A 115343-nucleotide genomic window follows, 5' to 3' on the forward strand; every position below is an offset into this window, starting at 1 on the left:
CACGGCGTGCAGCCGGTCCGCCATGTCCTCCGTGGCACGGTCGAGCAAGAACGTGACTGCGCCATCGCGCCGCGCGCGCGCAAGCCGCATGCCGAGCAGCGCGCGGTCGAACAAAATGGGGGCGGTGGTCGGGTTCGGTGCCATGGCGGCTGGTTACGCCGGACCGCGGCCGCAGGCAATGCGGGTTGAGGCTTTGCGGCCCAGACGCTAGCCTCCGCCCCATGGACGCCGCGGCATCACCATCACGCTCCATTGCAGCCCATCTGCGCAGCGCGCTCGGCGCTGTCGGCGGCGCCTGCGCGCAGACGGCGCGGCTGGTGCTCGACATCGCGCTGCCGACGCTCTGCGTGTCATGCCGCGAGCCGGTCGCCGGCGAGGGCGTATGCGCGGGATGCTGGGCCAAATTGTCGTTCATCGCGCCGCCCTACTGCCCGCGGCTCGGCATTCCCTTCGTCTACGATCCCGGGCCCGAGCTGCTGTCGATGGAGGCGATCGCCAATCCGCCGGCCTACGGCAGAGCGCGCGCCGCGGTGCGCTATGACGACGTCGCGCGCACGCTGGTGCACGCACTGAAATACCAGGACCGCACCGATCTGGCCCCCACCATGGGCCGCTGGATGGCGCGGGCGGGCAAGGAATTGCTGGGTGATGCCGACGTGCTGGTTCCGGTTCCCCTGCACTGGCAACGCGGGTGGAGCCGGCGCTATAACCAGTCCGCCGCGCTGGCCAAGGTGATCTCGCGCCACAGCGGCGTCGCGATGGCCTCCGCGGCACTGCGGCGCGTCCGCGCCACCGAGCAGCAGATCGGGCTGTCGCGCGCACAGCGCGCCAGCAATGTGCAGGGCGCATTCAAGGTGGCCGACGAGCGCAAGGCTGACATTCAGGGCCGCCGCGTCATCCTGATCGACGACGTCCTGACTTCCGGTGCCACGGTAACGGCCTGCGCGCGGGCTCTGCTGCGCGCCAAAGCCGCGCAGGTCGACGTGCTGGTATTCGCCCGGGTTGTCGATAGCCACCGCGCTCCCATATAATCTCACATTCTGTTGCAACCGAGCGCACCATGACCGCTGCCATTGAAATCTACACCCGCCCGGGCTGCGGTTACTGCACCGCGGCCAAATCGCTTTTGACGCGCAAGAACGCCGCCTTCACCGAATTCAACATCGCCAGCAACCCGGCCTACCGCGACGAGATGTACGGCCGTGCCGGCGCAGGTTCGACCTTTCCGCAGATCTTCATCGGCAAGACCCATGTCGGCGGCTGCGACGAACTTTATGCGCTCGACCGCGAGGGCAGGCTCGACGGCCTGTTGGCCAACGGAGGTGGCGCCTGATGAGCACGGACAACATTTTCACCGCCGCGATGGTGCAGATGCGCACCGGCCTGTTGCCGGAGCCGAGCCTCGAGCAGGGCACCCGGCTGATCCGCGAGGCCGCGGCACAGGGCGCCGATTATGTGCTGACGCCCGAAGTCAGCAACATGATGCAGCTCAACCGCAAGGCGCTGTTCGAGCATTTGGCGAGCGAAGAAGACGACAAGTCGCTGCAGGCCTATCGCGCGCTCGCCGCCGAGCTGAAGATCCATCTGCATATCGGTTCGCTGGCGCTGCGCTACTCGCCCGAGAAGGCGGTGAACCGCTCGTTCCTGATCGGGCCCGAGGGCAATGTGCTCGCGAGCTACGACAAGATCCATATGTTCGATATCGATCTGCCCGGCGGCGAGAGCTATCGCGAATCGGCCAACTACCAGCCGGGCGAGACCGCCGTGATCTCGGACCTGCCGTGGGGCCGGATCGGGCTGACGATCTGCTACGACGTGCGCTTCCCGGCGCTGTATCGCGCGCTGGCCGAAGCCGGCGCCTCGTTCCTCACCGTGCCCTCCGCCTTCACCCGCAAGACCGGCGAAGCGCACTGGCACACCCTGCTGCGCGCACGCGCCATCGAGACCGGCTGCTTCGTGTTCGCAGCCGCCCAGGCCGGCCTGCACGAGAACAAGCGCGAGACCTTCGGGCATTCGTTGATCATCGATCCCTGGGGCGAGATCCTCGCCGAGGGCGGCGTCGAGCCGGGCGTATTCCTCGCCACCATCGATCCGGCCAAGGTGGAGACGGCACGCAAGAACATTCCGTCGTTGCAGCACGGCCGGCGCTTCGGCATCGCCGACCCCAAGGCCGGTCCGGAGCATCTGCACCTCGTCCGGGGCTCGGCATGATCCGCTACAACCTGCGCTGCGAGCGTGGCCACGAGTTCGAGAGCTGGTTTCACAGTTCGTCAGCGTATGAATCGCAGGAGCGGCGGCACCTGATCAACTGCCCGTCTTGCGGCTCGGCCAAGGTCGAGCGCGCGATCATGGCGCCGCAGATCATCAGCAAGAAGGGCCGCGAGACCGCCGCCCCCGCACCTGCCGAGGCTTCGGCGCCGGCGGAGACGGCGGCCACCACATCGACGTCGCTGATGATGGCGCATGAGCGCGAGCTGCGCGCCAAGCTGAAAGAATTGCGCGACCACATCGTGAACAATGCCGACAATGTCGGCGACCGCTTCCCCAACGAGGCGCGCAAGATGCACTACGGCGATATCGAGCATCGGCCGATCTATGGCGAGGCATCGCCCGAGGAGGCGCGCGCGCTGATCGACGAGGGCGTCGAGGTCTCCCCGCTGCCGACGCTGCCGGAAGACAGGAATTGACATCAACCTGGCAGGTCTGGGCGTTCCTCTCGGCGGTGTTCGCCGCGCTGACCGCGATCTTCGCCAAGGTCGGCGTCGAGGGCATCAACTCCGATCTCGCCACCCTGATCCGCACCGTGATCGTGCTGGTCACGTTGTCGGCGATCCTGTTCGCGACCGGGCAATTCACTCATCCCGGACCGATCTCGGGCAAGAGCTGGCTGTTCCTGCTGCTCTCCGGGCTCGGCACCGGGGCATCGTGGCTGTGCTATTTCCGCGCGCTCAAGCTCGGCCCCGCGACGCTGGTCGCGCCGATCGACAAGCTGAGCGTGGTGCTGGTGGCGCTGTTCGGCGTCGTCTTCCTCGGCGAACGCCCCTCGCTCTATGGCTGGATCGGCATTGCGCTGATCTCGGCCGGAGCCGTGCTGATCGCGACAAAGGGTTGATTTCAGAACCGCGCCTCTAAAGCGCGATGAGATCGGATTGAATCGACTCGCGGCGACTTCTGTCCACCTCTCCCCGACGGGGAGAGGTCGGATTGCATCGTCAGATGCAATCCGGGTGAGGGCCCTTGCGCTCTCGATAGACCGTAACCCCTCACCCGATTTGCTGCGCAAATCGACCTCTCCCAAGGGAGAGGTGACCTCCGCCGCTGTTTCAGATCAAGCTAATCCCATCATGCTCTAAGCGGCAACCAGCATCGCAACCCCGATCACGATCAGGACGATGCCGGCGAGCTCGCGCAGCGAGAACGGCTGCTTGAGCGAAACATACGCCACGCCCTGCGCGAACAGCACCTCGATCAAGGCCAGCGTGCGCACATTGGCGGCGGCCGTGAGCGCGAAGGCCAGGAACCAGAATTGCGAGGAGAACGCGCCCATGAAGCCCGCGAACATCGAGGGCCGCCACAGGCCGAGGATTTTCCTAAGCACGTCCGGAGCACGCAGCAGCAGATAGACCGACAGGATCAGTGTCTGGACGAACAGGCTCCACATCAGCGTATAGGACGCCGCCGTCACGAAGGAGACGCCTGATACCGTGATGATCGCGCCGCGGAAGCTCACCGCCGAGATCGCAAACACGGCCGCCGCGCCGAGGCCGAGCACGGTCGGGCGCAGATTGGCAAAGCTCTTCTGGCCGCCGGGCCGCAGCGCGGTGATGACGACGCCGATGGTCGCGATCACGATCGCGATCACCTTGGCCGCCGTGAGCTGGTCACCGAGGAAGATGAAACCGAAGATCGCAGTCTGGATCGCCTCGGTCTTCATGTAGGCCGTGGTCACCACGAAGGAGCGGTCGTTCATCGCCAGCAGCATGAAGCCGGTGCCGACGATCTGGCTCAGCGCGCCGAGCACCAGCCACGGCCAGAACGGCGGCGCCGGCCACGGCACGCGATCACCGGTCGCGACGGCGGCGAGCGCGAAGAACACCACCGAAAACGGCAGCCCGAACAGGAAACGGATGTTGGTCGCGCCCCAAGTCCCGAGCGGCCCCGTCAAGTGCCGCTGCATCGCATTGCGCGCCACCTGCCCGAACGCGGCAACGATGGTGAAGGGAATCCAGAGCGAGGTGATCGTGAACATGCGCGATGAGAGGATCGAGCCAGTGAGACTGTGCGCACACCGTGCCGATTGCGGCTGACGCGGTCAAACCGAGTCCGTGCATGACTGGATTGCGGTGGCGCCACAAATTCGATGTCGTTCCTGCGAAAGCAGGGACCCATAACCACAGGGTGCAGTTTGGGGTGCGATGGGCGGACGCGACCTATACGATCGTCAGCTTCAAAACGAGGTTGCGAGTGATGGGAACGCTGACCTCGTCCGACCAGTTGGGCCGGTGGCTATGGGTCCCTGCTTTCGCAGGGACGACACCGGCCGAATGGCGATACCGTCTCACATCTCCGCCAGTTACGCCACAAACTCCGCGTCGCCCCTGCGAAAGCAGGGGCCCATAACCACAGGGCGTAGTTTGGGGCCACGACGGGAGGACGCGATCCATACGATCGTCTGCTTCAAAACGAGGTCGCGACTGACGGGACCGCTGACCTCGTCCGATCAGTTGGGCCGGTGGCTATGGGTCCCTGCTTTCGCAGGGACGACACCGGCCGAATGGCGATACCGTCTCACATCTTCACCAGTCGCTCCACAAGCTCCGCGTCGCCCCTGCGGAAGCAGGGGCCCATAACCACAGGGTGCAGTTTGGGGCACACCAGTCAGACAAGCAGATCACTCAGATCCCGCCACTCCGGATTGTCGCGCTCGATCAGCTCGATCTTCCAGTCGCGCTTCCATTTTTTGAGCTGCTTCTCGCGCGTGATAGCCTCCTCCGCGCGCTGATATGTTTCCACGCGTACCAGGCGATAGACGCCATACCTCTTGACGAACGACGAGCCTATGCCTGCCTTGTGCTGCTCAAGCCGTTTCTGAACCGAATTCGTTACGCCGATATACAGCGTGCCATAGCGCCGGCTTGCGAGGATGTAGACGTAATACATTGCTCGGAACGAAGACCTCGCCCAACAATATAGGCCGGTGGCTATGGGTCCCTGCTTTCGCAGGGACGACACCGGCCGAATGGCGATACCGTCTCACATCTCCGCCAGTTGCGTCACAAACTCCGCGTCGCCCCTGCGGAAGCAGGGGCCCATAACCACAGGGTGCAGTTTGGGGTGCGATGGGCGGACGCGACCTATACGATCGTCTGTTTCAAAACGAGGTCGCGAGCGATGGCACCGCTGACTTCGTCCGACCAGTCGAGCCGGTGGCTATGGATCCCTGCTTTCGCAGGGACGACACCGACCGAATGGCAACACCGTCTCACATCTCCACCAGTCGCGCCACAAACTCCGCGTCGCCGCTGCGGAAGCAGGGACGACACCGGTTGTGCGGCCTAGGCTGGAGAGCCAGCCTCACACTTCCTCCGCCACCACCATGTAGTTCACGTCCATGTCGGACGAGATGCTCCATTTGTCGGCGAGCGGATTGTAGACCACGCCGGCCTGCTCGGTGACGGTGAGGCCGTTGTCGCCGAGATAGCGCTCGAGCTCGGCGGGGGTGACGAACTTGCTCCAATCGTGGGTGCCGCGCGGCAGCCAGCGCAGCACGTATTCGGCGCCGACGATCGCGAGCGCGAAGCTCTTCCAGTTGCGGTTGAGCGTCGAGACCACCATCAGCCCGCCGGGCTTCAGCATCGCGGTGCAACGCTTCAGGAAGGCGCCGACATCGGTGACATGCTCGATCACCTCCATCGCCAGCACGATGTCGAAGCGCTCGCGCGCGTCCATCTCCTCCACGGTGGTGCAGCGGTAATCGATCGACAGATGTCCCTTGTCGGCATGCAGCTTCGCCGCTGATATGTTGGTGGCGGAGGGATCGATGCCGATCACCTGCGCGCCGAGCCGCGTGAACGGCTCGCACAACAGCCCGGCGCCGCAGCCGATATCGAGCAAGCGCAACCCCGACAAGCAGCTCAGGCTTTTGACGTTGCGCTCGAACTTGCGGCACGCCGCGTCGCGGATATAGGCCAGGCGCAGCGGATTGATCTTGTGCAGCGGCGCCATCTTGCCGTGCGGATCCCACCATTCGTCCGACAGCTTCGAGAATTTCGCGATCTCGGCCGGATCGACCGAGCTGGCGGCGGATGAGGAAAGACTTGTCTGCATGGCCATGGTTGCGCGCCCCTATCGCGCGGTGATCGAACTGCGGAACGCCAGCGGCGAGGCGATGGTCTTGATGGTCTCGACGCCCTCGCCGACGCCGCGGATGGTCACGTCGCCATAGTTGAGGATCCGTCCCAGGATGCTCTGGTTGACGTCGACGCTCTCGACCTTGTCGAGGCTCATCTCGAACGTGCGGCGCTTGATGAAGCCGGTTTTGTGCACGACGCGGAAATTGGTGACATCGGTTTCCGTGGTCCAGCGGTGGAACCAGGCCGCGGCGGTCCAGTACAGCGCCGCGACGGCAACCACGGCTGCCGCCGCCAGGCACAGCATGACCAGACCGTCCACGGTTGTCATGCGCGACAGGATCGCAAGCACGAGTGCCACGATCCAGGCGACGATGGCCGGCCAATAAAAGATCCAGTGCGCATTGGTCGAATACAGCACCTTTTCGCCCGGCTGCAGGATTTGGTCGATGTAACGTCCCATCCGATCCGCCTTCGAGTCACCCCTGCGCCACTACCCGCCCGCAACCAGCCGAACCAGCCCCAGGAACCGGCTTGCCCCCGGGCGCGTCGGTATGTATACGCGCCTTTCGGTCCCCGCGCTTGCGGTTTTGGGCGCGGGTTACCCCACTTATCCTCTTAAAGGAATAGACGCGTCGTCATGGGCCGCCTCGTGATGAAATTCGGCGGTACGTCCGTCGCCAACATCGATCGAATCCGCAACGTCGCGCTGCACGTGAAGCGCGAGGTCGACGCAGGCCATGAGGTCGCCGTCGTCGTCTCGGCGATGTCCGGCAAGACCAACGAGCTGGTCGCCTGGTGCAGCGACGCCTCCCCGATGCACGATGCGCGCGAATATGACGCGGTGGTCGCCTCGGGCGAACAGGTCACCTCCGGGCTGCTTGCGATCGTGCTGCAGGGCCTCGGCATCCAGGCGCGCTCCTGGCAGGGCTGGCAGATCCCGATCAAGACCTCGGACGCGCACGCATCGGCCCGCATCGTCGATATCAACGGCAGCGAGATCATCAGCCGCTTCAAGGAGCGCAAGGAGGTCGCCGTGATCGCCGGCTTCCAGGGCATCAACGAGCAGACCGGCCGCATCACCACGCTGGGCCGCGGCGGCTCGGACACCTCGGCGGTGGCGATCGCGGCCGCGCTGCGTGCCGACCGCTGCGATATCTACACCGATGTCGACGGCGTCTACACCACCGATCCGCGAGTGGTGCCGAAGGCGCGCCGGCTCGACCGGATCGCATTCGAGGACATGCTGGAACTGGCCTCGCAGGGCGCCAAGGTGCTGCAGGTCCGCTCGGTGGAACTCGGCATGGTGCACAACATGCCGATCTTCGTCCGCTCCAGCTTCGACAAACCCGAGGATATCGACCCCTACGCCAACCAGCCGCCGGGCACGCTGATCTGCAGCGAGGAGGAAATCATGGAAATGCACGTCGTCACCGGCATCGCCTTCACGAAGGACGAAGCCCAGATTTCCGTGCGCCAGGTCGAGGACAAGCCCGGAGTGGCGGCTGCGATCTTCGGGCCGCTCGCGGATGCCAACATCAACGTCGACATGATCGTGCAGAACGTGTCGGAGGACGGCAAGACCACCGATCTCACCTTCACCGTTCCGGCCGTCGACTACAATCGCGCCAGGGATACCATTACCGCAGCCAAGGCGAAGATCGGCTACGCGCGTCTCGACGCCGAAACCGACGTCGCCAAGGTCTCGGTCATCGGGAGCGGCATGCGCAGCCATGCCGGTGTCGCGGCGAAGGCCTTCAAGGCGCTCGCCGACCGCAACATCAACATCCGCGCCATCACCACATCCGAGATCAAGTTCTCGGTGCTGATCGACGCCGCCTACACCGAACTCGCGGTGCGCACCCTGCACACGCTGTACGGGCTCGATCAGGCGTAGGCGCGACCGGCGCGCCAGGTAACAGGCGGGCTCTTCGCTGTCGTTCCGGGGCGATGCGCTAGCATCGAACCCGGAATCCCGAGGTTCCGGGTTTGCCGCTTCGCGACGCCCCGGAACGACGACACGGAGCACTAGCCGTGCTTCCCGCGCCGCATCTCGGAGTTAGAATTTCTCTTAGCGGTCGCAGCATTGGGCTGACGCAGACGTTATTTGCTACTGGCAGGCGTTTTGCTTGGCAAAGCAAGCCTCGATTGGCTATACGGCCAGTCAGGTGGGCTGCCGCAAACTGTGCCACAGTTTTGGCTATCCCGATTCGGCGGGAGCCGGCGCTTGCGGCGACGCCGAATGAATAAAATTGTTGGTTTTGACGAATTTTGCGCCAGCGGCCGGCGATCCCGCTCGCTGGCTTCGTGGGGAGGGCTTGAAGCATATGCGGAGCGCGTCGGGAGGTCCCCGCGTCCTGTTGAGACGGCTCCGCGAAACCATGGCGGAGCAAGTCTCCGCACAGGAACGCCTCGACAAGATCGTGGTGCTGATCGCGGCCAACATGGTGGCCGAGGTCTGCTCCTGCTACGTGCTGCGCGTCGACAACACGCTCGAGCTCTATGCCACCGAAGGTCTGAATCGCGACGCCGTGCACCGCACCGTGCTCAGCGCCCATGAGGGCCTGGTCGGTCTCGTTGCCAGCGAAGCGACGCCGCTGAACCTCTCCGACGCGCAGAGCCATCCCGCCTTCTCCTACCGCCCGGAGACCGGCGAAGAGATCTACCACTCGTTCCTCGGCGTGCCGATCCTGCGCGCCGGCAACACGCTCGGCGTGCTGGTGGTGCAGAATCGCGCCAAACGTACCTATGTCGAGGAAGAGGTCGAGGCGCTGCAGACCACCGCCATGGTGCTCGCGGAGATGATCGCCTCCGGCGAGCTCGCCTCGCTCGCGCAGCCTGGCCTTGAACCGGCGGCGCGGCACTCGCTCCACAAGACCGGCGCGGTGCTCTCCGACGGCATCGCGCTCGGCCATGTAGTGCTGCACGAGCCGCGCGTCGTCATCACGAATTACATTGCCGAGGACCTGCCGAAGGAGATCAAGCGGCTCGACGCGGCGCTGGCCAAGCTGCGCACCGATCTCGACCACCTGCTGGAGCGCGGCGACGTCGCCGAAGGCGGCGAGCATCGCGAGGTGCTGGAAGCCTACCGCATGTTCGCCAACGATCAGGGCTGGTCGCACAAGCTGCATGAAGCGGTGGCCACCGGCCTGACCGCGGAGGCCGCCGTCGAGCGCGTCCAGTCGGATACCCGCGCGCGCATGCTGCGCTCGACCGATCCATATTTGCGCGACCGCCTGCACGACCTCGAGGATCTCGGCCACCGCCTGATGCGGCAATTGGTCGGGCAGGATCACGCGCCGTCGCGCGAGCAGCTCCCCGACAATGCCATCCTGATCGCGCGCGCGATGGGCCCCGCCGCACTGCTCGACTATGACCGCAAGCGGCTGCGCGGCCTCGTGCTGGAAGAGGGCACCGCGAATTCCCATGTCTCGATCGTGGCGCGTGCGCTCGGCATCCCCGCGGTCGGCGAGGTGCCGAACGCACCCGGCATCGCCGATCCGGGCGACGCCATCATTGTCGACGGCATCTCGGGCGAGATCTATGTCCGCCCCTCGACCGAGATCGAATCCGCTTACGCCGAACGCGTGCGTTTCCGCGCGCGGCGGCAGGCGCAATATTCGGCGCTGCGCGACAAGCCCTGCGTGACCAGGGACGGCCAGAGGATCGAGCTTCTGATCAATGCCGGCCTGACCATCGACCTGCCGCATATCGACGACACCGGCAGCGCCGGCATCGGGCTGTTCCGCACCGAACTGCAGTTCATGGTGAGCCCGACCCTGCCGCGCTCGACCGACCAGCTCGCGCTCTACCGCACCGTGCTCGATGCCGCAGGCGCAAAGCCCGTCACCTTCCGCACGCTCGACATCGGCGGCGACAAGGCGCTGCCCTATATGGAGACGGTGATCGAGGAAAATCCCGCGCTCGGCTGGCGTGCGATCCGGCTCGGCCTCGACCGGCCGGGCCTGCTGCGCGGCCAGATTCGCGCGCTGCTGCGCGCCGGCGGCGGCCGCGCGCTGAAGATCATGTTCCCGATGATCTCCGACGTCGCCGAGTTCGACCAGGCCAAGGCGATCGTCGAGCGCGAGCTGACCTATCTGCGCCAGCACGGCCACTCGTTGCCCGAGCGCATCGATGTCGGCACCATGGTGGAGGTGCCGGCCCTGCTCTATCAGCTCGACGAGCTGCTGAAGCGGGTCGATTTCGTCTCGGTCGGATCGAACGATCTGTTCCAGTTCCTGTTCGCGGTCGACCGCGGCAACGCCAAGGTTTCGGAGCGCTTCGACATCCTGTCGGCGCCGATCCTGCGCGCGCTGCGCGACATCGTGCGCAAGGCCAAGGCGACGAGGAAAGCCGCCTCGCTGTGCGGCGAGATGGCGTCGAAGCCGATCGGCGCGCTGGCGCTGATCGCGCTTGGCTACCGTTCTCTTTCATTGTCTGCAACTGCGCACGGCCCGGTGAAGGCGATGATCCTCGACCTCGACGCCCAAAAGGCCGAGGCGATGATCAATCCGCTGCTCGATGCGCCGTCCGGCAGCGTATCGATCCGCGAGGCGCTGACGAAGTTTGCCGAAGCCGAGGGGCTGGCCTTGTAGCGACGCTGCCGTCGTCTGCACCCAGCTCCCGTCATCAGCAATTTCCGAGAACCGCCCATGCTACCCGAAGCCAAACTCGACATCCTGCTCGCCCACCACGCCTCGCTCGAGGCCGAGTTGTTGGGCCAGGTGAACTCGGATCGCTACGTCGCGATCACGCGCGAATTGTCCGAGCTCAATCCGCTGATCGATGCGGTGAAGGCCTACCGCAATGCGCGCACCGAGCTTGCCGGCGCCGAGGCGCTGCTGGCGGATGCCACCGTTGATCCCGAGATGCGCAGCATGGCGGAAGCCGAGCTGGAAACGCTGCAGGCCCGCATCGGCGAGCTCGAGCAGAAGATCCGCATCGCGTTGCTGCCCAAGGACGCCATGGATGACCGCAACGTGATGCTGGAAATCCGCGCCGGCACCGGCGGCGACGAGGCCTCGCTGTTCGCCGGCGACCTGTTCCGGATGTACGAGCGCTTCGCGGCCTTGCAGGGCTGGAAGGTCGAGGTGATCTCGGCGAGCGAAGGCACCGTCGGCGGCTACAAGGAAATCATCGCCGAAGTGCAGGGCCGCGGTGCCTTCGCCAAGCTCAAATTCGAGTCCGGCGTGCATCGCGTGCAGCGCGTGCCCGACACCGAGACGCAGGGCCGCATCCACACCTCGGCCGCCACCGTTGCCGTATTGCCCGAGGTCGAGGACGTCGACGTCGACATCAAGAACGAGGATCTGCGGATCGAGACCATGCGCGCGCAGGGCGCGGGCGGCCAGCACGTCAACAAGACCGAATCGGCGATCCGCATCACCCACATCCCGACCGGCATCGTGGTGATGATGCAGGACAGCCGCTCGCAGCACAAAAACCGGGCCTCGGCGATGAACATCCTGCGCTCGCGCATCTATGATGCCGAGCGCCAGCGTGTCGAGGCCGCGCGCTCGGCCGACCGCAAGGAGAAGGTCGGCTCCGGCGACCGCTCTGAGCGCATCCGCACCTATAACTTTCCGCAGGGCCGGGTCACCGACCACCGCATCAATCTGACGCTCTACAAGCTGCCGCAGGTCATCTCCGGCGAGGCGCTCGGCGAACTGATCGACGCACTGACGACGGAGCACCAGGCCGCGCAGCTCGCGGCACAGGGCGCGACTGCGTAACTAAAGCGCGATAAATTTAGATCGAATCGGTTTAGCCAAGCGTTCGGTTCACCTCTCCCCAGCGGGGAGAGGTCGATTTGCGGAAGCAAATCGGGTGAGGGGCCGCGGCGCTAACGAGAGACCGTAATCCCTCACCCGGCGCTTCGCCATAGCCGAAGCAGCGCTTCGGCGTTCTCTTAAGGACGGCCGCCGAAGGCGGCCTATGCCTCTCCCAAGGGAGAGGTGAAGCACCGCCGCCGCTCCAGCTCAACCTAATCTCGCTTTTGGCGCCCGCCGGCCGGCCGAATGCGGCGCCGTTCACGGCTCGCTGGGCGGTGGCGATGACTTCAGCAAGCGGTGCAGCGCCGGGCTCGCGGCACGCCGAAGCTCCTCGACATTCTTCTTCGAGAGCGCCTGCAGCTTCTGCTCGCCTTTCTTCGTCAGCTTGAGTTGGACGCGCCTGGCGTCCACGGGATCGGCAACCCTGCTGATCAGCCCGAGCTTCGCCATGCGATTCATCAGCTCGACGGCGGAGTGGTGCCGAATCATGAGGAACCGCGCGATATCGCCGACGGTCGCGGGGCCGGGATGGACAAAGCCCTTGATGCCAAGCAGCGCCTGATGTTGCTGCGGGGTCAGCCCGGCCTTGCGCGCCGCATTCTCACTGAACGCCAGAAACGACCGTAGCCGGTATCGGAACCTCGCCAGTGCGTCGTAATCGACCGTTCCGGCCGCCGCGCCGCGCTTGGTGGTGTCGGATGGTGCGCGTCGCTGCTTTGTTGGAGGCATTCAGTCATCCCTGTGCTGGCTCGGACCGCCGCGATGGCGGTAACGGGATGACGCTAGCAAGCCGAAGCGGAACAAACCATCCCGCGCGCTGTCGCAGCTTTACATTTTCAACGACTTAGCCGCCGGCCCCCGCCATCAAGGCGATGGCCACTGATCGTAGCTCGAGCTCAGGATCTTCAGCAGCACGATCTGGAACGCGACCGGAATGCGCGGGCTCCTGCGACGGATCGATTTCTCCAGCGCCTCGGTGATCTCACTCCGGGTCAGACGTCCAGCCGATGCCCGCTCGATCAGGTCGCCCCACACTTCCGACAGCGACTTGCCGGCGTGATGCGGCAATGGAATCGAGATGCCGCGCGCCTCAGCCCAATCGACGATCTCGCGCGTCGTTTGCGGCCCGCAATTGCGCGCGGTCGCAAGATGCCGGGCCGTCAGTCCGCGGAGCAGATCGTGCGGCGGCTCCCAACCCGCCTTCGGCGGCACGTCGCCGGTGAGTTCAACTGCCAATTCCTTCAAAACGTTGAGCGCGCGGACACTCAAACCGCACGGCTCCGACGCAGTGCTCGGGCCTGCCGCACCGCCGCCGTCTGGACCTTCCCTCCGATCCGAAGTTTCTTCGTTCATGCCTCCTCATTACAGGACCGGACGCTGATTGGTAAATGCTCGATATATCGTGGACCGACATAGTTCGACGAAAGTGACATTGACTAAATATGCTGGAGGACAATGCTAGGCTAGACGGGCTGCGCAAGCGCAGCCGGCGCATCTCGCCGCGGGTCACCTGATCCGGCGACGGGTGATTATGCGCGCCGATAATCATGTGTTTGGAGGATATTGAACGATGAGCACCAAGGAGTTTCGGCCGGGCAGAGGACTGAACGTATCGCGTCGTACCCTGCTGCAAGCCGGCGCGGGCTTGATCGGCGGCACGGTGCTTCCGGCTTCTCTTAGCGCACCGGCATTGGCCGAGGATCACCCGGCGATCGGGACCTATCCCGCCGGCTCATCCGGTTCTTCGGTCTTCATCGGAATCTCGGTGCCGCGCACCGGCACCTACGCGGTTCAGGGCGAGGACGAGCTCAAGGGCTATCAGCTCGCGATCGAGCACATCAACAGCGGGCACGAGCTGATCAAGAAGATCTCGCCGAAGACCACCAAGGGTGTGCTCGGCAAGGAATTGAAGTTCGGCGTGGCCGATTCCGCGGCGAAACCGAATGAAGCCGTGCAGGCGCAGCAGCGCTTCATCACCGAGAACAAGGCGGTGATGATCACCGGCGGCACCTCCAGCGCGGTTGCGGTGGCGCTCAACAAGCTGGCGCAGCGCGAGAAGGTGATCTTCGTCTGCGGCATCTCCGGCTCGAACGACACCACCGGCAAGGATTGCGTGCGTTACGGCTTCCGCCAGAATTTCTTCGGTCAGACCGCCGCGGCCGCGATCGCGCCGGTGCTGATCAAGCAGTTCGGCAAGAACAAGAAGGCCGCCTACCTGACGCCGGACTATACCTACGGCCACACCGTCACCAAGTCGATGCAGGACCACCTCGCCCAGGCGGGCTGGACCACCACCACCAACCAGGTGTCGCCGCTCGGCGCGCCCGACTACTCGTCATATCTGCTCAACGTCGCGAACTCCGGCGCGGACGTGCTGATCAACGTCAACTGGGGCCATGACGCCGTGCTGTCGACGCAGCAGGCCAAGCAGTTCGGCGTGCTCGACAAGATGAAGCTCGTGGTGCCCTACCAGGTGCCGTTCATCGCCCGCGAGACCGGCGGCCTGATGCAGGGCGTCTATGCCGCGACCGACTACTGGTGGACGATCGAAGACAAATATCCGCTGGCCAAGATGTTCAACGACGCCTTCGACAAGAAGTACGGCTACAAGCCGGAATGGGGCGCGGAGAACGCCTATGTCAGCTTCGCGCACTGGGCCCGCATGGTCGAGGAGGCCGGCAGCTTCTATCCGCCCGACGTGATCAAGGCCTATGAGAAGGGCGAGACCCTCCCGTCGCTGGTCGGCGACGTCCATTATCGCCCGGAAGATCATCAGTGCGTCCGCCCGGTCATCATCGTCCGGGGCAAGATGGAAAAGGACATGAAGAACAAGGAGGACTACTACGAGGTCATCGAGATCGTCCCCGGCGACGAGTTGATGCAGAAGCCGGACGCATTCGGCTGCCATCTCGGCGACTATACCTGATTGAGCGTGGGAACCAGGGCGCCGTGGGCGGAGTTACTCGCCCGCGGCGCCGTTTTGTGTCGGAATGCTTGCGACGGCACACATCCATCGAGCAGGCCATGTGAAGTGTCGCCATGATCAATTGGCCGAATTTCGTCTCGCAACTGTTCAACGGCCTCGCGCTCGGCGCGCTGCTGGCGCTGATCAGCTCCGGACTGACCATCATCTACGGCACCCTCGGGGTGCTCAATCTCGCGCACGGCGCGATGTTCATGATCGGCGGTTACGCCGGGTATGTGGCCTATACCTACACGGGCTCGTTCGTGCTCGCGGTCGTCGCGGGATCGCTGTTCGTGATGCTGCTCGGCGTGGTGATGGAGCGCGTCATCATCCGCCACTTCTATCACCGTCCGCATGAAGACCAGCTTCTGGTCACGTTCGGCCTCGGCATCTGCTTCGTCGAGATCGTGCGGCTGATCTTCACCAGCCAGTCGCAGGTGGTGCCGCCGCCGGCGGCGCTGCAAGGCATCACCTCGCTCGGCTTCCTGTTCTACCCCACCTATCGCCTCGCCGTCGTCGGCATCGTCGCGGTGGCGCTCGGCGGGCTGTTCCTGGTCCTCTACCGCACGCGGCTCGGGATGATCGTGCGCGCCGGCATCGAGGATTCGGTGATGGTCGATTCGCTCGGCATCAATGTCTATCGCGTCTTCATGATCGTGTTCGGCATCGGCGCGATGGCCGCGGGCTTTGCCGGCATCATCAATGCGCCGGTGGTCTCGCTCACGCCGGGCGTCGGCGACGACATTTTGGTGGAAACCTTCGTGGTGGTGGTGATCGGCGGCGTCGGCTCGTTTCCCGGCGCGATCCTCGGCGGCCTGATCGCCGGCGAGATCATCAGCATCACCTCGATGTTCAACCCCGGTTACGCCTACGTCATGCTGTTCGCGGCGATGACGCTCGTGCTCGTGCTGCGACCGCACGGCCTGCTCGGCACGCAGGGCCGCGAATGACGACGGATCAACAATGCTGAAACAGCGCCCCTTCCTGATCGAGACCCTGACGGCCATCGGCCTGATCGCCGCGCCTTTCCTGCTACCGCTGCTGGGATTTGCGCCCAACACCGTGAACCGGATCCTGGTCTGGGGCCTGTTCGGCCTCGGCTTCGACATCCTGTTCGGCTTCACCGGCCTGCTGTCGTTCGGCCAATCGGCATTCTACGGCACCGGCGGCTTCGTCGCGGCGTATCTGTTGACCCAGGCCGGCTTCCCGAACGTCGTGCTGGCGCTGATCATCGGCATGATCGCGGCTGCCGCCACCGGCTATCTGATCGGCCTGATCGCGTTGCGCCGCACCGGCATCTATTTCGCCATGATCACCGTCGCGATCGCGGAGGTGTTCTTCTTCGTCGAATTCAATCCGCTGTCGGACTTCACCGGCGGTGAGAATGGATTGCCGGGCGTGCCGACCCCGAGCTTCAATCTCGGCTTCACTACGCTGCACTTCACCACCGGCTGGTCGCTCTACCAGTTCCTGGCGCTGTGCTATTTCATCGGCGTCGTGATCGCGCTGCGCATCGTGCGCTCGCCGGTCGGCGCCATCTTCAGCGCCATCCGAGACAACCCGTTGCGGGCGACAGCGGTCGGCCACAACATTCACGGCTACAAGCTGACCGCCTTCGTGATCGCCGCCGCCTATGCCGGATTTGCCGGCGGCCTGCTCGGCGTGCTGCAGGCCTTCATGCCGCCCGACGCCTTCACTTTCGATACCTCGGGCCAGCTCGTGATGCAGACGGCGATCGGCGGTCGCGGCACGCTGTTCGGACCGCTGGTCGGCGCGGCCGTCTGGCTGTCGCTGCAGGATTTCCTGCAGGCCGCACTCGGGCTCGGCGCCGCCTGGAAGCTCGTGCTCGGCATCGTCTTCGTGCTGCTGGTCTGCTTCCTGCGCCGCGGCATCGTCGGCGGCCTCGTGGATCTCTACCAGCTCCTGACCGGACAACGCCGCAAGACGGCGCCGGATGAAAGCGAGCCGCAGGAAGTCAGCCCCGCCCGGCAGATCGCCGCCGCACCGATGCCGGCCCGGCAGCGCGCCGCAGCCGATCCCTCCGGCCCGATCCTGCAGGCCAAGGGCCTGACCAAGCGCTATGGCGGACTGATCGCCAACAGCAACATCGACTTCACTGTCAACCATGGCGAGCTGCGCGGCATCATCGGCCCGAACGGCGCCGGCAAGTCGACCTTCTTCAAGATGCTGACCTGCGAGGTTCATCCGACCTCGGGCACCATCCTGTTTGAGGGCCGCGACATCACCGGAATGAACGTCACTGACGTCTGCCAGCTCGGCCTGACCAAGAGCTACCAGGTCAATCAATTGTTCGCCGGGCTGACCGTGCGCGAGAACCTGGTGATCGCGGCGCTGTCGGCACTGCGCGGCAAGTTCCGACTCGACATGTTCCGCAGCGTCGACAGCATTCCCGGCCTGGCCGAGCAGGTGCAGCACACGCTCGAGCTGGTCAATCTCGCTGCGCGGCCGGACACACCGGTGTCGGAGCTCGCCTATGGCGAAAAGCGGCGGCTCGAGATCGGACTGGCGCTGGCGACCTCGCCGAGCCTGCTGCTGCTCGACGAACCGCTGGCCGGCATGAGCCCGCGCGAGCGCGTCGAGACCGTGAAGCTCTTGAAGTCGATCAGCCAGGGCCGGACGATGATCATCATCGACCACGACATGGACGCGCTGTTCGAGCTCGCCGAACGCGTGACCGTGCTGCAGGAGGGCCGCGTCCTGGTCGAAGGGACGCCCGAAGAGATCAAGAACAACTCGACCGTCCAGGAGGCCTATCTCGGCGGCGTGCATGGAGAGCTCGCCGCATGAGCCTGCTCGAGGTCAACGGACTGAACAGCTATTACGGGGATTCGCATATCCTGTTCGACGTCTCGCTGCGCGTCGAGCGCAACGAGGTGGTGGCGCTGCTCGGCCGCAACGGCGCCGGCAAGAGCACGACGCTGAAGAGCTTGATGGGCGTGGTGACGCCGCGCAGCGGCTCGGTGATGTTCGACGGCACCGAGGTCGCCGGCAGGAAGAGCCACCGGATTGCGCAGGCCGGCATGCAGCTCGTCCATGAAGAACGCCGCATCTTCGGCAGCCTCAGCGTCGAGGAGAATCTCGTCATCGCCGGGCTGACCGCCTCGCAGCGCTGGCCGCTCGATCGCATCTACGAGATGTTTCCGCGGCTCAGGGAGCGGCGGGGCAATCGCGGCACCGACCTGTCGGGCGGCGAGCAGCAGATGCTGGCGATTGCGCGCGCGCTGGTGCGCGATCCGAAGATCATCCTGCTCGACGAGCCGTTCGAAGGCCTGGCGCCGGTCATCGTGCGCGACCTGATGAAGGCATGCCGCGACCTTGCCGAGGCCGGGCAGACCATCGTGCTGGTGGAGCAGAACCTCGCCGCAACGCTCGCACTCGCTGAGCGCATCTACATCATCAACAATGGACATATCGTCCACGAGGGGCCGGCGCAGGAGATCAAGGCACAACCCGACGTGCTGCAGCGCTATCTCGGGGTTTAAAGCCTGATGAGGTTAGGTTGAGCTGGAACGGCGTCCAAAGTTCACCTCTCCCTTGGGAGCAGGGCAATCGCATATGACTTCCGCGGAGGTTGTCCGCGGGCTCCCTTCGCCTCTCCCGCTTGCGGGGGAGGCCGACGCGCGCGCAGCGCGCGGCGGGTGGGGGCTCTTTCCACGAGATGATTCGGGGAGAGAACCCCCACCCCAACCCTCCCCCGCAAGCGGGAGAGGGAGCCGACTACCGATGCCGCCGCAACTCGAATCTCATATGCGATTGCCCTGCCCTTGGGAGAGGTCGAGTTGCGCAGCAAATCGGGTGAGGGCTTACGGTCTATCGAGGGAGCAAGAGCCCTCACCCGGATTGCACTGCACGATGCTTCGCATCGCCAGGCGCAATCCGACCTCTCCCCAACGGGGAGAGGTGAACCGAGACCGCGCCAAGCCGATTCAACCAAAACTCATCCCGCTTTAGTCCATACAGCCGAGCTCAGCTTCCGAGCGCTGCGATCATCCGCCGGGCATGATCGGCGAGCACGTCCATGTCTTCCTTGCGGGTCTGCGGCGGCAGCAGCGCCACGCCATCCTTGACCGGCATCACGTGCATATGCAGGTGAAACACCACCTGGCCGCTGGCGGGTTCGCTGAATTGCTGGATGATGATGCCGTCCGCCTGGAAGGCTTTCATCGCGGCGATCGCGATCCGCTTCGATGACCGGGCGACCTCGGCAAGGTCATCTTCCGCCACATCGAGAATTCCGCGCGCTCGTGCTTTCGGAAGCACCAGCGTATGCCCAGGCGAGCGCGGCATGATGTCGAGGAAGGCAAAGGTCCGGTCGGTTTCATAGACCTTGAAGCTCGGGATTTCGCCGCGAAGGATCTTGGCGAAGATGTTCTGGTCGTCATAGGGCGTCATGAGCGTCGCTTCCGGATCATCACATTCAAAGGCCGACCGTGCGCGTCGTCGGCGCGCCGCGCAAGTGATATCGACGCCGCACCGGCCATCAGCTAACAACGCGCGATGAGCCAACCTTCCGACAATCGCGGCCGGACCGTCGAGACCATCAGGCGTATGCTTGCCGCGCGCCTCAGGGCCGCCGGCATCGACACGCCCGAACTCGAGGCGCGCCTGCTGGTCGGCGCCGCGCTCGGCCTCGATCTGACCGGTATCGTCACGGCAGCGGGCCGCGCGATCACAGAAGGCGAATCGGGTCGCCTCGAAGCCTTCGTGCAACGCCGCCTCGCCGGCGAACCAGTCGCGCGTATTCTCGGCACCAAGGAATTTTGGGGGCTGCCGCTGCATCTCTCCGCCGCGACGCTGGTGCCGCGTCCCGACACCGAGACCGTGGTCGAGCGCGCGCTCGAACTGCTGCGCACCGACGGCGCGACCGACCGCGCGCTGCGGATTGCGGATCTCGGCACCGGTTCCGGCGCGATCCTGCTCGCGCTGCTCTCGGAGCTGCCAAACGCACGCGGCTTCGGAACCGACATCTCGACTGAGGCGCTGCAGACGGCGAGCCGGAACGCCGCGGAGCTCGGACTTGCGGATCGCGCAAGCTGGATTATTTGCAACTACGGCAGTGGCCTCACAGGCACGTTCGACTTGATCGTGTCCAACCCGCCCTACATCCGCACATCCGACATCGCAGGTCTCGCCACCGAAGTGCGCGACCATGATCCGCATGCGGCGCTTGATGGCGGGGCGGACGGACTCGATGCCTACCGCGCACTGATTTCGCAATCCGTGGGTCTTCTGGCATCAGGTGGCGTTCTGGTTGTGGAAGTCGGCCTCGGCCAGAGCGACGATGTTGAAGGTCTGATGACGGCATCGGGATTATCCCCAACAGGGCCGCCCCGGGCCGATCTCGGGGGCATCCCAAGGGCGGTTTCGGCCCGCCGGCTGCCCCGATAAAGTCCCATTGGAACGCGAAAAAACCTCTTGGAATATCCCCCGGGAACGACTACGTTCCGGGCACAACATCGGTGCTGGCCCCGTGACCTACGGGTGATGTCCAGGGTTCTCGAAGAGAATCCGCCGATTGAAAGGTTCCAAGAACGCAGGTCACATTGAGCGCAATAGCCGGGGCTGTGCCGCTCTCGACCGCCAAGCGAACGAAAGCCTGCTATTGCGCTTGAAGACTTACGCAAGAGAGCTGAGCCTGTCTCGACGGGCGGAATGATTTGGTCGCCGGCGAGGTCGTCGGCGGTTGGGGAACGCGTCTTTGCTGCACGCGATGGTCGGCAACATTGAAGCCAATTTCGAACGGTAGTGCGATTCCGTGCGCGTGCGCGCGCGCCGAATCGATTGAAGCAATGCACGGCAATAACTTCAGGGCTGGAATAAAAGGCGACAGATGAGAAACGGTCAGAATAACAAGCGGATGCGCAACCGGAACAACAACAATAACAACAATAATAACCGGCGCGGCCAGAATCCCCTGACACGGGTGTACGAATCGAACGGACCCGACATCAAGATCCGCGGCACCGCCTCCCACGTGGCCGAGAAATATGTCCAGCTTGCCCGCGATGCGCGCTCCTCGGGTGATCCCGTGGCCGCCGAGAACTACTACCAGCACGCCGAGCACTATTACCGGATCATCGCGGCCGCCCAGGAGCAATTCCGGCAGAATCAGCAGCAGCCGCGTCCCGACGCTGAAGTCGCGCTGCCCGACGACGGCGACGACGACGGCTATTCGAGCTTCGGCCAGGAGCCGGGGTTCGTGCCGCAGCCGCAGCAGCCCTATATGCGCGACAACGGCCAGCAACCCTACCAGCGCGACCAGCAGCAGCCGCGCGAACATCGTCCGCAGCCGCGCGAATATCAGCCGCAGCCGCAGAACCAGTCGCAGCCCGTGATGGCCGATCCCGGCGGCGTTGATCGCTTGCCCTCATTCATCACCGGAAGCCCGCAGCCGCCGGCCAACGGCGCCTATGAAGGCAATGGCGGCGGGGAACGCAGCGAGCGTGGCGAACGCTTCCCGCGCCGCCGCCGCCGGCCGCACGGTCCGCGTCCCGACATAGCCGCGCAGCCGGCGCCGAGCGAGGATGCCAATCCCGGCAACGAGTAACGCTTCGGATCAATCTTGCGAAAAGGGCGGGCGACGCTTAAGGCGGCCCGCCCTTTGCTTTTGCGCCCCTGCTCTTGCCCGAGCATTTTCAGTTCTGACCGTGTCAGAACCAATCTCTGCATTCCAGCTTTTGACGCGCTGCTTCGCGCGAAGCGGCATTCGCCTCGATCAGCCTCGGGTCGCGCTCGATGATGGCACCAGCACCGGCTGTAGCGAGGGGATCAGCCGCGTCCGCTCGCGGTGCGCGGGAATCGCGCGATAGACCTGCTTGCTGGCCTCGACGATATGCACGCCGGCGAAGGGCAGCGACAACGCCGCGCCGACGCGCTCCCATGCCGTCGCCGAGCGCAGGAACCAGCCGCCTTGAACCGGCGGCATAAACAGCGCCTCGCCCCATGCCGTCGGCGTGAACCAGGTCTGCCGCAGCAGTTGCGTGATCTGCGCGCGCGAATACGGCCGGCCATGGCCGAACGGCGTGTTGTCGGTGCGCGTCCATACGCCGCGGCGATTCGGGATCACGGCGATCAGCCGCCCGGACGGCGCCAGCACTCGCCAGACCTCGCGCAACAGCCGCTCCGGATCGTCCGACATCTCCAGCGCATGCACCAGCAGCACGCGGTCGACTGCGGCATCCTGCAGCGGCATCGAGAATTCGTCGATCAGGGTGGCGAGCGCGGGCCGCCCGGTCGGCCATTTCAGCACACCCTGGGCTGCCGGCATGAAGGCGATGCAGCGCTCGCAGGACTCGCGAAACAGGCCGAGATAGGGGGTCGGATAGCCGAGCCCGAGCACGCGCTGTCCTTCCGCATTGGGCCAGCGCTCGCGGATTCCGCGGTTGATGAGCTGCCGGGCCACGATGCCGAGGCGCTGCGAATAGAAATCCCGGAGGTCGATGACGTCCATGGGCCCAACCTAACATGCCGCTTGCGGCCGCGGCGCGCGGAAAATTGCGTTGCCGTCGGAGCGTTAACGCCATATTTCACCCCTATATTTGGCCTCTTAGCGCCTAAGCCCCAGCACTTCGTGGAGATATCATGGCCGCAGAAATTCGTACCTTTACCTGCCTGACCGACAATTTCGGTTACCTGATCCACGATCCCGCGACCAAGGCCACGGCGTCGATCGACGCGCCGGAGGCCGCGCCCATCATCAAGGCGCTGGAGCGCGAAGGCTGGACGCTGACCGACATCCTGATCACCCATCACCATGGCGACCATGTCGGCGGCGTCGCCGAGCTGAAGCAGAAATACGGCTGCCGGGTCGTCGCCCCGCACGACAAATCGGCAAAGATCGCCAATGTTGACCTGCGCGCCGCGAACGCCGACGTGATCAAGGTCGGCAGCCTGCTGGCTCGCGTGGTGGAGACGCCCGGCCACACGCTCGACCACATCTCCTACGTGTTCGACGGCGAGAAGGCGGTGTTCGCCGCCGACACGTTGTTCTCGATCGGATGCGGCCGGGTGTTCGAAGGCAACTACCCCATGATGTGGGATTCGCTGCTGAAGCTGCGCTCGTTGCCGGACGACTTCCGGCTCTATTGCGGCCATGAATACACCGCCTCCAACGTCAAGTTCGCGCTGACGGTGGAGCCGGACAATCCGGCCCTCCAAGCCCGCGCCGCCGAGGTCACCAAGCTGCGCGCCGAGAACCAGCCGACGATCCCGGTGCTGCTCGGCGACGAGAAGAAGGCCAACGTGTTCCTGCGTGCCGACGAGCCTTCGGTTGCAGCGAAGCTGCACATGAAAGGCGCCGATCCGGCCGAGGTGTTCGGCGAGCTCCGCGAACGCAAGAACAAGTCCTGATGTCACAGCCCTCGGCTGCCGAGATCATCGCGCGGCTCGAGCTGAAGCCGCATCCGGAAGGCGGGCATTATCGCGAGACGTTTCGCGACGAGCGCGGCGATGCCGGCGGGCGCGCCTGCTCGACCGCGATCTACTTCCTGCTCGCGCGCGGCGAGCGCTCGCACTGGCACCGCATCGACGCGGTCGAGGTCTGGCACTATTACGCCGGGGCGCCGCTGATCCTGCAGATCGCAGATGACGGCCGCGGCCGACGCACGGTTACGCTCGGCCCGGATGTCGCGCACGGCGAGCGGCCACAAGCGATCGTGCCGGCGGGTGCCTGGCAGGCCGCGGAAAGCACCGGCGACTGGACGCTGGTCGGCTGCACCGTGGCGCCGGGCTTCGAGTTCTCGAATTTCGAGCTGGCACCGAAGGGCTGGGAGCCGACGTCGTAACAGCTCATCTCGTAGGATGGGTAGAGCGCAGCGAAACCCATCGAGCGTCAGACGCCGAGACATAATGGGTTTCGCTGCGCTCTACCCATCCTACATTGCTTCTCTCCGCACTATCAATTCCAGCACAGCTTCGTAGGGTGGGCAAAGCGCAAGCGTGCCCACCATCACGGGCACGTAAAGAATGGTGGGCACGTCGCTCCGCTCCTTTGCCCACCCTACCCTTCCCTACATTCTCTTTCTCAGCACCATGTCCTTGGCGGCGATCAGGCCGCCGCCGGCGATCAGGATCGCGGCGATGGCGATGTTGGCGCTTGGCTTGGCGAAACCCGCGAAGATCAGGAAGGCGGTCGACAGCAGCGGCGTGGCGTAGGATGCGGCGCCGAGCACGCGGATGTCGCCGCGCTTCATGCCGATGTCCCAGACGAAGAACGCAGCTCCCACCGGCCCGATGCCTAACCCGACCACGGCGAGCCATTGCAGCGGCGTCGCGGGCCACACCGTGGTCTCCACCATCAGGTGCACGAGCGCCGCCAGCACCGCGGTGGCGAGGCAGAAGCCGGCCACCGCATCTGTCGGCACCGCCTTGAGCCGGCGCGACATCACCGAGTAGGTCGCCCAGACGAAGGCAGCGACAAACGCGGCCACGAAACCCGGAATCTGGCTCTGCGCGAAGCTGCCGGTGTTGCCGGCGAACAGCAGCACCGTGCCGACCAGGCCCAATAGCGCGCCGACGATGTGATGGACAGCGAGCCGCTCGCCCGGCAGCAATGAAGAGAACAACACGATCAGGAGCGGCCACAGATAGTTGAGCAGGCCCGCTTCCGCCGGCGGCGCGAAGCGCAGCGCCAGGAAATACAGCGCGTGATAGCCGAACAGTCCACCGACGCCGACGGCCCAGGCAACCGGCGGCTGCTTCAGGGCGGCGAAGGCGGAGGTGCGAAACAGGAAGCTTGTGAACGCCACCACCGCCCCGATTGCGAAGGTCATGGCGGCGAGCTGGAATGCGGGAATTTGCCCGGTCGCAACCGTCATGACCGAGAGCAGCGACCACATCAGGATGGCGGTCAGTCCAACAAGGGTGGCGGTGCGAGTCGTCATCAGAGCAAGATCCGGCGCGGCCGGGCACGAGCGCAGAACAGATCTGCTGCTCAGGCTGCCGCGGCCATCCACGTCATTATTCGGGACACCCTTGTAAAGACGTTGATGCCCGGCACAAGGCCGGGCATCGCGACTTGACGGATAACGCCTGCGACGCGACGCTTTTTCGCATCAGGCGTGATACTGGCCGCCATTGATTGTCAGCGTCGAGCCGGTGATGAAGCCGGCATCGTCGGCGGCCAGGAACACGACTGCGCGCGCGATCTCCTCCGGCTCGCCGAGGCGGTTGACCGGGATCTGCGGGATCACGTTCTTGTCCAGCACGTCCTTCGGCACCGCCTGCACCATCTCGGTGTTGATGTAGCCGGGCGCGATCACGTTGACGGTGATGCCGCCCTTGGCGTTTTCGATCGCGAGCGCCTTGGTGAAGCCGATGTCGCCGGCCTTCGCCGCGGAATAATTGACCTGGCCGAACTGGCCCTTCTGGCCGTTGATCGACGAGATCGAGATGATGCGGCCGAACTTGCGGGCGCGCATGCCCTCGATCACCTGCCGCGTCATGTTGAACAGCGAGCCGAGATTGGTGTTGATCACGGCATTCCATTGCTCGAGCGTCATCTTGTGGAAGGCGGTATCGCGAGTGATGCCGGCATTATTCACCAGTACGTCGACCGGACCGAGCTCGGCCTCGACCTTCTTGACGCCGTCCGCGCAGGCATCGAACGAGGCAACATCCCACTTGAACACGGGGATGCCGGTTTCGGCCTTGAACTTCTCGGCAGCCGCATCATTGCCGCCGTAAGTCGCCGCCACCTTGTAGCCCGCCGCCTTCAGAGCCTTGCTGATCGCAGCTCCGATGCCCCGCGTTCCGCCCGTCACCAATGCAACACGTGCCATGTCCGTTTCCTCCTTGGCCGTCTTTTACAACCGGAATGACTCCGGCGTTTTGCACTCACTCGCGTACAAAAACAAAGATGCCCGGCGCGTGGCCGGGCATCTTATTTATCAGCTCGCGCCGCGGTTCACAGACGATCTTTTCATCATGTGGCCGCCTCGCTGCCTGTTGTTCAGTCGCGTGCAACGCACATGGCGATGCCCATGCCGCCGCCGATGCAGAGCGTCGCGAGACCCTTCTTGGAATCGCGCTTCTGCATCTCGTGCAGCAAGGTCACCAGCACGCGCGCGCCCGACGCACCGATCGGATGACCGATCGCGATCGCGCCGCCGTTGACGTTGACCTTGGACGTATCCCAGCCGAGGTCCTTGTTGACAGCGCAGGCCTGTGCGGCGAACGCCTCGTTGGCCTCGATCAGGTCGAGATCGGCGACATTCCAGCCGGCTTTCTTCAACGCGGCGCGCGAGGCGGGGATCGGACCGGTGCCCATGATCTTGGGATCGACGCCCGCCTGGCCCCAGGAGACGATGCGGGCGAGCGGCTTCTTGCCCTGCCGGGCCGCTTCCTTGGCGGTCATCAGCACCACGGCGGCAGCGCCGTCATTGATACCCGAGGCGTTGCCGGCGGTTACGGTGCCATCCTTCTCGAAGGCCGCGCGGAGCTTGGCCATCGCGTCGAGCGTGGCGCCATGACGCGGATACTCGTCGGCGTCGACCACGATGTCGCCCTTGCGGCTCTTGATGGTGACCGGGACGATCTCGTCCTTGAACCTGCCGGCCTTCTGCGCCGCCTCCGCCTTGTTCTGCGAGCCGACTGCGAATTCGTCCTGCTGCGAACGGGTGATCTGGTACTGCTTGGCGACGTTCTCGGCGGTGTTGCCCATGTGGTAGCCGTTGAAGGCATCCCAGAGCCCGTCCTTGATCATGGTGTCGACCAGTTCGAGGCCGCCCATCTTGACGCCGCCGCGCAGATATTGCGCATGCGGGGCCATGCTCATGGATTCCTGGCCGCCGGCAACGACGATCGAGGAATCGCCGTTGACCAGCGCCTGATAGCCGAGGGCGACCGAGCGCAGGCCCGAGCCGCAGAGCTGGTTGACGCCCCAGGCCGGGCTCTCCACCGGAATGCCGGCCGAGATCGAGGCCTGGCGGGCCGGGTTCTGGCCCTGCGCGGCGGTCAGAATCTGTCCCATGATAACTTCGGACACCTGACCCGGCTCGACGCCCGCGCGCTCCAGCGCAGCCTTGATGGCGACCGCGCCGAGGTCGTGGGCGGGAGTGGTGGCGAACGCGCCGTTGAAGCTGCCGACCGGAGTGCGGGCGGCGCTGACGATGACGACATCGTCTGACATGGATATCTCCTGTTTGGTTGTAGCTGGATTTTTTCGACGGCGGGCGGCCGGTTGGCGGGCCTGTCTCTTAGTTAGTCATCCTGTAAAGCCGATCGAGACCTGTCAATCGGACTGTGGGCCGAATTCGCGCCGCGACGCACTCAAATTGGCACCCTTGGCAGTTTCCTGAGCAATCCCTATGCTTTGGGATTAACCGTGCCGCACAAAACGGTAGCCGAACCGCTTTGAAAATGCTTACCTTTGCTGCGATGCGTTGCATTTAGCCCTGCGGCGATGCTGCCGGGTTCCGGATCCTTCGGTGTTTGAAGTGTGAGCCCATGGCAAAATCTGAACAACCGACTACGATCAAGAAGTACGCGAACCGGCGGCTCTATAATACCGGTACGAGCACATACGTGACGCTCGAGGATCTCGCCGCGATGGTGAAGGAAGGCGAGGATTTCCTCGTCTACGACGCCAAGACAGGCGACGACATCACCCGCTCCGTGCTCGCGCAAATCATCTTCGAGCAGGAAAACAAGGCCGGGCAGAACCTCCTTCCAACGACGTTCCTGCGGCAGTTGATCCGCTTCTATGGCGACAGCATGCAGATGGTGGTGCCGAAATATCTCGAGCAATCACTGGAGACGCTGACCAAGGAGCAGGAGAAGTTCCGCAAGCAGATCGCGGGCGCCCTCAGCGGCACGCCGTTTGAGCCGCTGCAAGAGCAGGTCCGCCGCAACATGGAGCTGTTCCAGCAGACCTTCTCGATGTTCAAGCCGTTCGTGCCGCAACGCACGAATGCGGAGCCCGAGAAGGCGCCCGAGCCTGCGCCCGACGAGAGCAACATCGACGATCTTCGCCGCCAGATGAAGGACATGCAGGAACGTCTCGAGCGCATGTCGCAGCCGAAGAAGGACGAGTGACGCCTCGCCGTCGCCCGGCCGGCTGACCAATCGCCGTCGCCCGGCCGGCTGACCAATCGCCGCCGCGTCGCAAATCCGGGTTCAGGCCAGCGTCACCCGCCGGCCTGACCGAACAGGCTCTTGCGCACGATCGCGTGGACACCCCAATTGCCGTCGGCGACTTGGGTCACTCCGAAATCGACACCGAGCGAGATCAGCGCCAGCGCCTCATCCTCGCTGAGGTGATAACCCTCCATCAGGAATTTGCGCGTCGCCCGGAACGCGTTGCGCAGCGCGAGATCGACCGACGAGCGCTGGTAGATTTCCGACTGCGCATTGCGGCCGAGCTCGCGCAGGTAATTGCCGTAGCTGAAGCCGTGCAGGATCCACTCCTCCGCGGTTTCCAGCAGCGGATGCGCCAGCCCTTCCACATGCGGCTTGGTCCCCTGCCCGTTCTTGTGCAGGACGAAGCGGAACTGGCCGGTGAGCGAAAGCTCCAGCGCGGTGCCGTTGACCTCGCCGTCGCCTTGCGCGAAATGCGGATCGCCGATCGAGAACAATGCGCCCGGCACCGCGACCGGCAGATAGAGCGTGGTGCCCTTGGTCGCCCGCCAGTTATCGACGTTGCCCCCGAAATATCCGGGCGGGATCGAATCGATGATGTCGGACTCGCGCGGCGCCACCGCCATGAAGCCGAAATGCAGCCGCGCCGGAATGCGCACGCCCGCGAGCACGCCGGGCCGCTTCTCGATGCTGGCGTGATCGACCGGCACACCGGGATAATCCATGGTGTCATGGCGCACGCCGAACGGATCGGTTTGCGGCGTCCAGCGATACGAATAGACCGCGCGAGCCCATTCGGCCTGCGCATCCGTCTCGAAGATGGTGATGGTCTCGCGCTTGGCCGGCGGATCGATCAGGTCATTGTACTGAAAGCCCCACCAGGCCGCGGCGTTACTGCCGAACGACTTGCCGGCGAACGCCGGGTTGGCGCAAGGGCGCGGCCAAATGTCGAGGATCTGCACCTCAAGCACATCGCCCGGCTCTGCGCCGCGGACATGGACCGGGCCGGTGCAGATGTGCACGCCAAATCCCTCGCCGGCGCCGCGGCCGAAGATCGAACCGTCCATCGGACCGGCGCCGCGCCGCTCGACCGCCTTTCGCTCGGCGGTCCAGTGGAACACGCTCTCGGCGCCCGGGTCGCCTTTGATCATGCGCTCATGGTCGTCGAAGGCGTGCTGGGTCAGCGTCTCGATCGTCACCACGGCGCCCGATTCGATGCACATCACCGGCGGGATGGTGCGGCTGAGATAGCCCCAATGAGTGGTCTCCTTCGAAACCTTGAGGTGATGTGACGAGACGCGCGTGTCCGGCAGCGTCGTTGCCGGCTCAATCGGTATCGCGGGTTCAAGCCGCAGGGCGCCGTCCCGCGCTGCCGTACCAGGCGCGAGCCGCAGCACCGTCGCAGTGCTGCGCGCGAGCCGTGGCCGACCCCGCGTGCGCTCGATCTCCGCATCGCGCGGCACCGACTTGCGGAACTCGCGCGGCGAGGTGCCGTAGGTCGCGCTGAACATGCGGCTGAAATGGGCCTGATCGGAGAACCCCCAGCGGTAGCTGATGTCCGCGATCCGCTGGTCGGAATAGTTCGGATCGATCAGATCGTTGCAGCAGCGCTCCAGCCGGCGCTCGCGTACATAGGTCGAGAATGTCGTGTTCTGGCGCTCGAACAGCCGCTGTAGATAGCGCTGCGAAAGGCCCTCCTGGCGCGCGATGTCGGCGATCGTCAGATGGGGATTGCCGAGCTGAGCCTCGATCGCGGCATCGACCCGCCGCAAGTGGCCGGCCTGGACCTGCGTCATGGCTTCGGCATCGAGCCGCGTTTCGCCGAGCACAGCGCCGGCAACGAGCTCGGTAACCGCGACCTCGGTCGTGGCAAGATCGGCCTTGTCCAGAATCGAAAAGTTGCCGCCCAGCGTCCGCATCACCGGGCGTACTGCCGCGGCCGCGATCGTCGCTCCGAGCACGATCGGCAGGCGCAGGCGATTGTGCCCGAGCCGGCCGAGCAGTCGCTCCCGCGGCAGCTCGAGCAGCAGGAGTTCGAAATCCTCGCGCAAGGTCATGCACCAGGCCGATTGCAGGTCGCACACCGACACGTCGTTGTCGGCGAACTCGCAACTGCGTTGACTGGTCGCGATGCTGCCGCGGCCATAGGCATGGAAGATGATCGCCACCCGGGCCGGCGCGGCCGCCGACGCCGCATGGCCGTTGCAGACGATCTGTTGCTCGCTCGAGCGCAGCAGCGCCAATTGCGCGCCGGTCGTCGAGCGCTTGGCGCTCAGTTCGCCGAACTGGAACGGGCCGGTGTCCGGCAGCCGGCAATCGAGCAGGAGCCCGGCCAGCGCCTCGCGCCAGACCTCCCGCTGGTTCTGCCGCGGAATCGCATCGATCGAAATCCGATAGGTCGTGGCGACCATCACCCCTCCAGGCCGCCGCACCGCGGCCTTCAAGTCACACAGCCGTGAACGCAGCGTGCACCGATTGCTGTGAGGCGGCAAGCGTATTGCAACGGCATGCGCTGACTAGCGTTCGTGCAGGACATCGCGGCGACTTCCCACTGACGACAGTTCGCATGCAGCGCACGCGGCCGGACTTGTTCGATTACGTCCGAAATCTTGACCAAAGTGGCCGTACTGTAATGCGCGCTGGCGCATCAGCCCGCAGCTTGCCCCGCTGCCGCACGCGTTGCCACGAAGCGATCAACGCCAGCGGCCGGCAAATTATTGGGCGCGCCCGGTCATGTCGAAGCGGCGCGGCGCGATGCACTCTCGCAAGCACTTTTCCAACCGCAGGAGAGCAAGATGTGCGCAGGTGACGACAGAAACTGCCCGGACTTCGAACTGCATCATCGGCAATTCAAGGACACGCTCGACCGGGAACGCCGCTCGTTCCTGCGATCGAGCTTTGCGGCAGCCGGTGGCGCCGCGGCGATGACCGCCGGCGGCATCTCCCTGGTGACGCCGAAGATGGCGGCGGCCGCGGAGAAGCATCAGCCGGCGCAGCGCGCCTATCACCACCTGCCGGCCAATGCCGACACCGTGCATTGGGGCTACTTCAGCAAGACACTGAAGCCGCGCGTCGAGATCAATTCCGGCGATTTCATCACCATCGAGGCGCTGACGCACCATGCCAATGACGATGCCGAGCGCATGGTCAAGGGCGACCCGGGTGTCGAGAGCGTCTACCTCTGGACCAAGGAGAAGAAGGGTGTCGACCGCCGCGGCGCCGGCCCGATGGATGCCTCGATCTACGGACGCGGCGCCGGCGAAGGCCTCGGCGTCCATATCTGCACCGGGCCAGTCTTCGTCCGCGGGGCCGAGCCGGGCGACGTGCTCGAGGTGCGGATCATCGACGTGGCCCCGCGGCCCAGTGCCAACCCGAAATATGCCGGCAAGGCATTCGGCAGCAATGCTGCCGCATGGTGGGGCTTCCACTACAAGGACCTGATCACCGAACCGAAGCCGCGCGAGGTGGTCACCATCTACGAGGTCGACGCGACCGGCGAGCGCAACTGGGCGCGCGCGGTCTATAACTTCACCTGGACGCCACAGACCGATCCGTTCGGCGTGGTGCACAAGACCATCGACTATCCCGGCGTCCCCGTCGATCATGCGACGGTCAAGGAGAACCACGGCATCCTGAAGAATGTGCGGATCCCGGTGCGTCCGCATTTCGGCGTGATCGGGCTCGCGCCCAAGGAAGCCGACTTCGTCGATTCGATCCCGCCGAGTTACACCGGCGGCAACATCGACAATTGGCGCATCGGCAAGGGCGCCACGATGTATTACCCGGTCGCGGTCGAAGGCGGCCTGCTGTCGGTCGGCGACTCGCACGCATCGCAGGGCGATTCCGAACTATGCGGCACCGCGATCGAATGCTCGCTCAACGGCACCTTCCAGATCATTCTGCACAAGAAGGCGGATCTCGCCGGCACCGCGCTCGAGTCACTCGATTACCCGATGCTGGAAACCAAGGACGAATGGCTGGTGCATGGGTTCAGCTATGCCAACTATCTCAGCGAGCTGGGCTCCAGCGCGCAGACCGACATCTACAAGAAATCGTCGGTCGACCTCGCCTTGCGCGACGCGTTCCGCAAGATGCGCACCTTCCTGATGACGACGAAGAAGCTGACCGAGGACGAGGCGATCTCGCTGATCTCGCTTGGCGTCGACTTCGGCGTGACCCAGGTCGTCGACGGCAATTGGGGTGTCCATGCCGTGATCCGCAAGGACATCTTTGCCGGCGAAATTAGCTGACGAGCAGCCATAGCGTTTTCGCGCGAAGTGGATACCGGTTCGCGTGAAGAAAACGCGTCAGGACGAGAATCTGGAGCGCGGTGATAAGCCGATCATCGCGCTCCAGCCCGCGGCCACACGCATTTCGGCTGTCATCACCCGCGCATGCGGGTGATCCAGTATTCCAGAGACGTCGGGTGCGTGAACGAGAGGCCGCGGCGTACTGGATACCCGCTTTCGCGGGTATGACGACCGACGTGGCGGATCAGCTTGTTGCCGCTCAGCCAGTGGCCGGCACTGCCTTCTCGGGCTGCCCGCTCCACGGCCGATCCGGTGACGCAAGCCCGATCAGGCGGCCCTGGATGAAATCGCAGCCCCATTCGCGCAGCATCACCGCAGCCTCTTCATCCTGCACCCATTCGGCGACCGTCTTGATCTGAAGACGCCGCGCCAGATCGATCAGCGTCTGCACGAAGGCGCGGTCGTCGGCGGAATGCACGATGTTCTGCACGAAGGCGCCGTCGATCTTCACGATGTCGACGCCGAGCTTGCGCAGGTTGCGGAACGAGGTGTAGCCCGCGCCGAAATCATCGATCGCGATCTTGCTGCCGAAATTCTTCAGCCGCGTGACGAAGCCGCGGACGTCATCGATGTCCTGGATCGCGACCGTCTCGGTGATCTCGACGATCAGCCGCTCGCCGACACCTTGATGCGCGCGCATCAAGGATTCGATCGTGGCCCACCAGTCCGGATCCATCGTGGTGTCGGGCGAGATGTTGAGACTGAGCTGCACGCCAGGTGACGTGGCGAGCTCGGCGATGGCCAGCTCCAGCACGCGGTGATCGACCAGCCGGATCAGGCCGAGCCGCTCGGCGACCGGCACGATGTCAGGCGCGAGCAATGCCCGGCCATCCTCCTGCTCCATGCGGACCAGGCACTCATAGAACGCGGGCTGCCGCGAGCGCGCCTCGACCACGGGCTCGAACCCGATCACGATCCGCCGCTCGTTCAGCGCGGTGACGATCTCATCGGTGACGCGGATGTTGACGCGACGCTGGGCGTCGCGCTCGACATTCGGCTTCCACATCGCGAACGATCCGGCGCGGCGGCTCTTGGCCGACTCCAGCGTCTCCTGGGCGCGGTTGACCGCCTCCTCGGCCGACTTTGCGTGCCGCGGGATGGTGACGGCACCGATCGAGGCGGTCACCGACACCGGGCCGGATTTCGTCGGCACCACGTCGTCGCGCACCGCGGCGAGGAATCGTTCGGCGGCGACATTGGTGTCGTCGACCGTGCAGTTGCGCAGGATCAGGCCGAACTTGTTGCCCGAGAACCGGCCGAGCATGTCGCCGCTGCGCAGCCGCGCGCGAATCCGCTTCGCGACCTCGGCAATGACGGCGTCGGCGACGTCGAAGCCGAAGGCGTCGTTGACCCGCGCCAGATGGTCGATGCCGATCAGCATGAAGGCACAGGAGGTGCGAAAGCGCGTGCACTCCTCGATGGTCTCCGCGAGCGAGGCGATCAGGTAAGTGCGATTCAGCTCGTTGGTCAGCGGATCGTGCCGCGACAATTTCAGAAGCTGCTCGTCACGGGCATGGCGCTCGTTGTTGATGCGAACGATACCCTGCGCGTGTGCCGGCCTGCCGTCGGCGCCTGCAAACCAGACACCGGTTTCCTCGATCCAGATCACGGGCGCGGAGGTCACCGCGCGCACGCCGTATTCGATCCGATAGGGAACGGCTTCGCCGCTAGCTGGCGCGGCCTGGCCGACCGCCTCGCGGCGCACCGAGCGCGACGGCTCGATTAGTTTGGCAAACTCCGCGCCGCTGGCGAGGGCCGCCTCGGGAATGTCGGCGAAGACCGCAGCAACGTTGTCGCTCCAGGCGATCGCGTCGGTCGCCAAATCCCAAGCGAATGTCGCCTGGCCCAGAGAGGCGAGGATGCTGGCAGCGGGCGGGACTGAGGGCATCGGACTTGCCTCGATTTGGAACACCGCGCGGTGATTCTATTGTCCCCAAGATAGTGGTTCCGGCGAATCCAACGCTAGGCGAAGTTGATAAATAATCTGGAAACCACATTTGACGGCCCCCCGGAACGGATTGGGCGCCATCGGCATGACACTTGCCGTGACAAGACAGCACAGGGACGCAACGTCCCAAAATGTGACGGCTCAACCAGGTCCCATTGGCAATGTTCGATATCGATCAAGCAGATGCCCAGGACGAGGAGGCTCCAAGCAACATCCCGCCCGCCTGCACGGCGTTGGTCCCGTTGACCGCGACGACTTACTGGGCACCCAAGGTGCCGCTGGTCAACGCCGATCCCTCCTTCGTTGCGCAATTGCTCGCGACCGCCGAGCACGAACCGCAGACGCGCAGGCTGCGGCGAGGATCGCCGGCCGATGCGCGGAGCGCCTACGATCAGCATCTCCGCGAACGCCGCAGCGTCGCGCGGCGGACCCGGCAGATCATCTAGCATGACGGGATCAGCTTGATCTGAAACAGCGGCGGAGGTCACCTCTTCCTTGGGAGAGGTCGACCGAGGCCGCCGCGAGTCGATTCAACCTGACCCGCATCCCGCTCTAACAATCGTCAGGGCTTCGGCGTGTCGGACGGCGGCTGGTTGCCCGGCTGCAGGTCCGGTGAGGCGACCGAGGGCTTTGGCGGGGTCTGATCAACCAGCACGGATTCCGCGACCGACGCAGCCGGCGGAACCGGCGCGGCAGGTGGTTGTGGCGAAGGCGCGGCGACCGGTGCCGGTATGGGCTGGGATTGCGGCGCATCGCTCGTCACCGGCGCGGATCTGCCGGCGCGGGCGCTCGGTGCCGCGGCCACGGCCGGCGCGCGGCGGCGCGTCCGCAGCGCAATGCCCGAGATGAAGTCGACCAGCGCCAGCAGCGCGAGCAGGCAATAGGTCGAGGTGCCGAATTTCGGCCAGAGCACGAATTCGGCGGCCGCCGCGCCGAACACGATCAGCGACAGCAGGTGATCGGTGAGATATTTCGCGCCGGGCCGGGCCGCCTTGATGATCTCGAGCAGCAACAGCAGCACGCCGGCGGCGAGCAGCATGTCGCTCAGCGTGATCTGCCATTCCTCGCCCGACATCAACGTCAGCTTGATCAGCGGCTCCGTAAAGGACACGCCGGGCATCAGGAAGACGATGATGTTGTAGACCGCGAGCGGAATCAGGAGCAGCGGAAAACCGACCATCGGGCTTGCGCCTTATTCAGGGAGAACCAAGCAGCGCGGCGATGCATCCGTCCCGCCGCAAACGCGCCCGTCTTGACCGCACTCGTTGGTCGAATTCAGGCGCAGCGCCGCAGGTGTTGCGACGCGGGCCGAACGTCCGATCAGGACTCTTTCTTGGCCTTCAGAACCTGGCGGCCCTTGTACATGCCGGTCTTCAGGTCGAGGTGGTGCGGACGGCGCAGTTCGCCGGAGTCCTTGTCCTCGACGTAGGTCGGGGTCTTGAGCGCATCGGCCGAACGGCGCATGCCACGACGCGACGGCGAGGTTTTTCTTCTGGGAACGGCCATAACGGTGTCCTCTAGGGTGTTGCGGAGGCATCGTCCGAAATGCGGACGGCCCAGCGCTGAAAGCGCAAGCTGCGATGCCGGTAAGGCCGCGCTTATAGAGGAAGGGATCGCGTAAATCTAGGGTGGGATGGAGCAAAATGCGCCCGAAATCCGCTCAAGTGCCGCGATTTTCATGCCAGCAGCGCCCGACCCTGTTGGCCCGCGCCATGTAGGTGCCGGACAGCCGGCGCACCCCCGGACCCGGGTTCCGGGCACTCCTTTTGACCGGATTCGGCAGAATCGCCGCCAACAGCGCCGCCTCGCGCGGCGACAGGGCGCCGGCCGACCGGCCGAAGGCATACTGGGCGCCGGCTTCGGCGCCGAACTGCCCGGATGGGCCCATTTCGGCGATGTTAAGGTAGATTTCCAGAATCCGCTGCTTGGGCAGCACGAAATCGATCCAGAGTGCCAGCGGTATTTCCAGCCCCTTGCGGATCACGCTCCGTCCGGACCACAGGAACAGGTTCTTGGCGACCTGCTGGGTGATGGTCGATCCGCCGCGCGCCACCTCGCCGTCCTCGGCATCGTCGAGCACCTCGCGCAGCGCGCCCCAGTCGATCCCGCGGTGAATGCAGAAATGGGCGTCCTCGGAACCGACCACGGAACGGGGCAGATAGGGTGAGATCGCACCGAAATCGACCCAATGCCGCGTGACCGGCGCGCCCTTCAGCGTCCGCCATGCCATCAGCGCCGAGACCGGGTGGCCGGTGCGATAGAACGGCGTGACCACGTAGGGCAGCACCAGCAAGGCCAGCAAAACCAGCAACAAAATTCGGACGATGCGCAAAACGAGAGTCCCGGCGGGGACGCGGCCCGCGGCCAGAACCGGGCCGGCGCACCTGACGTCGGCGGGATAATTCACGGTTTTTCCAGCACTTTTAAGGCGCATTCCGTCGCAGGGTGGAATTGACGAAGCCGGTGCCATCAACGATTGTCCGGCCGAAAATCGATCTGGAGCAATTCTTGATGACGACCGGTACTGCAGACTTTGCCAAGCGGCTGGACCAGACCGCGGAGGATACCGAAGCCCTGCTCGCGAAATTGCTGTCTGATGCGACTGAGACCGACGAGATCGTGCGCCCGAAGCGGCTGATCGAGGCGATGCGTTATTCCAGCCTCGGCGGCGGCAAGCGGCTCCGGCCGTTCCTGGTGGTCGAGAGCGCGGCGGTGTTCGGGGTGCCTCGGGAGTCGGCCCTGATGGCCGGCGCGGCGCTCGAATGCATCCATTGCTATTCGCTGATCCACGACGACCTGCCGGCGATGGACAATTCCGACCTGCGCCGCGGCCGCCCGACGCTGCACAAGGCCTATGACGACGCGACCGCGATCCTCGCCGGCGACGCCCTGCTCACGATCGCCTTCGACATCATCACCCGCGACGCAATCCACAAGGACGCCACGGTTCGCCTGCTCCTGACCCGCGCACTGGCGCGCGCCTCCGGGGTCGGCGGCATGGCCGGCGGCCAGATCCTCGATCTCGCCGGCGAAGGCCGCTTCGGCGACCGCGAGCCCGTCAACGTCGCCCGCTTGCAGCAGATGAAGACCGGCGCGCTGTTGCGCTTCGGCTGCATCGCCGGGGCGATCCTCGGCCAAGCCTCGCAGAAGGAATACCAGGCGCTCGACGACTACGGCAAAGCGCTCGGCGAGGCCTTCCAGATCGCCGACGACCTGCTCGACGTCGAGGGTGACGAGGCTGCCCTCGGCAAGCCGGCCGGCGCTGATGCGGCGCTCGGCAAGACCACGTTCGTCACCCAACTCGGGATCGATGGCGCGAAACAGCGCGTACGCGACCTGCTGGCACGTGCCGATGCGGCGCTCTCGATCTTCGGCTCCAGGGGCGACGTGCTGCGGGCGACATCGCGCTTCGTCGCCGAGCGCAAGAACTAGCCGGGGCGGTGCGCGAAATGAGCAAGGAGTTCGAGGACCGCCTTGTTCGTTTCCGCAAGCTGCCGCTGCCGGTCCGCGTCGTCGTGGGCCGGCCGCGCACCTTCGTGTCGGTTATCTTCGGCATCCTGGTGGCGCTGCTGGTTCCGGGATCGACGCACGTCGTCACGCGCCTGCTGGCCGGCTGGGATGCCTTCGCCGCGCTCTATCTTGTGCTCGCCTATGTCATGATGCTGCGCTGTGACATCGGCCACATCAAGCGCAATGCGATCGTGCAGGATGACGGGCGCTTCCTGATCCTGCTGCTGACGGCGCTTGGTGCATTTGCCAGCCTCGCCGCCATCGTCTCCGAGCTCGGCGCGGCGAAGGACAACCCGACGGCGCTGGCGCTTGCGGTCGTCACCATCGCGCTGTCATGGGCGGTGGTTCACACCGCGTTCGCGCTGCACTACGCCCATGACTTCTACCGCGGCAGGAAGCCCGGCGGCCTGCAATTCCCCAGCGGCGACGAGCATGTCGAGGCCGACTACTGGGATTTCGTCTACTTCTCATTCGTGATCGGCATGACCGCGCAAGTCTCCGATGTCGGCATCACCGACAGGATTATCCGCCGCACCGCGACCGTGCACGGCATCATCTCGTTCGTGTTCAACACGGCGCTGCTGGCCTTGATGGTGAACATCGCGGCGAGCGCGATCTAGCTAGCCGAGCGGTCAACTCGCTGCGGCACTGCGGCGCGACAGGGAATACTCACCGCCAGGCCGGTTCTCCCCGATGCCGGCTGTGCACGACCTCATTCCGCGCCCGCCGTGACATGCTCCCGATATTGCGGCAGGTCGTCGGATATGTCGTACCACGGCGCCTTGGAGCCGACGAAGATATGCGCGCTCGGCCGGATCGCGGGCGCATCGAGCAGCGTTCCCATCGTAACATGGACGAAGGCGCCGTCGCGGACGACGGAATAGAGCAGCGAGCCGCAACGGCGGCAATGCGCGTCATGGGCCGTGGCATCGCCGTAGATCATCAGACCGTCGGCGCCGTTGACGACAGCAAGCTGCTCGCGCGCGATCCCGGCGAACGGCTTGAACGCCGCACCGGTGGCGCGACGGCAATTCGAGCAGTGGCAGTTGAGCGCATAGGCGAATGCGTCTGCGACCTCGTAGCGCACGGCGCGGCAGAGGCATTCTCCGGCAAGCATGGGTGCCTTCGGATGCGCGGGTTCGGTCACGGCTCACTCCTTCACGCGGATGTTTGGCGGCGGCGATGGTGTATTTTGGCGGTTCATGGCTATGCTGTCAGCGCCAATTCCTGCCGGGAGGACTGACCCATGAGCCAAGATCGATCGAGCGTCGAAGCTGTCGTACAGACCTATTTCGATGGCCTCTATGAAGGCAGCGCCGACAAGCTCGGCACAATCTTCCATCCCTCCGCCGACCTGCGCTGGGTCGAGAAGGGCGAGCTGCAGGTGCTGACCGTGCCGGACTGGCTCGAGCGTGTGCGCAAGCGGCCATCGGCGAAGGCGGAAGGCAGGCCGCGCGAGGACTTCATCGTCACCATCGATCGCTCCGACGACAAGACCGCCTTCATCAAGGTTCGCTGCCAACTGCCGCCGCGCTTCTTCACCGACTATCTGGTGGCGATGAAGCTCGCCGATGGTTGGCAGATCGTCTCGAAATCTTATCGCTACGACCTTCGGGAGTGATCGTCGGCGGCCGCTGCGCCGTCTGAGATCGCGCTCTTGCTCTGTGGCGCCCGCTGCGGTGGACGCCGTGCGACGACTTTGTGACGTGATCGGGCGGTCCGACACCGGCCGATCCGCATTGACTGGCGCGGGTTTCCGGGCGAATTGAGCCCTTTATGGAAGCCAAGTTTCAGATCTTTCTCACCCTGCTGGGCGTGCTGGCGGGAACCGCGCTGCTGGCGCGCCGGGTCAACGTTGCCCCGGCGATCCTGCTGCTGCTGGTCGGGATCGCGCTCGCCTTCGTGCCGGGCATGCCGTCGGTGGAACTGCCGCCGGAGCTGGTGCTGCTGGTCGTGCTGCCGCCGCTGATCTATTCGGCGAGCGTGGCGATGAGCTGGCGCGAGTTCAAGGCCAACCTGCGCCCGATCATCCTGCTGTCGGTCGGCTGCGTGATCTTCACGGCTTTCATGGTCGCGGCCGCAACCTACTATCTGATCGGCCTGCCCTGGAGCGTCGGTTTCCTGCTCGGCGCCATCGTCGCGCCGCCGGATGTAGTCGCGCCGCTCGCGATCGCGCGCAAGCTCGGCATGCCGCGCCGCATCATGGTCGTGCTCGAGGGCGAGGGCCTCGCCAACGACGCGACCGCACTGATCCTCTATCGCTTCACGGTGGCGGCGATCACGACCGGGCTGTTCTCGCTGCCGAAGGCGACCGGCGCGTTCTTCGTCATCGTCGCCGGCGAGATCCTGTTCGGCGCCGCGGTCGGCTGGCTCAGCCTGCGCGCACGCCGCCGGGCCCGCGATCCCCAGGTCGAGATCACGCTGTCGCTGATCACGCCCTACATCGCCTACTGGATCCCCGAGCATGTCGGCGGCTCCGGCGTGATCGCCACCGTCGCCTGCGGGCTCTACATGAGTTGGAACGGGCCGCTGCTGATCTCGGCCGCGACGCGCCTGCAGGGCATCTTCTTTTGGGACCTCGTCATATATGTGATCGAGGGGCTGCTGTTCCTGCTGACCGGCTTCCAGATGCGCTCGCTGTTCGAGCGATCGAAGGCGTTTCCGCTGCACGACATCCTTGCGGCAACCGCGCTGGTCGCGGTCATCGTCATCGTCGCGCGCTTCGTGTGGGTATTTCCCGGCACCTACCTGCCGCGCTGGATCAGCCGGCGCGTGCGCGAGCGCGATCCGTTGCCGTCCTGGCGGGCGGTGTTCGTGGTCGCCTTCACCGGCGTGCGCGGCGCGGTGTCGCTCGCCGCGGCGCTGGCGCTGCCTTTGGCACTTCCGAACGGGCAGCCCTTCCCCTACCGCGACCTGATCCTGTTCGTGGCCTTCGGCGTGATCTTCGTGACCCTGGTCGGGCTCGGCCTCGGCCTGCCGCCGGTGGTGCGCTGGCTCGGCCTCGCCAGGGACGGCCGCAGCGAGCATCTCGCCGAGCACGAGCAGGAGATCGCGGCACGGCGCGACGCGCTGGCGGCCGCGCTGAAATCGCTCGACGCCATCACCGACGACCGCGAATTGTCCGACGAGGTGGTGAGCCTGCTGCGCTCGCGGCACGAAATCCGCCTCAGCCAGTTGCCCGACTCCCTCGATCCGGACAAGCACGACGTGTCCGCGACCGGCACCGAGCTGACGCGCGAGCTGATCTCCTCCGAGCGCAAGTTTATCCATACGCTGCTGCGCGACGGCAAGATCACCGACGAAACGCGCCGCCGGATCGAGCGCGACCTCGACCTCGAGGAAGCCAGCCTCGCCAACCGCGAGTATCGCAGGATGCCGTTGTAGAGAGCGATATATCCTCACGTCGTCCCGGTGAAGGCCGGGACCCATAACCACGAATATCAACGGGTTTGCGAAGCTGGAGCCACAGCGCGTTACAACAACGCAACCTTGTGGTTATGGGTCCCTGCTTTCACAGGGGACGACAGCAAGGATCATTCCGCCGCCGCGTTCTGCCCGGGACCGCCGACAAAGCCTGCGGGATCGCCGAAGCGTTCGATCATCACCGCGGCGAGGTCCTTGGTCTTGCTGGTGACGCAGGCGCCGGAGCGCACGGTGTAGCGGTCCTGGCGCTTGACGTGCGGCGGCGCCTCGCCCTGCTGCAACGCGCGCGCAGCATCCATCACCAGCTTGCGGAAATGCATGATGCCGAGATCGGTCGGCCCGAGATGCTCGCGCGTGCGATCGGCGATTGGCCCCTGGCTATCCTGCACCGCGGCGTCCTGCTCGGAGACGCCCTTGATCCCCGTGTAGCTCTTGGTCCGCTGCAGCTTGCGATCAATCAGATAGTCGTTCGATTTGTTGCGCAGCGGCACATAGTTCTCGTCGACCACCGCCATCACGCCGTTGCCGTTGCGGTAACCCTCGCGCTCCGCCTCGGTCAGCGGCCGATGCGGATTCCATGCATAGGTGTAGATCCAGCAATTGGTGTCGGTGACCGGCACGAAGCTCTGGCCGAACATGTTCTCGCCAGGCATCGAGCTCGGTGCGTAGGAATGGATCGGCATCAGGAACTGGGCGATGCGCCAATAGATGTTGTCGCTTCCGGTGAGCCGCCCGCCGGCGACGGTGAGGCCGGCCTCATGCGGGTTGATCTTGATCACCGGGCGCGGATCCTCGGCGATCCAGCGCATGTGATCGGTCGCAACGCGCGTCAGCGGATTCACGAAATGCTTCTTGATGTCGAGGATCTCGTTCTCCTCCTTCTCGAAGGAGAGATGCGCGAACGTGAAGTGCGCGGTGTCGATCGATCCTTCCAGCGCCTGCACCCAGTTGCAGTCCTGCCACTTCTTGGTGACGAAGCGGTGTGACGGCGGCAGCAGCGCCATCTCCAGCGCCGGCAATTCCGGCACCTGGTCGGCCGGGCCCATATAGGCCCAGATCATGTCGCCCCATTCGCGCACCGGATAGGACTTGATGCGGATCAGGTCCTTGGCGTTGAGGTCCGGATATGACGTCGGCATGTCGACGCAAGCGCCGTCGGTATCGAACTTCCAGCCGTGATAGACACAGCGGATGCCGCATTCCTCGTTGCGGCCGAGCCAGAGATTGGCGCCGCGATGCGGGCAGTGCTGATCGATCACGCCGACCACGCCGCGGCTGTCGCGGAAGGCGAGCAAGTCCTCGCCGAGCACCGTGATCTTCTTCGGATCGCTATCCGGCTCCGAGAGCTCTTCCGACAGCAGCACCGGAATCCAGAACCGGCGCAGCAATTCGCCCATCCCCGTTCCTGCACCTGACTCGGTGAGAAACTTGTTGTCTTCGGCGCGAAGCATGGGCGATCTCCCGAATTTTTTTCGTTTCAAATCGTAGGATGGGTGGAGCGAAGCGATACCCATCACTTGCACCCGCGCGGTGAGATGATGGGTTTCGCTTCGCTCTACCCATCCTACGCGAACCCTTACACCGGCCGTTCTCCCTTCACGGTGACGCGCGTGCCTGCGCGGGTGTGCGGCCAGTAGTCCCACATCGCGCGGTGCTGCGCGCAGCGATTGTCCCAGAATGCGATCGCGTTCTCGGTCCAGCGGAAGCGGCACTGGAACAGCGGGTTCTCCGCGTGCTGATAGAGATAGGCCAGCATGGCGTCGCTCTCGTCGCGCGGGATGCCGATGATGAACCGGGTGAAGCCGCGATTGACGTAGAGCGCCTTCTTCCCCGTCACCGGATGGGTGCGGACCACCGGATGCTCGGCGCGCGGATAGCTCTGCTTGTCGGCGACGCCGTAATTAGCATAGAGCCCGCGATAGGTCTGCTCGCCGTCATGCAGCGCGGTGAGCCCGTCGAGATAGGCCTTCATGCGGTCCGACAGCGCCTCATAGGCGGCGTACATGTTGGCGAACAGCGTATCGCCGCCGCGTGGCGGGCACTGCTTGATGTAGAGGATCGAGCCCATCGGCGGCTCGAGATCGCAGGACACGTCGGTGTGCCAGCCCTCGCCATTGGCGCGCGGTGAATCCTTGTCGGCATAGATCCTCATCAGCGCCGGATCGCCTTCATTGGGCGCCGCCGGATGCACATGCAGCTCGCCAAACTTGCGGCCGAAGGCGAGATGCTGGGCCGGAGTGATGTGCTGGTCGCGGAAGAAGATGACGAGGTTTTCGGCGAGCGCGCGATGGATCTCGTCCATCTGCCGGTTGGAGCGCGCATCGCCATCGACAAGCTTGCCGATATCGACGCCGGAGATTTCCGCGCCGATGATCGGCGTCAGCTTCTCGACGCCGATGGTCTCATAGGGCTCGGATTCGTCGGCGGCGTGCCGGTAACGCGGGCCCTGCTTGCCGGAAAGTGAGCTCATGGGCGCTCTCCCAATGTTTCTTGATTGGGAGCATCGTAGCGCGCGTCGATGGAAGCGCAATCCGCGCCGCAAACATACCCGTCGTCCCGGACAAGCGTAGCGCAGATCCGGGACCCATAACCACGGGATTTTGTTTTACGAAGACTCGTCACCCGAATCTCGCGCCATAACCGCTGCCTGGGGTTATGGGTCCCGGCTTTCGCCGGGACGACGATTGGGTTACGTGCGGAGTGAAACTACTCCGCGACGCCCGCCGTCTCCGGCAGCTTGGCGCCGTTGCCGTAGCGCTGGTCGATGTAGTCGATCACCAGCGCCTTGAACTCGGCGGCGATGGTCGGGCCGCGCAGGGTGCGGAACTTCTTGCCGTCGACGAAGACAGGCGCGGCCGGCGCTTCGCCGGTGCCGGGCAGCGAGATGCCGATATTGGCGTGCTTGGACTCGCCGGGGCCGTTGACGATGCAGCCCATCACCGCGACGTTGAGCTGCTCGACGCCTGGATACTTGGTCTTCCAGGTCGGCATCTCGTCACGGATGAAATCCTGGATCGAGCGCGCCAGCTCCTGGAACGTGGTCGAGGTGGTGCGGCCGCAGCCCGGGCAGGCCGCAACCAGCGGCACGAAGGTGCGGAAGCCCATGGTCTGCAGCAATTCCTGCGCGACCTGCACTTCCAGCGTGCGATCGCCGCCGGGCTCCGGCGTCAGCGAGATGCGGATGGTATCGCCGATGCCCTGCTGCAACAGGATGCCGAGCGCGGCCGAGGATGCCACGATGCCCTTCGAGCCCATGCCGGCCTCGGTGAGGCCGAGATGGATCGCATAGTCGGAGCGGCGCGCCAGCTCCTGATAGACCGCGATCAGATCCTGCACGGCGGACACCTTGGCCGACAGGATCATCTTGTTCTTGGGCATGCCGAGCTCTTGGGCGCGGGCCGCCGACAACAGTGCCGACTGCACCATCGCCTCGCGGGTCACCGCGCGGGCATCGCGCGGATTCGCCGAGGCCGTGTTCTCGTCCATCAGCTTGGTGAGCAGCTCCTGGTCGAGCGAGCCCCAATTGGCGCCGATGCGCACCGGCTTGTTGTTCTTGTTGGCGATCTCGATGATGTCGGCGAACTGGGTGTCGCGCTTGTTCTTGAAACCGACATTGCCCGGATTGATGCGGTACTTGTCGAGCGCCTCGGCACAGGCCGGATACTCGGCAAGCAGCTTGTGGCCGATATAGTGGAAGTCGCCGATCAAGGGCGTGGTGATGCCGCGCTTACGCAAGCCGTCGCGGATATGCGGAACGGCGGCTGCGGCCTCCTCGCGATCGACGGTGATGCGGACCATTTCGGACCCGGCGCGGCTGAGCGCTGCGACCTGGGCGATGGTGCCATCGACATCGGCGGTGTCGGTGTTGGTCATCGACTGCACGACAATCGGCGCACCGCCGCCGACGGCGACGTTGCCGACCATGACCTGGGTGGTTTGGTGCCGGGCTTGCGGGCCTGCGACGTCGTCTTGCGGCAAAATCTCGGGCTTGTTCATGGCGTCTCGAATATCAGGTTTTGGTGACATTCACCAAGGGAACGATGAGCCCTGCGCGAAGCAGGCCATACGATCGTGTTTCGGAGTGAATTCAATAGCTTATGCCGCCGATCAAGGCCGAATTCAAGCCATGCGACGGCAACGTGCATGCCCCGCTATATTGGACCGGATTGGGGTGAATCAAAGGGCGAAGTCGCGGCTTTTCATGTGATCCGGCGCATCTTAGCATTCCCTTAAAACATGCCGGGAGGACGTGACATGGCCGACCACAGCGAGCTGATCACCACGGCGGAACTCGCCGACATCCTGACCCGCCCCGAGCTGCGCCTGTTCGACTGCACCGCCTATCTGGAGCCGGCGCCGGCCGGCAGCGGCGTGCCCTATATCGTGGTCTCGGGACGGCAGACCTTCGAGGCCGGGCATATCCCGGGCGCGAATTTCCTGGATTTGCAGGCCGAATTCTCCGATGCCCAGACCGCGCTGCGCTTCATGATGCCGCCCGTCGCACAGCTCGAGGCCGCGTTCGGCCGCCACGGCATCTCGGCGCATAGCCGCGTGGTGCTGTATTCCATCGGCACCGCGATGTGGGCGACCCGCTTCTGGTGGATGCTGCGCGCGCTGGGGTTCGAGCGCGCCTCGGTGCTCGACGGCGGCATCGACAAATGGACCGCGGAAGGACGCGACATCGAGACCGGGCTCGCCGGCGGCTATCCGCCCGCGACCTTTACGGCGCGGCCGAAGCCCGATTCGTTCGTCGGCAAGCACGACGTGCTGGCCGCGACCGCCGACCGCAACACCGTGATCGTCAACGCGCTCGGCCCGCAATTCTTCAAGGGACTGGAGCCGAGCCGCTACGGCCGGCCCGGCCGCATCCCCGGCAGCGTCAGCGTGCCGGCGGCAACGCTGGTCGATCCCAAGACCAAGACCTTTGTCTCGCCGAATGACGCCGAGGCTGTGTTCGCAGCCCAGGGCATCACCAGGGACAAGCGCGTCATCGCCTATTGCGGCGGCGGCATCTCCGCAACCGTCGACCTCTTGCAACTGCATCGGCTCGGCTACCACAACCTCACGCTCTATGACGGCTCGATGGGCGAATGGGCGAAGGACGATGAGCTGCCGATCGAGACGGGGTAGAGCTTGATCAGTGCAGTTCGTGGCCGCCATTCGCGAGGACCCATCCCGTGTCGTCACCCGCGAAGGCGGGCGACCCAGTATGCCAGAGACGCCGGTGCTTGAGCCGAGAGGCCGCGGCGTACAGGATGCCCGCACGCGCGGGCATGACGACTGAGAGGATGCGAGTCCGCAATCTCGCGGCGGCTTTCGCCCGACCTTTGCATCTCGCTCCGCCCTGTAAGGGCTTGCCACGGCAGCTCAGTGATTGGCGCGTGAGGGAGGCTCCGGCAGACAGGTTCCCTCCCCCCTTGCGGGGGAGGGTTAGGGAGAGGGGTGGCCACACGACGTGACCTCTCCGCTCCGTATTCGCAAAGCGACACGCGAAGGACAATTGAGAGGACCCTGCGCCCATCGATATCTCGCCCGCGGCCACCCCTCTCCCCAACCCTCCCCCCGCAAGGGGGGAGGGAGCCTGACCGGTGTGCTCACCTCACCGTCATGCTGCGGACGCGGAGTGCCGGACCGGGAATGACGGCGGTCTCTCACGCCGGCACGTTCGGATCCGGCGTTACCTTCGGATCGGGCTTGTTGACGAGATAGAGCCCGGCGATCACCAGCAGCGCGGCGACGCCGAACACGGCGGTGAGCGTGTCGTGCATGATGAAATAGGCCGCGACCACGCCGAACAGCGGGGTGATGAAGGTGAAGGCCGAGAGCTTGCTCGCCGAGTAGGTCTTCACCATCGCAAACCAGATCACGAAGGTGCAGCCCACCACCCAGACCGCCTGATAGACAAGCAGCGAGATCGACAAGGCGCTCGGCATATGCGTGATGTGCTCGCCCGAGATCCAGGCGGCCAGCGCGAGGATCGGAACCGACACCGCCGCCTGATAGCCGAGCGCCTTTTCCGGCGCGGCCCTGCGCAGGTTGGTGCCCTTGGCGACCAGCGTGGTCGCCGCCCACAGCACGCCGCCGCCGACCACCAAGAAGTCGCCGAGCAGCACCTTGGCGTCGACGTTGGGTTGCGGCACGCCGATCGCGAGCGCGACGCCGGCAAAGCTCAGTGCCAGCCCGCTCCACTGCACGGGGCTGAGCCGCTCGCCGAGGAACTGGTGCGAGCCGAGCGCGACGAAGAACGGCGCGGTGTAGAGGAACACCGAGGCACGTGAGGCCGAGGTGAACACCAGCCCGGTGAAGATCAGCACAAACTCGACCCCGAACATCACCCCGGCGACAAGGCCGGGAAGCAGCGTGCCGTCGCGCTCGAAGAATTTCACGCCGCGCATCCAGCCGACGATCAGCATCACGGGCAGCGCGCCGGCGGAGCGGATCATCGCCTGCAGCATCGGCGGCACGTCGGGCAGCGCGAGCTTGACCGCAAGCTGATTGAAGCCCCAGCTCACGCACAGCATCAGCATGATCGCGATGGCGCCGGGCGGCAGGCCGTGCCCGGCGGTGACAGGTCTTGCGGCGCTACTGGTGATCGCTTGCGTCGACACGTTTCCTCGCGGACCGGCTTGCTGCCGTGTTGTTGATTTGGCTTGTTGGGATCGCTTACCTCTCCCGCTTGCGGGGGAGGTCGACGCGCGGAGCGCGGCGGGTGGGGGCTCTCTCCGCGGCATGACTCGTGGAGAGAGCCCCCACCCCGACCCTCCCCCGCAAGCGGGAGAGGGGACGCAGCGCTCTCGCGGCGATGGTTTGCTCCAATCGCATAGCCACTAAGTCTTCCGGCAATGCGCGCAGGTGCCGGCGATTTCGACGACGGAGAGTTTTGGGATGAAGCCGGAGGCCCGCGCCGCCGCGGTGAGGCTTTGCGCGACCGGAGCCGCCGGGATTTCACCGACCGAGCCGCAATGCTCGCAAATCAGGAACGCCACCATCGAGGTCTCGTCGTGGTCGTGGGCGCAGGCGAGGAAGGCGTTGCGGCTCTCGATACGGTGAACGAGGCCGTTCTCCATCAGGAAGTCGAGCGCACGGTAGACGGTGATCGGCGCCGGCCGCGGCATCGACTTGGCGAGCTCGTCGATCACCTCATAGGCGCCGAGCGGGCGATGGCTGGACAGCAGCGCGCCCAGCACCTGGCGGCGGATCGGGGTGAATTTCTGCTCCCGGCGGGCGCAAACCTGCTCGGCATGGGTCATCGCGTCAGCGGCGCAACGGCCGTGATCGTGATCGGGCGCGGGGAATGTCGGCTTGGCCAGGCTCATTTCGGACGAAATGTAACATTCTTTGCGCCTGGTCCCAAAGCCCGGGCCGGGCGCCTGCCCCCAAGCCATGTGTGCAATGCGGGGCAGCTCCCCGTTAACCCCGCATGCAGAATTAATAAGCAAGCTTATTATATCGCAAGCTTATGGAGGCAGGTGCATGCCCGGGTCCGTGGAGACCAATTTCCTTTTTACGCTCGGCGAGGTGTTCCGGCTGATCCGCGTCTACGCCGACAAGGAGGCCGCGCGCTACGGCATCACCCGCGCGCAATGGGCCGTCCTGACCAAGGTGGAACGCAACGAGGGGCTCAAGCAGACCGAGCTCGCCGAACAGCTCGATATCCAGCCGATCACGTTGACGCGGCTGATCGACAAGCTGTGCGACAATGGCTGGATCGAGCGCCGCGGCGACGAAAACGACCGCCGCGTCAACCGCCTCTATCTGAAGAAGGCCGCTCACCCCCTGCTCGGCAAGCTTGCCGGCCTCCGTTCCGAACTCACTGCGACCGCGCTCGAGGGCATCACTCCCACTGATGCGCACCGCATGCTCAGCCAACTCGAATCGATCAAGGAAAACGTTCGCAATGCCATCCAAAGCCCAGCCAGCGACTCCTCCCGAAAGGAACAGCGCTATGGCTGAAACCGTCCTCAAACTGGCACCCGAGCAGAAGAGCAATCCGGGATCGTCGCCATCAGGGCAGAGCTCCGGCAAGCCGCGGCGCAGCCTGATGAGCCGCCTGCGGCGCCGCCGCCGCACGCTGCTGCTCGTGGTGCTGCCGATCGTGGCTGTGATCGGCGGCGTCGTGTTCTATCTCAACGGCGGCCGCTATGTCGGCACCGACGACGCCTATGTCGGCGCGCAGAAGGTACTGATCACGCCGGAAATCTCCGGCAAGATCGACAAGATCGTCGTGAAGGAAGGCCAGCACGTCAAGAAGGGCGACGAGCTGTTCGAGATCGACCCGGTGCCGTTCCGCCTCGCCGTCGATCAGGCCAAGGCGGCGCTCGACCAGACCAAGACGACCTATGACAACCTGGTCGACAACATCAAGATCAACACCAAGATGCTCGAATTCGCGCAGCAGAGCATCGAATTGAAGAAGCGCGACGTCGAGCGCAAATCGACGCTTGCCAAGCAGAATTTCGGCTCGCAGCTCGACCTCGACAACGCGGCGAACGCGCAAGTCACCGCCGAAAGCCTCGCGCAGTACATCAGGCAGCAGATCTCCAACGCCAAGACGCAGTTGCTCGGCAATGTCGACCTGCCGATCGAGCAGTTCCCGCCCTACGCCCAGGCCAAGGCGAAGCTCGACGACGCGCAGCGCAACCTCGATCACACCGTGCTGCGCGCGCCGATGGACGGCGTCGCGACCCAGGTCGACCAGATCCAGCTTGGCCGCTTCGTCGCGGCGGGCTCGCCGGTGTTTTCCGTGATCGATGTCGACAACCCCTGGGTCGACGCCAACCCGAAGGAAAGTGACTTCACCTATGTCGCGGTGGGCCAGCCGGTCACGCTCGACGTCGACGCCTTCCCCAACCACGTGTTCAAGGGCACGGTCGGCTCGCTGTCGCCTGGCACCGGCGCGCAGTTCGCGATCCTGCCGCCGCAGAACGCCACCGGCAACTTCGTCAAGGTGGTGCAGCGCGTGCCGGTGCGCATCTACTTCGACAAGGACGATCCGTTCGTCAAAAAGCTGAAGGCGGGCATGAGCGTCTACGCCACGATCGACACCAACCACCGCCGCACGCTCGCCGGCCTGCTCGGCCTCGCGCCGGCGTCCGCTCACCAGGACTAAACTTGATCAGGTCGCACTGGCGGCCACGAAAACAGTGCGCCCCCTCTCCCGCTTGCGGGGGAGGGCCGGGGTGGGGGCTCTCTCCACAAGTCATATCGTCGAGAGAGCCCCCACCCGGCGCTACGCGCCGACCTCCCCCGCAAGCGGGAGAGGTGACTTCATGGCGAGAAACAGGACTGAACTGAATGACCGAGCCGTTGCCATCCGCTGTCCCCGGCCTGCGCCGGAACATGGTGACGGTGTGCGCCATGACGGCGACGATCATGCAGGCGCTGGACACCACCATCGCCAATGTCGCGCTGCCCTACATGCAAGGCTCGCTGTCGGCCTCGCAGGACCAGATCAACTGGGTGCTGACCTCCTACATCGTCGCGGCCGCGATCATGACCGCGCCGGTCGGATGGATCGCCAACCGCTTCGGGCGCAAGCGCATCTTCATCATCTGCTCGGCCGGCTTCACCATCGCCTCGGTGCTATGCGGGCTGGCGCAGGACATCAACCAGATGGTGCTGTTCCGCCTGTTGCAGGGCGTGTTCGGCGCCGCGCTGGTGCCGCTGTCACAGGCGGTGATGCTCGACTCCTACTCGCTGCAGGAACGCGCCACCGCGATGGCGATCTGGGGCATGGGCGTGATGCTGGGCCCGATCATGGGTCCCTCGCTCGGCGCCTGGCTCACCGAAACCTATTCCTGGCACTGGGTGTTCTTCGTCAACCTGCCGTTCGGACTGCTGACGGTGCTCGGCCAGATCATCTTCATGGACGAGACCAAGCAGGATCACACGCGCAGGTTCGACTGGTTCGGCTTCATCGCGCTCGCGGTCGGCGTCGGCGCGTTGCAGCTCGCGCTCGACCGCGGCGAGCAGCTCGACTGGTTCGAATCCAACGAGATCATCGCCGAGTTCATCATCTCCGGCGTCGGTTTCTATTATTTCTTCGCGCATTCGCTGACGACATCGAGCCCCTTCGTGCAGTTCGCGCTGTACAAGGACAAGAACTTCGTCACCGGCAGCATCTTCATGATCGTGATCTCGTTGTCGCTCTATTCGACCATGGCGCTGGCCTCGCCCTACCTGCAGAACGTGATCGGCTATCCGATCATCACCGCCGGACTGCTGCTGGCGACCCGCGGCGGCGGCACCCTGGTTGCGATGATGATGGTCGGCCGGCTGATGAAATATATCGAGGCGCGCACGTTGATCATCACGGGTCTCGCGGTGATCGTGATCACGCTGTTCTACATGAGCGGCTGGACCGACCAGACCGGCGTGCCCGAGATCGTGACCTGGAATATCGTGCAGGGCTTCGGCTTCGGCCTCGTCTTCGTGCCACTCTCCACCGCCTCGTTCCTGACGCTGCCCGCCCATCTGCGCACCGACGGCACCTCGATGCTGACCTTGGTGCGCAACATGGCGAGCTCGATCGGCATTTCGCTGGTCACCGCCGAACTGACCCAGGGCAGCCGCCGCAGCTATGCGATCCTGTCGGAGCACATCAACCCGTTCAACCACGCGCTGCAAATGCCGGACGTCGCCGGCAGGATCAACCTGAACACCGATAGCGGCCGCGCGCTGGCCGATGTGATGGTCAAGCTGCAGGCCCAGATCATCGCCTTCGCGCACGACTACCAGCTCATGATGATCTTCATCCTGGTCTCACTGCCGCTCGCGATCCTGATCAGCTCAACCAAAACCACCCTGCGCGACCAGTCCGGCCCGTCGGATCATGTGGCTGTGATGGAGTAGTCCCCGTCGTCCGCACCCCGGTCGCACGGCCAGACGTCCTTTTCGGTGTCATCGCGCGCGAAGGCGGGCGATCCAGTACGCCGCGGCTTATCGGTTCAATCACAACTGTCTCTGAAATACTGGATCGCCCGGTCGAGCCGGGCGATGACAGCTTAGCAAGCCCACCGCTCCTCCTAAAAAAAGATTGCCATGACGAGGCCAGATCAGCCGTAAGGCGTAATCCGCCATTGCCCTCGGCAAGCGTCGAGCGGCGGACTACTATTTTGCTCATTCGCTGTAGAAAGCCGATTTGTCGCGTGCCGGGCGGCCGCACGCAGTCATGGAACCAATGAGATCCCCGCGAAGTGTGGGCCACTTCATTTGCGCCGCGCCTGAAGCGCCTTACCCTTTCCGAGGCAAACCAGCCCGAAGGCATTGCGATGATCACGGGTCTTCGCGCAACCGTCCTGGCCATCTTGCTGTTCGCCGCGGTCTCCGGCGCACGGGCCGAAGGTCTCGTGCTCGAGCCGGGCACGGCATCAAGGCTCGTGCTGGACAAGACCTTCGCAACTGTGATGCTCGGTGATTTCCGTATCGTCAACGTTCACACCGTCGGCGATCGGTCGATCATTATCGAGGCATTGAGTCCCGGCACGACGAACCTCGTCTTCATCGACGAGCGCGGCATGGTGACCGCCAACATCAGGGTATCGGTCTGCGATCCGACCGCATCCGGCAGTTGCGATGCGGCAGCATCCTCGGAGACTGGCGGGGCGCGGAGTCCGGCGTCAATTCCAGCGCCGGCGCCACGGCAGGGCGGCAAGGCGTAAGCCTCATCAACGCCCAGCTACGACTTGCGCATAGATTGACTTTCAGCCCCCTTCTCCCAATACTTCGCAAAAAAGCAGAAAAACCCGTCAAAAATGACGGTTCAATGGGGAGGATGCGATGCCGACTTCACGCAGGACGCTGCTGAAGACGTCTGCGGCTGCCGCCGCTGCCTTCAGCTTCGATTGGACCCGCGCACAGGCGCAGGCGGAAACGGTGCGCATCGGCTCGGTCTATGACATGACCGGACCGTTCGCGGCGGGAGGTTCGGTCGCCTCCTCAGTCGGCACCGACATCGCGATCGAGCTGTGCAACGAGCGGGGCGGCATCGGCGGCAAGTACAAGGTCGCGACCGTCAAGGTCGATTCGCAGAGCAAGGCCGACGTCGCCATCAACGAGGTCGAGCGGCTGATCAACCAGGAGAAGCTCGACATCATCCTGGGCGTGTTCTCCAGCGCGCATGCGGTGCCGCTCGCGGCCAAGGTCGAGCAACACAAGAAGATCCTCTGGATCACGACGGCGGTGTCGACCGCGGTGTTCAAGGACAAGAACCTGCAATATGTCTTCCGTGCGCAGATCCACTCCGACCAGTACGGGCAGGCCTTTGCGGGCTTCCTCGCCGAGCACACCAAGGCCAAGCTCGGCGTGGAGCCGAAGGACGTCAAGGTCGCGCTGATCCACGAGGACGGCCCCTATGGCGTCGGCGTCGCCGCCGCCGACGAAGCGTTCGCCAAGCAAGCCGGGCTGCAAATCGTGCTCAAGGAAGGCTATTCGGCCGCAGCCCCCGACCTCTCCGTGCTGGTGACCAAGCTGAAGCGCGCCAGGGCCGACGTGATCTCGCATGCCGGCTACAACCCCGACATCACCCTGTTCCTGCGCCAGGCGCGCGAGAGCGGGCTGAAATTCAAGATGCTGTTCGGCGCCGGCGCCGGCTACAGCCAGCTCGACAAGCTGCGCGCGACGTTCGGCGCCGACATCGACAACTTCTGCAACATCGATCCGGTGCCGGCGCAACTGCTCGATCCCGCCAAGCTGGCGCCGGGGGTCGGCGACCTCACCAAGATCATGGTGGCGCGCTTCAAGGAGAAGACCAACGCGACCGAGGTGCCGCCGCACTGCTCGATGGGCTTCAACCAGACCTGGATCCTGCTCAACAACGTGCTGCCGGTCGCCAAGGAGAAGTATGGCGGCTTCGATCCGGAGGCGATCCGCAAGGCGGCACTCGACGTCGACATCCCGCCCGGCGGCACCATCCAGGGCTATGGCGTGAAATTCTATCCGCCGGGCACGCCGATGGCCGGCCAGAACGAACGCTCGACGCCGGTCGTGATGCAGAACGCCGGCGAGCACATCTCGGTGGTGTGGCCGACCAATATCAGGACGCAGGACCCGGTGTTCCCGCTGCCCAAGGGATCGGTGTATGGGGCGTAGGGTTGTGTCTCACCCTCTCCCCTTGTGGGAGAGGGTGGCTTCGATGCTGTGCATCGAAGCCGGGTGAGGGGTCCCTCTCCGCGCGTACCTCTCTTGAATTGCGTTTGCGGTGACAACCCCTCATCCGGCGCGCTTTGCGCGCCACCTTCTCCCACAAGGGGAGAAGGGAAGAGCAGCACGCTGCTAGAGCGTCACCCGCCGTCCCTCATCGGCGGCCCAATAGCCGGCGTAGTTCACTTTCGTGGTCTCGTAGGCCAGCGCGATGTCGGCGAGCGGCTGGCGGCCGGTGGCGACGCATTCCATGAAGTCCTGGATCTCCTGCAAGTAGCCGCGGGTCCATTCCTCCTCGAGGCAGACATATTGCCAGCCGGTTTTGCGGTCGACCTTCTCGGTGATGTAGACGCTCGCGAGCTTCTCCTCGGAGGTCTGGTAGCTCACCAGATGCGTATTCGGCGTGATGTTGGCGAACAATGAGCCGCCGGAGGTATAGGTCTCGATCAGATTGCGCACGCCGCCCATGATCATGTCGCCGGACAACACCGTCGCCTTGGTGCCATCGGAGAAGGTCAGGGTCAGCGTGCCCCAGTCCTCGACATCGACCGGATTGGCCTTGATAAAAGCGCGCTCCTCCAGCTTGAGGCTTGCCGTGACATTGCCGACGTCGCAGGTGACGCTGGCAACAGTGATCGTCTCGCCGCGGGCGCGCGCCTCGATCTGCTTGAGATAGAGCACCGCCGACAGCGGATGGCAGCCCATGCGGATCAGCGAGCCGCCGCCAGTCATCGCCCATTGCGCGGCATGTGCGGCATGCGAACCGGAATGGCTCTCCTCGCCCTTCATGAACAGGATCTTGTCGCCAGTGGCGCGGATGATCTCCGCGGTCTTGGTCACGGCGGGCGCGTAGATCCAGTCCTCGGCATACATGAAGAGCTTTCCACTTCGCTCGATCGCGGCGCGGGCCGCCTCCATCTCCTCCATCACGCGCTGGTACATCAGCGCCTTCGGCACATGCGTGCCGATCGGCTGCTGATCGCCAGGTTGGCCAAAGTAACCGCTGAACGGCTTCTCGCAGATCACGTGCTTGCCGGCCTGCATCGCCGCGACAATCATCGCGGCATGCAGATTGGGTGGCGTGCAGATGTCGATGACGTCGAGCTCACGGTCGGCCACAAGCTCGGCGAAGCTGCGATAGGTGGTCGGGATCTGGTGCTTGCGGGCGAATTCGACGACATGATCGCCGCGCGCCGCGACCGCCCTCACCTCGACGTCAACGCCGTAGACGCGCCGATAAGCCACCATGTGCAGCTCCGACGCGAAGCCGCAGCCGGCCAGACCGATCCTGATTTTCGCCATAGGCAATGCCTCTATGCGTCACGCCGGCGAAGCGTAGCGCGCCGCCATCACGGCGTCGAACGCATTCCCCATCACGGCCACAGGTGGCCTCATCCCCGTGAACAGCGCGAACGCATCTGCCGCGGCGTTGATCGCAAGGTCACGGCCGGTCAGCACCGTGGCGCCCCTCGCCTTCGCGGCAGTCAGCAGCGGCGTCCAGAGCGGGGTGTAGACGGCGTCGGCAACCCAGATCGCCGGATGCAGCAGCGCATCCGGCACCGGCGTGTCACGGCTCGGCAGCATGCCGACTGGCGTCGCATTGATCAGCCCGGCAGCGCCGTCGACTGCGGCGGCAATGCGGCGAAACGCGACGCCGCCCTGCACTTGGCCGGCAAGCTGTGCGGCCTTGTCGGTATCGGCGTCGAAGATCCTGATCTCGCCGGCACCGAGGCCGGCCAGCGCGAAGGCGATCGCCTTGCCGACGCCGCCCGCGCCGATCAACGCGATGGCGCCGCGCGGCCTGGTCGTGAGCAGCGGTGCGATCGCGCGGGCAAAACCTGTCGCGTCGGTGTTGTGCCCGATCATTCGGTTTCCATCGACCACGATGGTGTTAACAGCGCGAATCGCACGTGCGTCCGGCGTCAGCTCATCCAAGAGATCGACGACCGCTTCCTTGTAGGGAAAGGTGACGTTGACGCCGGCGAAGCCGAGCCGCCTGACGCCGTCGAGCATCGCGCGAAGATCGTCACGGCCGGCGCCCTTAACCTCGATGAGCTGGTAGTGGCAGCGAACGCCGAGCGCCGTCGCGGCCTGCTCATGCATCGCGGGCGCGGCCGAATGCGCGATCGGATAGCCCATCAGACCCGTGAGGAAGCGGTCGCGCATCGTCCCTCGAATGCGAGAGGTCTCAGCTCATGCCGTCGAGCCGAGCATAGCTCGCTTCCATGCCGTGCTCCATGCCGGTCGCGAGCATCGCCGCGCGCGTCCCGGCATCGGGCAACGTCATCCGCATCGTCATCAAGGTGCCGCCCCCGTCGGGCTCGAAGAGGGTTTCGACATGATTGTCCGGCGTCGGATCGGGCAGATGCATGCGCTCGACATGGACGATGCGGCTGAACGGCTCGAGCTCGAGATATTCGCCTGTCAAATGAAAGCCGCCTTTGCCGTCCGTCCACTCGTAGCGGATCCGGCCGCCGGGACGCGCCTCGCTGACGCAGACCGGCATGGTCCAGCCCTCCGGACCGAGCAGCCACTTCTGCAACAGCTCCGGCTCGGTATGCGCGCGATACACCGCTTCGGGCGGGGCCAAGAAGCGCCTGTTCACGACGACATAACGGTCGCCCTCGGTCTTCAGCGTCAACTTGCTCATAGGCTACCTTTCACTTCTCGGGCTTCATGGCGGCGAGGACTCCGTCCAGCCGGTTGTAATTGGTTTCCAGCGCGCGCCGCAGCATGCCGAGCCATTGATCGATCTCGGCGACCGCCTGAGGTGCCAGCCGGCACGGCCGCTTGGTGCCTTCAACCCGCCGCACGATCAGGCCGGCTGTCTCGAGCACCTTGAGATGGCGGGAGATCGCCGGCTGGGTCATGTCGAAGGGCTCGACCAGCTCCATCACCGTCGCCTCTCCCAGAGCGAGACGCGCCAGGATCGCCCGGCGGGTCGGATCGGCGAGCGCGGCGAAGGCGGCATCGAGGCTGGCCATACTTGATCTCACTTCTATTATATAAATGACTTGTTATATAACTGGATGAGCATAATCAAATGAAATCCGCTGCGGCGAAGGCGCGCAGCGGATTTGGGGACGTTTGGGACGGGGATGTGGGTGCGCGGCCGTTGGCGCAGTTTGCGCAGCGAACGACTAGACGTCGAAGAAGACCGTTTCGTTGTCGCCCTGGAGATAGACGTCGAGCGTATAGACATGGCCCGCGCCCGCCTTACGCTTGGCGATCAAGGTAGCGCGGCGATCTTCCGGCACCAGCGCGAGCACGGGATCGCCGGCGTTGCCGGCTTCATCGTCGAAATAGATCCGCGTGTAGAGATGCAAGAGCATGCCGCGCGCGTAGACCGCGAGCAGGATGTGCGGCGCCTGCGGCTTGCCATCGGGATCCGGCACCACACCCGGCTTGATGGTGTCGAAAGCGTAGCCGCCGCTCGTGTCGGTGCCGCAGCGGCCAAAACCCTTGAAGGACGAGTTCGGCAACGCGCGCTTGTCCTGCGGATCGGAGAAGCGCCCTTGAGCATCGGCCTGCCAGATCTCCAGCATGCAGTCCGGGATCACGGCGCCGTCGCCATCATAGACCTTGCCCTCGATGCGGATGCGCTCGCCCGACACATCAGGCGTCAGCAGATTGTTGGTGAAGGCGTCGTTCCACGCATACTCGCCGTTCGGCGTCAGGCCGTATTTGAAATAGGGGCCGACGGTTTGCGACGGCGTGATTCCATCAGGACGCGGGTTCGACACTTACTTGGTCTCCATCGGCGTGGCGCTCTGCCCGCGCAGCACGATATCGAAGCGGTAGCAGAGCGCCCATTCCGGCTTGGTGTTGTCGAGATCGAAGGACGAGATCATCCGCGCCCGCGCCTTCTCGTCCGCGACCGAATTGAAGATCGGATCGAACGGAAACAGCGGATCGCCTGGGAAATACATCTGCGTGACCAGGCGGGAGACGAAGGAGTGACCGAACACCGAGAAGTGGATATGCGCGGGCCGCCAGGCGTTGTGGTGATTGCCCCAGGGGTAAGCGCCGGGCTTGATGGTGATGAACTTGTAATAGCCCTTGGCATCGCTCTGGGTGCGGCCGGCGCCGGTGAAATTCGGATCGAGCGGCGCCGGATGCTGGTCGACGACATGGATGTAGCGGCCACAGGCATTGGCCTGCCACAGCTCGACCAGCGTGTTCGGCACGCCGCGGCCGTCCTCGTCGAGCACATAGCCGTGCACGATGATGCGTTCGCCGAGCGGCTCGCCCTTGGCCTGGATGGTGAGGTCGTTGTCGTGCTCGCGCACGGTCTCATGACCATAGACCGGACCCGTCAGCTCGGAGAGCGTGTGCCGCATCGGGATCAACGGCTTCGTCGGCGCGCGCTTGACCGTGGAGCGATAGGCGGGCGACAGCCGCGCCGGATGCGCCGCAAGCGACTGCAGCGGATAGTGAAGGGTCATGGCGAATTCCTCCGTGGGCCCGCCTGCCGCGAGCCCTGCCGAAGATCATTATAGGACATAACCAATTCGGGGAAGGGCTGTTTTCAGCCCTCCCAAGCCATTGGTTTAGTTCACTTTTTCGATCGCCACCGCAACGCCTTGGCCGACGCCGACGCACATAGTTGCCAAGGCAAGCTTTCCACCCCGCTTCTCCATGCCGTGCACGGCGGTGAGCGCCAGCCGCGCGCCGCTCATGCCGAGCGGATGGCCGAGCGCGATCGCGCCGCCATGCGGATTGACGAAGTCGGCATCCTCCTTGACGCCGAGCTGACGCAGACAGGCGATGCCCTGCGAAGCAAAGGCTTCGTTGAGCTCGATCAGGTCGAAGTCCGACACCTTGATGCCGAGCCGCTCGACCAGCTTCTTGGTCGCCGGCACCGGGCCGATGCCCATGATGCGCGGCGGCACCGCGGCCGACGCGAGCCCGAGAATCTTCGCGCGCGGCGTCAGGCCGTGTTTCTTCACCGCGGCCTCGGAGGCGAGGATCATCGCGGCCGCGCCGTCATTGACGCCGGACGCGTTGCCCGCGGTGACCGTACCCGGATTACGCACGATCGGCTTCAGCTTGGCGAGACCTTCGAGCGTGGTTTCGGGGCGCGGGTGCTCATCCTTGTCGACTGTGATGGGACCTGCCTTGCCGCCGGGCGCCTGGATCGGGATGATCTCCTCGGCGAAATAGCCCGACGCGATCGCCGCGCCCGCGCGCTGCTGCGAGCGGATCGCGAACGCATCCTGGTCGCCGCGCGAGACCTGGAACTCTTCCGCGACATTCTCGCCGGTCTCCGGCATCGCATCGACGCCGTACTGCGCCTTCATCAGGGGATTGATGAAGCGCCAGCCGATCGTGGTGTCGTAGATGTCGGCCGAGCGCGAGAACGCTTCCGCCGCCTTGCCCATCACGAAGGGCGCGCGCGTCATCGATTCAACGCCGCCCGCGATCGCGAAATCGATCTCGCCGGCGCGGATCGCGCGGCCCGCGGCGCCGACCGCATCGAGGCCGGAGGCGCAAAGGCGGTTCAAGGTCTGGCCGGGAACCGACTCAGGGATACCGGCGAGCAGCAGCGCCATCCGCGCGACGTTGCGGTTATCTTCGCCGGCCTGGTTGGCGCAGCCGAAAAAGACTTCGTCGACCTGATTCCAGTCGAGGTTCGGATGCTTTGCCATCAGCGCCTTGATCGGGGCCGCGGCGAGATCGTCGGCGCGCACCTTGGCGAGCGAACCGCCAAAGCGGCCGATCGGAGTCCGGACGGCATCGCAAATGAACACATCACGCATTGAATCTCTCCCTGAATGCCGTGCCTTAGGCGCTGGATAGGCTGGAACTTGAGCGGAGTTTTAGGAGTGTGCCCGCCACAGGTCAATTGACGCGGCTGCGTGGCATCAGCGCATTGCTGTGATGCCTTGCCGTATCCGAGGTCGTGGAGAAGGTGGAAAACCCGGTCCTCTCGGATAGGACCGCACGGCGAAATTTTGTAGTTTCCGCTCCCTCATGACCATCCAACAGTCTATCCCGGTCCCGCCTGACTCCACCCCCGCCGAGGCGCCGTCGCGCGTCACGCCGATGATGGAACAATATCTGGAGATCAAGGCGGCCCATCCGGGGTTGCTGCTGTTCTACCGGATGGGCGACTTCTACGAGCTGTTCTTCGAGGATGCCGAGATCGCCTCGAAGGCGCTCGGCATCGTGCTGACCAAGCGCGGCAAGCATCAGGGCATGGACATCCCGATGTGCGGCGTGCCGGTCGAACGCTCCGAGGATTATCTGCACCGCCTGATCGGCGCCGGGCACCGAGTCGCGGTGTGCGAGCAAACAGAAAATCCCGCGGAGGCAAAAGCCCGCGGCAACAAGAGCGTGGTCCGCCGTGGCGTGGTGCGGCTGGTGACGCCGGGCACGCTGACCGAAGACACGCTGCTCGACGCCCGCACCAACAACTACCTGCTGGCGATCGCCCGCGCGCGCGGCTCGGCGGGCGGAGATCGGCTCGGGCTTGCCTGGATCGACATCTCGACCTCCGAATTCATGGTGACGGAGTGCTCGACCGCGGAGCTCGCGGCGACGCTGGCGCGCATCAACCCGAACGAAGTGATCGTGACCGACGCGCTCTACGGCGACGCCGAGCTTGCGCCCACGCTGCGTGAGTTGCCGTCGGTGACGCCGCTGACCCGCGACGTGTTCGATAGCGCCACTGCCGAGCGGCGGCTATGCGACTATTTCGCGGTCGCGACCATGGACGGCCTGTCCGCGATGTCGCGGCTGGAGGCGACTGCCGCGGCCGCCGCCGTCACCTATATCGACCGCACCCAGGTCGGAAAACGTCCGCCGTTATCGCCGCCGGCACGCGAGGCGGCCGGCACCACGATGGCGATCGACCCGGCGACCCGCGCCAATCTCGAGCTGACGCGCACGCTTGCCGGCGAGCGCCGCGGCTCGCTGCTCGATGCGATCGACTGCACGGTGACCGCGGCGGGCTCGCGACTCTTGGCGCAACGACTTGCCGCGCCGCTGACTGACGTTGCCGCGATCGCGCGGCGGCTCGATGCGGTCTCGGCCTTTGTCGCCGACTCAGCCGCGCGCGAAGACATCAGAACCGTGCTGCGTGCGGCGCCCGACATGTCGCGCGCGCTGGCGCGGCTCTCGGTCGGCCGCGGCGGCCCGCGCGATCTCGCGGCCTTGCGCGACGGCATCCTTGCCGCCGACCAAGCCCTGGAGTTGCTCGCGCTGACCGACAATCCGCCGGCCGAGATTGTTGCCGTGATGGCCGCGCTGCGCCGGCCCGCGCGCGATCTTGCGCAGGAGTTTTCCCGCGCATTGAGCGAGCAACTGCCGCTGATCAAGCGCGACGGCGGCTTCGTTCGCGAGGGCTATGAGGCCGCGCTCGACGAAAGTCGCAACCTGCGCGACGCCTCGCGCCTCGTGGTCGCCGCGATGCAGGCGCGCTATGCCGAGGACACCGGCATCAAGACGCTGAAGATCCGGCACAACAATGTGCTCGGCTATTTCGTCGAGGTCACCGCGCAGCACGGCGACAAGCTGCTGGCGCCGCCGCTCAACGCGACCTTCATCCATCGCCAGACCCTAGCCGGGCAGATCCGTTTCACCACGGCAGAGCTCGGCGAGATCGAGGCCAAGATCGCCAACGCCGGCGAGCGCGCGCTCAACCTCGAGCTGGAAATCTTCGAACGCCTGAGCGCGATGGCGCTCGCCGCCAGCGACGACTTACGCAACGCCGCGCATGCCTTTGCGATGCTCGACGTCGCGACAGCGCTCGCCAAGCTGGCAATCGATGACAACTACGTGCGGCCGGAGGTCGACGGCTCGCTCGGCTTCGCGATCGAAGGCGGCCGGCATCCGGTGGTCGAGCAGGCGCTGAAGCGCGACGGCCAGCCGTTCATTGCCAATGCCTGCGATCTGTCGCCCGTACCCCCACCCTACCCTCCCCCGCAAGCGGGGGAGGGTAGGGTGGGGGCCGGTCAGCTCTGGCTGATCACCGGTCCGAACATGGCCGGTAAATCGACCTTCCTGCGCCAGAATGCGCTGATCGCGCTCTTAGCGCAGATCGGCTCTTTCGTGCCGGCGTCGCGGGCGCGGCTCGGCATCGTAGACCGCCTGTTCTCGCGCGTCGGCGCCGCCGACGATCTGGCACGCGGGCGTTCGACCTTCATGGTCGAGATGGTCGAGACCGCCGTGATCCTCAACCAGGCCAGCGAGCGGTCGCTCGTGATCCTCGACGAGATCGGCCGCGGCACTGCGACCTTCGACGGTCTCTCGATTGCCTGGGCTGCGATCGAGCATCTGCATGAGAGCAACCGCTGCCGCACGCTGTTCGCGACGCATTACCACGAGCTGACCGCGCTCTCGGCCAAGCTGCCGCGGATGTTCAATGCCACGGTGCGGGTGAAGGAATGGCAGGGCGACGTCGTGTTCCTGCACGAGGTGCTGCCGGGCTCGGCAGACCGCTCCTACGGCATCCAGGTCGCGAAGCTTGCAGGCCTGCCGCCTGCCGTGATCGCACGTGCCAAATCGGTGCTGGCAAAGCTCGAAGCCCAGGACCGCGGCCAGACTGCGCGCGCGCTGGTCGACGACCTGCCGTTGTTCGCGGTCCCCTCCCGCGCCGCCGCCGAGGACGCGCCGCCGAGCGAGGCCGATCTGCTGGTCGAGGCCGTGAAAGCGCTGCATCCCGACGAGATGTCGCCGCGCGAGGCGCTGGAGGCGCTCTATGCGCTGAAGGCGAAATTACCGAAGGGGTGATCGGTAGCCGGAATCTCGAGCCGTAGGGTGGGCAAAGCGAAGCGTGCCCACCATTTCACCCGGCGCTCTTGATGGTGGGCACGGCGCTACGCGCCTTTGCCCACCCTATGCTCTTCTACGCACCGCGTCCTCTCCACCGTCATTGCGAGCCAACGGGTCGCAATGACGTGGGTCAGGCTCGCACCTTCTTCCTTCGCCCATTCCACCACAGCACCAGATTCCACACGATGCAGGTGGCGAGCGCGCAGCAGAGGCCGATCGGCGAGCCGAATTGCAACACCGCAACGTGCAGCACGGCGACGCCGAGGCCGAAGCCCATCAGGCCCCAGGCGCTGTTGGCGAGCACGGCTGCGGTGGCAGGGCCGCCGATGCGCGGATGCAGGATCAGCATCATCGAGGAGAACACGATCGGAAACAGCGCCATCACGCCGGTGACGCGCGGACCGACCCAGCCGGAGGCCGTAACCACGGTGCCGACCAGGCTCGCGACCAGCAGGGCGCGCAGCGGGATGTCGTACCAGCGCCGTGCGATCAGCGGCATCTTGGCGACGTGCCGATAGGGTTTCAGCAGCGGAATGCAGATCGCAAAGGTGATGGCGTTGACGATCAGTCCGCCCAACAGCGTCCATTCAAACTGGCGCATGATGGTGGCGAGCACGAGCCACAGCGCGATCGCGGCGCCGGCGCTGATCCACATGCTGAAGCGCTGCGCCAGCACGGCATATGCGAGGCCCATATAGATGGTCGCCGCATTGACCGGCAAACTCGACAGCGCGCCCTCGGCGATGAAGGCGGCGTCATGGTCGAGCGCGAGGAAGGTGTAGGACGGCCCCGCCGAGATCGGCAAGGTCGCGACCAGCGCGCCGATCACCGGCCCCGAACGCTCCGTGATGATCGATGCACTGACCACGAACGCCGCCGCGACGGCCATGCGCAGCACGAGGATGAGGAGAAAATGGAGATCGGGGGACATACTGTGTCGTCCCGGCGAAGGCCGGGATCCATAACCACGACTGGTCGTGGGGAACGAAAGTCGACGGGCAGCGCGGCTCGAAACGAGAAGTCACGGCGTATGGGTCCCGGCTTTCGCCGGGACGACACCGATTAAACCCGTTCACACCCGCTGCATCGAGACGGTGACTTTCGGGCCGTTCTTGATGGTCTGATAGACCACGCAATAGCGCTCGGTGAGCTTGAGCAGCAGATCGAGCTTGTCCTGCGGTGCGTCGGTGCCGACATCGAAGCGCAGGCGGATCTCGCGGAAGCCGACCGGGGCTTCCTTGTCGACGCCGAGCGTGCCGCGGAAATCGAGATCGCCCTCGGCCGATACGTGGCCGCTCTTGAGCGGCACCTCGACGGCGGTCGCGACCGACTTCAGCGTGACGCCGGCGCAGGCGACCAGCGCCTCCAGCAGCATGTCGCCGGAGCAGAGCTCGAGCCCGGAGCCGCCGGTTGCGGGATGGAGGCCGGCGACCGCGAGCGCGCGGCCGGTCTCCACCTTGCAGGAAATGCTCTCGTTATCGATCGAGCCCTTGGCCTTCAGCGTGATCACGGCAGCCGTCGGATCGGCCTTGTAGCGTTCCTTGATCGGGGCCTGCATTGCGCGGAGTTCGGCGGAGTCCATGGTTCTGCTCCCGGCTATTGTTCTTTATGCCGGTGTAAGGCCTTCAGGCGTCGCTGTCACCACCACATCGCTTCGCCGGCGCTCGATTTGTCCGCGACATCAGGCACGTTGCGGTCCAGCGAGCGGTCGAGCGCGGTCAGCACGCGGCGCTTGAAGCTGTCGAACAGGTCCGAATTGCGGTCGCGCGGCCGCGCCAGATTGATGGTGATCTGCTCGAACAGCCGGCCCGGCCGTGGCCGCATCACGATCACGCGGTCGGCCAGCACCACGGCCTCGTCGACGTCATGGGTGACCAGGATCAGGGTCGGCCGCGTGTCGGCCCAGAGATCCAGCAGATGGTCCTGCAGATCGCGCCGGGTGAAGGCGTCGAGCGCGGAGAACGGCTCATCGAGCAGCAGCACCTCGGGCTGCGGCACCAGAGCGCGGGCGATCGCGACCCGCTGCGCCTGCCCGCCGGAGAGCTCGCGCGGCCAGGCCGCAGCCTTGTCGGCGAGACCGACACGGGCGAGTGCCGCGGCAATCTTCTCGCGCCGGACGCCGGACGGAAGATCGGCAAGGCCAAAACCGACATTGTCGGCGACGCTCAGCCAGGGTAACAGCCGAGGTTCCTGGAAAATGATGCCGATCTCGGGGTGCGGCGACGATATCACCGCGTTGTCCAGCGTCACCGTGCCGGTGGTGGCGCGATCGAGCCCGGCGATGGCACGCAACAGCGTGGATTTGCCGCAGCCGGAACCGCCGATGATGGCGATGATCTCGCCCGGCTTGATCTCGGCCGAGAAGCGCTCCAGCGCGTGGACCCCGTTTGGATAGGTCTTGCCAACTTCTTTGAGGGCGAGCATCAGGCCCCTCCCCGGGTGCCGAACGCGTCTTGCCAACGCAGCAGCGGCGTGGCCGCGACCTCGATCAGCCAGTCGGTGAGCTTGCCGAGAATGGCGAAGATCACGATCGCAGCGAGAATCTGCGCCGGCTTGCCGAGCTGCTGGCCGTCGATCAGAAGGTAACCGAGCCCTTCGGACGCCCCCATGAACTCGGCGGCAACCACGAACATCCAGCCCAGGCCCAGCCCGACACGCAACGCCACCACATAGGCCGGCAGTACCGCGGGCAACAGGATGCGGCGGATCATCGCAAAGCCGGACAGGCGGTAGACGCGACCGACCTCGACGATCTTGCGATCGACGGACAGGATCGCGCCCATCACGCCGAGGTAGACCGGGAAGAACACCCCGACCGCGATCAGCGCGATCTTCGAGGTCTCGAAGATGCCGAGCCACAGGATGAACAGCGGCACCCAGGCGATCGATGGGATCGCACGCAGCGCCTGCACGGTCGGATCGAGCAGCCGCCGGGCAAAATTCCAGTAACCGGAGATCGCGCCGAACATCGTGCCGGCGACCACGCCGAGCACGAAGCCCGCGCCGACGCGCCACAGCGTCGCGAGGACATGACGCGTCAGCTCGCCGCTCCGGGCGAGCTCGACGATGGTCGCGAACACCTTTGACGGCGGCGGCACCAGCCGGCCGTTGGACCAGCCGAGAGAGACCGCGAGTTCCCAGCCCAGCGCGAGCACAAGCGGCAGCGCCAGCCCGAGTGCCGGCCGTGCGTAACGGGACCATCGCGCCGGCGCTGCAGGCGTCGCGGTCGCATCGCTCTCTCGAAGAGCAGGCAGGTCAACGGTCATGGCCATAGCAAGAATGACTCTTCGCGTGGGATTGCAAGGTGGGGGTTCCCCGACTCATCCCCGCGTCGTCCCGGCGAAAGCCGGGACCCATAACCACCGGGCGTGGAGATCGAGCGAGCCGGGGCCACAGCGTCGTCTCACGACAAAACCCTGTGGTTATGGGTCCCGGATCGCGCTTCGCTTGTCCGGAACGACAGTAGCTAATTCGTCGGCAGCGGGACCTGGTCGTCGATCAGTGAATCCAGCGCGGCCTTTACGTCGGTCTTGGCGTCGATCACGCCGGCCTGTTGCAGGGCGAGGCCGGCGGCGAGGATCGATTCGCGCTGCGGGGCGCCGATGCGGCTGTGGGTCAGCTCGGTGCGCTCCTTGAGCTGCTTGTCCACCACGGCGTCGGGCAGCTTGGTGACCGCGATGAAGGTCTTCTTCAACTCGTCATAGCTCGCCAGTGAATATTGCCGCGCCTCCTCATAGGTGGCGAGCACGCGGCGAACGATGTCAGGGTGATCCTTCAGGAACTGCTCACGCACATTGAGAATGCCCCAGGTGTTGGCGTCCGCCTTGCGGTAGAACAGTTTCGCACCGTCCTCGACCTCCGCCTGCGCCATCATCGGATCGAGCCCGGCCCAGGCGTCGACGTCGCCGCGGATCAGCGCCGTCTTGCCGTCGGCGTGCTGCAGCAGCACCGGCGTGATGTCCTTTTCGGTGAGGCCGGCGGCAAGCAGCGCACGGACCAGGAAGATGTGCGGGTCGGTGCCGCGGGTCACCGCGACGCGCTTGCCCTTGAGATCGGCGACCGACGCGATCTTGGAATCCTTTGACGTCACCAGCGCGGTCCATTCGGGGCGCGAATAGACATAGATCGACTTGATCGGATTGCCGTTGATCTTCGCCACCAGCGCCGCCGAACCCGCGGTCGAGCCGAAATCGATCGAGCCGGCATTGAGGAATTCGAGCGCCTTGTTGGACCCGGCCGACTGCACCCAGACGATGCTGATGCCGTCCTTGGCGAACTCCTTTTCCAGCAGTCCCTTCTGCTTCAGGACCAGCGACACCGGGTTATAGGTCGCCCAATCGATCCGGATCTCCTTCAGCGCATCGGCGGCGAAGGCCGTGCCGGGAAACAGTGCCGAGACCGCGAACAACGCGGCCAGCGTGCGCCGGGACACCAATGACATTCCGCTCTCCTTGACCCGATAAAAAACATCCTTTTATTTCAATGTGTTAGTCTTGCGGTCAACGAGAAAATCTCTACCCTTTGCAAGGCGGCGCGAGAACGATCTTGCTCGCCTCGCCGCTGAAACAGCATGGAGCTGCTGTCCTTATACTTTGGTCAGTGACAGCAAACGCCCGGTCCGTTATCGGATGGAAGCATGGATAGCGTCGTAGCCGAGATCCGCCCGGAGGCGGATGACCGTTTCGAGACAGCGCGGATCACCGCGGCGGTCAATGCACTCGCCGAGAAGCATGCCGGCCGTGAGGACCAGTTTCGCGCTGCGATGGCGCAACTGCTCAAGGCCGAACTGATCGCTGCGCGCGCCACGGCGCAGGCGCTGCTGCTGAAGGACCGCCACGGCCGCCGCTGCGCCGAACGGCTTTGCTTCGTGCAGGACGAGATCATCCGCCTTCTCTATGAGGCGGCGACCAAGCACCTCTATCCCTCGCCGATTCCTTCGGGCGCCGAGCGCATGGCCGTGGTCGCGACCGGCGGCTATGGCCGCGGGCTGATGGCACCGGAATCCGACATCGATCTCCTGTTCATCCTGCCCTACAAGCAGACCGCCTGGGGCGAGCAGGTGGCGGAAGCGATCCTCTACTGTCTCTGGGACATGGGGCTGAAGGTCGGCCACGCCACGCGTTCGGTCGACGAATCGATCCGCCAGGCGCGCGGCGACATGACGATCCGCACCGCGATTCTGGAGACCCGGTTCCTGACCGGCGACCGGCCGCTCTATGACGAACTGGTCGAGCGCTTCGACAAGGAAGTCGTGCAGGGCACCGCATCCGAATTCGTCACCGCCAAGCTCGCCGAGCGGGAGGAGCGGCACCGCCGCGCCGGCCAGTCACGCTACCTGGTCGAGCCCAATGTGAAGGACGGCAAGGGCGGACTGCGCGACCTGCACACCCTGTTCTGGATCGCCAAATACGTCTACCGCGTGCGCGAGACCGACGAGCTGCTGGAACGCGGCGTGTTCGACGCGCAGGAGTACCGCACCTTCCGCCGCTGCGCCGATTTCCTCTGGTCGGTGCGCTGCAATCTGCACTTCTTCGCCGGCCGCGCCGAGGAACGGCTGTCGTTCGACATGCAGCGCGAGATCGCGGTCCGGCTCGGCTACACTTCGCATCCCGGCATGCAGGACGTCGAGCGCTTCATGAAGCACTACTTCCTGATCGCCAAGGATGTCGGCGACTTGACCGCGATCCTGTGCGCCAAGCTCGAGGAGGAGCACAACAAGCCCGCGCCAGTGCTGAGCCGCATGGTGGCGCGCTTCCGGCCCGGCGCCAAGCGCCGGCGGGTAACCGGCAGCGACGACTTCATCGTCGACAACAACCGCATCAACCTTGCGGCACCCGACGTGTTCAAGCACGACCCGGTCAACCTGATCAGGATCTTCCGGCTCGCGCAGCAGAACGACCTTGCCTTCCATCCCGACGCGATGCGTACGGTGACCCGCTCGCTGAAGCTGATCAATACCGAGCTCCGCGAGAACGAGGAAGCCAACCGCCTGTTCATGGAGATCCTGACCTCCGACAACGCGGAGATCGTGTTGCGGCGGATGAATGAAACCGGCGTGCTCGGCCAATTCATCCGCGCCTTCGGCAAGATCGTGTCGATGATGCAGTTCAACATGTACCACCACTATACGGTGGACGAGCACCTGATCCGCTGCATCGGCTTCCTGCAGGAGATCGAGCGCGGCGGCAACGAGGAATTCACCGTCGCGAGCGACCTGTTCCGCAAGATCCGTCCCGAGCACCGCCCGGTGATCTATGTCGCGACGCTGCTGCACGACATCGCCAAGGGACGGCCCGAGGATCATTCGATTGCGGGTGCCAAGGTGGCGCGGCGGCTGTGCCCGCGGCTCGGCTTCTCCGCCGCCGACACCGAGCTGGTGGCCTGGCTGATCGAGGAGCACCTGACCATGTCCACGGTGGCGCAGTCGCGCGACCTGTCGGACCGCAAGACGATCGAGAACTTCGCCGCGGTCGTGCAGTCGGTCGAGCAGATGAAGCTCTTGACCATCCTGACCACCGCCGACATCCGCGGCGTCGGCCCCGGCGTGTGGAACGGCTGGAAGGCGCAGCTCTTGCGCACGCTGTATTACGAGACCGAGCCGGTTCTGACCGGCGGGTTCTCGGAAGTGAACCGCGCCCAGCGCATCGCGGTGGCGCAGGCCGAATTCCGAGCCGCTTTCACCGAATGGCCCGAAGCCGAGCTCAACGCCTATATCGGCCGGCACTATCCGGCCTATTGGCTCAAGGTCGAGCTGCCGCGCAAGATCCGCCAGGCGCGCTTCATCCGCGCCAGCGAGCAGGCCGGCCACAAGCTCGCGATCAATGTCGGGTTCGACGAGGTCCGCGGCGTCACCGAGTTGACGATTCTGGCGACAGACCATCCCTGGCTGCTGTCGATCATCGCGGGAGCCTGCGCCTCCGCCGGCGCCAACATCGTCGACGCCCAGATCTACACCACGACCGACGGCCGCGCCGTCGACACCATCTCGATCTCGCGTGAATACGACCGCGACGAGGACGAGGGCCGCCGCGCGACCCGGATCGGCCAGATGATCGAGGACGTGCTGGAGGGCAAGCTGAGACTGCCCGAAGCGGTGGCGCGGCGCGCCGTGCGCAGCAAGGCGCGGCCGTTCATCGTCGAGCCCGAGGTCACCATCAACAACCAGTGGTCCGACCGCTACACCGTGATCGAGGTCTCCGGCCTCGACCGGCCCGGCCTACTCTACCAGCTCACCACGGCGATCTCGAAGCTCAACCTCAACATCGCCTCCGCGCATGTCGCGACCTTCGGCGAGCGCGCCCGCGACGTGTTCTACGTGACCGACCTGCTCGGCGCCCAGATCACCGCGCCGACCCGGCAGGCCGCGATCAAGAGCGCGGTGCTGCATCTGCTGTCGAGCGAGGACCAGGCGGCGAAGCCTGCGGCCTGACCGGCGACCATGGGACCACAGGCCTGATCGGCATCGGCCCCGCTTTGGGGTTCGAGCACTGCCAGGTTTGTCTCCCGGAAGGCAACGTAACTTGCCTGGAACAGCAGAGGGCCAGGTCGAACAGTGCACATCCTGAGCCGGAGTGAGCGCGAGGGTTTTCTCGGTCGATCCGAGGCCATGCCGGAAGATCGCGAAAGCTGCCGCTTGATATCGCTCGAGCGGCGGAAAGCTGCTAGTATTCGGCATATTTTTGAAGGGCGACGTTGTCGCCGCTGATGATAATGGTCACCTAGCGACGCAGCGCGGCCCGCGATGGCTAATTGCTTTGTGCTGCCGATGATGCGTAACCCGACGATGAAGTGGCCGGCCGAGCAGTGGCTGCTCGGCGGCATGGTGCTGGCGCTCGGGACGGCGGCCTGCATTTGGCTGGTGCTTGGTCCGCAACCGGCGACCCCCGCCTATCTGGTTGCTGTCGTGTTGCTTGTCGCCTCGCTGGCCGCGACATTGATCGTGATGCCCCTGGTGAACTCCACCAAGGACGAGGAACACGCGATCGAGGCGCTGCGCAACAGCGAGGCGCAATGGAAGGAGGTGTTCGAGCATAACCCGGTCATGTACTTCATGGTCGATGCAACAGGCTCCGTCCTGTCCGTCAACACGTTCGGCGCGGCGCAACTGGGCTACTCCGTCGACGAACTGCTCGGGCAATCCGTCCTGACCGTTTTCGCCGCCAAAGACCGGAACTTGGTCCAGAGCAATGTGGCAGCATGTCTCGACAAGATCGGCCAAACCCATAGCTGGGAGATCCAGAAGGTTCGCAAGGACGGTTCGCGGCTTTGGGTTCGTGAAAATGCCAAGGCCGTACGGCGGCCGGACAACCAATTGATCGTGCTGATTGCATGCGAGGACATCACAGCACGCAAGCGAGCCGAGGCGGAATTGCATGAATCTCAGGCCAATCTCGCGCACGTCACGCGCGTGACGGCGCTGGGCGAGCTTGCCGCGTCGATTGCCCACGAGGTGAACCAGCCTCTTGCCGCCGTCGTTACCAATGCCGCCGCATGTCTGCGCTGGCTCGACCGGGCGCCTCCCGATCTCAACGAAGCGCGCGGAGCGGTGGAAGCGATCGTCAAGGACGGCAATCGGGCCGGCGAAGTCATCCAACACGTCCGCGCGCTGGTGAACAAGACGGTCGAACAAAAAGCGCCGCTCGACATCAATGACGTCGTCAACGAGGTGATCAGTCTGGTGCAGCACCAACTGCTGAGCCACCGGGTGTCGCTGCGGCTGGAACTCACGCCCGGGCTGCCGCTAGTCCTGGCCGATCGCATCCAGCTACAACAGGTTATCCTCAATCTGGTCATCAACGGCATCGAGGCGATGCAGGCCGTGACGGACCGGCCGCGAGAGCTTGTGATCGGAACACATCAGAACGAAGCCCGGCATATCCTGGTCACTGTCCGTGACTGCGGCGTTGGCGTTGCCGCCGAAAATGCCGACCGGCTGTTTGACGCCTTCTTCACCACCAAATCCGCCGGCATGGGCATGGGGCTATCGATCTGCCGCTCGATCATCGAAGCCCATGGTGGCCGCCTCTCGATGGCCGGTAGTGCCGGCCCGGGTGCGACGTTTCAGTTCACGTTGCCATTGTATCAGGAGGACCGTGCATCGTGATCGGGCGCGCTGCATCGCCTCACACTCCTGCAAGCGCCGAGGAGCCGATGGTCTTCGTCGTCGACGATGACGCATCGGTGCGAGATGCACTCAGCAATCTCTTCCGATCGGTCGGCTTACGCGTCAAGGTGTTCACCTCGGCGCATGAATTTCTGCAGCACAAGCTTCCGGACGCGCCGAGCTGCTTGATCCTCGACATCAGGCTGCCGCGCGTGAGCGGCCTCGACTTTCAGGCCGAGCTGGCAAAGGCCGGCATTCATATCCCGATCATCTTCATGACGGGCCACGGCGATATCCCGATGACGGTCAGGGCGATGAAGGCCGGAGCTGTCGACTTCCTGACCAAGCCATTCCGCGATCAGGACATGCTGGATGCGGTCACCACCGCGATCGAGCGCGACAGAGGCCGCCGCGATGAGGCAAAGGTCCTTTCCGATCTGCGTACGGCGTTCGCCAACCTCACTCCTCGCGAGCGGCAGGTGATGGCCCTCGTCACGGCGGGGCTCATGAACAAGCAGATTGCCGCCGAAATCGGCGTGGCCGAGATTACCGTGAAGATCCACCGCGGGCACATCATGCGGAAAATGGCAGCGAAGTCGTTGCCGGATCTGGTGCGGATGGCGCAAATGCTCGGGATCGGGGCCGCATCCGGCAGGCCGCAAACCTAAGTATGATTCTCCGGCGCGGCTTCGCGACGCACTGTGCGAACAGCAAGACCGCACCGGACGCTGCGAACGCTCCCCTAGTCGCCCCCAGGAAGGATCCTCTTGCCTCACCCGCCGGTCATATCAATCGTCGACGACGATGGGTCGGTTCGTGCTGCGACCTACAATCTCGTCAGGTCGCTTGGCTACATGGTCCATACGTTCGCATCGGCTGAGGAATTCCTGCGTTCGTCCTACCTGAACAACACATCGTGCGTGATCGCAGATGTCAGAATGCCGGCCATGAGCGGCCTCGATCTGCAAGCCCATCTGCTTGCCACCGGGCGGCACCTTCCATTCATTTTCATCACGGCTTTCTCGGTCGAAAGCGATCGCGTCCGCGCTTTGCAGGCGGGAGCGATCTGCTTTCTGATCAAGCCGTTCGACGGGGACGTTCTGATCAGATGCCTCGATACCGCCCTCGCCCAGCTCGGCGCACCCGCGATCGAATGAGCTCAACCGAACGCGGCAGGCGGACTATACGCAAGGATAGTCCCCGCAAACATCTAGACAAGTTGAAGACGCGCGACGACAGCGCAAGGCTTGGCGTCGTCGTTTCAAGGGCGACGGCGGCAAGACAGCATCAGACACTTTGATCGAAAGATGGGCGTTCCTCGGAGGGAGGTCACCATGCGCGTAGAACCGCGCTGCTCTGAGTGTGACAGGGAAGATCCCAAGATCATCTCCTTGCGAAATCCGGCGAGTGAACGCTACTGCGGACGCCTGTGTCTCTACAAAGGTCAGCAGAACTTCATTCGCTGGATGCAGCGAGCCAATGCGGAGGCCGCGTCATGACTAACCGTTGCGGCAATCCGGAGTGCAGGCGCCCCTTCGGCCTGATTCGGCGTAGCTGGCACTTTGAGCAGTTTTGCTCGACGAAGTGCCGCGAGGCCTACAAGCAGCAGTTGGAGCGCAACCGAGCCTATTGGAAATGGCTCTACCCTCTGCCCCGACCCAGTGATGCAGCGAAGAAATTGATCTAGCGACGCGAGCGAGGAGCGCTCAAAGGAGCCGCCATGACGACAGTGGATGCGATGCTGGTGGGAGCGGTACTCGCGTGGGTGCCTTCGCTGGTTGTATTCCTCTATATCGTGCGCGACCTGCGAAACATGCCCAGCGAGGATTTGGATTGATCGTTGATCAATCGTCGGGCGGCTCTTCGCAGACGCGCTAAACCTCAACCCCCTCGTGGCGCAGCAGCCAGCGCTTGCGCTCCAGTCCGCCACCATACTTAACCAGCGAACCGTTGGCGCCGATCAGGCGGTGGCAGGGCACGACGACGCTGATCGGGTTGGAGCCGTTGGCATGACCGACGGCGCGCATGGCGTTCGGCACTTTCAGCTTCGCCGCCAGGGCACCGTAGCTCATGGTGGTGCCGGCTGGAATCTTCGGCAGCGCGTGCCACACCTTCTGCTGGAACGGCGTGCCCGCAACGCGCCATTTGATCTCGTCGAGCCGATCGAGATCGCCCTTGAAATATCCGCTCAAGGCGTCGCGAAGCTCGTGCGGCAGGCGGCCGTCCCGCAGCGTCACCGCGCCATAGTGCAGCCGCAGCAGGTCGAGCATCCGCGCTTCGTAGTCGTCCCAATCAAGCGCACGCAACACGCCGTCGTCATCGGTCACCAGCAGCGCGGTTCCGATCGGGGTCTTGAGGCGATCGAGGTTGAAGATTCGCGGTGTCTTCGGCACGGCCATGGTCATCTCACGGAAATCGATCTGGCGCGGTGATACTTTCACCTTCCCGCCGCCGGCGTCCACCCGAATCCCGCGACACTGCGCGCAGCCGGCGTCCTTGCAATGGCCTACCCCTTCCTCCATCATCCCCGCAACGATGACATCCGACGGGGAAAGCTTCCCGCGGACAAGATCATCGGCAACATGGGAGGTCACGACATGAGAAGCGTGCAATTGCTCGCTGCGAGTGCGCTTGCGATCGCGTTGTCCGTTACTTCAGCTACCGCGCAGAAGAAATACGATATCGGTGCGACCGACACCGAGATCAAGATCGGCCAGACCGTGCCGTTCTCGGGTCCCGCATCGGCCTATGCGGGCATCGGCAAGACCCAGGCCGCCTACCTCAAGATGATCAACGATCAGGGCGGCATCAACGGCCGCAAGCTGAACCTGATCCAGTATGACGACGCCTATTCGCCGCCCAAGGCCGTCGAGCAGGTGCGCAAGCTGGTCGAGGGCGATGAGGTGCTGTTCACCTTCCAGATCATCGGCACGCCGTCGAATGCCGCCGTACAGAAATATCTGAATGCCAGAAAGGTGCCGCAACTGCTGGCCTCGACCGGCGCCTCGCGCTTCTCCGATCCGATCGCCGCCCCCTGGACCATCGCCTTCAATCCGAACTACCAGTCCGAGGGCCGCATCTACGCCAAATACATCCTGGCCAATCACCCCAATGCCAAGATCGGCATCTTCTACCAGAACGACGATCTCGGCCGCGATTACATCACCGGCCTGAAGAGCGGGCTCGGCGACAAGGCGGCGAGCATGATCGTTGCGGAAGTGTCCTACGAGCTGACTGATCCGACCGTCGACTCCCAGATCGTCAAGCTGAAGGCCGCCGGCGTCGATCTGCTCTACGACGCCTCGACGCCGAAATTCGCCGCGCAGGCGATCCGCAAGGTCGCGGACCTCGACTGGCACCCGGTCCACATCCTCGACATCAATGCGAGCCCGGTGTCGGCGACGCTGAAACCCGCCGGCCTCGACATCTCCAAGGGCATCATCTCGACCAACTACGGCAAGGACCCGGCCGATCCGCAGTGGAAGGACGATCCGGGCGTGAAGGCCTATTTCGCCTTCATGGACAAGTATTACCCGGAAGGCGACAAGCTCAACACCGTCAACACCTACGGCTATTCGACCGCCGAGCTACTGATCCAGGTGCTCAAACAGTCCGGCGACGACCTCACCCGCGAGAACCTGATGAAGCAGGTGACCAGCCTGAAGAACTTCGTTCCGTCTCTCGCGCTGCCCGGCATGTCGATCACCACAGGGCCGAAGGATTATCGCATCAACAAGCAGATGCAGATGATGCGTTTCAACGGCGAGCGTTGGGAACTGTTCGGCCCGATCATCGAGGATACGGGGCCGGCGGGGTAGGTCGCGCGCCGACGAGACTGCGCACACTGTCATCCCCGCGAAAGCGGGGATCCAGTACGCCGCAGCTTATCGGCTCAATTACAACCGCCTCTGGAATACTGGATCGCTCGCCTTCGCGGGCGATGACGGCTGATGTGCGCGGACGTAGCTGCCCCGCTGAGACTCCGCCTTACCCGCAGGCGGGGCGGGGTGAAGCGGAGCGCAGCACTTGCCCGCTGCCCCCTTTTCTTTCGCACTGCCCCCTACTTTGGTTGACTGAAATCGCTGAGCTTTTCGGCGTCGCTCGTCTTGCGTTGCAACAAGCGTTCCGCCAGTATCCGGCGCAAGCGATGGCACCTTCGGGAATTTGGTCCCGCGGACGAGATCATCGGCCAACCATCAATCACGTGAGGAAAGCAGCATTATGAGGAATGGGATTTCCAACCTGGTCACGGGAACGGCGCTGGCGATGGCGCTGGCGGCGTCGCCGGCTCTCGCGCAGAAGAAGTACGATCCCGGCGCGAGCGACACCGAGATCAAGATCGGCCAGACCGTCCCCTTCAGCGGACCCGCCTCCGCCTATGCCAGCATCGGCAAGACCCAGGCCGCCTATTTCAAGATGATCAACGATCAGGGCGGCATCAACGGCCGCAAGATCAACCTGATCCAATATGACGACGCCTATTCGCCGCCCAAGGCCGTCGAGCAGGTGCGCAAGCTCGTCGAAAGCGACGAGGTGTTGCTGACGTTCCAGATCGTGGGCACGCCGTCGAACGCCGCCGTGCAGAAATATCTCAACGCCAAGAAGGTGCCGCAGCTCTTCGCCGCGACCGGCGCCTCGAAGTTCACCGATCCGAAGAACTTCCCCTGGACGCTCGGCTTCAACCCGAATTACTTCGTCGAGGGCCGCATCTACGGCCAGTACATCCTGAAGGAGCATCCGAACGCCAAGATCGGCGTGCTCTATCAGAACGACGACCTCGGCAAGGATTATCTGAACGGCATCAAGGCCGGCCTCGGCGACAAGGCCGCCAAGATGATCGTGGCCGAAGCCTCCTACGAGGTCTCCGATCCGACCGTCGATTCCCAGATCATCAAGATCAAGGATGCCGGCACCGATCTGTTCTTCTCGGCCTCGACGCCGAAGCAGGCCGCGCAGGCGATCAAGAAGATCTACGAAATGGGCTGGCATCCGATTCAGATCGTCGACATCAACGCCACCTCGGTCGGCGCCGTGCTGCAACCGGCGGGTCTCGAAGCCTCCAAGGGCCTGATCAGCACCAACTACGGCAAGGATCCGGCCGACCCGCAGTGGAAGGACGACCCGGGCATGAAGCGCTACTTCGACTTCATGGCCAAGTACTACCCGGACGGTGACAAGAACTCGAACTTCAACACCTACGGCTACTCGACCGCGCAATTGATGGTGCACGTCCTCAAGCAATGCGGCGACAACCTGACGCGCGAGAACGTGCTGAAGCAGGCCACCAACCTGAAGAACGTCGAACTCGACATGGCGCTGCCCGGCATCAAGGGTAACACCGCGCCGAACGACTACCGCGTCAACAAGCAGCTTCAGATGATGCGGTTCAACGGCGAGCGCTGGGAGCTGTTCGGCCCGATCCTCGAGGACGCCGGCCCCGCGGGCTAGCGGTTCGCACGGGTTGAAAATGCAATTGGCGGCCTACGGGCCGCCGATTTGTTTTTTGGGCCTCGCCATTCGACCCACCACCGTCACCCTGAGGAGCGCGTAGCGCGTCTCGAAGGGTCGACGGCCACCAGCCAGCCGGGCCGTGCATCCTTCGAGACGCGCGCAAGAGCGCGCTCCTCAGGATGACGGCGATAGAGCTGGCTTGACCCGGCAATCCATCGACCAGCACGACTCTCTTCCGATGGATGCGCGGGTCGAACCCGCGCATGACGAGATCAGCCGATGGCCGGCATCGTCACTCCGGTATCTCGCCGAAGTTCTTCCCCACCGGCAGCACGGCATGGCGGATCAGGCGGGAATCCTCCACCGCGGCCTGGCGGTGCTTCACCGCCTCGCGATAGACGGGATCGCGGATCATCTCGACGAAGGCGCCGACGCTGGGATACTCCGCGATGAAGCAGTGATCCCAGCGCTCCTCTTGCGGGCCGATCAGCATCAACTCGAACCGGCCCTGCCAGACGATCCGGCCGCCGAGCCGCTCGAACACCGGACCGCTTTCGCGCCCGTAGGCCGCATAGGCTTCCGCACCGGTCGCCTTGCGACCGTCGGGATAGGCGGCCCATTCGCGCAAGCGCACCAGGTTGAGCATGTGAATCGGGCCCGGCCGATTACTCTCCCGGAATTGCGCGAAGACTTCCTTGGTCGGATCGATATGGCCCATGCGATGCTCCTTTGCTTCTTGTTCCACTCTTATCTAGCACGCGCTGCCTCACCTCCTAATCCCGCGTTAAGCTTTGCGTAACCGCCCCTTAAACCGGGAACGCTAGTTTCGCGCTGGACGAGAGCGTTTTCGAGCGAAAGTGGACACCGGTTCGCGTGAAGAAAACGCGTCAAACCAAGAGTCCAGAGCTTCGGTTCTGATTCGATCAGAACTGAAGCGCCGGTGTGAGCGTTGCTTATGGCGTGGGGACGAAAAAAAGGCGGAGCGCGCAAGGAGCCGCTGTTCGGGCTTCCGGCCGCGCTTGCCGATTTGCGCCTGTCGCCTGACGATCGCATCCCCGGCGGCGGCGACGACAAGCCCGCCAAATCCAAGCCCAAGAAGAGCGAATCCGGCGAGAAGCCGCGCGCCCCGCGCAGCGGTAGCAAGCGCCGCGGCAAGTCGCGCGGCTTCGGCATCGGCCGCCTGTTCTACTGGGGCGCGGTGCTCGGCCTGTGGGCGTGCATCGCAGTGATCGGTGTCGTGGTGTGGGTCGGCGCGCATCTGCCGCCGATCCAGTCGCTGGAAATCCCGAAACGCCCGCCGACCATCCAGATCGTCGGCCTCGACGGCAGTGTGCTGGCGCAGCGCGGCGAAATGGCCGGCGCCAACGTGTCGTTGAAGGATCTGCCGCCCTATCTGCCGAAAGCCTTCATCGCCATCGAGGACCGCCGCTTCTATTCACACTATGGCGTCGACCCGTTCGGCATCCTGCGTGCCGCGGTGGCCAACCTGATGCATCGCGGCGTGTCGCAGGGCGGCTCGACGTTGACGCAGCAGCTCGCCAAGAACCTGTTCCTCACGCAGGAGCGCACCATCCAGCGCAAGCTGCAGGAGGCCGAGCTCGCGCTGTGGCTGGAGCGCAAGCGTTCCAAGAACGAGATCCTCGAACTCTATCTCAACCGCGTCTATTTCGGCTCGGGCGCCTACGGCGTCGAGGCCGCGGCGCAACGCTATTTCGGCAAGTCGGCGAAGGATGTAACACTGGCGGAAGCCGCGATGCTCGCCGGCCTCGTGAAGTCGCCGTCTCGGCTGGCACCGAACCGCAATCCGCAAGGCGCCGAGCAGCGCGCCCAGGTCGTGCTGGCAGCGATGGCGGACGCCAAGTTCATCACCGAAGCGCAGGCCAAGGCCGCGATGGGCCAGCCCTTGCTCAATGTGAAGCCGGCCGGCGCCGGCACCGTCAACTATGTCGCCGACTGGATCAGCGAGGTGCTGGACGATCTGGTCGGCCAGATCGACCAGGACATCGTGGTGCAGACCACGATCGACCCGAAGCTGCAGAACATCGCGGAAGCCGCCGTGATCGACGAGCTCGCGGCCAAGAGCGTGAAGTTCAATGTCAGCCAGGGCGCGCTGGTGGCGATGTCGCCTGACGGTGCGGTGCGCGCCATGGTCGGCGGCCGGAACTACGCCGAAAGCCAGTACAACCGCGCCGTGACCGCGAAGCGGCAACCCGGCTCGGCCTTCAAGCCGTTCGTCTATCTCACCGCGGTGGAGTCCGGCCTGACGCCGGATACGATCCGCCAGGACGCCCCGCTCGACATCAAGGGCTGGAAGCCCGAGAACTACACCCACGAATATTTCGGCTCGGTGACACTGACCCAGGCGCTGGCGATGTCGCTGAACACGGTCGCGGTGCGGCTGGGCCTCGAAGTCGGCCCGAAGAACGTGGTGCGCACCGCGCACCGGCTCGGCATCTCCTCGAAGCTCGAACCCAACGTCTCGATTGCGCTCGGCACGTCCGAAGTGTCCATGCTCGAACTGGTCGGTGCCTATGCGCCGTTCGCCAATGGCGGCTACGCGGTGTCGCCGCATGTGGTGACCAGGATCAAGACCAGCACGGGCAAGGTTCTCTACGACCGTCCGGCCGATCCGCCGAACCAGGTGATCGAGCCGCGCTATGACGCGATGATGAACAGTATGATGCGGGAAACCCTGATCTCCGGTACGGCCCGCAAGGCCGAGATCCCCGGCTGGACGGCCGCCGGCAAGACCGGCACCAGTCAGGATTATCGCGACGCCTGGTTCATCGGCTACACTGCTAATCTCGTTACCGGCGTCTGGCTCGGCAATGACGACAACACGCCGACCCGGAAGGCGACCGGCGGCGGTCTTCCAGTCGAGGTGTGGTCGCGCTTCATGAAGGCCGCGCATCAAGGCGTGCCGGTCGCTTCCGTCCCGAATTCGCAAGGCAACTGGGGACCGGCGAACCTGGTCCAGATCTCCTCGCAGATCACGGCGCCATCAGCGCCGGTGGCCCAGATGCAATCGCCGCCAGCCCCGGCGCCCCAACCGGGCGGCGGCTATTATCGATCACCGGCTCCGGTGCGCGCCTCGGCTGCCCCGCCTAACCCGAATGCGCGGCCGGAAGCGGCCGCCGGATTGGATGGTTGGCTGGTGGATCGCCTGTTCGGCGGACGTCGCTGAGCGCTTTCAGCTCGTAGATGGAGTAACGGGCCCCGTTACCCCATCTACCAGCAGCGTTTCCATTGACAACATGATCGTCATCCCCCCGCGAATGCGGGGGATCCAGTACGCCGTGGGCTCTCGGTTTGAACACAGACGTCCCTGGAATACTGGATCGCCCGCTTTCGCGGGCGATGACAGTTCGAGTTGGGACACTGCCGTCGGCTAATCCAGAATCCCGTAGCGATGCAAGTCGTTGCCGTGAGTGTCGAGCCATGTCTTGGCGCGGTCGACCGACACGCAGATCTTGTCGACCACCCTCCAGAACCGCGGCGAGTGGTTCATCTCGACGAGATGCGCCACTTCATGCGCTGCGAGGTAGTCGAGCACGAAGGGTGGCGCCAGGATCAGGCGCCACGAGAACGATAGCGAACCGGCCGAGGTACACGACCCCCAGCGGCTCGATTGATCGCGGATCGAGATCCGCCGCACCCGGACGCCGAGTTCCGCGGCGTAAAGCTGCGCGGCCTTTTGCAGGTCCTTGCGCGCCTCGCGCTTGAGGAAGTCATGCACGCGACGGTCCATGTGCTCGACGCCGCCGGCAACGCACAGCACCTTCTCGCCGCTGTCACGGGTCTCGGTCCAGACCGTGCCGCGTTCGCCGGCGCGGTGAACGAGGCGATGATGCACCCCGCGCAACGGCACCAGCGTGCCGGGCTGAAAGGGCGCAGCCTTCGGCAGACGACCGAGACGAGCGGCGATCCAGCCGCCGTGGAGGTTCGCAAAGTCCTTGGCTTCCACGATTGTGCCGCGCGGCGGCATCGTCAGGATCGCCTCACGATCCGTCGGATGAATTCTCAATGTGTAGCGGCGTGCGCGTCTGTGTCTGCGAAGCCTGACGGTGAAGAATTGAGAGCCGTGCCTGACCAAAAGGGTCGCGGGTTCGGCGGGCCGCCGATAGAGGAGCGCACGAGTAGCCATGTCTGAGAGTCCGGGGAGCAGGAGTTCACCCGAACTCTGCCATATCCGCCGCCAGCGGAATGGCTCGGCGCAAAAACAAATCATTTGCCCAATATACAGGGGTCGGTTGATTCTCGCCCCCTATGGGCTGGGGCTGGAACCGGAATTTTTCCAATGAATCACGATTAGAAGCTACGCTCAAGAAATGAGCGAATACTCATCCCTTGAGCGCGCCTGGAATCGGAATTTTTTTAGTTAATTCAGTAACTTATGCCACGACCGAAATCGCAGCCGAAATGATACCTATTCGGCCGCCGCGACCAGGGAAAGCCGCGTATTGGCGGCTGAAACCATGAAATCGGAGATGCGCGGCACGATTTCGGAGCGGAAACGCGAGCCGTTGAACACGCCGTAGTGGCCGACCCCCTTCTGCACGTAGTGCACGCGGCGATGATTGGGAATTGCGGTGCAGAGCGCATGCGTCGCCTCGGTCTGACCGAGGCCGGAGATGTCGTCCTTTTCGCCTTCCACCGTCATCAGCGCAACACGGCGGACCTTCGACGGATCGACCGGCTTGCCGCGATGGGTCATCTCGCCCTTCGGCAGCGCGTGCTTGACGAACACGAGGTCGACGGTCTGCAGATAATACTCCGCCGTGAGGTCCATCACCGCGAGATATTCATCGTAGAATTCGCGGTGCTTATCGACGAGATCGCCGTCACCCTTCACCAGATTGGCGAACAGCGCCTTATGCGCGTCCATGTGCCGATCAAGGTTCATGCTGATGAAGCCGTTGAGCTGCAGGAATCCCGGATAGACGTCGCGCATCACGCCGGGATGCGGGAACGGCACCTTGGTGATGACATTGTTGCGGAACCAGTCGATACCGCGCTCTTCGGCCAGGTTGTTGACCGCGGTCGGATTGCGCCGCGTATCGATCGGGCCGCCCATCAGCGTCATCGACAGCGGCACGAAGGGGTCGTTGTTGGCTTCCATGACGGACACGGCCGCGACCACCGGTACCGAGGGCTGGCACACCGCGATGACATGAATGTTGCCGCCGAGGGTGTGCAGCATCTCAATGACGTAGTCGACATAGTCATCGAGATCGAAGCGGCCGGCCGCGAGCGGCACCATCCGTGCGTCCGCCCAGTCGGTGATGTAGACCTCATGAGTCGGCAGGAATGCCTCGACCGTGCCGCGCAGCAGCGTCGCATAATGGCCCGACATCGGCGCCACGATCAGCACGCGCGGCTGGGGCGCGCGCAACGGCCGCGTCAGCTTGCGATCGAAATGCAGCAGGCGGCAGAATGGCTTTTCCCAGATCGAACGGACCTCGACCGCGGTGCGGATGCCGTTGACCTCGGTCGTCGGCAGGTTCCATTCGGGCTTGCCGTAGCGGCGGGTGGTGCGCTCGAACAGTTCGCATGCGGCGGCAATCGATTTGCCGAACTCGGTGTGCGTCCAGGGATTGAGCGGGTTCTGGAATAGAATCTTGGTGGCGTCGGTCACGGCGCGCGCCGGATTGAGCGAGGCATGCGCCATCTCGTACATCCAGTAGAGCGGCGTTGTGAGTGCCGGACTGCCTTCCGCCACCAGTGGCGGGGCACCGCCAAATTCACCAATCGGCATCGTCGTTCAGACCCCTGTTTTGCGCCGCAGCATACTGACCAATGCGAAATAATGCGTCAATGCGCCGCTGGACACATTTGGGGGCAGGATTCGCCTAAAAGGGCGAAATTCCTTGGGAAAGTGACATTTATTCACCAGCGCTGAGCAGCGATCCGTGACGCTTGGCACTGCGCAACAGGGCAAGGAAGATCGCAAAGGATGCGGCGAACAGCACCGCGTTGATGAGCAGCGCATCGATCATCAGGTCGGCGCGGAAGACGTGGTCGATCAGAAGCGCGCGCATGCCCTCGAACACATAGGTCGGCGGCAAGGCCCAGGCGACGTATTGCAGCCAAACCGGCAGCACCTCGACCGGATAATAGATGCAGGCGAGCGGCATCACCGCGAACATCAGCGTCCAGACGATGCTTTCCGCGCCGAGACCGTTGCGCAGCACGAGGCCCGAGGCGAACACGCCGACCGACCAACTCGTGAAGATCAGATTGCAGAAGAAGGCGATCAGCGGCACCCCGATGGCGTAGAAATTGAAGCCGAAAAAGAACAGCGCCATCAGCGTCATCGGGACGATGCCGATGGCGAGCCGGATCAGGCTCATGATCATCAGCGAGAGCAGGAACTCGATCGGCTTCAACGGGCTCATCATCAGGTTGCCGAGATTGCGCGCCCACATCTCTTCCAGAAACGAGATCGAAAAGCCGAGCTGTCCACGGAAGAGGATGTCCCAGAGGATGACGGCGCCGATCAGCGAGCCGCCGGCCTTGGCGAAGAAGCCCGAGGTTTGCGAGATGTAGGTCTGCAGGAAGCCCCAGGTGATGATCTGCAGTGCCGGCCAGTAGACCAGTTCCAGCAGCCGCGGCCACGAGGACATCAACAGATACCAATAGCGCAGCACCATCGCGTTGATGCGCTGCAGAGAAATCCGGTGCTGCGGCCGGCTGACGAGCTCGCTCACGTCGCACCCTCCCGCACCCGGCCACGCGCGACGTCGAGAAACACCTCTTCCAGCGTGTCGCGGTTGTAGCGCGCCATGATCCCGTCGGGGCTGCCGTCGTCCTCGATCTTGCCGCGCTTCATGATGATGACCCGGTCGCACAGCCGCTCGACCTCGAGCATGTTGTGCGATGCGAGCAGGATCGTCGCGTTGTGAGTCTTGCGATAGGTCTCCAGATGCTGCCGCACCCAGTCGGCGGTGTCGGGATCGAGCGACGCGGTCGGCTCGTCCAACAATAAGAGTTCCGGCTGGTTGATCAGCGCCTTCGCCAGCGCGACGCGCGTCTTCTGCCCGGCGGAGAGCTTGCCGTTGGCGCGGTCGAGGAAGTCCTTCAGGTCGAGATCGGCGGCAAGCTGGTCGATCCGCTCGCGCAAATGCTTCACCGCATAGAGGCGACCGAAGATGGTCAGGTTCTGTCGCACGGTGAGCCGCATCGGCATGTCGACATAGGGGCTTTCGAAGTTCATCCGGCCGAGCACGTCATAGCTCTGTTCGGGGATATCAGCGCCCAGCACCCGAACGCGGCCCGAGGTCGGCAACACCAGACCCATGATCATCGCGATCGTCGTGGTCTTGCCGGCGCCGTTGCCGCCGAGCAGGCCGGTGATGCTGCCGCGCGCGATGCGGAAGGAAATGTCGTCGACGGCGCGGGTGGTCTTGTAGACCTTGACCAGATGCGCGACGTCGATCGCCGCCGATCTGCCCAGATCGGCCGCCGGCGGTTGCCCCTGACCTGTCTCGCTCTGTTGCATATGGCCGTTCATTGAGCCATTGCGACAATAAGCGCAAGGCTTGCGCCGGCTCCTTGCGTTAAGTCGCGAATTTGTGCGCTACCCATAGCACAGCTAAGGTCCGGATATGACCGACGTCGCCACCTCCGATTTCCGCCAGCCACGTAGCAATGTCCGCCTGGATACGATCCTGCGGCTGCGCTGGCTGGCCGCGCTTGGCCAACTGGTGGCGATCTTCGTCGTCGCCCAGGGATTGGAATTCGACGTTCCGATCGTGCCTTGCGTCTGCATCATCGCATTTTCGGCGCTGCTCAACCTGGGACTGCAGATCGCCTTCAATCCGATGCAGCGGCTGGAGCCGACCCATGCCGCAGCGCTGCTCGCGCTCAACATCGTGGAGCTTGCCGCGCTGCTCTATTTCACCGGCGGCCTGCAGAACCCGTTCTCGTTCCTGTTCCTCGCGCCGGTGCTGATCTCGGCGACGGTGCTGCCGGTGCGGCTGACCATCGCGCTTGGCTGCCTTGCGGTCGCCTGCGCCTCGGCGCTGTTCTTCTATCACCTTCCGCTGCCGTGGGACGCCGATGATCCGTTGGTGCTGCCGCCGATTTATTTGCTCGGCGTCTGGCTCTCGATCCTGCTCGCAATCGGCGTCACCAGCCTCTACGCCTTTCAGGTGACGGAGGAGGCGCGGCAGCTATCCGACGCGCTGGCCGCAACCGAACTGGTGCTGACGCGGGAGCAGCACCTGACCCAACTCGACGGCCTTGCCGCCGCCGCCGCGCACGAGCTCGGCACGCCGCTGTCGACGATCTTCCTGATCTCGCGCGAGCTGGAAAAGACGGTGCACGACCCGAGCCTCACGGGCGACCTGAAGACCCTGCGCGAGCAGGCGCAGCGCTGCCGCGACATCCTGAGCAAGATCGCGCAGCTCTCATCGACCGGCGCGCCGTTCGACAACATGAAGCTGTCGACGTTGATCGAGGAGGCGGTGGCGCCGCATCGCGACTTCGGCGTCAACATCAAGGTGCGGCTTGCTGTCGCAGCGACACCCGAGCCGATCGGTGCCCGCAACCCCGCGATCCTGTATGGCGTCGGAAACATTTTGGAAAATGCCGTCGATTTCGCGCATCAAACGGTCGAGGTGAATGCGTGGTGGAATGCCGAAACTGTCGAGATTGTGATCTCCGATGACGGTCCCGGCATCGCCCCTGACATGCTGAAACGGATCGGAGAGCCCTATCTGTCGCGCCGCCGGGGCGCAGACGAGGCCCAAAATGCGCGCGGAGGCCTTGGTCTGGGCGTTTTCATCGCAAGAACGCTCCTGCAACGCACCGGTGCCAAAGTGTCGTTCACCAACCGCGTGTTTCCCGATCACGGGGCGGTCGCTCAGATCGTCTGGCCGCGCGAGCGCTTCGAGGGCACCGCGCCGGACGGCGAGAGCGCGTCCTAAGAACAATTCTCAATCGCACGTCTGGCATTACACATGCAGCGGCCGCGACTTTCGGCTGCCTTGGCAGCGCCGCACTGCGACCCCATATAATGGCGGTCTATCACAGGGAAAAATCGACCGTGAACGCCATCGCTGAACTGAATGAGCACACCGACCGATCGCTCCTCATCGTCGAGGACGACAAGCCGTTCCTGGAGCGCCTGTCGCGCGCCATGGAGACACGCGGCTTCTCGGTGAAGTCATGCGATACCGTGACCGACGGTCTCGCCGAGATCGGCCGCGCTGCGCCCGCTTTCGCAGTCGTCGACCTCAGGCTTGGCGACGGCAACGGCCTCGACGTCGTCTCGGCGTTGAAGCGCAAGCGCCCCGATGCGCGCGCGATCGTGCTCACCGGCTACGGCAACATCGCCACTGCCGTCACCGCGGTGAAGATGGGCGCCGTCGATTATCTGTCGAAGCCGGCCGACGCCGATGACGTCGTCGCCGCGCTACTGGCGAGCGGCACCGAGAAATCCGAGCTGCCGACGAATCCGATGTCGGCCGACCGCGTGCGGTGGGAGCACATCCAGCGCATCTACGAGATGTGCAACCGCAACGTCTCGGAGACCGCGCGCCGGCTCAACATGCACCGTCGCACGCTGCAGCGCATCCTCGCCAAACGCGCGCCGCGATAAGCGTCGATTGCAATTGCTTTGCGATGGCCGGGTTCGCCCGGCCATTTGCTTTTTGTAGCTCGGATGGAGCGAAGCGAAATCCGGGGCAGACCCTTCCGCGAAAGGCTCACCCGGATTGCGCCGCGCTCCATCCGGGCTACGTGACCGTCTTCAAAACTCGCTATGCCCCTGCGGATCGACCAGCCGGTTGATCCGCTGCGCGGCGGCCATGGCAAAGCGCACCGTCATCGCCTTGCGGGTTGGGGCCGGCAACCGATGCTCCGGCGCCTCGCAATGCAAATGCGCGCCATAGGCATCGGCGATGATCAGGCCGGTGTCGGCGGGAAAGATCTCGCACGGCAGATCCTGGGTGAAGGCGAAGAACAGCCGGTCGCAATGCATCCGGTAGTCCTGCCATTTCTGGTCCGCGCGCAAATCCTCCACGGACGACTTGATCTCGACGATCCAGATCTCTCCGCGCTCATTGAGCGCGACCAGGTCAGCGCGGCGGCCGGACGGCAGCGGCAATTCGCTGATGCACGAAAAGCCCAGCGACCTCAGAAGCCTCGCCGTGCCGCGCGCAATCGCAAGCGCCGTCTCCGACTGGCGTCGGTCGGGCGCGGGCACAAGCGCAATCTGGCGGGCGGGCGATTCCATCACGGCAAGATTAGCCGATTCCGTTGCACAGCGGCAGCACTGGATTCGGCTGCGAACTCGCGACGGAACCGCCCTGCCGCTGGTTGGATAGCCAGAATCGACTGTTCAACTCCACTCCGGAAGGCGCCGCCGGCGGCGAGAGAGCCCAAGCTTCATGCTCACGTCGCAAAAGATGTCAGGTCACGCCAGCGGCAGACCGAGGATCACGCCCTCATTGCCACGCAGTTCGAGCTTGCCTTCGATCTTCTCGCCCTGCCTATCCATGAGCGTCGACAGCAATATCTCGTTGCTGAAGCCGATGGCGCTGGAGGTGATCGCTGCGGGCTCCGTGCCAAGATTGAGCGCGATCACCGCCGCACCCTCCGCGCTGCGCCGCCGATAGAGCAAGACGTCGCCGTGCGCCGCCACCGGCTCATAGGTGCCGCGGACGAGTTGCGGCATCCGCTTCCGCAGCGCGATCAGCGCCTTGTAGAGGTTCAATATCGACGTCCCGTCTGCTGCGAGGCTCGCGACGTTGTCGCTGGCGTAATCGCGCGCCAGCGGCAGCCACGGCTTCCCCGTCGAGAACCCGGCGTTGCGCTCGGCGCTCCATTGCATCGGCGTGCGGCAGCCGTCGCGGCCGACACCGATGCCCGGCACGTTCTTCTCAAAGGGATCGCATACCTCGTCCGACGCCAGCGCGAGCTGCCGCATGCCGATCTCGTCGCCGTAATACAGCGTCGGTGTCCCGCGCAGCGTGAGCAACAGCATCGCGGCGACCGGCGCCTGCGCGAGCCCCACCCGGCTCGCTACCCGCGGCCGGTCGTGATTGCCGAGCACCCAGTTCGGCCATGCGCCCGGCGGCAGCGCCTTCTCATAGTCGATGATGATCTTCTCGGCCGAACGCGCGCTCCACATGGTCGACAGCAGCGCGAAATTGAACGGCATCTGTGCGCCGCGCAGATCGTTGCCGTAATAGGCCACGAGCCGGTGCAACGGCAGATAGACCTCGCCGATCAGCACGCGATGGTCGAACTCCTCGGTGACGCGGCGCATCTCGGTGATGACCTCATGCACCTCGGGCTGGTCGGTCGAATATTGCGTGAGCAGTGTTTCGTGCGGCGGCCGGCCCTCGATGTAATGTGGGTTGGGCGGGTTGTCGCGGAATTCGGCGTCCTTGATCAGGTGCCAGATCACATCGACGCGAAAGCCGTCGACGCCCCTGCGCAGCCAGAAGCGCATCACCTCGTAGACCGCCGCCCTCACCTCGGGATTGCGCCAGTTGAGATCGGGCTGCTGGGCAAGGAAGGCGTGATAGTAATACTGCCCCGAGGCCTCGTCATACGCCCAGGCACTGCCGCCGAATTCGGACAGCCAGTTGTTGGGCGGACCACCGTCGGGCGCCGGATCGCGCCAGATGTACCAGTCGCGCTTGGGATTCTCGCGCGAGCTCTTCGCTTCGATGAACCAGGGATGCTGCTCTGAGGTGTGGTTTGGAACGAGATCAAGGATCAGCTTGAGGCCGGCACCATGCGCGGCCGCGACCAGCTCGTCGAAATCCTCCATCGTTCCGAACAGCGGATCGATGCCGGTATAGTCGGAAATGTCGTAGCCGAAATCGACCATCGGCGACGGAAAGATCGGCGACAGCCAGATCGCATCGACGCCGAGCTCCCTCAGATAAGGCAGCCGGTCGATGATCCCCCTGATGTCTCCGATGCCGTCGCCGTCAGTATCCTGAAACGAGCGCGGATAGATCTGATAGAAGACTCCATGTCGCCACCAATCCGTGTCGCGCTGTTCCATCCCGCATCCCCATCTCACCGCCCGGCCCCGGCGAGGCAACGCCCGTTGCCGCCACCAGCTTCACGAATGGCGCACAATTCGGGACGGAAAGATGACGCTCAGTGCCGGCCCATCGCAATCTGGTAGATGGAGATCAGGACCTCGAACAGGATCAGGAGGATGATGATCAGCTCCAGCCGCAGCGAGCGGCTGGTGTCAATGATATCGGTCAGCACTTGCGCGCTCTCGGCGATAACGGCGAGCTTGCGGTTCAGCGCTTCCGCACGCTCCTTCAACTCGTATTCATCCTCAAGCCGGGAATAGAGTCGCTCGAGCTGCGGCTTGTCCCAGAGAATGTCAGGCTTTTCCGCGATCTCGACCGGGCCGGCCACGCGGTGGCGCAGCGACAGCGCATTGCCGATGTGCTTGAGGATCGCGATGCGACCGCCATTAACCTGCCCGCTCTTGGCGAGCTCGCGTGCGAACGGCTCGGTTGAATCGAACACTGCCGCAACCTCGCGTTCGTGCCGTGCCAGCACCACGCTCTTGGCCAAAGCCTCGCCGACCAGGATCAGGCGCTCCGGCGACAGGCTTTGCAGATAGATCGGACCGCCCGGCGGAATCTGATCCTCCTTCTCGGCCGCGACCTCCATGATCGCGATCTCCTCCTCGCGTCGGGTGAACGGGCCGGTCATGCGGGACTGCAGGCTGCGGAGGAATTCATCCTCCTCCAGCGCATTGAGACCGATCAGAACGACGACGCCGTAGCGAAACAGAATGGCGACGCCGTTGTCATTGACGCGAAACGCCAGCGGTGTCGTGGCCAGCACATCGCCGCGCTCGAGCCCGGACGTATTGATGCGGTCTGCGACGGAGAATGCGCGGGCAGTGGTCCGGGGTCCGCCGAGCGGTGGTTTGGGGGCCTGGGTCATGGAGTTCCGGACTGCGAGGGCCTAGATCAAGATTGCGAGCAACGGCATAGCGGGCTGCTCACGAATTCGTTCCGTCGAGTGCGACCTTATCACGGTCTATATTGGGATCACACGCCGGGCCGGCGACAGTTCCCGTCCGTGTTGACGGCTGTTGCTAGAAGCCTATGGTGACCTCATGGATGACAAAACCGAAACCAAACCGAAGGCCGGCGCGATCATCGTGCCGGTGACGCCGTTCGAGCAGAACTGCACCATCATCTGGCACGAGCCGAGCAAGAAGGCCGTGGTGATCGACCCCGGCGGGGAGGTGCCGAAGATCCAGGCCGCGATCGCGCAGACCGGCGTGACGGTCGAGAAGATCTGGCTGACGCACGGCCATATCGACCATGTCGGTGGCGCGGCGGAGCTGCGCGACGCACTGCAGGTCAAGATCGAGGGACCGCATATCGCCGACAAACACCTGCTCGACAATGTCGTCTCGAGCGGCGCGCGCTTCGGCATGACCGGCGTACGCAATTTCGGTCCGGACCGCTGGCTCGACGAGGGCGACCAGGTCTCGATCGGCGATCTCACTTTCGACATCCTGCACTGCCCCGGCCATTCGCCGGGCAGCGTGGTGTTCTTCAACAAGGAGCTGCGCTTCGCCCATGTCGGCGACGTCCTGTTCGCGGGCTCGGTCGGGCGCACCGATCTGCCCGGCGGCAGTCATCCGACGCTGATCCAGTCGATCAAGCAGAAGCTGCTGCCGCTCGGCGACGATGTCGGGTTCATCTGCGGCCACGGCGCGGGCTCGAGCATCGGCCAGGAACGCATGACGAACCCGTTTCTGACCGGCGAATTGTAAGTAGCGCAGCGTCAATCTCGCCTGCTACTTCATCAACCCCGCAGCGGTCAGCGCCCGCGCGATGACGCGGCCGACATTGACGCCGTTGCTCCGGGCCTTGCGCGGCCGGGCGCTGCGGCGGCCGGACGCCGCTGCCGTGGCGGGCTCCGGCGCCGTCACCGGAAGCGTCATCGAGATCGTATCGGCGCGCTCGCGCGGCACGCCCGTCGGCGCCACATGCGGCTGACGCGCCTGATCGGTCAGGCCGAAGAATTCGGCGATGCGATACGACGACGAGATTCCGGCCTCGATCAGGAACGCGCCCTCGACGCCATAGCGCTCGTCATTATCGGCAAGGCCGAGCGGCGTGCCATGCGCCATGTCGGTGATGGTGTAGGACTCGACCAGCGTCTCGCCGTCGGCATTCCACCAGACCTCGCGCGGGTGGCCGTCGACATCTGACCTCGACATCGCGGCAAGCGGCAGGCCGTGGACGTCGAGCCATTGCCGCACAGTCGCATCGGCGTTGCCCGGGTGCACGGTGCGATCGGCGCTGCCGTGCCACACCGAGATCTTCGGCCACGCACCCTGGTGCTGCGAGGCATTGCGGACGAGCTCGCCGAGTTCTGGCGCGGGCAGCGCACTCGCATGCATCATCGCATGCAGCGCCTCGCGCAGATTGGTGGCGACGCCGAACGGCAGGCCGGCGATGATCGCACCTCCCGCGAACACGTCGGGATAGGTCGCAAGCATGGCGGAGGCCATCGCGCCGCCGGCGGACAATCCCGTCACATAGATGCGCCGCGGATCGACCTGATGAGCATTGACCATATGCGTGATCATCTGCCTGATCGAGCAGGCTTCGCCCTGGCCGCGCGCGATGTCTTCCGGATTGAACCAGTTGAAACAGGTATTGGCGTTGTTGATCGCCTGCTGCTCCGGCATCAGCAGCGTGAAGCCATAATGGCTGGCGAGTGTCGACCAGCCGGTGCCGAGATCGTAGGACGCAGCCGTCTGGCCGCAGCCATGCAGCACGACGACGAGCGCGGGCGACCGCGCAAGCTGCGCGGGCACGAACGAGAACATCTTCAGTGCGCCGGGATTGGCGCCGAATTCGGTCGTCTCGACGAGCGGCGTCGGCACGGCGGGCGCGAGCGCACCCAACCCGTTGAACGCGTTCATCTTGGGCAGATGACGCAGAAATTCGACGTTGTTGACCAGTGACAACAGCAACTCCTGAGGTGATTCTTGTTCTGGTGTTACCAAACCAGATAGTTGCTGCACTGCAAACTGAAAAGACCGTGTGCTGTCAGTCCCTCCAAAACGTGAGATTCGGCGTTAATGCGTGATCATCTTGTTATTTGAGCATGATGTTTCGGAAAACGGCTTTCATCTTTTCGGATCATGCGCTGGCGCGACGCATCCATGACAGAAATGCGGCTGAAATCGCGACCGACAGCACAAACAATGCGCATGCCGCAAACAGCGCCACGCGCGCCGACATCGCAGCCTCGACGGCGAAGAATACCACGCCGATCGCGGCGACGCCCGCCGCGTTGCCGATTTGCGTCGTCGTTCCATACATGCCCGAGCCTGCGCCGGCGCTCGCGGGCGGCACGGTCGAGAGCACCGCGCTCGACAACGGCGCCATCACCAGTCCCTGGCCGTAGCCGACGATCATCAGCACCAGCGCAAGCAGCAACGTCGTTGGCTCCGCGGTCATCTCGACGGTGACAACCAGCGCGGCGAGGCCGATGATCTGCAAGACGCAGCCTTCGATCAGCACCAGCGTGCCGCGATGCCGGGCGCGCACGCCGCTGTGACGCGAGGCGACCACGAAGGTCAGCGCCAGCGGCACGAACACCAGCCCCGCCTGCAGCGGCGGAATCTGCAAGGCCTTCTGCATGAAGATGGTCATGATGAGGTAGAAGGACAGGTTGGCGAAAAAGAAGAAGAACACCGCAACCAATCCGCGCATGAAGGCGATGTCCGACAGCAGCGCCAGATCGATCAACGGCATGCCGCCGCGGCGCGCCACGGCGCGCTCCAGCCGCACGAAGCCGGCGATAATCGCAACGCCAGCCGCCATCACCAGCCATACCTCGCCCGACCAGTTGAGGTCATGACCGAACAGCAACGGGCCGATCAGGCACAACAGGCCCGCGAACAGCACGAGCGCGCCTGCGATGTCGAGCCGCGTGCCGGCGCGGCGCGGAACGGTCGGCATGATCTTCAGTGCCGCCGCGATGATGATGACGCCGCAGGGCACGTTGACGAAGAACACCGCGCGCCAGCCGAGCCCGGCGAGATCGAGCGTCACCAGCACGCCGCCGAGCATGAAGCCCGCGGCGCCCGCGAGCCCGAGCACAATGCCGTAGATGCCGAAGGCGCGTGCGCGGGCGGCATCCGAGAACAAGAGATGCAGGGTCGCCAGCACCTGCGGCACCATCAGCGCCGCGGTGGTGCCCTGCGCCAGCCGCGCCACAATCAGCTCCGGACCGGATTGCGAGAGGCCGCACCACAGCGACGTCGCCGAGAAGCCAGCCACCCCGGCGATGAACACGTTCCTGGTGCCGTGGATGTCGCCGAGCCGGCCGCCGGTAACCACCAGCGTCGCATAGGCAATCAGGTAGATCGCGATCACGGCCTCGATTTGCGCCGGCGTCGCCCGCAGCTCCGCGGCGATCGTCGGGATCGCCACGTTGACGATGAACGCATCAACGCCAAACATGAACTGCGCGGCGACGACGATCGCAAGCACCCACCAGCGGCGAGACGTGTCCGCTCGCGCCGAAACGATCTGATGCATGTGCTGTGGTCCTGCCCGAAACAACCCGACGGCCCACATCAGCAGATTCCGGTCATCCGTTCGATTACCTCCAAGGTAAGCAGCGGATCACGGGCGCTCGATCCCGGGGCCCAACTTGCGTTGATGCGCTGGGAAACATTCCGGACGGCGGCAAGTGCCGCCGATTTGCGCAACAACCATGCGGGCGCCGCAGCCTCCGAGCATTGCCATGCCCCGGCCCACCCCGTAGGTTGATCGAAAGCCCCGATAACAAATAAGCCGGAGAGAACGACCTATGGCGCGCCTCAAGTTCGGAGCCTTCCTCGCCCCGCATCACCCGATCGGCGAGCATCCGATGCTGCAATTCCGCCGCGACCTGGATTTCGTCGAGCAGCTCGACGATCTTGGCTACGACGAATTCTGGTGCGGCGAGCACCATTCTTCGGGCTGGGAAATGATCGCGTCGCCGGAGATGTTCCTCGCTGCGGCCGGCGAGCGCACCAAGCGCATCAAGCTCGGCACCGGCGTGATCTCACTGCCCTATCACCATCCGTTCAACGTTGCGCAGCGCATGGTGCAACTTGATCACATGACCGGCGGGCGGGCTATCTTCGGCTCCGGCCCCGGCGCGTTGGCCTCCGACGCCCACACGCTCGGCATCGACCCGATGACCCAGCGTGACCGCCAGGACGAGGCGATCGCGGTGATCCGCCGCCTGTTCAACGGCGAGCGCGTCACGGTCAAGACCGACTGGTTCGAGATGCACGATGCCGCGCTGCAGATCCTGCCGCTGCAGGAGGACATGCCGTTCGTGGTGGCCTCGCAGATCTCGCCGTCGGGCATGACGCTTGCCGGCAAGTACGGCATCGGCATCATCTCGCTCGGCTCGATGTCGACGCAGGGTCTGATGGCGCTGCCGCAGCAGTGGCAATTCGCCGAGGATGCCGCCAAGAAGGCCGGCACCACCGTGAGCCGTTCCAACTGGCGCGTGTTGCTGTCGTGGCACATCGCCGAGACCCGCGAGCAGGCGCGGCGCGAGGCCGGCGCCGGCCTGATGCGCTGGCACAACGAATACAATGTCGGCACCTTGATGCGGCCGGGCTTGACCGCGTTCTCCTCTCCGGACGAAGCCGTCGACAAGACAGCCTTTGTCGACGGCGCGGCCTCCACCATCGGCACGCCGGATGATCTCATCAAGATGATCAAGAATCTCGTGAACGTGTCGGGCGGCGTCGGCGCGATCATCGGCTTCGCGCACGACTGGGCCAATCCGGAGAACACCCGCCGGAGCTGGGACCTGGTCGCGCGCTACGTGATCCCGGAGATCAACGGCTATATCGACGGCCTGCGCAAGTCGCGCCAGTTCGTGATCGACAACCGCGCGGTGTTCGAACGCGCCGGTCAGGCGGTGATGGCCAAGATCATGGAGAACGACAAGGCCGCCGCGGCCCTTCAACAAACCGGCCCCGGCCGCGTCGCCATTCCCGCTGTCAATGCGCCCGATCTCCAGAAGGCGGCCGCCAAGCAGAAGGCATGAGGCCGAGCGTTCTTTTGACGCAGACGCGTTGGACGGCGTCCACTGCTGTTCTTCCGACGCAAGCAGGGAGTCGCAGTTGCCATCGTCGTCCCGGCGCAGGCCGGGACCCATAACCACTGCATTTGCTGGTGAACGGGATCGTGGCCCCAGCGTCCCGCAATGATGAGCCGTTGGGGTAATGGGTCCCGGCCTTCGCCCATGGGCGCTAAAATAGGATTTGCGGGTTGGGTTTGCTTGTGATTCCAAGATGGGATGAGACACGAATCGCTTGTGAACGAAGACTGGGCGCGTGTTGTTGCGCGGCTTGGCGGAGCCGATGCTCTGGAGGTCAGCGCCCGCGAGACGAAGGCGTTTGTCCGGCCGCGAGAGATTAGCAATGCAGTCGATTTGCTGCGTCTGATCCTTGCGTACTGTCTCGGCGAGAGGGGTCTGCGGTTGACAACGGCCTGGGCAACCTCGGTGGGCCTTGTCGATATCTCCAACGTGGCTCTGTTGTATCGCTTGCGTCAATGCGGGGATTGGCTGGCGCGCCTGGTAGGCCAAGCGCTTGTGAGCGGCGCACCGAAGGCGAGCCGCGGTCGCCTGATCCGCATTGTTGACGCCACGACGGTCCCCAAGGCTGGGACGAGCGGCAGGAACAAGAACGCGGTGTGGCGCGTCCACAGTGCGTTCGATCTTCCGCGGGAGCGTTTTGGTCACTTCGAATTGACTGATGAGCGCGGGGGCGAGACGCTGGATCGGATACCGGCGGTTGCCGGCGAAATCCGTCTTGCCGATCGCGCCTATCTGCAGCCCGAGCGGATGGCACGTCTGCGCGATGCCGGTGCGGACTTCGTGATCCGGTCCGGCTGGAAGAGCGCGCGTTGGCTTGATGCCGAAGGTGGTCTGGTTGATCTCACGGCCGAACTGCGCAAAGCCACGGCAGGCGGCATGATCGATCGGCCGATCTGGATAAAACGCAAGTCTGGCGCGCCGCTCGCCGTGCGTCTGGTTGCGATCAGGAAGCCGGCGCAAGCTGCCGCGGCTGCGCGACGCAAGGCACGCCGGACCGCACAAAGGGAGGCCATCAGCTCTCCAGCCAAACACTGGACGCCGCAGATTGGGTGATCCTGGTGACCTCACTCAAACCAAAGGACTTCACGACGGCCGACATTCTCGCCCTCTATCGGCTGCGATGGCGCATCGAGCTCGGCTTCAAGCGGCTGAAAAGCTTGATTGGCCTGAAGGGGCCGCCCGGAACTGACGAGCGATCCGCCAGACCCCATATCCTTGCCCATCTGCTGATCATTCTTCTGCTCGAGCCGCTCGTCGACGAACTCGAGGACTCTCCCCGCTTGGCCGACGCCGCCTGACCCGCCCAGGGGCGTGGCGACTCCTGCACCAGCTCGTCGCTTCGCTCCGGCAAGCCATCATTCCCCAGCCCGCAATCGCTTGCCTCCGCAGACTCCGCTCCACGCTCCGACGGCACCTCCGCGAGCCGCCCAGACACAAGCGTCGCTATCAAGCAATCCAACTACCTTAGCGCCTATGGGCCTTCGCCGGGACGACGGTGGGGGACATATCTTGCCCGATGTCTCACCCCGTCATTGCGAGGAGCGATATCGACGAGTCCCTGCGCCCGCAGCAGCCCGGAGCCGCGTCCCCACATTCGCTGTCGTCCCGGCGAAAGCCGGGACCCATAACCACCGCGTTTGGTGGTGAACGCGATATTGGCCCCAGCGTCGCGCAACGATGAGCCGTTGGTGTAATGGGTCCCGGCCTGCGCCCATAGGCGCTAAGGTAGTTGGATTGCTTGATAGCGACGCTTGTGTCTGGGCGGCTCGCGGAGGTGCCGTCGGAGCGTGGAGCGGAGTCTGCGGAGGCAAGCGATTGCGGGCTGGGGAATGATGGCTTGCCGGAGCGAAGCGACGAGCTGGTGCAGGAGTCGCCACGCCCCTGGGCGGGTCAGGCGGCGTCGGCCAAGCGGGGAGAGTCCTCGAGTTCGTCGACGAGCGGCTCGAGCAGAAGAATGATCAGCAGATGGGCAAGGATATGGGGTCTGGCGGATCGCTCGTCAGTTCCGGGCGGCCCCTTCAGGCCAATCAAGCTTTTCAGCCGCTTGAAGCCGAGCTCGATGCGCCATCGCAGCCGATAGAGGGCGAGAATGTCGGCCGTCGTGAAGTCCTTTGGTTTGAGTGAGGTCACCAGGATCACCCAATCTGCGGCGTCCAGTGTTTGGCTGGAGAGCTGATGGCCTCCCTTTGTGCGGTCCGGCGTGCCTTGCGTCGCGCAGCCGCGGCAGCTTGCGCCGGCTTCCTGATCGCAACCAGACGCACGGCGAGCGGCGCGCCAGACTTGCGTTTTATCCAGATCGGCCGATCGATCATGCCGCCTGCCGTGGCTTTGCGCAGTTCGGCCGTGAGATCAACCAGACCACCTTCGGCATCAAGCCAACGCGCGCTCTTCCAGCCGGACCGGATCACGAAGTCCGCACCGGCATCGCGCAGACGTGCCATCCGCTCGGGCTGCAGATAGGCGCGATCGGCAAGACGGATTTCGCCGGCAACCGCCGGTATCCGATCCAGCGTCTCGCCCCCGCGCTCATCAGTCAATTCGAAGTGACCAAAACGCTCCCGCGGAAGATCGAACGCACTGTGGACGCGCCACACCGCGTTCTTGTTCCTGCCGCTCGTCCCAGCCTTGGGGACCGTCGTGGCGTCAACAATGCGGATCAGGCGACCGCGGCTCGCCTTCGGTGCGCCGCTCACAAGCGCTTGGCCTACCAGGCGCGCCAGCCAATCCCCGCATTGACGCAAGCGATACAACAGAGCCACGTTGGAGATATCGACAAGGCCCACCGAGGTTGCCCAGGCCGTTGTCAACCGCAGACCCCTCTCGCCGAGACAGTACGCAAGGATCAGACGCAAATCGACTGCATTGCTAATCTCTCGCGGCCGGACAAACGCCTTCGTCTCGCGGGCGCTGACCTCCAGAGCATCGGCTCCGCCAAGCCGCGCAACAACACGCGCCCAGTCTTCGTTCACAAGCGATTCGTGTCTCATCCCATCTTGGAATCACAAGCAAACCCAACCCGCAAATCCTATTTTAGCGCCCATGGGCCTGCGCCGGGACGACGGTGGGGGACATATCTTGCCCAATGTCTCACCCCGTCATTGCGAGGAGCGATATCGACGAGTCCCTGCGCCCGCAGGAGCCCGGAGCCGCGTCCCCACATTCGCTGTCGTCCCGGCGAAAGCCGGGACCCATAACCACCGCGTTTGGTGGTGAACGCGATATAGGCCGCGTCGCGCAACGATGTGCCGTTGGGGTAATGGGTCCCGGCTTTCGCCGGGACGACGGTGGGGATAGTTCTTGCCCGATGTCTCAACGCCGTCATTGCGAGGACCAACGGGTCGCGCGAACGCCCCGCCCGATGACAGGCTCCGCGATGCACCCCATCTCTCCGCCGTCGTCCCCCGCGCATGCGGGAGATCCAGTACGCTGCGGCCTCTCGGATCAATCACGGCTGCCTCTGGCATACTGGATCGCCCGCCTTCGCGGGTGTGGCTTTGCGTTCTCGCGACATCATTTGTCCGAGATTTGTATTTCGTTTCGCCCTCACTTGAAGGGCGCAGGGAAAGCCGGGTGTCGATCGCACCCATGGATCCGGTGCCGTGGAAAAAGCGCCGGGGTAGGACCACAGGTGAGACCGAAGAACACTCCGGCTTTCCCTGCGCGATGGGCTACGGCTTATGCGTGCTCGCCCCGGCGAGACTGGACTTTGTTGTCACCGTCCGCCTCATGCGCGCACTGGTCAGTTGCACAATCGCCGGTGTGATCACAAATCCGCAGGAACACGGTCAACGTCGTTGTTTTCTTCCCGCGCAGGCATGGTTTCGGATAGATTGGCATGGCTTGCACGACCTGCCGGACGGAGCGGACGTGAGTGCGGCAAAGGGTTTGTTTGCGGACCAGACCTCGTTCTCCAGCGTGTTGATTTCGGGCGACCGGCCTCCATCTTGTCCGATCGTCTCCGGGCAATGGTATCCCAATTGGAGCAATGGCCCTGTCGATGCAGAATGTGGCACCCACCCCCTACACGGTCACGCCGCCGAAACGTAACGCGCTGAAGCACATTCCGGGCGACGAGGGCTGGCCGATCATCGGCAAGACGCTACAGGTGCTGGCCGATCCCAAGGGACATATCGAGCAGAACGCCGCGAAATACGGTCTGTGCTACCGCAGCCACATGTTCGGCGAGACCAGCATCGTGCTGCTCGGTCCCGAAGCCAATGAGCTCGTGATGTTCGACCAGGCCAAACAGTTCTCCTCCGAGCATGGCTGGGACAACATCCTCGGCCGGCTGTTTCCGCGCGGGCTGATGTTGCGCGACTTCGAGGAGCACCGCCTGCACCGCCGCGCGCTGTCGGTCGCCTTCAAGAGCGAGCCGATGAAGTCTTATTTCACCGAGCTCGATCGCGGCATCGCCGCGCGGATCGCGCAATGGAAGGCCAGGCAGGGGGAGATGCTGATCTATCCGGCGATGAAGCAACTGACGCTTGACCTCGCCGCGACTTCGTTCCTCGGCGCCGACATCGGGCCCGAGGTCGACGAGGTCAACCGCGCCTTCGTCGACATGGTGGCCGCGGCCGTGGCACCGATCCGCCGGCCATGGCCAGGCACGCAGATGGCGCGCGGCGTCAGGGGCCGCAAGCGCATCGTCGCCTATTTCGCCGAGCAGATCCCGATCCGGCGCGCCCGTGGCGGCGGCAACGACCTGTTCTCGCAACTGTGCCAACTGAAGCATGACGACGGCGCGCTGCTCTCCGAGCAGGACATCATCGATCACATGAGCTTCCTGATGATGGCGGCGCACGACACGCTGACCTCATCGCTGACCTCTTTCGTCGGCGAGCTCGCCGCCCATCCGGAATGGCAGCAGAAGCTGCGCGACGAGGTCGAAGCACTCGGCATTGCGGCGGACGAGCCGACCAGCCTGGACCATCTCAATGCGATGCCGCTGTCGGAGATGGCATTCAAGGAGGCGCTGCGGCTAAAGCCGCCGGTGCCGTCGATGCCGCGGCGCGCGGTGCGCGACTTCTCCTTCAGGGGATACGCGATCCCCGCCGGCACTGCGGTCGGCGTCAATCCGCTGTTCACGCACCACATGAAGGACATCTGGCCGGAGCCTGACCGCTTCGATCCGCTGCGTTTCACCGAGGACGCACAGCGCGGCCGTCACCGCTTCGCCTGGGTGCCGTTCGGCGGCGGCGCGCATATGTGCCTCGGCCTGCACTTCGCCAACATGCAGGCGAAGTGCTTCGCCCGGCACTTCGTGCAGAATCTCGATGTGTCGCTGCCGGCCGGCTACAAGGCCGAATGGCAGATGTGGCCGATTCCCAAACCGCGCGACGGGCTGCGGGTGGTGATCAAGCCGGTCCGGGGCAAGCCCTCATAAGCGTCGACGACTGACGACAAGGCGCCAGTCGCCTGGCTCGGCTGCCATCGACAGCGTTTGACTTCCGGCGAACCTGAAAATACGAGCTCGCGCGCCCGGTTTGACGTGCCATGATCAATCGGCACGTCCGCGCGTCGCTTCTGCCGTCGGCGTGATGTTCTGGTTCGACCGGAAGAAATTGGTCGGATCATATTTGGTCTTGAGCGCAACCAGTCGCGCAAAATTCTCGCCGTAGGCCGCTTCAATGCGCTCCGTTCCTTCTTCGCCGAGATTGTTGGCATAGACGCCACCGGTCGAGAAAGGTCGCATGGCCTCCCACAGTTCGCGCGCCCAGCGGATCCGCGCCGCATCCTCTGCCGGATCGTCCCAGATCGAAACGGGAAAGCAATCGTAGAGCGCGTCACGGTTGGCATAGGGCGTGGCGCTGACCGGTATCCGCGCGATCGCGCCGCCGACATGCTGCAACACAAGCAGCGATTCCGCGGCGGCAGTCGCATATGACGCCAGGAGCGTATCGATCGCCGCGTCAGACAGTTCGCGCAGGAACTGCGCCTTCCAGTAGTAACGACGGCCGCGCGGAAACAGAGGATCTCCGGCGGCCTGGATTTCCACATAGGAACGCGGTGCAATCTGATCCTGAATGGGTGCCCCGTATGCGCGCAGCGGCTTGACGATCCGCTCGCCTTCATCGATCGGACCGACATAGCAGGCCGAAATACTCAACGCCCGCTCGCCCGATGGCATGGTCACCAGCGCCGCATCCAGGCTCAGCTCGTCCGGAGCGGCCTTCGCAAACGCATGATAGAAACGCATCGCGTCGCGTGCGCGATCGTAGGGATGCAAGACCGAGCCGGCCAACAAGATCGGACCGACCGGAAACAACCGGTATTCAAAATTCGTGACAATGCCGAAATTGCCGCCGCCTCCGCGGATGGCCCAGAACAAGTCCGGATGTTCGGCAGCGCTTGCCCGCAGCAATCGACTGTCCGCCGTCACGATCTCGGCTGAAAGGAGATTGTCGCAGGAGAGACCATGCTTGCGGCCGAGCTTGCCGAAGCCGCCGCCCAGCGTCAGTCCGGCGATCCCGGTGTCGGCGTTGACGCCCATCGTGGTCGCAAGACCGTGCGCCTGCGTTGCCGCATCGAACTCGCCGAGATTGAGACCCGCCTGCGCTCGCGCCGTCCGCCTCACTGGATCGACCTCGATCTGCTTCATGTGCGAGAGATCGATGACGAGCCCGCCGTCGCACACCGAGGCGCCGCCGATGTTGTGGCCGCCAGCGCGCACGGCGACCAGCAGGGATTGCGACCGCGCGAAATTGACGGCCGCAATGACGTCGTCGGAGCCGGCGCAATAGACAACCGCGGCCGGGTGCCGATCGATCATGCCATTCCAGACTTTTCGGGCCTGATCGTAGGCCACATCACCCGGGACAACGACGTCGCCGCGAACCGACCGTCTCAGGATGGCGGCGTCCGCCGCTTGACCGTTACGTCTTTCGTCAAGGCTGGTTGCGTCCATGGCGGGCCTCCCGATCCGCCGCTGCGATGCGGCGTTGACGGCCGCAAGCGTCGCATAGCGCTTAATCCGCGGCAAAATCGAATTTCTTGGTCGCCACATGAGCTGAATTCACCTACGCTTGAGCAATGCGAAAGCTTCCGCCCCTGGGTTCCCTGCGCGCCTTCGAGGCTGCCGCAAGGCATATGAGCTTCCGCGAGGCGGCCAATGAACTCGGGGTGACGCCGACCGCAATCAGCCACCAGATCCGGATCCTCGAGGACATTTGCGGCCAGCCGCTGTTTCGTCGTCGCCCGCGTCCCCTCGAACTGACAAGTGCCGGCGAGCGACTGTTTCCGGTGATCAGGAGCGGCTTCGATACATTCGCCAGCGCGATCGCCTCTGCGTCCCCGCGCGTCAGTCACGGGCGATTGCGGGTGACGAGTCCAAATGCCTTTGCCAGCCGTTGGCTGGTGCCACGGTTGCCAAAGTGGCGCGAGGCCTATCCAAAGATTCCGTTGGAGATCATCGGGACCGACGCGGTGCTCGATCTGCGCACTGGAGAAGCCGATATCGCAATTCGCTACGCGCGGCACATGCCGCTTGATCTCAGCGGCACGGAGATCTTTCGCGACACGTTTTTTCCAGTGTGCAGCCCCGAATTGTTGGCGAGGGGAGGACGACGGATCGAACGCGCCGCCGATCTCCTGCACTACCCGTTGATCCACTTCGACTGGATGAACCGCGACCGCGACGCGCCGACGTGGTCCCGCTGGCTCGCGACCGCGCGATCAATTGATCCTGCCATTCCGGAGACCAACAAGGCGTGGCACTTGAGTTTCAGGGAAGAACTGCACGCAATCGATGCCGTGGCTGCGGGTGAAGGAATCGCGATCTTCAGCGACGTTGTCGTTGGACGCGAGCTCAGAAGCGGAACGTTCGTCAAGGCTCACGATCTGTCGCTGCCGGGCTACGGCTACTACGCCGTTCACGTCGCCCATCATCCCGAGCAGCCTAGCATCGAAGCGTTCTCGACCTGGCTGCGGTTTGTCACATGATGCGCCGGGCTTGCGGCCCTGCCGTCGTTTTCGCGCGTCTGAACGTGGCGATTTGCGAGCGCTGGCGTACACCGCAACAAGACAGTACCGCCGCTCCGCTTGCGGAGAGATCAAGGGCTAAACCGTCGCTCCAATCCCGACCACCTCGATCCCGTCCATCCGGCCGCGGATCGGCAGCGTGCCGAGGTCATGCAACGGAACCGGCAGCGGCCCGGCAAAGCGCGCCATCGCTGCCCGCGAGGCGAGGAAGCCGCCATCGACCTTGCGGCTCAGCTCTTCCAGCCGCGCCGCGATGTTCATGACATCGCCGTTGAACACGATCGCCGGCTTGACGTCGCCGATCTCGCCGACGATCACCGGTCCGAAATGCAGGCTGCCGCGGATTTGTGGCGCCGCGCCGAATTCACGCTCGAACTGTGACGCTGCGTTTTGCAGCGTGTCGCGCATCGCGACAAAGCACCGCAGCGGCCGGCAATCGACCGACCCGAGATCTTCCGGCCAGGTCACGATCACCTCATCGCCGATATAGTTCAGAACCTCGCCGCGATAGTCCACGACCGAGTCCGTGAGCAGGCGGAAGGTGCGATCGAGAAAGCGGTGAATGCCGATGCCGCCGAGCCGTTCGGCAAGCCCCGTCGATCCCGCGATGTCGACGAACAGCACAAAGCGGTTCTCCTCGACCGGCGAATGATAGCGCCCGGTGACGAAATTCATGAAGACGCGCGGACCGATCAGATTGGCGATGCTGAAGCCGAGATTCAGCAGCACTGATATCGCTGCGGAGTAGACGATGCTGAGGCCGAAATCCCTGATGGACGATTGCAGGCGCAAGCCTGCCGCGCGCTCGCCGACCTGCAGCAACTGGATGGCGATGATGATGACGGCGTAGATCGTGCTGCGCACGGCAAGCAGACGAATGAATGACAGGCGGTTGAGCCGCTCCGCCAACGGCCCCTGAAGAATGAAGAGCTCGATTCCGCCGATCACCACGCACGTCACGAGCGCATAGGCGAAACCCGCGATCATCTGCGCCGCCTCATGGCGACCTTGGCCGAGGTTGACCACGACGCTCATCAGACAGCCGGCCACGATGATCGAGGCAAGATAACGCAGCCTTCGCTCGAGCCTGGCATTCATACTGGTCTGCCTCGGCGACGACGATTATCTCTCACCCAGATCGGACGCCTTGCGCGGAATGGCGGAACCCGCCCGCCGCCGGGTCCGCTGCGCCGCCTTGTCGACCTCGCGGGTCACCGCGACCTCGCTGTCCCGCCGTCTCATGCCAAGCCCCATCCATCCCCAATTGATACCACCGATTTTCGCCGCGCGACCGGGACGACGCAAGCGAGCGCCACGTTAACGGCGCGCGGGGTCCATCTGTGGCCGGAAGGACACAACTGCGGTTTTTCGGTCGCAGCGGCCTTATTTTGGGGCATGTGATCACGTGAAGTGAAACGACACATGACGAAATGGATCGACGAGTTCAGGCAAGGCTGGCAGGGCAATTTCCAGCCCTCACTGCCGGTTGCGATCGCCGTTGCGCTGCTCTGTCTCGCTCTGGCGACGGGCGCCCGTTACGGGCTGGCCCAGCTCCGGCCGGACGTGTTTTTTACGCCATACTTCCCGGCCGTGTTCTTTGCGACCGCCTTTGGCGGGTTCAGGATCGGGATCGCGACGGCGATCGCGAGCGGCTTGCTCGGTATCGTCTTCAATTTCAGCAACACGACCGTCGATCCGGCCCGTTTCGCGCTTCTGATGATCTTCTGGGCGGTGTGTGGCATCGCGATCTGGGGCGTGGAACACTATCGCTCCCTGGTCATGCAACAGCGTGAGGATTCCAAGCGGCTGATCGAGGAAGAGCAATACCGCAAGCTGGTGGTCGAGGAGCTGCAGCATCGGCTGAAGAACAAGTCCTCGACCATTCACGCCGTGCTGCACCAGGCGCTGCAGGACCGGCCCGACGTCTGGGAGCGCATCGATCACCGCATCCGCGCGCTGTCGGCGACCGACGATCTGATCGCACGGGTCGATGGCTATGGCTGCGATATCAAGGATTTGCTGCGCTCGGAGCTCGGGCCCTACGGTCATGTGCGGTTCACCCTCAATGGCGAGCAACTGTTCCTGCCCGCCAAGCTCGCGGTGTCGCTGGCGCTGATCTTCCATGAACTTGCCACCAACGCCGGCAAGTACGGCGCCTTCTCCTCGCCGCGCGGATTCCTGCAGGTGTCATGGACGGTGGACGACGACCGTCTCAACGTCATCTGGGATGAGACCGAGGGACCGGCGGTCGAGACGGTCGGTGAAGCCGGCTTCGGCACCAAGCTGCTGAAATCGGCGCTGCGGCCGTTCGATGGCAAGACCGAGATCAGTTATCTGAAGACCGGCGTTCACTGCACCATGCAGTGCCGGCTTCCCAGCAGTTGACACGACATCTCAGTAGCGAGGCCGCCTTTTGCGTGCGACGCGCAACCGCGCGAACCTCAATCGCTTTCGCGAGCGGTGCCGTTTCGCATTGATAGTCTGTTAATGACGATTGCCGCGACCGCTTGCGAAAGCCGTCGTCAGTTCATTCTGTCACGGCTTTTCACAGTTCCGCTTAACCAAAACTACAAGGGACTTTGCCAAGCTCGGCCCATGCATAATTTTGTCAAACACGACTTTCAGCCCGGCGTGTCAGCGACCGGCAATGAGAGCATTTCCAGCAATGAATTGTCCATCCTGCGCGATCTTCTTCGCCTGCTGCCTACCGGCGTGACGGTGCAGGACGAGCACGGCGAATTCCTCGTCGTGAACGAAGCCGCCGCCGCGCAATTGCAGCTTGCCGCCAATGCCAGCCAGCCGTCGGCGATCGACGACCGCCATGAAACCTCCCTTGATATGCTGCGCGGCGGCCGCCCCGTGGTGCTGGAGGAGACGCTGACCTGCGGCGCCTCCAAACATGTGTTTCTCACCTCGCACCGGCCGGTGCAGATCGCCGGACGCTCCCTGCTGATCTCGAGCTCGACCGACATCAGCGAGCAGAAGGCATTCGAAGACCAACTGTTCCGCTCGGCCTATTACGACGAACTGACCGGCCTGCCGACGCGGCGGGTCATCGAACATCGGGTCACCAGCCTGATCCGCGGCGACGGATCGCACGACCAGTTCGCGCTCGCCTTCCTCGACGTCGACAATTTCAAACACATCAACGACTATTACGGACATGCGATCGGCGATGCGCTGCTCGTCGAGCTGTCCAAGCGGCTCGGACACGCCTTGCGCGACACCGACATCCTGTCGCGCATCTCCGGCGATGAGTTCCTGCTGCTGCTCAACCCGGTCAGCAGCGAGCGGGAGGTCGCCGAGTTCATCCGCGTCATGCAGGAGCGATTGAAGGCGCCGTTCTTCATCGATCAGTCCGAGATCTTTGCCTCGACCTCGATCGGCGTCAGCCTATATCCCGTGCACGGCAGGAGCTACGAGGCACTGCGGCAGAACGCAGACATCGCGATGTACCGCGTCAAGAACAACGGCAAGGGCTCGACCGCGTTCTTCGACACCAGCATGGAGCGCGAGGCGCTGGCGCGGATGAAGATCGAGCAGTCGCTGCGGCTGGCGATCCTGGAAAAGCGCTTCTGCTGCGCATTTCAGGCCAAGGTCGACATCCGCACCCAGGAGGTCATGGGCATCGAGGCCCTGGTGCGGCTGCGCGACGACGAAGGCGTGATCCAGGCGCCCGGCACCTTCATCAATCTCGCCGTCGAACTCGGGCTGATCGACGAGCTGACGCTCCTGGTGCTGGCGGAGATCGTCAAGTCGATCGACCTGATCAACGCCGCCTTCGGACCGGCCGCGACGATCAGCATTAATGTCGCCGCCAAGCAGGCCGGCAATCTCGAATTCATGCGCGCGTTCGCCCGCGCGATCGAGGAAACCGGCTTTCCGAAGCGCTTCATGATCGAGGTGACCGAGGATGCCTTCGTCACCCGGTCGCACTTCCAGGACCAGATCCTGCCGATCCTGCGCAAGATCGGCGTCGGCATCTCGATCGACGACTTCGGCATCGGCTATTCGTCGCTGTCGGCGCTTGCCGACATCACCGCCGACGAGATCAAGATCGACCGCTCCTTCATCACCGACATCCACAAGCGGCCGCGCAGCCAGGGCATCCTGCGCGCGATCGAATCGCTGAGCGAGGCGCTCGGCATGACCGTGATCGCCGAGGGCATCGAATCCTACGAGGAGCTCACCTATCTGCAGGCCGCGACCCGGATCCGCTACGCGCAGGGCTACTACTTCGCCAAGCCGATCTTTCTCGAAGACCTGAAGCCCGCAACCCCGCTCGCCAGCGAGAGCCGCGCGAGCCTCGCTGCCCGACCGGCGCCGCAGAACCGCGCGGCGTATTCGCGCGCCAACGGCTTCCGCCGCTGAGGTCAGGCGATGCTGGACGTGCTGCTGCCCGGCCGGACGAGCCACGCTCGGCACGGCTGCGTCCGGGTCAGTGAGAGGATACGCTATGCGGCCTCAGGATGTCGGATAGAAACTTCTGCGCCCGAGGATGTTCGGGCGACGTGAAGAACTTGTCCGGCCTCGCCCGCTCGACGATCTTCCCTTCGTCCATGAACCAGATGCAATCCGCGACGTCGCGGGCGAAGCCCATTTCGTGCGTGACCACCATCATCGTCATGCCGTCCTGCGCGAGCTGTTTCATGACAGACAGCACCTCGCCCACCATTTCGGGATCGAGCGCGCTGGTCGGCTCGTCGAACAGGATCACCGGCGGACGTTGCGCGAGCGCACGCGCGATCGCCACCCGCTGTTGCTGACCTCCTGACAGGTTGGCAGGCATCGCATCCGCCTTGTGCGCCAGTCCGACCTTTGCAAGCAGCGCATCCGCCAGCTCGTCGGCTTGTGCGCGGGACATGCCGCCGACCTTCACCGGCGAAAGCGTGATGTTCTGCCGGACCGATAGATGCGGGAACAGGTTGAACTGCTGAAACACGAAACCAATGCCCGCGCGCAATGCATTGATGTCCTTTCCCTGCTTGTAGATGTCCTCTCCACCGATCCGGATCGTGCCACGCTGAATCGGCTCCAGACGGTTGATCGTGCGAATCAATGTCGACTTGCCCGACCCCGATGGTCCGCACACGACGAGCACCTCGCCGTTCGTCACTGAACCCGTGACATCACTCAGGGCATGGTAATTGCCGTACCATTTGTTGACCCCGTCCAGTTCGATCATGTTTGTCCGCATCATGGTCTCCACGCGTTGTGCATGCTCGCTCAGGCAATGCCCATTTGCCTTCGGTGCATGCGTCGCTCCAGATACTGCGCGATCAGGGATATCAGGTAACAAACAGTGAAGTAGAAGCACGCCAGAGCCATGAAGGTCTGAAATGCCTTGCCGACTTCCATGCTGTTGACCTGCTGCGCGGCAAACGTCACTTCCTGAACGCCGATGATGTACACGATCGACGTTGCCTTGATCGTCGAGACGAACTGATTGACGATCGACGGCACCATGTTCGCCAGCGCCTGTGGCAGCATGACGTGCCACATCGTTTGCCCGTAGCTCAGCCCGACCGAGCGGGCGGCTTCAGCCTGGCCGGCAGGCAGTCCCTGCAAGCCGGCGCGCACGATCTCGCCCAGAAACGCCGATTCATAGACGACGATCGCGCACAGCACGGTCACGAACGCGGGCACGGCGATGCCGGTCAGTCGCGGCAGCACGAAGTACGCCCAGAAGATGATCATGACCAGCGGGATGCCACGAAAGGCATAGACACAGATGGTCGCCAGAAGCCGCGGGGCGCGCAAGGCTCCGGTGCGGGCGATGCCGATCACGATCGCAATCGGAAATGACAGCAGCATGCCGAGGAAGGCAAGGATCAGCGTTGCAGCAAATCCGCCCAATGGACCGTTCGGCCACGACCCGACGAGGAAGAGCACCCCGTATTGTTGGATAAGCCCGAGCATCGTCAGGCCTTGAAGGTCGGCGGGAATCGCTTGCCGAACCAAGCGCCCAAGCCCATGATCGTCAGCGACAGCGCGAGATAGGCGATGGTCGCGGTTGCGAACACTTCCAGCGAGCGGAATGTCAGATTCTCGATCGCCTTGACCTGATAGGTCATCTCGGCGACGCCGATCACCATGGCCAGGCTGGTGTCCTTGAACAGGATGAGCGTGCGGTTCAGCAGCGGCGGCACGGCAATCCGGACAGCTTGCGGCACCGTCACATAGCGCATGGCGGAAAAGGCCGACAGCCCGATCGCTCTCGCCGCCTCCAGTTGCGTTTTGGGGATGGCACGCAGGCCGGAGCGGACGTCTTCCGAAAAATAGGCGCTGACATTGAGGGATAAGGCGATCGCCGCGAACGCGAACTCCGACTGGTTCTGATTGATCCATTGGCGGATCGGGTCCGGGAGAACCTCGGGCACGCCGAAGTACCACACCATGATCTGCACCACCGTCGGTACGTTGCGGTGGTACTCGACAAAGATGCGCATGATCCAGCCGAGCGGCGGAAACGGGATTGCGCGCAACCCGACGACGACAAAGGCGACTAGAAGGCCGCCGACCCAGGACGTGACGAACAGCTCCAGGGTGGTGGCGAGCCCCGACAACAGGCGGGGCGCGACGCTTTGGCTCGCCAGGAAGCTCCAGTCGAAATTCACCGCAGCCGCCTTATTGCGCCGTGCTGACGGGTTCGACCTTGAAGTTACGCGACAGGCCGTAGACAGTGTCCTTGCCCATCCAGCGATTGAAGATGGCGTCGAGCTCGCCGTCGGAATCCATCTTCTGGACCACGCCATTGATGGCCGCCAGCAGCTCCGGGTTTCCTTTGTCGACCACCAGGCCGATGTGCTCGACCGCCGTCGGCTCCTGCAGCAACGTATAGTGCTCGGCCGACGCCTCCGACGCGTTCAGGAAACGCTTGAGGACCAGCTCACCGGCCGTGAAAGCGTCGACGCGACCGGTCTGTAGCGCGAGATTGCACGCGGCCACGTCCTGGAAGCCCATCACGCGGCTGTTGGTCAGGACACGCTCGGCGATGGCGGCGGAGCTCGATCCCTTCGAAGCGCACACACGCTTGCCGGCGAGGCCGGCAAGGTTGGCGATGCCTGCGCCTTCGCGGACCAGCACCTTGATCTCTCCCCGCAGATATTGAAGGCTGTAGTCGACCTGTTGGGCACGTTCGGGCAGATAAGCCATCGAACCAGCCACAACATCCACCCGCCCGAGCTTCAGCTCGGGAATTCTCGCTTCGGTCGACAGCGGACGATGCTCGAGTTCGACGCCGAGACCCTTGGCGAGAGCCTTGCACATATCGACGTCATAGCCGACGAAGGTGCGCGAGCTCTGGTCCTGATAGGCATAGGGAACGCTGGTGCTCTGCGTGCCGCAGACGAGCTTGCCACGCTCCTTGATCTCCGTGAGACGATCGGCATGCGCGACGCCGACCGTCAGGAAAAGAGCGAAGACGGTGATTCCCAAAGTATTCGCGTACGGCGTTCCTCGCATCGTTCTGCTCTCCTGATTCGGTGTTATCGAAAGGCGAAGCGTGCCCTCTCCTGCGGGTCGATCTGCCGGACGAGGTTCGTCTCCCATTCAAGATATTGGCGTGCGGCCTGCTTGTTGCCGTCATGCCGATTGTGCACGAAGAACAGGAAGTCGATGCAATCCGCATCCGGCGGCTCGGCAGGGGTTGCGACCGTCGATAGCTTGGCCCTGCGCCAGTCCTCCGGCGTCCCGCAATGAACTCGGACGTCGGTCACACCCTGCTCGCGCAGCGTCTCCGCGGCCAGAGCCGCAATGCCGGGCGACGAGGCGATCAGAATCACAGGCTCGTCGAGTGCAAGGCGCAGGCGGTCGAGGCGCGGCCGGATCGACCAGCGCGCGCCGGCGAGATGGGCGGCGCGGAACTCCGCGCTGGGCCGGATATCCACCAGTTGACACCCACCTCGGCGCAGCGCATCCGCAAGGTCCTCGACAGACAGGGCTGCTGGTTGCGAGGGCTGGATTGCGGTGACCGGCATTGCGGCAACATTGGCAGCGGTACCTTCCTTGAGAACGACGGCTTCCCAGCCCATCTGCGTCAGCCAGCTCGCCACGACCCGGGCGCGGATTCCCTCATCGTCGAAAAGCACGAGCCGCGCGCGCTGCACGCCGACATATTGATCGGTCGCCTGGATCAACTGCCCGCCCGGTGTATGCTGGGCGCCGGGCAGCGAGCCGTTCGCGAACTCCTCCGGTGTGCGCACGTCGCACAGGAAGGTCGTCCGATGCGCCTCGGAGAGCCAGCGTCTCACCGTTTCCTCGTCGACGACCTCGACGCCAAATCGATCCGCGAGTGCCTGGGCTCTCGCACGCCGGCCTTCGATGTCGGCCGGATTCACGGCTTGGTCGTGGCGGCGCTGCACGCCGTGTTCAAGCTCGAGATCGGCGAGGAACCAGCCCTGCGTGCCGTTCTCGAGGGCCATGACGGGATTGGGCAGCCCGAGATTGATGAGCGTCTGCGCCCCAATGATGCTGCGGGTGCGCCCCGCGCAATTGACGACGATAGTGGTGCTCTTGCTCGGCACCAGATCATCGACACGAAGCGCAAGCTCTCCATTCGGGCAGCAGGTTGCGCCCGGGATGCTCATCTTCTTGAATTCCGTGAACGTCCGGCCGTCGAGCACGATCAGATCGTCTTTCCTTCCGATCCGCTCCGCCAGCTCGCGGGCGCCAATTCGCGGCGTGTCAAAGAAGTGCTCGGCCAGTTCACCAAACGTCTTGCTTGGCACGTTGACGCCGGCGAACAGTCTGTAGCCGGCTGCTGTCCATCCTTTTGCGCCGTCCTCCAGCACGGACACGTCGGAATATCCCATGCGCGCAAGCTGCGCGGCAGCACGTTTGGCAATCGTTGCGCCGTCTTCGTCATAGACGACGATCCGAGCGCTCAGCCGCGGCACCAGCCGCGTGATCTCGCATTCCAGACGGCTGAAGGGCGCGTTCACCGCAAAGAAGAGATGAGCCTCGCCATACTCACCGTGTTCGCGGACATCGATGAGGGCAATCTCCTCCTTGTCGTCCAGCCAGGCTTTCAGGGCGGTTGCGGTGAGGCATCCGATCGTCGTCTTGGGTTGTGAAGGCATCGTTCCTTGGCTCATGTGATCGGTGAGGACCGAAGAGAAAAATGTGCGAACCATTCAACCGCCGCGGCGTCAGGCTTTGAGCGGCGCGAGGGCTTGTCGGAGGTCGGCGATAAGATCCTCCGGGTTCTCCAGCCCGATATGCAGGCGGACGACGCGGCCTCGCTGCGACCAGTCGCACAGCGTGCGCGCCTTCATTATATCGGCGGGCACCACCAGGCTTTCGAAGCCGCCCCATGAGGCCCCCACGCCAAACAGGCGGAGCCGATCGATGGTCGCCTCGACGTCGGCTTGCGAGAATTCCTGGCGAAACTCGAGCGACAACAGACCGTTCGTGCCGTTGAAGTCGCGACGCCAGATCTCATGTCCTGGATGACCCGGGAGAGCCGGGCAGATCACCCGGGCGATCTGCGGTTGCTGCTCCAGCCAACGCGCCACGAGCATGGCATGGCGTTCATGCATCTGCAGACGCGGCGCCAGGCTCCTCAACCCGCGCAAAACCAGATACGCATCGTCGGCGCCTACGGTCTGGCCGAAATCGACCGATGCAAGCTGGATGGCTTTCCATGCCCGCTCGTTGCTGACGAGTGCTCCCATCATCACGTCGGCATGACCGCCGAGATATTTCGTCGCGGCCAGCACCGAGATATCGGCCCCCAGCGACAATGGACGATAGAGCAGACCGGAGCCCCATGTGTTATCGACGGCCAGAAGACAGCCGGGCCGCCGTGCCAGTTGAGCAAGCGCCGGCAAATCCAACATCTCGAAGGCCAGCGATCCCGGACATTCGGCATAGATCAGCTTGGTCTCCGGACGCAGTCGCGAGGCAATGTCGCTGCCATCGGGCAAATAGAACTCGACATTGACGCCAAGCCGCGCGAGATGCTTGGCGCAGAAGCGACGAACCGGCTCATAGACGGCGTCGGTCACCAGCACGTGATCGTTGGGCTGCAGGAGCCCGAGCATCATCGTTGCAATCGCAGCCTGTCCCGTTGGAAAGAGCTGCGCCCGATGTCCGCCCTCCAGCTCGACCAGCGCGTCCTCGAGGGCGAAGGTGCTGTCCGTCCCTCGCGCCCCATAGGAGGCGACGCGCTGCGCTTCCCGAACCGCGCGCGTTTGCCGCCATTGCGAGACGCTTTCGAACACGTAGGTGCTCGCACGTGTCACCGGCGTATTCACCCATCCGACATGGGGGCGACCGGCGCGCAGAAGACGCGTCGAGGCGCTCAGCGAATCCTGCTCCACAGATTCAGCTCCGCGTCTTCACGCCGATCTTCATCACCTCGCACGTGCCCTGTTCCAGATCATAGACAAGGCGTTCGTCGAGCGTCTCCAGCGCACGACCGTACATGTGCAGGTGCCGGATGATATCGTTGCCTTCGATGTGCACGGAATGGATATCGTCGGGCATCAGCGCGATACCGGAGCCCGGCTCGATGACCACCCTTTTCGGCGCGCCGAGCACGCCGACCCCCGGCCTCGAGCCGTCGTCGAGGCGCTCATAGAGGTAGTTGGTCTCGGCGCCTTCGACAGCCGCGATGCAGGCCCATGTCGTATGGTTGTGCGGAGGGATTTTTTTGCCGGACCGCATGACGTTCAGATAGAGCGCGTAGGTCTGATCGTCGTCTTGCGTGATCAGATAGCGAGCCTGCTGCTCACCTTCCGTGGGCGCCGGGTACCGGTCGCTCGCCCACCAGTCGCGATGCGACGCGAGCTCCAGGACGGCGCCGAGCGCGACCTTCAGCTTGTCGGGCGTAGCGCCTCCATCTAAAGCATCTCTAATGTTTGAGACCGCCGAATGGATAGCGCTCATATGAGGGTGCGCAGACGTCACGCTGGTTTCCTCTTCTTTTCAAGGTTGTGGGGTTACGCTACGTTTGCTCTGACACCGGCACAAATTAGAATGACAGGCGGAAGCATTAGAAATTCTTATGTAATGCCTTAAGGAGGTCTAATGATTAATCTCGATATCGACCTCCTCAGGACGCTGGTCGCCGTCGACCGGCGCGGAACGTTCGCGGCCGCGGCGGAGACGGTGCTGCGAACGCAATCCGCCGTGACGCAGCAGATGCAGCGCCTGGAACAGATGCTCGGCATGCCCCTGTTCGAGCAACGTGGCCGCAGCAAAGTCCTCACGCCGCAAGGCGAGATGCTCGTGCGCTACGCGCGGCAGATTCTCATCATCAACGACGAAGCCGTCAGGACCATGACCGGCAAGCAGTTCGAAGGCACCGTGCGGATCGGATCGCCGCTTGATGTCGCCGATTCGCTGCTGCCGACCATCCTCACGCATGTTGCGCGCTCCCTGCCAAG

104 protein-coding genes and 3 pseudogenes (2 of these 107 only partly in view) are annotated in these 115343 nt (G+C 64.3%); 49 read left to right on the forward strand and 58 right to left on the reverse strand.

Annotation, left to right across the window (positions count from 1 at the left end):
* Nucleotides 1–144: the 5' end (the start) of a methyltransferase domain-containing protein gene (locus P6U30_RS36310; protein ID WP_407167444.1), read on the reverse strand. Its footprint begins 699 nt before the window's first position; only the first 144 of its 843 coding nucleotides appear in the window; the start codon lies at nt 142–144; its stop codon lies off the left edge, out of view.
* Nucleotides 145–221: 77 nt separating this feature from the next.
* On the opposite strand from P6U30_RS36310, the gene P6U30_RS36315 reads away from it, so the two are divergent.
* The 5 genes from P6U30_RS36315 to P6U30_RS36335 are packed head-to-tail and all read left to right on the forward strand — an operon-like array spanning nt 222 to nt 3112.
* Nucleotides 222–1031, forward strand: a complete 810-nt coding sequence (locus tag P6U30_RS36315; protein WP_407167445.1) for a ComF family protein — start codon at nt 222–224, stop codon at nt 1029–1031.
* A 29-nt stretch (nt 1032–1060) separates the two neighbouring features.
* The gene (grxC, locus tag P6U30_RS36320) at nt 1061–1333 is read left to right on the forward strand and encodes a glutaredoxin 3 (protein WP_407167446.1); all 273 of its coding nucleotides are present in this window, start codon (nt 1061–1063) and stop codon (nt 1331–1333) included.
* Nucleotides 1333–2211 carry a carbon-nitrogen hydrolase family protein gene (locus P6U30_RS36325; RefSeq protein ID WP_407149257.1) on the forward strand — a complete coding sequence of 293 codons (879 nt, stop codon included), beginning with the start codon at nt 1333–1335 and terminating at the stop codon, nt 2209–2211. Before grxC ends, P6U30_RS36325 begins: the two co-directional genes overlap by 1 nt.
* A complete protein-coding gene (locus P6U30_RS36330) occupies nt 2208–2687 on the forward strand; it encodes a DUF1178 family protein (RefSeq protein WP_407167447.1) in 480 nt (159 codons plus the stop codon). Before P6U30_RS36325 ends, P6U30_RS36330 begins: the two co-directional genes overlap by 4 nt.
* A complete protein-coding gene (locus tag P6U30_RS36335; protein ID WP_407167448.1) occupies nt 2684–3112 on the forward strand; it encodes an EamA family transporter in 429 nt (142 codons plus the stop codon). The genes P6U30_RS36330 and P6U30_RS36335 overlap by 4 nt, the downstream gene beginning before the upstream one ends.
* 237 nt (nt 3113–3349) lie before the next feature.
* Here the strand turns inward: P6U30_RS36335 and P6U30_RS36340 are convergent, their stop codons facing one another.
* From P6U30_RS36340 to P6U30_RS36355, 4 genes are all read right to left on the reverse strand, one after another.
* Nucleotides 3350–4249: an EamA family transporter gene (locus P6U30_RS36340; protein WP_407167449.1), complete on the reverse strand. Its 900-nt coding sequence runs from the start codon at nt 4247–4249 to the stop codon at nt 3350–3352.
* Between the two features lie 629 nt (nt 4250–4878).
* Nucleotides 4879–5160 (reverse strand): GIY-YIG nuclease family protein, encoded by a 282-nt coding sequence (locus P6U30_RS36345; protein ID WP_407167450.1) that lies wholly within the window; start codon nt 5158–5160, stop codon nt 4879–4881.
* Nucleotides 5161–5574: 414 nt separating this feature from the next.
* Nucleotides 5575–6333 (reverse strand): bifunctional 2-polyprenyl-6-hydroxyphenol methylase/3-demethylubiquinol 3-O-methyltransferase UbiG, encoded by a 759-nt coding sequence (gene ubiG / locus P6U30_RS36350; protein ID WP_407167451.1) that lies wholly within the window; start codon nt 6331–6333, stop codon nt 5575–5577.
* A 12-nt stretch (nt 6334–6345) separates the two neighbouring features.
* The gene (locus P6U30_RS36355; protein ID WP_407167452.1) at nt 6346–6813 is read right to left on the reverse strand and encodes a PH domain-containing protein; all 468 of its coding nucleotides are present in this window, start codon (nt 6811–6813) and stop codon (nt 6346–6348) included.
* Between the two features lie 177 nt (nt 6814–6990).
* Here P6U30_RS36355 and P6U30_RS36360 point away from each other — a divergent pair, with 177 nt between their 5' ends.
* From P6U30_RS36360 to prfA, 3 genes are all read left to right on the forward strand, one after another.
* A complete protein-coding gene (locus P6U30_RS36360) occupies nt 6991–8247 on the forward strand; it encodes an aspartate kinase (RefSeq protein WP_407149264.1) in 1257 nt (418 codons plus the stop codon).
* Nucleotides 8248–8677: 430 nt separating this feature from the next.
* A complete protein-coding gene (gene ptsP / locus P6U30_RS36365; RefSeq protein WP_407167453.1) occupies nt 8678–10945 on the forward strand; it encodes a phosphoenolpyruvate--protein phosphotransferase in 2268 nt (755 codons plus the stop codon).
* A gap of 57 nt (nt 10946–11002) precedes the next feature.
* Nucleotides 11003–12082, forward strand: a complete 1080-nt coding sequence (prfA, locus tag P6U30_RS36370) for a peptide chain release factor 1 (RefSeq protein ID WP_407167454.1) — start codon at nt 11003–11005, stop codon at nt 12080–12082.
* A 297-nt stretch (nt 12083–12379) separates the two neighbouring features.
* Here prfA and P6U30_RS36375 read toward each other — a convergent pair whose 3' ends face one another.
* Both P6U30_RS36375 and P6U30_RS36380 read right to left on the reverse strand, forming a co-directional pair.
* A complete protein-coding gene (locus tag P6U30_RS36375) occupies nt 12380–12850 on the reverse strand; it encodes a MarR family winged helix-turn-helix transcriptional regulator (protein WP_407167455.1) in 471 nt (156 codons plus the stop codon).
* A gap of 135 nt (nt 12851–12985) precedes the next feature.
* Complete coding sequence (locus P6U30_RS36380) at nt 12986–13390, reverse strand: hypothetical protein (protein WP_407167456.1); 405 nt, start codon at nt 13388–13390, stop codon at nt 12986–12988.
* 301 nt (nt 13391–13691) lie between these two features.
* Here P6U30_RS36380 and P6U30_RS36385 point away from each other — a divergent pair, with 301 nt between their 5' ends.
* The 4 genes from P6U30_RS36385 to P6U30_RS36400 all read left to right on the forward strand — a co-directional run bounded on the left by P6U30_RS36385 (nt 13692) and on the right by P6U30_RS36400 (nt 18589).
* Nucleotides 13692–15047: a substrate-binding protein gene (locus P6U30_RS36385; protein ID WP_407167457.1), complete on the forward strand. Its 1356-nt coding sequence runs from the start codon at nt 13692–13694 to the stop codon at nt 15045–15047.
* Nucleotides 15048–15160: 113 nt separating this feature from the next.
* The gene (locus tag P6U30_RS36390; protein WP_407149270.1) at nt 15161–16036 is read left to right on the forward strand and encodes a branched-chain amino acid ABC transporter permease; all 876 of its coding nucleotides are present in this window, start codon (nt 15161–15163) and stop codon (nt 16034–16036) included.
* Between the two features lie 13 nt (nt 16037–16049).
* On the forward strand, nt 16050–17894 hold the full coding sequence (locus P6U30_RS36395) for an ABC transporter permease subunit (RefSeq protein WP_407167458.1): 1845 nt from the start codon (nt 16050–16052) through the stop codon (nt 17892–17894).
* Entirely contained in the window at nt 17891–18589 is a 699-nt protein-coding gene (locus P6U30_RS36400) for an ABC transporter ATP-binding protein (protein WP_407149272.1), read from the forward strand. Before P6U30_RS36395 ends, P6U30_RS36400 begins: the two co-directional genes overlap by 4 nt.
* A 484-nt stretch (nt 18590–19073) precedes the next feature.
* On the opposite strand, the gene P6U30_RS36405 is transcribed toward P6U30_RS36400, so the two are convergent.
* On the reverse strand, nt 19074–19499 hold the full coding sequence (locus P6U30_RS36405; protein WP_407167459.1) for an HIT family protein: 426 nt from the start codon (nt 19497–19499) through the stop codon (nt 19074–19076).
* 105 nt (nt 19500–19604) lie between these two features.
* Here P6U30_RS36405 and prmC point away from each other — a divergent pair, with 105 nt between their 5' ends.
* Nucleotides 19605–20495, forward strand: coding sequence for a peptide chain release factor N(5)-glutamine methyltransferase (gene prmC / locus P6U30_RS36410; RefSeq protein ID WP_407167460.1), 891 nt, complete (start codon nt 19605–19607; stop codon nt 20493–20495).
* Nucleotides 20496–20937: 442 nt separating this feature from the next.
* Nucleotides 20938–21654, forward strand: a complete 717-nt coding sequence (locus P6U30_RS36415; protein WP_407167461.1) for a DUF4167 domain-containing protein — start codon at nt 20938–20940, stop codon at nt 21652–21654.
* Nucleotides 21655–21822: 168 nt separating this feature from the next.
* On the opposite strand, the gene P6U30_RS36420 is transcribed toward P6U30_RS36415, so the two are convergent.
* Complete coding sequence (locus tag P6U30_RS36420) at nt 21823–22557, reverse strand: methyltransferase domain-containing protein (protein WP_407149276.1); 735 nt, start codon at nt 22555–22557, stop codon at nt 21823–21825.
* A gap of 131 nt (nt 22558–22688) precedes the next feature.
* On the opposite strand from P6U30_RS36420, the gene gloB reads away from it, so the two are divergent.
* Together gloB and P6U30_RS36430 are read left to right on the forward strand one after the other, a co-directional pair.
* Nucleotides 22689–23456, forward strand: a complete 768-nt coding sequence (gloB, locus tag P6U30_RS36425) for a hydroxyacylglutathione hydrolase (RefSeq protein ID WP_407167462.1) — start codon at nt 22689–22691, stop codon at nt 23454–23456.
* Nucleotides 23456–23890 carry a cupin domain-containing protein gene (locus P6U30_RS36430; RefSeq protein ID WP_407167463.1) on the forward strand — a complete coding sequence of 145 codons (435 nt, stop codon included), beginning with the start codon at nt 23456–23458 and terminating at the stop codon, nt 23888–23890. The genes gloB and P6U30_RS36430 overlap by 1 nt, the downstream gene beginning before the upstream one ends.
* 225 nt (nt 23891–24115) lie before the next feature.
* Here the strand turns inward: P6U30_RS36430 and P6U30_RS36435 are convergent, their stop codons facing one another.
* From P6U30_RS36435 to P6U30_RS36445, 3 genes are all read right to left on the reverse strand, one after another.
* The gene (locus P6U30_RS36435) at nt 24116–24988 is read right to left on the reverse strand and encodes a DMT family transporter (protein WP_407167464.1); all 873 of its coding nucleotides are present in this window, start codon (nt 24986–24988) and stop codon (nt 24116–24118) included.
* Nucleotides 24989–25159: 171 nt separating this feature from the next.
* Complete coding sequence (gene phbB / locus P6U30_RS36440; protein ID WP_407167465.1) at nt 25160–25885, reverse strand: acetoacetyl-CoA reductase; 726 nt, start codon at nt 25883–25885, stop codon at nt 25160–25162.
* Nucleotides 25886–26055: 170 nt separating this feature from the next.
* On the reverse strand, nt 26056–27234 hold the full coding sequence (locus P6U30_RS36445) for an acetyl-CoA C-acetyltransferase (protein WP_407167466.1): 1179 nt from the start codon (nt 27232–27234) through the stop codon (nt 26056–26058).
* Between the two features lie 317 nt (nt 27235–27551).
* On the opposite strand from P6U30_RS36445, the gene phaR reads away from it, so the two are divergent.
* A complete protein-coding gene (gene phaR, locus P6U30_RS36450) occupies nt 27552–28139 on the forward strand; it encodes a polyhydroxyalkanoate synthesis repressor PhaR (protein WP_407167467.1) in 588 nt (195 codons plus the stop codon).
* Between the two features lie 92 nt (nt 28140–28231).
* Here the strand turns inward: phaR and P6U30_RS36455 are convergent, their stop codons facing one another.
* The gene (locus tag P6U30_RS36455; protein WP_407167468.1) at nt 28232–30592 is read right to left on the reverse strand and encodes an acetamidase/formamidase family protein; all 2361 of its coding nucleotides are present in this window, start codon (nt 30590–30592) and stop codon (nt 28232–28234) included.
* A 384-nt stretch (nt 30593–30976) separates the two neighbouring features.
* Between P6U30_RS36455 and P6U30_RS36460 the strand changes: the two genes are divergently transcribed.
* Nucleotides 30977–32431: an acetamidase/formamidase family protein gene (locus P6U30_RS36460; RefSeq protein ID WP_407149284.1), complete on the forward strand. Its 1455-nt coding sequence runs from the start codon at nt 30977–30979 to the stop codon at nt 32429–32431.
* A gap of 259 nt (nt 32432–32690) precedes the next feature.
* On the opposite strand, the gene P6U30_RS36465 is transcribed toward P6U30_RS36460, so the two are convergent.
* Nucleotides 32691–34379: a putative bifunctional diguanylate cyclase/phosphodiesterase gene (locus P6U30_RS36465; protein ID WP_407167469.1), complete on the reverse strand. Its 1689-nt coding sequence runs from the start codon at nt 34377–34379 to the stop codon at nt 32691–32693.
* 221 nt (nt 34380–34600) lie between these two features.
* On the opposite strand from P6U30_RS36465, the gene P6U30_RS36470 reads away from it, so the two are divergent.
* The gene (locus tag P6U30_RS36470; RefSeq protein ID WP_407167470.1) at nt 34601–34885 is read left to right on the forward strand and encodes a hypothetical protein; all 285 of its coding nucleotides are present in this window, start codon (nt 34601–34603) and stop codon (nt 34883–34885) included.
* A gap of 116 nt (nt 34886–35001) precedes the next feature.
* On the opposite strand, the gene P6U30_RS36475 is transcribed toward P6U30_RS36470, so the two are convergent.
* The 3 genes from P6U30_RS36475 to mtgA form a co-directional block, all read right to left on the reverse strand.
* Entirely contained in the window at nt 35002–35619 is a 618-nt protein-coding gene (locus P6U30_RS36475) for a hypothetical protein (RefSeq protein WP_407167471.1), read from the reverse strand.
* A gap of 140 nt (nt 35620–35759) precedes the next feature.
* A complete protein-coding gene (rpmF, locus tag P6U30_RS36480) occupies nt 35760–35945 on the reverse strand; it encodes a 50S ribosomal protein L32 (protein ID WP_044536294.1) in 186 nt (61 codons plus the stop codon).
* A gap of 154 nt (nt 35946–36099) precedes the next feature.
* Nucleotides 36100–36771 carry a monofunctional biosynthetic peptidoglycan transglycosylase gene (mtgA, locus tag P6U30_RS36485; protein WP_407170628.1) on the reverse strand — a complete coding sequence of 224 codons (672 nt, stop codon included), beginning with the start codon at nt 36769–36771 and terminating at the stop codon, nt 36100–36102.
* Nucleotides 36772–36950: 179 nt separating this feature from the next.
* Between mtgA and P6U30_RS36490 the strand changes: the two genes are divergently transcribed.
* On the forward strand, nt 36951–37871 hold the full coding sequence (locus tag P6U30_RS36490) for a polyprenyl synthetase family protein (protein ID WP_407167472.1): 921 nt from the start codon (nt 36951–36953) through the stop codon (nt 37869–37871).
* A gap of 17 nt (nt 37872–37888) precedes the next feature.
* Nucleotides 37889–38569 carry a DUF1345 domain-containing protein gene (locus P6U30_RS36495; protein ID WP_407167473.1) on the forward strand — a complete coding sequence of 227 codons (681 nt, stop codon included), beginning with the start codon at nt 37889–37891 and terminating at the stop codon, nt 38567–38569.
* A gap of 92 nt (nt 38570–38661) precedes the next feature.
* Here P6U30_RS36495 and P6U30_RS36500 read toward each other — a convergent pair whose 3' ends face one another.
* A complete protein-coding gene (locus tag P6U30_RS36500; RefSeq protein ID WP_407170629.1) occupies nt 38662–39066 on the reverse strand; it encodes a GFA family protein in 405 nt (134 codons plus the stop codon).
* 129 nt (nt 39067–39195) lie between these two features.
* On the opposite strand from P6U30_RS36500, the gene P6U30_RS36505 reads away from it, so the two are divergent.
* Together P6U30_RS36505 and P6U30_RS36510 are read left to right on the forward strand one after the other, a co-directional pair.
* Nucleotides 39196–39570: a nuclear transport factor 2 family protein gene (locus tag P6U30_RS36505; RefSeq protein WP_407167474.1), complete on the forward strand. Its 375-nt coding sequence runs from the start codon at nt 39196–39198 to the stop codon at nt 39568–39570.
* A 155-nt stretch (nt 39571–39725) separates the two neighbouring features.
* Nucleotides 39726–41333: a Na+/H+ antiporter gene (locus P6U30_RS36510; RefSeq protein ID WP_407167475.1), complete on the forward strand. Its 1608-nt coding sequence runs from the start codon at nt 39726–39728 to the stop codon at nt 41331–41333.
* Nucleotides 41334–41482: 149 nt separating this feature from the next.
* Here P6U30_RS36510 and P6U30_RS36515 read toward each other — a convergent pair whose 3' ends face one another.
* The 3 genes from P6U30_RS36515 to ispG all read right to left on the reverse strand — a co-directional run bounded on the left by P6U30_RS36515 (nt 41483) and on the right by ispG (nt 45368).
* Complete coding sequence (locus tag P6U30_RS36515; protein WP_407167476.1) at nt 41483–42823, reverse strand: Rieske 2Fe-2S domain-containing protein; 1341 nt, start codon at nt 42821–42823, stop codon at nt 41483–41485.
* A 125-nt stretch (nt 42824–42948) separates the two neighbouring features.
* Nucleotides 42949–43842 carry a TauD/TfdA dioxygenase family protein gene (locus tag P6U30_RS36520; protein ID WP_407167477.1) on the reverse strand — a complete coding sequence of 298 codons (894 nt, stop codon included), beginning with the start codon at nt 43840–43842 and terminating at the stop codon, nt 42949–42951.
* 236 nt (nt 43843–44078) lie between these two features.
* On the reverse strand, nt 44079–45368 hold the full coding sequence (ispG, locus tag P6U30_RS36525; protein ID WP_407167478.1) for a flavodoxin-dependent (E)-4-hydroxy-3-methylbut-2-enyl-diphosphate synthase: 1290 nt from the start codon (nt 45366–45368) through the stop codon (nt 44079–44081).
* Between the two features lie 258 nt (nt 45369–45626).
* On the opposite strand from ispG, the gene P6U30_RS36530 reads away from it, so the two are divergent.
* Nucleotides 45627–46502: a sulfurtransferase gene (locus tag P6U30_RS36530; RefSeq protein WP_407167479.1), complete on the forward strand. Its 876-nt coding sequence runs from the start codon at nt 45627–45629 to the stop codon at nt 46500–46502.
* 521 nt (nt 46503–47023) lie between these two features.
* On the opposite strand, the gene P6U30_RS36535 is transcribed toward P6U30_RS36530, so the two are convergent.
* Both P6U30_RS36535 and P6U30_RS36540 read right to left on the reverse strand, forming a co-directional pair.
* A complete protein-coding gene (locus P6U30_RS36535; protein WP_407167480.1) occupies nt 47024–47980 on the reverse strand; it encodes a DMT family transporter in 957 nt (318 codons plus the stop codon).
* Between the two features lie 219 nt (nt 47981–48199).
* A complete protein-coding gene (locus P6U30_RS36540) occupies nt 48200–48688 on the reverse strand; it encodes a Fur family transcriptional regulator (protein WP_407167481.1) in 489 nt (162 codons plus the stop codon).
* A gap of 157 nt (nt 48689–48845) precedes the next feature.
* Between P6U30_RS36540 and P6U30_RS36545 the strand changes: the two genes are divergently transcribed.
* The 5 genes from P6U30_RS36545 to P6U30_RS36565 all read left to right on the forward strand — a co-directional run bounded on the left by P6U30_RS36545 (nt 48846) and on the right by P6U30_RS36565 (nt 54461).
* On the forward strand, nt 48846–49325 hold the full coding sequence (locus P6U30_RS36545; protein ID WP_407167482.1) for a MarR family winged helix-turn-helix transcriptional regulator: 480 nt from the start codon (nt 48846–48848) through the stop codon (nt 49323–49325).
* The gene (locus P6U30_RS36550; RefSeq protein WP_407167483.1) at nt 49318–50481 is read left to right on the forward strand and encodes an HlyD family secretion protein; all 1164 of its coding nucleotides are present in this window, start codon (nt 49318–49320) and stop codon (nt 50479–50481) included. The genes P6U30_RS36545 and P6U30_RS36550 overlap by 8 nt, the downstream gene beginning before the upstream one ends.
* A gap of 185 nt (nt 50482–50666) precedes the next feature.
* Nucleotides 50667–52223 carry an MDR family MFS transporter gene (locus P6U30_RS36555; protein ID WP_407167484.1) on the forward strand — a complete coding sequence of 519 codons (1557 nt, stop codon included), beginning with the start codon at nt 50667–50669 and terminating at the stop codon, nt 52221–52223.
* A 419-nt stretch (nt 52224–52642) separates the two neighbouring features.
* Entirely contained in the window at nt 52643–53032 is a 390-nt protein-coding gene (locus P6U30_RS36560; RefSeq protein ID WP_407167485.1) for a pilus assembly protein N-terminal domain-containing protein, read from the forward strand.
* Between the two features lie 118 nt (nt 53033–53150).
* The gene (locus tag P6U30_RS36565; protein ID WP_407167486.1) at nt 53151–54461 is read left to right on the forward strand and encodes an ABC transporter substrate-binding protein; all 1311 of its coding nucleotides are present in this window, start codon (nt 53151–53153) and stop codon (nt 54459–54461) included.
* Nucleotides 54462–54644: 183 nt separating this feature from the next.
* On the opposite strand, the gene P6U30_RS36570 is transcribed toward P6U30_RS36565, so the two are convergent.
* From P6U30_RS36570 to pcaF, 7 genes are all read right to left on the reverse strand, one after another.
* Nucleotides 54645–55814 (reverse strand): Gfo/Idh/MocA family protein, encoded by a 1170-nt coding sequence (locus P6U30_RS36570; protein WP_407167487.1) that lies wholly within the window; start codon nt 55812–55814, stop codon nt 54645–54647.
* 18 nt (nt 55815–55832) lie between these two features.
* Nucleotides 55833–56678 carry a shikimate dehydrogenase gene (locus P6U30_RS36575; RefSeq protein ID WP_407167488.1) on the reverse strand — a complete coding sequence of 282 codons (846 nt, stop codon included), beginning with the start codon at nt 56676–56678 and terminating at the stop codon, nt 55833–55835.
* A 22-nt stretch (nt 56679–56700) separates the two neighbouring features.
* Nucleotides 56701–57162, reverse strand: a complete 462-nt coding sequence (locus P6U30_RS36580; RefSeq protein ID WP_407167489.1) for an SRPBCC domain-containing protein — start codon at nt 57160–57162, stop codon at nt 56701–56703.
* A 10-nt stretch (nt 57163–57172) separates the two neighbouring features.
* Nucleotides 57173–57496 carry an ArsR/SmtB family transcription factor gene (locus P6U30_RS36585; RefSeq protein WP_407167490.1) on the reverse strand — a complete coding sequence of 108 codons (324 nt, stop codon included), beginning with the start codon at nt 57494–57496 and terminating at the stop codon, nt 57173–57175.
* Between the two features lie 156 nt (nt 57497–57652).
* Nucleotides 57653–58255, reverse strand: coding sequence for a protocatechuate 3,4-dioxygenase subunit alpha (pcaG, locus tag P6U30_RS36590; RefSeq protein ID WP_407167491.1), 603 nt, complete (start codon nt 58253–58255; stop codon nt 57653–57655).
* A complete protein-coding gene (gene pcaH / locus P6U30_RS36595; protein WP_407167492.1) occupies nt 58256–58957 on the reverse strand; it encodes a protocatechuate 3,4-dioxygenase subunit beta in 702 nt (233 codons plus the stop codon). It lies immediately after the preceding gene.
* Nucleotides 58958–59062: 105 nt separating this feature from the next.
* Nucleotides 59063–60271, reverse strand: coding sequence for a 3-oxoadipyl-CoA thiolase (gene pcaF / locus P6U30_RS36600; protein ID WP_407167493.1), 1209 nt, complete (start codon nt 60269–60271; stop codon nt 59063–59065).
* A 214-nt stretch (nt 60272–60485) separates the two neighbouring features.
* Between pcaF and mutS the strand changes: the two genes are divergently transcribed.
* Nucleotides 60486–63245: a DNA mismatch repair protein MutS gene (gene mutS / locus P6U30_RS36605; RefSeq protein ID WP_407167494.1), complete on the forward strand. Its 2760-nt coding sequence runs from the start codon at nt 60486–60488 to the stop codon at nt 63243–63245.
* 172 nt (nt 63246–63417) lie between these two features.
* Here mutS and P6U30_RS36610 read toward each other — a convergent pair whose 3' ends face one another.
* The 5 genes from P6U30_RS36610 to P6U30_RS36630 all read right to left on the reverse strand — a co-directional run bounded on the left by P6U30_RS36610 (nt 63418) and on the right by P6U30_RS36630 (nt 67728).
* On the reverse strand, nt 63418–64218 hold the full coding sequence (locus P6U30_RS36610) for a hypothetical protein (protein WP_407167495.1): 801 nt from the start codon (nt 64216–64218) through the stop codon (nt 63418–63420).
* 141 nt (nt 64219–64359) lie between these two features.
* Nucleotides 64360–64869 carry an OsmC family protein gene (locus P6U30_RS36615; RefSeq protein ID WP_407167496.1) on the reverse strand — a complete coding sequence of 170 codons (510 nt, stop codon included), beginning with the start codon at nt 64867–64869 and terminating at the stop codon, nt 64360–64362.
* 56 nt (nt 64870–64925) lie between these two features.
* Nucleotides 64926–65711 (reverse strand): ABC transporter ATP-binding protein, encoded by a 786-nt coding sequence (locus P6U30_RS36620; protein WP_407167497.1) that lies wholly within the window; start codon nt 65709–65711, stop codon nt 64926–64928.
* Nucleotides 65711–66553: an ABC transporter permease gene (locus P6U30_RS36625; RefSeq protein ID WP_407170630.1), complete on the reverse strand. Its 843-nt coding sequence runs from the start codon at nt 66551–66553 to the stop codon at nt 65711–65713. Before P6U30_RS36625 ends, P6U30_RS36620 begins: the two co-directional genes overlap by 1 nt.
* Nucleotides 66554–66753: 200 nt before the next feature.
* Nucleotides 66754–67728, reverse strand: coding sequence for an aliphatic sulfonate ABC transporter substrate-binding protein (locus tag P6U30_RS36630; protein ID WP_407167498.1), 975 nt, complete (start codon nt 67726–67728; stop codon nt 66754–66756).
* A 195-nt stretch (nt 67729–67923) separates the two neighbouring features.
* Here P6U30_RS36630 and P6U30_RS36635 point away from each other — a divergent pair, with 195 nt between their 5' ends.
* The 4 genes from P6U30_RS36635 (at nt 67924) to P6U30_RS36650 (ending at nt 73547) form a co-directional block, all read left to right on the forward strand.
* Nucleotides 67924–70716 (forward strand): [protein-PII] uridylyltransferase, encoded by a 2793-nt coding sequence (locus tag P6U30_RS36635; RefSeq protein ID WP_407167499.1) that lies wholly within the window; start codon nt 67924–67926, stop codon nt 70714–70716.
* A gap of 336 nt (nt 70717–71052) precedes the next feature.
* Nucleotides 71053–72390: a PAS domain S-box protein gene (locus P6U30_RS36640; protein ID WP_407170631.1), complete on the forward strand. Its 1338-nt coding sequence runs from the start codon at nt 71053–71055 to the stop codon at nt 72388–72390.
* A gap of 47 nt (nt 72391–72437) precedes the next feature.
* Complete coding sequence (locus P6U30_RS36645; RefSeq protein WP_407167500.1) at nt 72438–73058, forward strand: response regulator transcription factor; 621 nt, start codon at nt 72438–72440, stop codon at nt 73056–73058.
* Nucleotides 73059–73157: 99 nt separating this feature from the next.
* Nucleotides 73158–73547: a response regulator transcription factor gene (locus tag P6U30_RS36650; RefSeq protein ID WP_407167501.1), complete on the forward strand. Its 390-nt coding sequence runs from the start codon at nt 73158–73160 to the stop codon at nt 73545–73547.
* A gap of 717 nt (nt 73548–74264) precedes the next feature.
* Here the strand turns inward: P6U30_RS36650 and P6U30_RS36655 are convergent.
* Nucleotides 74265–74795 (reverse strand): methylated-DNA--[protein]-cysteine S-methyltransferase, encoded by a 531-nt coding sequence (locus P6U30_RS36655; RefSeq protein WP_407170632.1) that lies wholly within the window; start codon nt 74793–74795, stop codon nt 74265–74267.
* A 192-nt stretch (nt 74796–74987) separates the two neighbouring features.
* Here P6U30_RS36655 and P6U30_RS36660 point away from each other — a divergent pair, with 192 nt between their 5' ends.
* Together P6U30_RS36660 and P6U30_RS36665 are read left to right on the forward strand one after the other, a co-directional pair.
* Nucleotides 74988–76208, forward strand: coding sequence for an ABC transporter substrate-binding protein (locus tag P6U30_RS36660; protein ID WP_407167502.1), 1221 nt, complete (start codon nt 74988–74990; stop codon nt 76206–76208).
* Nucleotides 76209–76611: 403 nt separating this feature from the next.
* A complete protein-coding gene (locus P6U30_RS36665; RefSeq protein ID WP_407167503.1) occupies nt 76612–77838 on the forward strand; it encodes an ABC transporter substrate-binding protein in 1227 nt (408 codons plus the stop codon).
* Nucleotides 77839–78133: 295 nt separating this feature from the next.
* Here the strand turns inward: P6U30_RS36665 and P6U30_RS36670 are convergent, their stop codons facing one another.
* Nucleotides 78134–78559 carry a DUF1330 domain-containing protein gene (locus P6U30_RS36670; RefSeq protein WP_407167504.1) on the reverse strand — a complete coding sequence of 142 codons (426 nt, stop codon included), beginning with the start codon at nt 78557–78559 and terminating at the stop codon, nt 78134–78136.
* A gap of 237 nt (nt 78560–78796) precedes the next feature.
* Between P6U30_RS36670 and P6U30_RS36675 the strand changes: the two genes are divergently transcribed.
* Entirely contained in the window at nt 78797–81025 is a 2229-nt protein-coding gene (locus tag P6U30_RS36675; protein ID WP_407167505.1) for a transglycosylase domain-containing protein, read from the forward strand.
* 204 nt (nt 81026–81229) lie between these two features.
* Here P6U30_RS36675 and P6U30_RS36680 read toward each other — a convergent pair whose 3' ends face one another.
* From P6U30_RS36680 to P6U30_RS36695, 4 genes are all read right to left on the reverse strand, one after another.
* Nucleotides 81230–82069, reverse strand: a complete 840-nt coding sequence (locus tag P6U30_RS36680) for a M48 family metallopeptidase (protein ID WP_407167506.1) — start codon at nt 82067–82069, stop codon at nt 81230–81232.
* A 198-nt stretch (nt 82070–82267) separates the two neighbouring features.
* Nucleotides 82268–83596 (reverse strand): polyhydroxyalkanoate depolymerase, encoded by a 1329-nt coding sequence (locus P6U30_RS36685; protein ID WP_407167507.1) that lies wholly within the window; start codon nt 83594–83596, stop codon nt 82268–82270.
* A 127-nt stretch (nt 83597–83723) separates the two neighbouring features.
* A complete protein-coding gene (locus P6U30_RS36690; RefSeq protein ID WP_407170633.1) occupies nt 83724–84491 on the reverse strand; it encodes an ABC transporter permease in 768 nt (255 codons plus the stop codon).
* Between the two features lie 53 nt (nt 84492–84544).
* Nucleotides 84545–85339: an ABC transporter ATP-binding protein gene (locus P6U30_RS36695; RefSeq protein ID WP_407170634.1), complete on the reverse strand. Its 795-nt coding sequence runs from the start codon at nt 85337–85339 to the stop codon at nt 84545–84547.
* Between the two features lie 106 nt (nt 85340–85445).
* Between P6U30_RS36695 and P6U30_RS36700 the strand changes: the two genes are divergently transcribed.
* A complete protein-coding gene (locus P6U30_RS36700; RefSeq protein WP_407167508.1) occupies nt 85446–86768 on the forward strand; it encodes an ActS/PrrB/RegB family redox-sensitive histidine kinase in 1323 nt (440 codons plus the stop codon).
* Nucleotides 86769–86887: 119 nt separating this feature from the next.
* Nucleotides 86888–87442 carry an ActR/PrrA/RegA family redox response regulator transcription factor gene (locus tag P6U30_RS36705; protein ID WP_407167509.1) on the forward strand — a complete coding sequence of 185 codons (555 nt, stop codon included), beginning with the start codon at nt 86888–86890 and terminating at the stop codon, nt 87440–87442.
* 150 nt (nt 87443–87592) lie between these two features.
* Here P6U30_RS36705 and P6U30_RS36710 read toward each other — a convergent pair whose 3' ends face one another.
* The 3 genes from P6U30_RS36710 to P6U30_RS36720 form a co-directional block, all read right to left on the reverse strand.
* Complete coding sequence (locus P6U30_RS36710; protein ID WP_407170635.1) at nt 87593–88078, reverse strand: MmcB family DNA repair protein; 486 nt, start codon at nt 88076–88078, stop codon at nt 87593–87595.
* Between the two features lie 180 nt (nt 88079–88258).
* A complete protein-coding gene (locus P6U30_RS36715) occupies nt 88259–89863 on the reverse strand; it encodes an alpha-amylase family glycosyl hydrolase (RefSeq protein ID WP_407167510.1) in 1605 nt (534 codons plus the stop codon).
* 98 nt (nt 89864–89961) lie between these two features.
* Complete coding sequence (locus P6U30_RS36720) at nt 89962–90774, reverse strand: RMD1 family protein (protein WP_407167511.1); 813 nt, start codon at nt 90772–90774, stop codon at nt 89962–89964.
* Between the two features lie 175 nt (nt 90775–90949).
* On the opposite strand from P6U30_RS36720, the gene P6U30_RS36725 reads away from it, so the two are divergent.
* Nucleotides 90950–91618, forward strand: coding sequence for an MBL fold metallo-hydrolase (locus P6U30_RS36725; protein ID WP_407167512.1), 669 nt, complete (start codon nt 90950–90952; stop codon nt 91616–91618).
* Nucleotides 91619–91642: 24 nt separating this feature from the next.
* On the opposite strand, the gene P6U30_RS36730 is transcribed toward P6U30_RS36725, so the two are convergent.
* A complete protein-coding gene (locus tag P6U30_RS36730) occupies nt 91643–92824 on the reverse strand; it encodes a PHB depolymerase family esterase (protein WP_407167513.1) in 1182 nt (393 codons plus the stop codon).
* Between the two features lie 175 nt (nt 92825–92999).
* The gene (locus tag P6U30_RS36735; protein ID WP_407167514.1) at nt 93000–94406 is read right to left on the reverse strand and encodes an MFS transporter; all 1407 of its coding nucleotides are present in this window, start codon (nt 94404–94406) and stop codon (nt 93000–93002) included.
* 274 nt (nt 94407–94680) lie between these two features.
* On the opposite strand from P6U30_RS36735, the gene P6U30_RS36740 reads away from it, so the two are divergent.
* The 3 genes and pseudogenes from P6U30_RS36740 (at nt 94681) to P6U30_RS36750 (ending at nt 97274) form a co-directional block, all read left to right on the forward strand.
* Nucleotides 94681–95922 carry an LLM class flavin-dependent oxidoreductase gene (locus P6U30_RS36740; RefSeq protein WP_407167515.1) on the forward strand — a complete coding sequence of 414 codons (1242 nt, stop codon included), beginning with the start codon at nt 94681–94683 and terminating at the stop codon, nt 95920–95922.
* A 252-nt stretch (nt 95923–96174) separates the two neighbouring features.
* A pseudogene (locus P6U30_RS36745) lies at nt 96175–96756 on the forward strand (IS4/IS5 family transposase); the annotation flags it as partial.
* Nucleotides 96757–96869: 113 nt separating this feature from the next.
* On the forward strand, nt 96870–97274 hold the full coding sequence (locus P6U30_RS36750) for a transposase (protein WP_407170405.1): 405 nt from the start codon (nt 96870–96872) through the stop codon (nt 97272–97274).
* 592 nt (nt 97275–97866) lie between these two features.
* Here P6U30_RS36750 and P6U30_RS36755 read toward each other — a convergent pair.
* Both P6U30_RS36755 and P6U30_RS36760 read right to left on the reverse strand, forming a co-directional pair.
* A complete protein-coding gene (locus P6U30_RS36755; RefSeq protein WP_407170405.1) occupies nt 97867–98271 on the reverse strand; it encodes a transposase in 405 nt (134 codons plus the stop codon).
* Nucleotides 98272–98384: 113 nt separating this feature from the next.
* Nucleotides 98385–98963: pseudogene (locus P6U30_RS36760) on the reverse strand (IS4/IS5 family transposase); the annotation flags it as partial.
* Nucleotides 98964–99546: 583 nt separating this feature from the next.
* Here P6U30_RS36760 and P6U30_RS36765 point away from each other — a divergent pair.
* Nucleotides 99547–100023 carry a hypothetical protein gene (locus P6U30_RS36765; RefSeq protein ID WP_407167516.1) on the forward strand — a complete coding sequence of 159 codons (477 nt, stop codon included), beginning with the start codon at nt 99547–99549 and terminating at the stop codon, nt 100021–100023.
* Complete coding sequence (locus P6U30_RS36770) at nt 99968–101359, forward strand: cytochrome P450 (RefSeq protein WP_407170636.1); 1392 nt, start codon at nt 99968–99970, stop codon at nt 101357–101359. Before P6U30_RS36765 ends, P6U30_RS36770 begins: the two co-directional genes overlap by 56 nt.
* A 114-nt stretch (nt 101360–101473) precedes the next feature.
* On the opposite strand, the gene P6U30_RS36775 is transcribed toward P6U30_RS36770, so the two are convergent.
* Entirely contained in the window at nt 101474–102880 is a 1407-nt protein-coding gene (locus P6U30_RS36775; RefSeq protein WP_407167517.1) for an FAD-binding oxidoreductase, read from the reverse strand.
* Nucleotides 102881–103005: 125 nt separating this feature from the next.
* Between P6U30_RS36775 and P6U30_RS36780 the strand changes: the two genes are divergently transcribed.
* Nucleotides 103006–103914 carry a LysR substrate-binding domain-containing protein gene (locus P6U30_RS36780; protein ID WP_407167518.1) on the forward strand — a complete coding sequence of 303 codons (909 nt, stop codon included), beginning with the start codon at nt 103006–103008 and terminating at the stop codon, nt 103912–103914.
* Nucleotides 103915–104031: 117 nt separating this feature from the next.
* On the opposite strand, the gene P6U30_RS36785 is transcribed toward P6U30_RS36780, so the two are convergent.
* Nucleotides 104032–105051 (reverse strand): adenylate/guanylate cyclase domain-containing protein, encoded by a 1020-nt coding sequence (locus tag P6U30_RS36785; RefSeq protein ID WP_407167519.1) that lies wholly within the window; start codon nt 105049–105051, stop codon nt 104032–104034.
* Between the two features lie 324 nt (nt 105052–105375).
* Between P6U30_RS36785 and P6U30_RS36790 the strand changes: the two genes are divergently transcribed.
* Nucleotides 105376–106338: a sensor histidine kinase gene (locus P6U30_RS36790; RefSeq protein WP_407167520.1), complete on the forward strand. Its 963-nt coding sequence runs from the start codon at nt 105376–105378 to the stop codon at nt 106336–106338.
* A 210-nt stretch (nt 106339–106548) separates the two neighbouring features.
* Nucleotides 106549–108324, forward strand: coding sequence for a putative bifunctional diguanylate cyclase/phosphodiesterase (locus tag P6U30_RS36795; protein ID WP_407167521.1), 1776 nt, complete (start codon nt 106549–106551; stop codon nt 108322–108324).
* A 67-nt stretch (nt 108325–108391) separates the two neighbouring features.
* On the opposite strand, the gene P6U30_RS36800 is transcribed toward P6U30_RS36795, so the two are convergent.
* The 8 genes and pseudogenes from P6U30_RS36800 to P6U30_RS36835 form a co-directional block, all read right to left on the reverse strand.
* Nucleotides 108392–109138, reverse strand: coding sequence for an amino acid ABC transporter ATP-binding protein (locus P6U30_RS36800; protein WP_407167522.1), 747 nt, complete (start codon nt 109136–109138; stop codon nt 108392–108394).
* 41 nt (nt 109139–109179) lie between these two features.
* Nucleotides 109180–109872 carry an amino acid ABC transporter permease gene (locus tag P6U30_RS36805; protein WP_407167523.1) on the reverse strand — a complete coding sequence of 231 codons (693 nt, stop codon included), beginning with the start codon at nt 109870–109872 and terminating at the stop codon, nt 109180–109182.
* A gap of 2 nt (nt 109873–109874) precedes the next feature.
* A complete protein-coding gene (locus tag P6U30_RS36810) occupies nt 109875–110570 on the reverse strand; it encodes an amino acid ABC transporter permease (protein ID WP_407167524.1) in 696 nt (231 codons plus the stop codon).
* 10 nt (nt 110571–110580) lie between these two features.
* Nucleotides 110581–111417 carry an ABC transporter substrate-binding protein gene (locus P6U30_RS36815; RefSeq protein WP_407167525.1) on the reverse strand — a complete coding sequence of 279 codons (837 nt, stop codon included), beginning with the start codon at nt 111415–111417 and terminating at the stop codon, nt 110581–110583.
* 23 nt (nt 111418–111440) lie between these two features.
* Complete coding sequence (locus P6U30_RS36820; RefSeq protein WP_407170637.1) at nt 111441–112751, reverse strand: rhodanese-like domain-containing protein; 1311 nt, start codon at nt 112749–112751, stop codon at nt 111441–111443.
* Between the two features lie 21 nt (nt 112752–112772).
* Nucleotides 112773–113087, reverse strand: a pseudogene (locus P6U30_RS36825) (rhodanese-like domain-containing protein); the annotation flags it as partial.
* A 15-nt stretch (nt 113088–113102) separates the two neighbouring features.
* Complete coding sequence (gene metC / locus P6U30_RS36830; RefSeq protein ID WP_407167526.1) at nt 113103–114197, reverse strand: cystathionine beta-lyase; 1095 nt, start codon at nt 114195–114197, stop codon at nt 113103–113105.
* Between the two features lie 82 nt (nt 114198–114279).
* Entirely contained in the window at nt 114280–114864 is a 585-nt protein-coding gene (locus P6U30_RS36835) for a hypothetical protein (RefSeq protein ID WP_407167527.1), read from the reverse strand.
* 120 nt (nt 114865–114984) lie between these two features.
* On the opposite strand from P6U30_RS36835, the gene P6U30_RS36840 reads away from it, so the two are divergent.
* Nucleotides 114985–115343: the 5' end (the start) of a LysR substrate-binding domain-containing protein gene (locus P6U30_RS36840; protein WP_407167528.1), read on the forward strand. It continues 514 nt past the right edge of the window; the window shows 359 of its 873 coding nt (coding positions 1–359); its start codon is at nt 114985–114987; the stop codon falls past the right edge of the window.

The sequence above is a fragment of the Bradyrhizobium sp. ORS 111 genome, from assembly GCF_045571485.1.
Classification (GTDB): Bacteria; Pseudomonadota; Alphaproteobacteria; order Rhizobiales; family Xanthobacteraceae; genus Bradyrhizobium.

Bases quoted from the DNA above. Each gene is read 5' to 3' on its own strand.
- ispG (WP_407167478.1), bottom strand. From the start codon at position 45,368: ATGAACAAGCCCGAGATTTTGCCGCAAGACGACGTCGCAGGCCCGCAA.
- P6U30_RS36385 (WP_407167457.1), top strand. From the start codon at position 13,692: ATGAGCACCAAGGAGTTTCGGCCGGGCAGAGGACTGAACGTATCGCGT.
- P6U30_RS36560 (WP_407167485.1), top strand. From the start codon at position 52,643: ATGATCACGGGTCTTCGCGCAACCGTCCTGGCCATCTTGCTGTTCGCC.
- grxC (WP_407167446.1), top strand. From the start codon at position 1,061: ATGACCGCTGCCATTGAAATCTACACCCGCCCGGGCTGCGGTTACTGC.
- P6U30_RS36615 (WP_407167496.1), bottom strand. From the start codon at position 64,869: ATGGACTCCGCCGAACTCCGCGCAATGCAGGCCCCGATCAAGGAACGC.
- P6U30_RS36490 (WP_407167472.1), top strand. From the start codon at position 36,951: ATGACGACCGGTACTGCAGACTTTGCCAAGCGGCTGGACCAGACCGCG.
- prfA (WP_407167454.1), top strand. From the start codon at position 11,003: ATGCTACCCGAAGCCAAACTCGACATCCTGCTCGCCCACCACGCCTCG.
- P6U30_RS36415 (WP_407167461.1), top strand. From the start codon at position 20,938: ATGAGAAACGGTCAGAATAACAAGCGGATGCGCAACCGGAACAACAAC.
- P6U30_RS36360 (WP_407149264.1), top strand. From the start codon at position 6,991: ATGGGCCGCCTCGTGATGAAATTCGGCGGTACGTCCGTCGCCAACATC.
- P6U30_RS36815 (WP_407167525.1), bottom strand. From the start codon at position 111,417: ATGCGAGGAACGCCGTACGCGAATACTTTGGGAATCACCGTCTTCGCT.
- P6U30_RS36495 (WP_407167473.1), top strand. From the start codon at position 37,889: ATGAGCAAGGAGTTCGAGGACCGCCTTGTTCGTTTCCGCAAGCTGCCG.
- P6U30_RS36675 (WP_407167505.1), top strand. From the start codon at position 78,797: ATGGCGTGGGGACGAAAAAAAGGCGGAGCGCGCAAGGAGCCGCTGTTC.
- P6U30_RS36665 (WP_407167503.1), top strand. From the start codon at position 76,612: ATGAGGAATGGGATTTCCAACCTGGTCACGGGAACGGCGCTGGCGATG.
- P6U30_RS36435 (WP_407167464.1), bottom strand. From the start codon at position 24,988: ATGACGACTCGCACCGCCACCCTTGTTGGACTGACCGCCATCCTGATG.
- prmC (WP_407167460.1), top strand. From the start codon at position 19,605: ATGAGCCAACCTTCCGACAATCGCGGCCGGACCGTCGAGACCATCAGG.
- P6U30_RS36700 (WP_407167508.1), top strand. From the start codon at position 85,446: ATGACCGACGTCGCCACCTCCGATTTCCGCCAGCCACGTAGCAATGTC.
- pcaH (WP_407167492.1), bottom strand. From the start codon at position 58,957: ATGACCCTTCACTATCCGCTGCAGTCGCTTGCGGCGCATCCGGCGCGG.
- gloB (WP_407167462.1), top strand. From the start codon at position 22,689: ATGGCCGCAGAAATTCGTACCTTTACCTGCCTGACCGACAATTTCGGT.
- P6U30_RS36575 (WP_407167488.1), bottom strand. From the start codon at position 56,678: ATGCGCGACCGCTTCCTCACGGGTCTGATGGGCTATCCGATCGCGCAT.
- P6U30_RS36805 (WP_407167523.1), bottom strand. From the start codon at position 109,872: ATGCTCGGGCTTATCCAACAATACGGGGTGCTCTTCCTCGTCGGGTCG.
- P6U30_RS36795 (WP_407167521.1), top strand. From the start codon at position 106,549: ATGCATAATTTTGTCAAACACGACTTTCAGCCCGGCGTGTCAGCGACC.
- ubiG (WP_407167451.1), bottom strand. From the start codon at position 6,333: ATGGCCATGCAGACAAGTCTTTCCTCATCCGCCGCCAGCTCGGTCGAT.
- P6U30_RS36470 (WP_407167470.1), top strand. From the start codon at position 34,601: ATGTTCGATATCGATCAAGCAGATGCCCAGGACGAGGAGGCTCCAAGC.
- P6U30_RS36720 (WP_407167511.1), bottom strand. From the start codon at position 90,774: ATGACCCAGGCCCCCAAACCACCGCTCGGCGGACCCCGGACCACTGCC.
- P6U30_RS36655 (WP_407170632.1), bottom strand. From the start codon at position 74,795: ATGACCATGGCCGTGCCGAAGACACCGCGAATCTTCAACCTCGATCGC.
- P6U30_RS36625 (WP_407170630.1), bottom strand. From the start codon at position 66,553: ATGACCGTTGACCTGCCTGCTCTTCGAGAGAGCGATGCGACCGCGACG.
- P6U30_RS36735 (WP_407167514.1), bottom strand. From the start codon at position 94,406: ATGCATCAGATCGTTTCGGCGCGAGCGGACACGTCTCGCCGCTGGTGG.
- P6U30_RS36405 (WP_407167459.1), bottom strand. From the start codon at position 19,499: ATGACGCCCTATGACGACCAGAACATCTTCGCCAAGATCCTTCGCGGC.
- P6U30_RS36515 (WP_407167476.1), bottom strand. From the start codon at position 42,823: ATGCTTCGCGCCGAAGACAACAAGTTTCTCACCGAGTCAGGTGCAGGA.
- phbB (WP_407167465.1), bottom strand. From the start codon at position 25,885: ATGGCACGTGTTGCATTGGTGACGGGCGGAACGCGGGGCATCGGAGCT.
- ptsP (WP_407167453.1), top strand. From the start codon at position 8,678: ATGCGGAGCGCGTCGGGAGGTCCCCGCGTCCTGTTGAGACGGCTCCGC.
- P6U30_RS36445 (WP_407167466.1), bottom strand. From the start codon at position 27,234: ATGTCAGACGATGTCGTCATCGTCAGCGCCGCCCGCACTCCGGTCGGC.
- P6U30_RS36510 (WP_407167475.1), top strand. From the start codon at position 39,726: ATGGAAGCCAAGTTTCAGATCTTTCTCACCCTGCTGGGCGTGCTGGCG.
- P6U30_RS36660 (WP_407167502.1), top strand. From the start codon at position 74,988: ATGAGAAGCGTGCAATTGCTCGCTGCGAGTGCGCTTGCGATCGCGTTG.
- P6U30_RS36555 (WP_407167484.1), top strand. From the start codon at position 50,667: ATGACCGAGCCGTTGCCATCCGCTGTCCCCGGCCTGCGCCGGAACATG.
- P6U30_RS36460 (WP_407149284.1), top strand. From the start codon at position 30,977: ATGTGCGCAGGTGACGACAGAAACTGCCCGGACTTCGAACTGCATCAT.
- P6U30_RS36780 (WP_407167518.1), top strand. From the start codon at position 103,006: ATGCGAAAGCTTCCGCCCCTGGGTTCCCTGCGCGCCTTCGAGGCTGCC.
- P6U30_RS36710 (WP_407170635.1), bottom strand. From the start codon at position 88,078: ATGGAATCGCCCGCCCGCCAGATTGCGCTTGTGCCCGCGCCCGACCGA.
- P6U30_RS36740 (WP_407167515.1), top strand. From the start codon at position 94,681: ATGGCGCGCCTCAAGTTCGGAGCCTTCCTCGCCCCGCATCACCCGATC.
- P6U30_RS36545 (WP_407167482.1), top strand. From the start codon at position 48,846: ATGCCCGGGTCCGTGGAGACCAATTTCCTTTTTACGCTCGGCGAGGTG.
- P6U30_RS36500 (WP_407170629.1), bottom strand. From the start codon at position 39,066: ATGCTTGCCGGAGAATGCCTCTGCCGCGCCGTGCGCTACGAGGTCGCA.
- P6U30_RS36400 (WP_407149272.1), top strand. From the start codon at position 17,891: ATGAGCCTGCTCGAGGTCAACGGACTGAACAGCTATTACGGGGATTCG.
- P6U30_RS36725 (WP_407167512.1), top strand. From the start codon at position 90,950: ATGGATGACAAAACCGAAACCAAACCGAAGGCCGGCGCGATCATCGTG.
- P6U30_RS36325 (WP_407149257.1), top strand. From the start codon at position 1,333: ATGAGCACGGACAACATTTTCACCGCCGCGATGGTGCAGATGCGCACC.
- P6U30_RS36640 (WP_407170631.1), top strand. From the start codon at position 71,053: ATGATGCGTAACCCGACGATGAAGTGGCCGGCCGAGCAGTGGCTGCTC.
- P6U30_RS36550 (WP_407167483.1), top strand. From the start codon at position 49,318: ATGGCTGAAACCGTCCTCAAACTGGCACCCGAGCAGAAGAGCAATCCG.
- P6U30_RS36800 (WP_407167522.1), bottom strand. From the start codon at position 109,138: ATGATCGAACTGGACGGGGTCAACAAATGGTACGGCAATTACCATGCC.
- P6U30_RS36505 (WP_407167474.1), top strand. From the start codon at position 39,196: ATGAGCCAAGATCGATCGAGCGTCGAAGCTGTCGTACAGACCTATTTC.
- P6U30_RS36570 (WP_407167487.1), bottom strand. From the start codon at position 55,814: ATGGCGAAAATCAGGATCGGTCTGGCCGGCTGCGGCTTCGCGTCGGAG.
- phaR (WP_407167467.1), top strand. From the start codon at position 27,552: ATGGCAAAATCTGAACAACCGACTACGATCAAGAAGTACGCGAACCGG.
- P6U30_RS36635 (WP_407167499.1), top strand. From the start codon at position 67,924: ATGGATAGCGTCGTAGCCGAGATCCGCCCGGAGGCGGATGACCGTTTC.
- P6U30_RS36475 (WP_407167471.1), bottom strand. From the start codon at position 35,619: ATGGTCGGTTTTCCGCTGCTCCTGATTCCGCTCGCGGTCTACAACATC.
- P6U30_RS36345 (WP_407167450.1), bottom strand. From the start codon at position 5,160: ATGTATTACGTCTACATCCTCGCAAGCCGGCGCTATGGCACGCTGTAT.
- P6U30_RS36685 (WP_407167507.1), bottom strand. From the start codon at position 83,596: ATGCCGATTGGTGAATTTGGCGGTGCCCCGCCACTGGTGGCGGAAGGC.
- P6U30_RS36430 (WP_407167463.1), top strand. From the start codon at position 23,456: ATGTCACAGCCCTCGGCTGCCGAGATCATCGCGCGGCTCGAGCTGAAG.
- pcaF (WP_407167493.1), bottom strand. From the start codon at position 60,271: ATGCGTGATGTGTTCATTTGCGATGCCGTCCGGACTCCGATCGGCCGC.
- P6U30_RS36330 (WP_407167447.1), top strand. From the start codon at position 2,208: ATGATCCGCTACAACCTGCGCTGCGAGCGTGGCCACGAGTTCGAGAGC.
- P6U30_RS36355 (WP_407167452.1), bottom strand. From the start codon at position 6,813: ATGGGACGTTACATCGACCAAATCCTGCAGCCGGGCGAAAAGGTGCTG.
- P6U30_RS36645 (WP_407167500.1), top strand. From the start codon at position 72,438: ATGGTCTTCGTCGTCGACGATGACGCATCGGTGCGAGATGCACTCAGC.
- P6U30_RS36455 (WP_407167468.1), bottom strand. From the start codon at position 30,592: ATGGTCGCCACGACCTATCGGATTTCGATCGATGCGATTCCGCGGCAG.
- P6U30_RS36785 (WP_407167519.1), bottom strand. From the start codon at position 105,051: ATGAATGCCAGGCTCGAGCGAAGGCTGCGTTATCTTGCCTCGATCATC.
- P6U30_RS36670 (WP_407167504.1), bottom strand. From the start codon at position 78,559: ATGGGCCATATCGATCCGACCAAGGAAGTCTTCGCGCAATTCCGGGAG.
- P6U30_RS36395 (WP_407167458.1), top strand. From the start codon at position 16,050: ATGCTGAAACAGCGCCCCTTCCTGATCGAGACCCTGACGGCCATCGGC.
- P6U30_RS36375 (WP_407167455.1), bottom strand. From the start codon at position 12,850: ATGCCTCCAACAAAGCAGCGACGCGCACCATCCGACACCACCAAGCGC.
- P6U30_RS36340 (WP_407167449.1), bottom strand. From the start codon at position 4,249: ATGTTCACGATCACCTCGCTCTGGATTCCCTTCACCATCGTTGCCGCG.
- mutS (WP_407167494.1), top strand. From the start codon at position 60,486: ATGACCATCCAACAGTCTATCCCGGTCCCGCCTGACTCCACCCCCGCC.
- rpmF (WP_044536294.1), bottom strand. From the start codon at position 35,945: ATGGCCGTTCCCAGAAGAAAAACCTCGCCGTCGCGTCGTGGCATGCGC.
- P6U30_RS36695 (WP_407170634.1), bottom strand. From the start codon at position 85,339: ATGCAACAGAGCGAGACAGGTCAGGGGCAACCGCCGGCGGCCGATCTG.
- P6U30_RS36465 (WP_407167469.1), bottom strand. From the start codon at position 34,379: ATGCCCTCAGTCCCGCCCGCTGCCAGCATCCTCGCCTCTCTGGGCCAG.
- P6U30_RS36775 (WP_407167517.1), bottom strand. From the start codon at position 102,880: ATGGACGCAACCAGCCTTGACGAAAGACGTAACGGTCAAGCGGCGGAC.
- P6U30_RS36420 (WP_407149276.1), bottom strand. From the start codon at position 22,557: ATGGACGTCATCGACCTCCGGGATTTCTATTCGCAGCGCCTCGGCATC.
- P6U30_RS36620 (WP_407167497.1), bottom strand. From the start codon at position 65,711: ATGCTCGCCCTCAAAGAAGTTGGCAAGACCTATCCAAACGGGGTCCAC.
- P6U30_RS36390 (WP_407149270.1), top strand. From the start codon at position 15,161: ATGATCAATTGGCCGAATTTCGTCTCGCAACTGTTCAACGGCCTCGCG.
- P6U30_RS36565 (WP_407167486.1), top strand. From the start codon at position 53,151: ATGCCGACTTCACGCAGGACGCTGCTGAAGACGTCTGCGGCTGCCGCC.
- P6U30_RS36715 (WP_407167510.1), bottom strand. From the start codon at position 89,863: ATGGAACAGCGCGACACGGATTGGTGGCGACATGGAGTCTTCTATCAG.
- P6U30_RS36690 (WP_407170633.1), bottom strand. From the start codon at position 84,491: ATGGTGCTGCGCTATTGGTATCTGTTGATGTCCTCGTGGCCGCGGCTG.
- P6U30_RS36315 (WP_407167445.1), top strand. From the start codon at position 222: ATGGACGCCGCGGCATCACCATCACGCTCCATTGCAGCCCATCTGCGC.
- P6U30_RS36610 (WP_407167495.1), bottom strand. From the start codon at position 64,218: ATGTCCCCCGATCTCCATTTTCTCCTCATCCTCGTGCTGCGCATGGCC.
- P6U30_RS36530 (WP_407167479.1), top strand. From the start codon at position 45,627: ATGGCCGACCACAGCGAGCTGATCACCACGGCGGAACTCGCCGACATC.
- P6U30_RS36790 (WP_407167520.1), top strand. From the start codon at position 105,376: ATGACGAAATGGATCGACGAGTTCAGGCAAGGCTGGCAGGGCAATTTC.
- P6U30_RS36680 (WP_407167506.1), bottom strand. From the start codon at position 82,069: ATGATTTGTTTTTGCGCCGAGCCATTCCGCTGGCGGCGGATATGGCAG.
- P6U30_RS36585 (WP_407167490.1), bottom strand. From the start codon at position 57,496: ATGGCCAGCCTCGATGCCGCCTTCGCCGCGCTCGCCGATCCGACCCGC.
- P6U30_RS36520 (WP_407167477.1), bottom strand. From the start codon at position 43,842: ATGAGCTCACTTTCCGGCAAGCAGGGCCCGCGTTACCGGCACGCCGCC.
- P6U30_RS36540 (WP_407167481.1), bottom strand. From the start codon at position 48,688: ATGAGCCTGGCCAAGCCGACATTCCCCGCGCCCGATCACGATCACGGC.
- P6U30_RS36580 (WP_407167489.1), bottom strand. From the start codon at position 57,162: ATGAGCAAGTTGACGCTGAAGACCGAGGGCGACCGTTATGTCGTCGTG.
- P6U30_RS36630 (WP_407167498.1), bottom strand. From the start codon at position 67,728: ATGTCATTGGTGTCCCGGCGCACGCTGGCCGCGTTGTTCGCGGTCTCG.